This is a genomic window from Pseudoalteromonas caenipelagi, from assembly GCF_013140855.1.
GTDB classification, from domain to species: domain Bacteria; phylum Pseudomonadota; class Gammaproteobacteria; order Enterobacterales; family Alteromonadaceae; genus Pseudoalteromonas; species Pseudoalteromonas caenipelagi.
Window position 1 is genome coordinate 57,672 of record NZ_JABBPG010000001.1, and the last position, 115,343, is coordinate 173,014.

Here is a 115,343-nt window from a genome sequence, read left to right on the forward strand (position 1 = left end):
CCACCCCAAGAAGGTACGAATAAGATAACAGACATAACCATACCTAGTGACTGAGTCCAGTCTGGTAGTGCTGTGTAGTGTAGGTGGTGAGGACCTGCCCAGATATAAAGAGAAACAAGTGCCCAGAAGTGAACAACCGACAAACGGTATGAGTAAACTGGACGACCCGCCTGTTTAGGCACGAAGTAGTACATCATACCCAAGAAACCAGCAGTAAGAAGGAAGCCTACAGCGTTGTGACCATACCACCACTGAACCATTGCATCTACAGCACCTGCGTAGATTGAGTATGATTTAGTAAGCGATACTGGCACAGCCATGCTGTTTACAATATGTAGTACAGCAACGGTAATAATGAAACCAGCATAAAACCAGTTTGCTACATAGATATGAGATACTTTGCGTTTGATGAGCGTACCAAAGAACACCACAGCATAAGTTACCCATACGACCGCAATAGCGATATCGATTGGCCACTCTAGCTCAGCGTACTCTTTAGATGTAGTAATACCTAAAGGTAGTGTGATGGCTGCTGAAACAATAATAGCCTGCCAACCCCAGAAGGTGAAAGCTGCTAATTTGTCTGAAAAAAGACGCGTTTGACAAGTGCGTTGAACAACATAATAAGATGTTGCAAAAAGTGCACTAGTACCAAATGCAAAGATTACTGCGTTCGTGTGTAACGGACGAAGTCGAGAGTAAGTTAACCATGGAGTGTCAAAGTTCAATGCCGGCCAAGCGAGTTGGGCTGCAATAAGAACACCAACGCCCATGCCAACGATGCCCCAAATCACTGTCATGATAGCGAATTGGCGTACAACCTTATAATTGTACTCAGTTTGTGATGCTACTGTTTGGCTCATTTTCTGGATTCCGCTGCAATTAATGCGATTAGAAATGAATTACCTGCGTTAACAGGCCCTGCTTATTATTTCAACAAGTTCGTTTGAAAATAAATCTGACTACACAAATCTATTTAAAACCAACTTGAGAAACCCTTATTTTTGCAAGGAAATGATAATTTTTTTGCAAAAGAAAAGATACCTCAAACACCTAAAATTATGACATCAATCAAATTTTGGCCCTAAAACTGCTCAATTATTGACCTTTGTGGAATATCTACAAATTCTGCATTACTATGTCGCAGTTTTGTAAATGCCATTTTGGACAAATAATGAGCAAACATTGGTTTTACGCGCTTGTTGCTGCGAGTTTATTGAGCGCATGCTCAGACCCTTCAGACATTATACATGAAAGTTCAGAAAAAAGTGAAAGTTCGTTACAAGATGTGAATTGCATTGCCCAAAAGCCCTGCATATCACACAATGATATCCATTTGTGGTACGCCAAAGCACACATTGTAGGTGAACGTGAGTTTAAGGTTTTTGCAAAAATACCGCAGGGGTACGAGTTGAAGTCAGCAATGTTATCTGGCGAAACCATGAATATGGGATATATCCCAGTTTTTTTTGCGCCCCAACAAAACAACGTATATTCGGCCACCACAATGGTAGGGTTATGTACTACAGAGGTAATGCAATGGCGCCTTACACTGACGATGCTTAACGCGCAAGGCGATACGCTCACTAACACCTTTCCTTTATATGTAATCAGGTAGTGCCATGAATAAACTCATCGTGATTGAACATATTAAGTTTGCATTAGAAGCAAAACTGAACGAAGCGCAGCAAGCGGCCCAAAGTGCACATGAAGATGCAACACACGAACAAAGCGTGGCTGAAACTCAGTATGATTCTTTAAGTATTGAATCTGGTTATTTAGCACAAGGCCAAAGCGAGCGTGTGAATGAGGTGCATAAATCAATTTCTTTATTTGCACAAAGTTACGACGTTAACGTACTCCCTAAAATAGGCCTTGGCAGTTTAATAAAGGCCATAGATATAGACGACAACACACATTGGTTTTACCTCGGTCCCAGTGAAGGCGGGTTAAAAGTTGTAGTAAAGGGAGAGCTTATTCTGGTGATCACACCATCGTCACCAATCGGTAAGGCTATGAACGGTAAGCGGGTAGGTGATGAATGCGAGTACACTGTGGCTGGGCAAACTTACAACTATGAAATATTAGCGGCGATGTAATCTAAACGACTCGCGAATCAGTTAAGTCGGTTGGTGTAGCGAAGAGCTATATCAAGTGGCAATTGGCGTATGTTTGTGATTTAAATATTTGGCTTTAACGTTTAATTTGGATGGCAATACTTCGAATCTTGGCAGGCCAACTTGCTGTGGGTTTGTAAAGGTATAACTTAAGAGAGCAAATTTTGGTGCCTGAGACCCCGTTAATTAATGTTTTGATTGTGCGGCTAAAGACTTGCAATATTCCTTAAGTATATAAGTTTATGGAAATTTTAAGTTCCTAATAAGCTTTTTGCATTCTCGTTTAAGTAGATTCTCGTTTTGCTCAGTGAGCGTTGTTACTTTTTGAAAGCAAAATGAGTGTTAACCTGCTAATATTTAGCGCAATTAAATTTGTTAATTGGTGTGTTGTAGGGCTAATGGGTAGAACATTAACGCGAATTCACGCTAATACACTGTTAAGTTTCTTGGAGAGTTATGAGCGAAGTCGTAGAAATAGTTGATCTAGGCTTTTCAGTCGCGGACGGTGAAGACATCAAGTTTAGATTTGATGGCTCAGATTTAGTTCTTGAGTTCTCTGATTGGAGAGAACAACACATTTCTATAAAATGTGAGAATACATTAGGCTTCAAATTTCAAAACGCAGAGTATGAGATATCTGATACTGAAAGATTTGATTCTTGTCATATTGTTCATGATTCTGAGTGGGTAAAAGAACATTTAAGGCAAGGTGAGGCCTGGGATGATGAAAATTGGTATCATTACAAATTAAATTTTAATGCGGCTGGGGTAGTCGAAGTTTTATGTTCAAGGCTAGCCAAAACTTAACAAGTTACTTAACGGGACAAAATACAGTTTGCTGGCTTCGCCATTTTAGCAAACATGTATTTCGCCCATTAGCAAAGCGTTATACGCTCCTAGGAATCAAGTATCGTGCAAACAACTAGCATTGATAAATTTCCACTAAAATGGCGATGGACCGAGGAAGAATATCGTCTACTTAGTCCGAAAGAATTGGCCCAGATTACGCCATTATCAATGGAATCAGCCAAGGAAGTTTGGGAAATATCATTAACATTTCCATCTGATAAAAATGACTTCTCACCTAGTAATGAGCTTTTTAAAGAGATTACGAGTATTGAAGCAAACGATGAAAATGAAGTGAAAGAGTGGCTATCTAATAAATTGCCCAAATGCGATATTATTGTGTCATGGCAACCAGATACTGCTGTTCTCACCAATACAGATTTGTTCATTCAGTACTGGGATGACTTTTGCTATGGTGCAAGTGATGATGTTTCAGTTTGGCCAAAAGACAAGTCGTGGGTGCTTCACTACTGGCACGAAGAAGTGTTTTGGTATGGTAAATCAGCAAGCGTATAACACATATGAACCTTCTCCGGTCAAGTAAGCGTAACGACTCTTTTTAGCTGCTTTTAAGCAGCTAATTTGTATTGGCAACGCTTAAACCTGTTCAACTTCGTTATGTCGGTTAGCCGTTAAAATCGTTTACGGCAAACACATATTGAGGGTCTCTTATTGCGATCTCATCGCTGCCTAAATCAGTCGATACAACTTATCGTTTAGGGCCACTAGACATTCATCGGTTAACCTTAATCTTGCGCTACTCAAGGGGATGGCTCATTCGTCCAGTTAGTTAAAGGCTCAGCTAAGGTGTAAACGATTCAATTCATTGCTTAAATAAATGCGCACCAATGGGGTGTCTAATCAAGGCCAAATAACTTATTACTTCGACAACACTTACCTGTAAAATTCAGCTGTTACTGACAGAAACACAAATAATGCATGGTTGTTCGTGCTTATCTAGTTAGGTGTAGAGCTCACCCCATTGTGCGACTTAGCTTTTTAAAAAACGTTCATCGTCGAATACCGTTTTGTTCTTAAGCATAAAATAAACACAACGACCGAGCTTATGGGCGAGCACTGAAAGTGCTTTGGCTTTGCTCATGCGTTTTTGTAATTTGTTTAAGTAGCACCGAGCTTTGTCATTTCCACGTAAATAAAGCACAGCGGCTTCACTGAATGCCCATTTCAAGTGTCCATTTCCAATTTTATTGCCGCTGGTGCCATAGGTTTTGCCAGCAGATTCTGCTTTGCACTTAACTAGTCGACAATAAGATGCAAATTTTTGTACAGACTCGAAGCGATTAATATCACCAATTTCATACAAAATAGTCATGGCTAGAATAAGGCCAATACCTGGTATGGTACGCAGTTGTGCATAATAGTTTGGTTGATGCTTTTTAGCTTTACTCTCTAAATGAGGATTTATAAGGACAGGCACTCAAAGTTGAAACCTTGGGTGTCTTGTCTAAACTTTGAGTTCTTCAAAATCATTTCAATTCTCAGTTCAAGGAGTGAACGATGGGATTAGCAAGGAAGTGTCAAATCAGTTTGTCAGATACCCGTTATTATCATTGTGTTTCACGCTGTGTGCGTCGCGCATTTTTGTGCGGCGAAGATAAACTCACTGGCAAATCGTATGAACATCGACGAGGCTGGGTAGAAGAGCGTTTGTTGTTTTTAGCGCAGGTGTTTTGTATTGATGTCTGTGCTTATGCGGTGATGAGTAACCACACTCATATTGTGCTGTATGTAGATGATAAAAAAGCACAAAGATTGGGTGATAGAGCTATTTTACTACGTTGGCATAAATTGTTTAAAGGCACACTGCTTAGCCATAAATATCTCAATGGTGAAGCGTTAGATGAAGGTCAGCGGTTCTTTTTAAGTAAAGATATCAAAGAGTACCGAAACCGCTTATCGAGCATTAGTTGGTTTATGCGCGTGCTAAACGAGCACATAGCCCGCCGTGCCAACAAAGAAGATAAATGCACTGGGCATTTTTGGGAAGGGCGATTTAAAAGCCAAGCGCTGTTAGACGACGCAGCACTGATGGCCTGCATGGCATACGTAGATTTAAATCCAATACGCGCGAAAATGGCACGGACCCCGGAACAATCAGAACATACCAGCATCAAAAAACGCTGTGAAGTTGCTACATCAGGCAAACAACCTAAGCAACTAGCCCGCTTTGTAGGTAGTCCCAGAAAACACATGCCCAAAGGAGTGCCTTTTGAATTAAAATCTTATCTAGAGCTCGTTGAACTCACAGGCAAAAGTATTAGAGCAGATAAACGAGGGCACATAGAATCACATCAAGCTCCGATTCTACAGCGCCTCAATATTCAGGCCGAAAAGTGGCTAAAACTGACCACCCAGTTTGAACGTGTTTTTCATGGTGCCGTAGGCAAAGCACATTCGTTAGATATGTACTGTGAACGTGCACAACATAAACGACGAAGCAACATTAAAATCAGCAAAGCATTATTGGCTTAATTAAATAAAAGACTCACCACATAAACACCTTACAAAAACATCGCGCAGGGTGCGAGAAACTGTGCGAGTTGCATTGTAATTTCAAAGGTAATCAGCAAATAAACCGCGGTTTGCTGTAGGGGAAGTTACTTTTTGGGAACATATCGGTTAATATTGAAATGAACTTGAGGGATTAAAAAGACAAGGTCAGAGATTTTAAGCATGACTTTAAGTGCCTGTCCATCATAGGAAATCTGTAGGGGAAGTTACTTTTTGGGAACATATCGGTTAATATTGAAATGAACTTGAGGGATTAAAAAGACAAGGTCAGAGATTTTAAGCATGACTTTAAGTGCCTGTCCATCTTAGGAATTCACGCTAATACACTGTTCTGTGTTTTTTAAATTGGGAGTTACGTTTTGAAACGAAAAATTAAATTATTCACATCGATCATTTGTATTGCATTGAGCAATGCAAGTTTTGCAGGAAATGGTTGGAAAGGACCAGGAGCTATTAGCTCAGTTCAACCAGAAATGTATCGCCAAGGAGATAGTGAAGGTGGTTATCCTATTTTGATAGAAACAAATATTCCTTCCCCTGATTGTGGGGGGACAGTCTGGGCGATAAGATCCAATTGGGATGATGGTAATAGAATGTATTCCGCAGCATTAACAGCGTTAGCTTCTGGCAAAGATGTACAATTATACCAATCTTCTTGCTATACAGTTGGCGGAAAACCTTATCCACGTATCGGCGGGATTAAAGTTTCAAACTAGCCACCAATTGTTTAGCAATTCTAGTTCTAGTTTAAATAGCGATGTTAGGGCTACACAGAACAAGGCGCAGCAACGGACTGTCAAACCTGTCACTTTTTGTGCGTGCCGCACAAAAATCGCCAGTTTTGCCAGCCGCTGTGCGCGGCGTTATATATACAAGGAAGTCAGTAGTGTCATCTGTTCAAATAGCACGATACATCATAAGTTTTAGCTGGTTGTATCACGGCATTTTTCCTAAATTAGTCCACATTGCACCTTTGGAAAAATTACTCACTAGTAGCTTTGGTTTTTCGGATGATATTTCTTATCTTATTACTAAATCAGCGGGCGTTGGTGAGGTGGTTTTCGGTATTACTACAAGGACAGGCATTCAAACTTGAAGGGAGTAAAGATGAACAGTTCAATAAATAAGTATCTATTTATTGCGTCAATATGTTGTTTTACTGCTGCACTTGCTCATATTGGCTGTATTGCTTTCGGAGGCGATTGGTATCGCTTTTTTGGAGCCGGTGAGCTGATGGCACAGATGTCAGAGCAAGGACATTGGTACCCGACAATTGTTACCTCTGTTATCGTCTTGGTACTGCTTATTTTTGCGTTTTACGCCTTGTCTGGTTCTGGTGCAATTAAGCGATTACCACTTATAAAATTAGCATTAATCCTGATCACCAGTATTTTTTTACTACGTGGCATTGCTTTCGTTGGGTTAATGCCAATGTTTCCAGAAAACAGCCTGACATTTTGGTTAATTAGTTCTGGTATATGTTTATCTATTGGCGGCCTGTTTGCTGTCGGCTCATGGCAGCGGTGGTCTGTCTTAAGTGCAGAAAATGATTAAACGCGTGGCATTGTTGGTTTGCGTTGAGTTGTAACGCTTAAGAACCATAAGGCAGAGCCATAAAGGACAGTCACTCAAACTACTCAAACTTAAGATAGTCACTCAAACTTAAAACCTTGGGTGTCTTGTTTAAACTTTCAGTTCTTCTAAGTTAGACCCAATTCTCAGTGCAAGGAGTGAACGATGGGGTGGCAAGTTGATTGCGGTTGTCACGTTTATGTTTATTAATCCTTGGCATATTAAACATCAGGCAGAACAGATAAATTTAGGTATAATGTACGATTAGCCCTAAAGATAAGCCTTATGAATATACCTATCAAAACCCAATCAACGCCTGAAATTTTATGCTCAAACTGTAAGGCTTGCTGTTGTCGCCTTGAGGTTATCATTATCTCAGACACGGGAGTGCCAGAATCACATATAAAGCGTGATGCTTGGGGGGCCGAAACAATGCTTAGGCTTTCTGATGGTTGGTGTTCAGCTTTAGACCGAGAAAGCTTTATGTGTACTATCTACGAAAATCGCCCTTGGATTTGTAGAGAGTTTGAAATGGGTTCATATGAGTGCAAAGATGAACGAGCTGCGCATAATTTATAGTCTTAAAATAGAGCTATAGCAGACATCAACGGAACTGGTTTTACACCTTCACTCTTTGATAATTTTATTATGGATGTCATGTTTATTAATAGTAATGCAGTAAAATTTATTGCTTGCAAAATAATCAATCTGTCATTATGTTTGTGTTTGGTTTATAGAATGTAAAAGGAGTGTTATTATGAAAATAAAATTGAATAAGAAGAAATTTAAAAATTTGAGCAGAGATAGTAAGGCTGTACCTGTAAACTTTACACCTAATGTGGCTGGTGGTTTTATGCATATAGATGAAACAGATAAGTGTCACAATGGTGATGGTGATTCAGGTTGGAGCTGTCGCCTAGGTTGTTAATCTCTTGAATTCAAAAAGAGGTCGCGATGTTTTTATAGGCTTCCTCTTTATTATTTAAGTAACAAAACTTGCATATTTTCCCTTTTATTTAGCCGTCCTATCATGAAATGCCAATACTACAGGCTTATTTGATGAAAGCGATACACAAGTTCGACTAAACTCCTTTATATAATACTCAGTAGGTAATAATAGAGAGTAATAATCTAAACATACTCTTTTGCTGTTTTTTTTCTATCCTGTCTTTTATTTAATCAATATGTGGGTCAGCATCAGCAAAGCACCTGTATTTGTTTGTGTTGCTGTGGTTCTAATTCAATTTACTTGCATGTCAACTTTATTCTAACTCTTCCATTATCAAATACACAGCTCTTAGCCATTTGCACAACAGCAATGTCAGTACAGTTTTTAGGATAAAAAATTAAGGTTTTAATGGGAAAGCAAGTGTGAAAGGTATTTCACATTCGTTTCACATTGAGCAAGTTAAGTTAGCTGCACTTAAAGAATAATACAAACCGTAAGCTAGGGAAAATAATGATAAATAAAGCTGTGCTTAGACTACTGATAATCATAGTTAGCATCTTAGGTGCGATGGACTCGCAAGCCAGTAGCGACCAAGACTTTGAAAAGCGAATTAATGAGGTGGTCAGCGAAGAGGGCTTAATAGGAGTTACATGGGCAACGATTTCTGATCAGCAAGTAGAAACTGGTAGTTTTGGTTTTGCGAATGTCTCCAAATCGCAGGTAATGCAAGCACAGCAAAAGATGCATGTAGGGTCCGTATCAAAATCTGTGCTTGCCATCGGTGTTTTGCGATTAATAACGCAAGGCGTGTTATCTCTAGAGAGCAATGTAGAGTTGTTGTTGCCTGAATTACCCTTCGATAATCCTTGGGCAAGAACCTCTGCAATCACCGTAAAGCATTTGCTTGCTCATACTGCGGGTATCGACAATATTCGAATGTGGCAATTTTTAAACACCTCGCCTTTACCAGATACACCACTTGCACATGCATTTATGTCCAAAGACAAGACTCTACTAAAAGTCAGAGTTGAGCCAGGAACACAGTATCTCTACTCGAATATGGGTTATACCCTGTTAGCAATGGTTATCGAGCGTGTAACAGGGCAAAGGTACGAAGCGTATTTAGACAATGAATTACTAAAACCCTTAGAAATGCACGCGAGTACGTTTGAGTTTGTTTCTCAGGTTGGTGATAAAGCCGATCCATTGCTTGCTATGGGTTACCATGAAAACAATGTTGAGCAAACTGCGGTAGCGATGTATCTACGCGCTTCTGGTCAATTTACAACAACGGCACAAGACATGGTTAAATATATGGCATTTGTGCTCAGTGATGGTCGTTTGAAAGGGCAGACCTTTGTTGCTCCCCACCTGATGACAATGCTTGGATATCCTGATGGCACTGACGCTCATCAAGCTGGATTGGATATTGGTCATGGATTAGCTTTTGCGATAAGAGATAGACATGGCGTAGTAGGCATGTGTCACCCAGGAACCACATTTGGTTTTAGAGCGTACATGTGCTTATTTCCTAGTGAACAAAAAGGCTTTTTTTATGCCATTAATACGGATAGCGAACAAGCTGATTATGAAAAGTTTAATCAGCTGTTTATAACCAAGTTAGCCATTAGAAAACAGGCTCCTACTTTGGCTGCAAACACCGTACAGAACGAGCTGCAATTAGCTGGGTTATATTTTTTATCGCCTAACAGCAGAGTCGAGTTTGAGTTTTTAGATAGGTTATTCAATTTTATTTGGCTTGAAGGCAATGGCCACAACCTAACGATTAAATCTTTACAATCAGAGGACAAACGTTTGATGCCTATTGGTGAAAACCTTTATCGCGACGAGACTCGGGTGCAGGCTTCACACGTGCTGTACCAAACCCAAAACGGTAAACTGATGCTTAGCGACGGTCTTAAAACGTATCAAAAAGGGCCAATCACAGACATTCTGTTTTATTGGGTCAGTTTGATACTAGGTCTATTGGCGTTGTTGTATCTATTACTTATTGGTGTGTACAGACTAATAACGCGCAATCGATTAGGATTACATGGCGTAGGCTTGGTCAGCGTTAACGTAAGTCTATTTACTGTACCAGCATATTTTTATTCTCAGCAGTCATTTTTGGCATTTGGTGATGTAACAGCGGCCAGCATATCGCTGGCGCTTGTATCCGCACTGTTGCCTATATCCGCTTTATACTCCTTGTATCTTTGTTTTTATAAAGTGTCTGAACACAAGATGAAAATGCTAGACATGCTCGCATTAGTTTTGTTGTTGGTACTATGCGCTGTATTATTTGCGTGGGGCCAGCTACCAATGACTTTCTGGCGTTAAAGCGAGCGAATTAGTGCTTATGGATAGTAAATATAATAATCGTTACGAAAATAGTTTTTTTCTAACTACTTTTCGATATTCGCTAGGGGTTTGATTCAGCCGCGCTTTGAATATTCGCGTAAGTAGTCCCTGAGAATTGAAGCCAACAGACATGGCTATCTCTTGAATTGATAAATTACTATTTGCAAGCAGCTCCTTGGCACTTTCCAGGCGCAAAGCTTGCAAATAGTCGGTGGCAGTTTGTCCTGTTGCAGATTTAAAACGTCGATTAAAAGTACGTTGACTCATATCGAATTGTGCTGCGACTTCACTAAGAGATAACTCATTGTTGTAGTTGTTTTTTAACCAAAACTGAATGGCAGCAATTTGCTCGTCTGGGTGCTTGTCGACAGCCCCTTCTAAATATCTTTGCTCTTCGTAGGGCTTACGAATCTCATGGGAAAAATTTTGCTGAACATGATTTGCTGCAGCTTTGCCATACAATAAAGCGATTAAGTGTACGATGACATCTGCCAGTGCATTTAAGCTAGCAACGGTGTAAATACGCTCAGATTGGGTGATAAAAAAGTCAGGTTTTAAATCGACTGAAGGGTAATAACGAGCAAACTGCTTGGCATAATGCCAGTGCGTGGTTGCAGGGTGACTATCAAGTAAACCTGACTCGGCTAAAAAGCAAACGCCTGTGCCTACGCCAATAATGGTGCCGCCATTTTGCCAACTGGTTTTTAAGTCATTTGCAAGCTGAGCTGTTTGACGAATAACGGGTCTGGGATTTCGCCAGATACTGGGTACTATCACATAGTCTTGATATGACAATTCACTAAAGTTACCTGTTGGCTTTAATTGAAGCCCAAGTTCATTATCTATGATGTGCTCAGGGTCACTTAGCCACGATAGTTTGAGTGGCCTAAAGTCACTGCCTAGGTGTCGCTTTGCGAACGCTTCTCCTGCTCTGAGCATCTCTGCAGGTAACGTCACGCTGGTGAATAGCATGTGTCTGTAAAGGGTAAACGCAACGTGAATTGGCTGATTCATCTGGACTGACCACTCCCTTATGGCTAATTTTTTGCAATATGTGGCCAATTTTGCATTATCTAAATTTAAAGTTCCAATTAAAATCAGTACATATTTGGCTAAACAGAACAAATCAAAATGACAGCACTACCAATTATTGTTGGAATGGGGGGCATTAACGCCGCTGGGCGTACTTCATTTCATCAAGGATTCCGTCGTATTGTGTTAGATAAATTAACGCAAAGCGCACGACAAGAGACATTTTTAGGCTTAGCCACGCTTATGAACTTGGTTCGTTATCAAGATGGCCAGTTAGTGACAAGCGATGGTGAAGTAATCGAAAAAGCGCAAATTGAAGCGCGTTTTGGCGAGCAAATAAAAGCGGGTACGCTGATCCGTAAAATAGAAAGTAACCATTTTGATGTAGATGCCACGCATTGGCAGCAAAAGCTGACAATTAAAGGCTGTGATGACACTGGTTTGCGTTTCACTTGTAAAAAGCGTGACTTACCTACACCAGTACCAAGTAGCTGGAAGGTTACTGAGTTGGATAGCAAGTTAGTAACCGTGATTGTGCCCGATCAGTTAGAAATCAAGCACGATAGTTACCGCGACAACCCAATTAAAGCAGCGGGTCAATTTCCAACGGGGTTTGACCCAGCAGCGATGTATAACAGTCGTTATCAGCCAAGAGGCTTGCAAGCGACGATTTTTGCAGCGACAGATGCTGTGCGCTCAACAGGTCTTGATTGGCATACAGTAATGAATAGTGTTCGACCTGACCAAATAGGCACCTATTCAGCATCAATTGCTGGCCAAATGAATGATGAGGGATTTGGCGGGTTGATCCGTGCCCGAATGAAAGGCGAGCGCGTAAGCACTAAACAGCTTGCGCTTGGCCTCAATACCATGTCCACAGACTTTATTAACGCATACGTTACAGGTAGCGTAGGTACTGCATTTAGTACTTCTGGAGCATGCGCTACATTTCTATATAATTTACGTTCTGCGGTGAATGATATTCAAGCCGGTCGCACTCGTGTTGCGATTGTAGCGAGCGTTGAGTGTGCTTTAACACCTGAAGTGATTGAAGGCTTTGGCACTATGGGTGCGCTTGCCAACGAAGAAGGGCTGAAAAAATTAGATAATAGTGACGAGGTTGATTATCGACGTACTAGCCGTCCATTTGGTGAAAACTGTGGTTTTACCATAGGTGAGGGCGCACAGGTCGCTATATTAATGGATGACGAGCTAGCATTATCTTTGGGCGCACAAGTAATGGGCTCTGTTGTTGATGTGTTTGTTAATGCTGATGGTATTAAAAAGTCAATTACTGCCCCAGGACCTGGTAATTATATTACGATGGCAAAATCGGTTGCGTTAGCTGAGCAAATAGCGGGCAGTGAAGCGTTGCGTGAACGTAGTTTTATCTTGGCTCATGGCTCAAGTACACCGCAAAATCGGGTTACAGAGTCCTTAATTTACCATAAGGTCGCTGAGGCGTTTGCAATTAATAATTGGAAAATCGCTGCGCCAAAGGCCTATGTTGGGCACACGATTGCTCCTGCCAGTGGTGATCAATTAGCCATGGCTCTAGGGGTCTTCAGTCACAATATTATGCCTGGGATCACAACAATAGATAGCGTTGCAGATGATGTATACAGTGAGCATTTAGACATTCGTACCGAACATTATGAGTGCGATGATATGGATATTGCCTTTATCAACTCGAAAGGGTTTGGCGGTAATAATGCAACTGCAACGGTGTTCTCGCCTAAGCAAACAATGAAGCTACTAGGAAAACGCTACAATGATGATGTGCTTGCTAGTTACCAACAAAAAAGTATGGTTACTCAGCAGGCACAACACAGTTATCAACAAGCAGCAGACTTAGGGCAATACCAACTTATTTATCGATTTGGAGAAGGTCAAATAGATGAATCAGAGCTACTAATTGGTAAAGATGCCGTGTCTATTCCAGGATTTGACAAAGAGATCTCTTTGACCGGAAATAATCAGTACACAGATTTAAGTTAATGACTAAGAATTGTTAAGCAAAGTTGGGCGCTCAGGATGAGCGCCTTTTTGTTTGAATCAGTGAATTTAGTACTTTGTCATTTGCAATTTATATAAATCAGGATGCTACATTACTCATATATCGCATTGAAATTCTCTCATTTAATAAAAACTCATACCTCATAAAGCGCCGTTACCTCTTTTGCTCGAATATAAGAACGTTATTTTTTACGTATGTTGGCATTGCATAATGCTTTAAAATATAGTCGCTCCACTTGTTTGCTATACGTGAAAAAGTACCATCGTCTTTCATTGCTTGAGTTGTATCTTGCCATTGTTTAACTGTTTGCGCTGAAGTTCCATTTTTTGACATAGCAATATAGCTTTTATTACTAAACACCTTATACAAAGGGACTAACTTTGTCTTCGAGGTGTTGTGCATCGTGGCAAGTGACGCAACTTCAAGTGACGACATAAAAATGAGTTCAATGCGTCCTGCAAGTAGCATGTTCAAACATTGTCCGGGGGCTTCGACAGGGACCAAGTTTTCAAATCCTTTTGTTGCTAAGAAAGCTTCTCGATTTCCTCCACGAATAACGCAAATTCCTTTTACTCGCGATGCGTCAACGAGCGACTCTATTTTTAAACGCCCGTTAGCTTGACCCCATAGAATAGAATGACGCGTTGTCACTTGTGTTAGCCAATAAAACTTGTCTTCACGTTGAGGGTTTCAGCTCATGGTAAAAAGAATGACATTGGGCTTTTTAAGGGCCATGTTATAGGCGCGCTTCCACGGGTACATATAAATATCACTTTTATCGTCCACACGTTTTTGCATTTCTTTTACAATATCAACGCTAAAGCCGGTTAGTGCGCCATCCCTCGAACGAAAGTTCACAGGGGGTTCTTGGCTAGTTAAAATTTCAACGCTCGCTAAAGTGTTGTAGCAAAGTGTCAGAAATATTAATGAACACCAACGAAACATATAAAAAGCCAATAAATTGTGTTAGTTAGCTAACAGTATAGGTGAGCTATCGTAACTGTAAAATGCTATAAGCATGCTAATATTGCCTGTCGACACTAGCTTGGTGTTGAGTAAAATACCACCATAGAATTGTAAGCCTTAGTTAGCTTACAAATTATGTCTTAAGACCTGCTTACCCACCGTATATTAAACCACCAATCGCTTGTGTTTATAGGTTAGAAGCATATGATTTTAAGATAAAATATTCAGCTTTCATTTACTTTTGAATATGAAGCCCTAAACTAAAGGAGTCAGTAGGGAAGAGTGGTTGCAAGTTGTATCGACCAATTTAGAGGTTGAAATAACAAGCTGAAGCATCAACAGTTTGGTTGGTTTATCTTAATTACAATAATTTAGGCACTCGTTGTCGCTGTAACTAACATAAACCCATCTTATATCACTCTGTTTAAAACGCTGTACTGCGTTATTTGCATTATTTCTGGTTTGCGCGAGATGTTTATAAGCTATTGTTTTGTAACACTTAAGATGTAAATGCGGTAATGCTAATTTAGGCGTTTTGGTTATAACAACTTGAAATGTGGCTCAGACGCATGTCAGTTGCTACATTTTAAAATTTTTGCAACTGCACTACTTACTGTTTCATACCTAGGTCATAAAACGAATACAGGCACTCTAAATGTGTTCTATATATGTGGCTTGTGTTGTATCACGATGAAAAGCAAGAGGATATCATGGGTAATAACCACGATAAGTACAGTATTGATAATACCGATTACACGGTTGGACAAGATAATGTTCAAAAGTGGGGATTTGATGTACACAACCCCGTATTCGGTGTTAGTGCGGGATTAATTTTGGCGTTTTTAGTTGCGATTTTACTTGTTGACTCCGAAGTTGCTAAATCCACTTTAGATGGTATCAAATGGGACATTATTGGTACCTTCGACGCGTTGTTTATGTGGTCGGGCAATTTGTTTGTGGTTTTTTGCCTTGCTCTGGTGGTGTCTCCGTTTGGTAAGATTCGCCTGGGGGGAGCAAATGCTAAACCTAGCTATTCTCGAGTGTCATGGTTAGCGATGTTATTTGCTGCAGGCATGGGTATTGGCCTGATGTTTTGGGGGGTTGCAGAGCCCGTTGCTTATTATACAGGCTGGTACGAAACGCCGCTGAACGTGACCGCAAATACTCCAGAAGCTGCGAAAATGGCGATGGGGGCAACCATGTATCATTGGGGTTTACACCCTTGGGCTATTTACGCGGTCGTGGCGCTGTCATTAGCATTTTTTGCTTACAATAAAGGTTTACCCCTATCTATTCGTTCGATTTTCTACCCTATTTTAGGTGATCGCGCTTGGGGGTGGCCTGGTCATATTATTGATATTCTGGCGGTGTTAGCGACTTTGTTCGGCTTGGCAACATCGCTAGGTTTAGGTGCTCAGCAAGCAGGTGCTGGTATTGAACATGTATTCGGAGTTGAAGCAGGACTAGGGCTGCAAATTGGCATAATTATCGGGGTGACTGCGCTGGCAATTATCTCAGTTGTACGCGGTATTGATGGTGGTGTTAAGGTACTTAGTAATACTAATATGGTTATCGCTCTAGTGTTGCTTGTGTTTGTCGGTGCGGTTGGCTTTGCCATTGTGCTAGGAAACATCCCAACCACATTGCTGGCTTATGTTGAAAATATCATCCCATTGAGCAACCCACATGGTCGTGAAGATGAAGCTTGGTTTCAAGGCTGGACGGTATTTTATTGGGCATGGTGGATTTCATGGTCACCATTTGTAGGAATGTTCATTGCGCGCGTGTCAGAAGGGCGCACAATTCGTGAATTTATTACCGCTGTGTTGCTTATTCCAACACTTGTTACGGTCGTTTGGATGTCAATTTACGGTGGAATTGCCATTGACCAGGTAAAAAATGGGGTTGGTGCACTGGGTACTGAAGGGCTAACCAAAGTACCGTTAGCGATGTTCCAAATGTTTGATAGCTTGCCTATGAGTAATGTTTTATCTGTAATCGCCATAATCTTAGTCTTGGTATTTTTCATCACTTCGTCAGACTCGGGCTCTCTTGTGATTGATAGTATTACAGCTGGCGGCAAAATTGATGCGCCAATACCTCAGCGTATTTTTTGGGCGAGTACGGAAGGGGCTATTGCGGCTGCGTTGCTTTGGATTGGTGGTACTGAAGCGATTGAAGCGTTACAAGCTGGTGCGATTTCTACCGGTTTGCCGTTTACTTTTGTACTGCTATTAATGTGCATTAGCTTAATTTTAGGACTACGAACGGAGCCTAAAAACAGCTACTGACAGATTAGTTTAGGATAATTAGAAAGGCGAAAGACGAGATTAACTAGGAAGACGACAGTACCCAAGCGTACATATGTCGTCTTCCTGATGAAGATTTGGAGCTGTTAAGCTAATTGCCTTAACATCTGATCTCGCTTTTTTAGCAGATTTAAACTAACCCCAAATATCTTTAATCATGGTTTTTGGGTTTAAGTAATATTGCGATTGCGCTTGTAGCAGTTCGGCTGTTGCCAATGCATCAGACAAGGCGTGATGAGGCTGATAATATGGCAAGCCATAACGCTTTCTGCAATCAGCTAGGCGTATAGAAGGAATTGGCTTACGACAGATCCAGTCTAGCCAAGAGCGGTGCTTATCAATAGCACGTTTTTCTATCACCATCGTGTCGATGACAGGAAACTCGATACCCTCACCCAATCTTGACATCAACGCCGCATGAAAAAACTTTTTTTCAACAAACTGATAATGCACCACGATGATTTTGCCTCTTAATGCAGACAATATTTCGTCTAAAACGTCACTTAAATCTGGCGCCATTGCAATTTGTGAGTGGGTTATCCTGTGTAAGATAACGGACTCCTCACTGAGCATACAATTAGGTTTAACTAACCAATGCTTGGCTTGCGCACAGCGGATCCGCTTAAGGTCAAATGGCACAACGCCAACACTGACGATATCATCTTTAGCTGGGTCTAAGCCTGTTGTCTCAAAGTCTAGCGCGACGAAGTCGGTGCTTTCCAAGGAGGCAAATGGGTCAGGAACGCCTTGTTGGTAAAAGTTTTTCAGTCGAGGGTCTTTTGTAACCTCGGCAAGTCGCTTAAAACGGCTTTGCCACGATATAATTTTACCCTGCATAATTCATTGCACTGCGTAGGTACATCAATGCCACCTTTATTTCATTTTTGCTTTGTTTTGATATCTAAACTTCAAAAAGCTTTGTGCTTTGTCTAATACACCAAAGGCTTCTTTTAGGTTTCTTTGTTCGAACTCAGATAAAGTTTCGGGTGGCAAACTGTTATCGGGCTTTTCGCCATGCTCAATTTGCCAAGATTGATGCTTGATACGCATTATTGCAATATATTCTAGCGCTGCTTCTAGGTCTTGTACCTTACCCTTGGGTAAAATATTGGCTTCGTTGATGTCTTCTAAGCGTTCAAAAGAGTTTTGCTTTCTAGACCCAACCGCTAAAGCGTGCACGCGTACTAAATCTGAAAGGGGGGCTGTGCCGCGGCGTTTAATGTTCATCGAGCGCTTATGTGCACCATCTTGCTCAAGCACAAAGCCGTTAAAGAACCCCAAAGGGGGGGTTCTTCTTAGTGCATTATGAGCCATAGCGGCCAAGAAGTTAGGTGTGTTTTGGGCTTTTTTACTGATAAAGGCGGTGAGTTTTTCTGCCCATTTTATTTCTCCCCAAACCCCTTCCAAATCGAAAAATATTGAACTGTTCAATAGAGCCTCTGGTTTTGGGTTTTCTATCCAGTCGTTAAACTGGGCTTGCCATTGTTCTAGGGTGAGTCGCCAAGCTGGATTGCTCGCCATGATACCGCCGTCACAATATTTATAGCCACAGTTTGCAAGCCCATCACAGACAAATTTGGCAAGCTGTTCAAAGTAAGCGCCATGTTCATTTGCTTGGTAACAATTGTCTAATATCAGGGCATTGTCTTGATCAGTCACAATTAGTTGCTCATCACGGGCCATTGAGCCTAAGGCGATAAAGCAGTACGGAATTGGGGGCGGACCAAGTTTGGCTTCAGCAAGCTCTAACAGTTTATGTTTAAATGTTTTACCAATGATAGACATCGCCGAGCCTATCATATGCGAATTAGCATCTTCGTTGACCATGCGAGTAAAAATTGTGCTCAGTTGCGTTGAATAGCGTGCTAAATCGTCAACACTTTTTTGCTCCATGAGACCTTGTACAAACAGCAAGCTGCTTTGCGATTCATAGCGTAAAATATCAGACAATGTGAGCATACCTATAGGCTTACGTTTATGCACTATCGGCAAATGATGTACATTGTCTCTTAACATCAGCATCATTGCTTCAAACACGTATGCATTAGAGTCAATGATCAGCACATCAGTCGTCATAATGTCGGCGATGGGGGTATCGTAGGGTAAGCCCTGCGCGACTACTTTAGTGCGTAAATCTCGGTCGCTCACTAACCCAACAACTTGCGCATCATCTTCTTCTGGGTCTTCCATTATCGGTTTTGCTGGGTCAAATATGAGTAGTGATGACACTTGCTCTTCGGCCATAACTTTTGCAGCTTGTTGTACAGTATTGTTTTGATCAACATATACAACGTCCCTTAAGATAAGTTTAGTGACCTTTGCTGTGGTCAAATCATTATTGTCGGCATTTTCGGAGACAGTCATTTTTAAACGGGTGTTGTCGTCAGCCTCAAAGTAGTCTGCAAAAAACTCAAATTCATGACAGTATTCGTCAAAGATATCTACAGGAATACAATAAACTAAGGTATCTTCGAGTGTTTTTGCGCCAAAACGTACTTGTCGGTTCATCAACAAGCCGCGGTGTCCAAAAATACCGCCGGTAGAAATACGGTGATACAGCTCTCCGGAACGACGGAATAACTCAACGGCACCAGAGCGTATAACGTATAAAAAAGTAATTTGCTGACCGTACTCAAATATTTCGCTGTTTTCGCGGTAGTAACTTACTTCAACGTGACTGGCAAGTTTATTTAACCACTTTACTGGTAAATCACAAAACGGTGGGTAAGCTTCTAAAAAGTTGGCAATTTCCTGATGTTCAACTTCCATGATTTGCCTTTATATAAAACGGTCATTTACCCTATTGTGGGAGAGAGCAAGGCAATTTGCAATGCTGCGCTTACAACTGGAGCAATCAGGTAATGTCACTGGCGACTAAATTAAAAAGGCACAAACGAGCGAGTGAGCGAATTACACACTCGCTTTTACTGTTAAAAGTGTGATGCGTGAAAGCGCAAGTGTTCATCTATGAAGCTACTGATGAAAAAGTAACTGTGATCGTATCCTTCGCGCATGTTAAAGGTAAGCGGATAGTTGATATGTTCAGCCGCTTTTTGCAGATGCCATGGCTGTAACTGTTCATCTAAAAAGCCGTCTGCATCACCTTGATCTATTAAAATAGGTATTGGCTGCTCAAATTCGTTGGTAGACATAAGCGCAGTTGCGTCATATTTCTGCCAAGTTTTAGTATCAATTCCTAAATAACCTGTGAACGCCTTGATACCCCAGGGGCATTGTTGAGGATGCACAATTGGGCTAAACGCAGATATACTGGAGTACTGTTCTATATTGCGCAAACCAATCGTTAGTGCCCCATGGCCGCCCATAGAGTGACCACTGATCGCCTGCTGTTGTGTTACAGGAAAGTGACTTTTGATGAGCTGTGGCAGTTCAGTAACCACATAGTCATACATTTGATAATGTTTATCAAATGGCGGCATGGTTGCATTAAGATAAAATCCTGCACCTAAGCCAAAATCATAATCGCCTTTGGGATCATCAGGTACGTTATCGCCTCGAGGGCTTGTATCTGGCGCTACAATGGCAATACCTAATTCATTGGCAACTTTAAAAGCACCGGCCTTTTGCATAAAGTTTTCATCGGTACAGGTCAGACCCGATAACCAGTAGAGCACCGGTACTTTTTGTCCCGTATTGGTAATTTCAGGTAAAAAAACCGCAAAGGTCATATCACATTGAGTAGTTGTGCTAGCATGGCGATAGCGCTTATGCCAGCCGCCAACTACTTTATTGCTGGCGACAAGTTCCATAAAAGCCTCTTATTTATAGTGAACAACCGAGCGAATACTCTTACCTTGATGCATTAGCTCAAATGCCTCATTAATATCTTCAAGGGCCATGGTATGGGTGATGAAGTCATCTAATTTGAATTCGCCAGCCATATAGCGTTCAACAATTTCAGGTAGCTCCGAACGACCTTTTACGCCGCCAAAAGCACTGCCACGCCATACACGACCAGTTACTAACTGAAATGGGCGAGTAGATATTTCTTGGCCTGCACCAGCAACCCCTATAATCACAGATTCTCCCCAACCTTTATGGCAGCATTCAAGTGCAGAGCGCATAACATCAACATTACCAATACACTCAAAAGAGAAATCAACACCGCCATCGGTCATCTCTACAATCACTTCTTGAATTGGTTTGTCATAATTCTTAGGATTGATAACATCAGTGGCGCCAAGCTTAGTTGCTAAAGCAAACTTGCTTTCGTTAATGTCGATACCTATGATGCGCTTTGCGCCTGCCATGGTAGCGCCAATAATTGCGGATAAACCAATACCACCTAGTCCAAAAATGGCGACCGTATCACCTGGTTGTACTTTTGCGGTATTCATTACTGCGCCCATACCGGTTGTAACGCCACATCCTAATAAACAAATCTCTTCAAGTGGTGCTTGTGGATTTACCTTAGCTAAAGAAATTTCTGGTAACACGGTATACTCAGAGAATGTTGAGGTGCCCATGTAGTGATAGATAGGTTTTCCATCTTTATAAAAGCGAGTGGTACCGTCCGGCATAAGCCCTTTACCTTGGGTTTCACGGATCTTTTGACACAGGTTGGTTTTTCCTGACTTACAGAATTTGCACTCGCCGCACTCTGGTGTGTAAAGCGGAATGACGTGGTCGCCAACAGCCACGCTAGTTACGCCTTCACCAACGGCTTCCACGATGCCAGCACCTTCATGGCCTAAAATAGCAGGGAATACTCCTTCAGGGTCTTCACCTGAGAGCGTGAACGCATCGGTATGACACACGCCAGTAGCGGTTATCTTAACAAGTACTTCACCTGCTTTTGGCATCATGACGTCGACTTCTTCAATACTTAAAGGTTGTCCTGGCCCCCAAGCGATAGCTGCTTTTGATTTTATAAATTCTGACATGGTTGTTTCTCATTGTTATTAATACAAGATGGGTAAAGTATAATTACTTTCTAATTTTTGATAATATCAAAATATCTAAAACACTTTTACGTATTTGTAATAATGGACAGATGGACTGGTATTGATGAGTTTGTTGCTGTAGCAACGTTGGGATCATTTACTCAAGCAGCTAAGCAACTGGGCACGTCAGTTGCTCAGGTGAGTCGACGAGTCAAAGAGCTAGAACAGCAATTGAATCATCAGCTCTTAACGCGCACCACACGGACATTAACACTCACGCAAGAGGGCAAAGTATTCTTAACTCATGCAAGACACCTACAGCATGCATACCATGATGCGCAATTAGCACTTCGACAACGTGATCAGCAACCTTCAGGGGTACTAAAACTGACGGCGCCGGTGATGTTTGGGGAGCGTTACATTATGCCCATTGTTCACGACTTTATGCGTAAATACCCTAAAGTCAGCGTTGAAATGCTACTAAGTAATGAACAATTAGATATCGTCTCGATGGGTATTGATGTGGCTATTCGTTTGGGCCATTTAAAGGACTCATCGCTTAAAGCGCGAAAGCTATCCACTAGAAATACGCTGGTATGTGCATCACCCACTTACATTACTAATTACGGCCAGCCATATAGTTTAAATGAGTTGTCAGCACATAACTGCTTAATTGGAAACAGTCGCACATGGCGGTTTTTAGATGCGACTAGAGAGCGAAATATCAGTGTTCATGGTAATTTAATATGCAACAGTGGTTGGGCATTGTTAGATGCGGCGTGCAAAGGACTCGGGCTAGTTCAATTGCCACATTACTACGTTCAAACCGCTCTACAACAACAGAAGCTAGTGGAGGTCTTACCTAATTTTCGGCCAGAGCCGGAAGGGGTCTGGGCACTTTATCCGCCCAGACAATATTTACCTACCAGTTTGCGCCTGCTGCTTGATCATTTGGTAGCGCAGTTTGCTCAACAGAATTCATAGCACACAGGGCCGATTTAAGTGCTGCTTCTCGGCTCTCACAAAACGCGTTGCCACCTAATCGCTCGTTAATATTGAAGCGATGTAGCTGGTCACTGGTTTCAGGATTTGGTGAATAAATAAATACATCGCAATTAACATCAAGTGCGTCAATAATCGCATTCTCTAGCGCTAGGCTTACCGTAACATCGAGCATTGCTACATCGCTTAAATCTAAAACCATTGCTTTATACTTAGCAATATCTCGGTGTTGGCGAGCAATTGCTTTTGATACACTGAAGATCATTGGACCAGAGAGGTAAAAATAGAGCAATTGACCGTTAGCTTGATTAAATAGCGCTCGCTCAGTATCACTCATTGGTACGTCGTCATCACTATCACTGATGGCTTTAACTTGCTCAGCTTGCACTCGGCTCAAACGTTCTATCACTATGATGTTAGAAATAAATACACCCAGACCAACGGCAACCATCAAATCAACAAACACCGTCAGCAGCATAACGCCATACATAATAGCCATTTGCATCAAGCTGAGTTTGTGTGCGCGCTGGATAAAGCTCCAGTCTAAAATATTAAACCCTACATACACTGCAATCCCAGCAAGCACAGCCATTGGAATTGGCTCAGTCAATCCGCCGGCTACAAAGACAACCGCCATCAAGATAAGTGCACGAGTGATCCCCGCCGCAGGAGAGCGTGCTCCTACTTGAATATTAACTACAGTGCCCATGGTTGCGCCTGCTCCAGGTAGTGCACCGAATAAGCCTGATATCATGTTAGCAATGCCCTGGCCACGCAACTCTTTATCAGAATTATGCTCAGTACGCGTTAAGCTATCGCCAATAACGGCAGTTAATAAGGTATCAATACAGCCTAAAGTGCCCAATATGAGTGCATCAATCACCATTTCTGTAAATACCTCGGCTCCAAAGGTTGGCCAAACAATATCGGGCAAGCCACTGGGTATTTCGCCTATTCGACGAATGCTATCAGTATCAAAAAAGATAATAGAAAATAAAGTAATGGCTACAAGTGCAACTAACTGTGCGGGTACATATTGGCGATATTTTTGTGGTAAATAGAAAAGAATGCCGAGTGTTAGAATACCGAGTAGGAGTTCAGAAAAGTGTAGGTTCATTACAAGATCAGGTAGTGCAGACAAGGTGCCGACAACACCACCCGCAGGCGCTTTATGGCCCAATAAAGGTGCAATTTGCAAAATAATTAATATCACACCGATACCAGACATGAACCCAGATATCACACTGTATGGCATTAATGTTACGTATTTCCCTAATTTTAGCGTACCAAGCAAAACTTGAAATGCGCCTGCCATCATCACAACAGTAAATGCCATGGCCATGCCAGTTTCAGGGTATTTTGCCATCATGGAGGTCAACACTGCGGTCATAATAACCGTCATCGGACCTGTTGGTTCAGAAATCAGAGAGGTGGAGCCGCCGAATAGAGCAGCGAAAAGGCCTACGAGAATTGCACCCCACATACCGGCTTCAGCACCGGCTCCAGAGGCAACACCAAAGGCGAGTGCGAGCGGAAGAGAAATGATAGCAGTAGTCACCCCTCCAAATAAATCGCCCTTTAAATTCATGTGCTTAAATCGTGATAAAGACAACATAAAACTTCCATGCCGCGAGTTTGACCGCATTTTACACGAAAAATCTAATTTAACTATCGGATATTCAATATTTTTTTACAATTTGCAGCGTACCCAAGCAGTACCGCTTTATGGTAGTATTCGCTGCATTAATATTTAAAAATAATCAAAATTAAATATGTTTCAGCCAGTTAGCCTATTTGTCGGCTTAAGATATGCCAAAGCTGCCAAAGGTAACGCCTTTATTTCATTTATCTCTTTTTTTTCTATTGCAGGTATCGCTCTAGGTTTGATGTCTTTGATCACGGTCAGCTCGGTAATGAACGGCTTTGAACAATCTCTCAAAACGGCAATGCTCGACTTGATACCCCATGTCCAGCTCAAACAATCCTCTAGGTCTGATAGCAGCGCACAATTAATAAAACAATTAACAAGCAGTGAGCAAGTAAAGCGCATCCAACCTTATTTAACTTCCGATGTGATTTTACAAACAAATAAAGAATTAGTTGGCGTTAGATTGCAAGGGATATTCAAAGGATTTAGTAATCCGGTAGAACGGCACATTTATAGTGGCTCAAGTGACCGATTAGCACAAAGCAAATATCAGCTTATGATTAGCCGCTATTTGTCGAGTAAACTGGGGGTTGGAGTTGGGGATGAGGTGCGCGTTATTATGCCCGACATTTCGAGTTATACGCCGTTGGGTAGAGTGCCCATGCAACGGCTTTTCTCTATCGCGGCGGTTTACGACTCAAATAGTGAAGCGGATACATCGCTGGCGTTTGCCGACGGCAAGAGTTTAGCAAGGCTGATGCGCCGTGCGGACAGTTCAACATATGACCTCAGTATAACTTTGCACGATGCTTTTTCTCTCAATGATTTCTATGCGGCCTATCCACAGCTAAAAAGCGAGTTTGAAGTGGATGATTGGCAATCACAACAGGGCACTTTATTCGCAGCGGTCGCCATGGAAAAACGCATCATGTCACTGCTTTTAGGGCTTATCGTCATCGTTGCGATATTTAACATATTATCGGCATTATCAATGATGGTGAGCGAAAAGCAAGGAGAGGTAGCCATTTTACAAACTTTAGGCTTTACGCCACAAATGATCGGCAGAGTATTCATGGTGCAAGGCTTATATAACGGGCTAGTGGGAACTGTGATTGGCGTGCTGCTGGGAATTGTTGTTGCCAATTATATCAATGAAATTCTCGCATTTAGTGGTTTGTCATTACTTGGCGGGGCACGTTTACCCGTGGTTTTTTCTCCATCAGGGTTAGTGATAATGGCATTAGTAAGTGTTTTTATGAGTTTTATAGCAACGTTATATCCGGCAAAGAAAGCGGCGAATGTGCTACCTGCAGAGGTATTAAGGTATGAGTAATTTAGTCATTGATTGTCAAAAGCTAGGCAAGTCTTATCAAGATGGCAAAGCCCAAATAGAAGTTCTAAAAGGGGTAAATTTACAGGTTCAACAGGGAGAAATGTTAGCCATCGTGGGAAGTTCGGGTTCCGGTAAAAGTACGTTATTACATATTCTAGGGACTCTTGATACAGCCTCATCTGGCAAAGTGAGCATTAAAGGTGTTGAAGTTGGTAAGTTGTCTCGTGCAAAACAAGCCGAATTTAGAAATCAAAACATGGGCTTTATCTATCAGTTTCACCACTTATTGATGGAATTTACCGCACTAGAGAATGTTGCAATGCCGCTATTAATAAGGGGGGTAAGCGCTAAGGAAGCAGAGCCAGAGGCGCTTGCAATGTTAGAGAAAGTGGGATTACAAAATCGCGCATCTCATAAGCCATCGGAATTATCCGGTGGTGAGCGACAGCGTGTCGCAATTGCAAGGGCGCTAGTTACTAAACCTGCTTTAGTACTTGCTGATGAACCAACGGGGAATTTGGATAAGCATAACGCCATACGTATCTATGAATTATTAGCGCAACTGAATAAGCAGCTAAATACCAGTTTTGTGGTGGTAACGCACGATTTAGAGCTGGCAGCAAAGCTTGGCCGCAGTGTTCAGCTTGATGACGGCGTATTAGCAGAGGTTAGTCATGCTTAGTGCGTTTTTGAGTAAGCGGTTTCGTCATGCCAAACACAAAACGGGTATTGTAAGCTTACTAAGTAAGGCTTCTACTTTAGGTGTTATGCTCGGTGTAACCGTTTTGATTATTGCATTGTCTGTTATTAACGGCTTTGAGCAACAACTCGAGGAGCGCCTTCTGTCAGTGGTTCCTCATGTTAGTTATCAATCGCCTTATGATCCAATCAATGACTGGCATGAAAAAGTCGAAACGCTAAAAGAACACCCACATATTATTGCTGCAACACCTGAAATTAACTTAACCGCTATGGTGCAGTTTAAAGGCAAACTCAAAGCCACTCAGTTAAAAGGTGTTGTGCCTAGGCTTCACCAGACAGTGTCAGGCGTTGGCAATTACGTACAAGGGAAGGGCGTTGCTCAACTTGAATTAAATGAGATCATCATAGGGAAGAAAATTGCAAAGTCCTTGGGTGTGAATGTCGGAGATAAAGTTACCGTTCTTGTTGCAAATCAGCATTCAGAACAACCACTAGCTGCGCCAAAACGCATTACCTTGCAGCTTGTTGGCGTTATAAATATGGGGGGGCCAATAGATGAATCGCTCGCTTTGACCCATTTAGAAACACTACAAAATACATTGGGTCTTGATAAGGGACAGGTTACCGGGTTAAGGGCAAAAGTCGATAATATTTTTAATGCGCATGATATTGCAATGAGTGCTGGACAAACTCTTTCTGATCTCGTTTATGTCAGCAGTTGGTTTAGAACACAAGGAAGCCTTTACCAAGATATTCAAATGGTTAGGACTATCGTGTTTTTAGTCGTTTTTCTTATTATTGCTGTCGCAAGTTTTAACATCGTTTCTTCAATGGTGATGGAAGTCAAAGATAAGCAAGCTGATATTGCTATTTTAAAAACGATGGGGGCAAAAGATAGCACTATTTTTGCGACGTTTGCACTTCAGGGCATTACCTACGCTGTGATTGGTGCTTTTATTGGTACTGTTGTTGGGGTATTACTTGCTATCAACTTACCAAATTTATTTAATGCCCTGTTTGCTGAGGCGGGCAGTAACCCCCTTGCGGGCGTATATTTTGTAGAATTTTTGCCCTCAAAACTGATTTGGTCAGATATTTTTATCACGCTAGCGGTGACTTTATTACTGGCTGTTAGTGCCAGCGTTTATCCAGCTTGGCAAGCAACAAAAACTGACCCAGCACAAGTACTTGGCAACACTTAATCTATAGTACAGCGTAGCTTTTGTGAGATAATATGCCATCACATAGGATGGATGCTTTTAGTTAAGGGCTTGCAAGGGCGCTATCAAAACCGTACATTACTGGCATTAAAACAAGCTTAACAAAGAAGTAGAACATGAGCGAACAACAGCAATTAACACCTCAACAACGAGAAGAATTAGAGAAGCAGTGGCAAAGAGAATGCTTCCAAAATGCACAAAAATATCTAGCTGAACAAGGCATTATTCCAAGCACGGTATTTGATAAAGAGAGTCGTTTTTTAGCACCTCTTTGTGCTATTTGGAAAATGAAATCACAGTCTGGCAAAATCTATTGGGTGGTAACTGGTCGTTTACCAACAGATCATATGGATATAAGCGGTGCAGCCACAGCCAGAGAAGCACTCAAGCATTTTTCATATCGCTGGCAGCTTAAAGCTGATGAAATAGTTGCCGCGGGCGTACGTGATGAAACTCAAGCTAAGTTCGCAAACTTACTGGTAAATAGAGCCCACGGCCTCTATGAAATTGCAGAAAAAGATGAACTATGGGTCAATGAAGCATCGTAAATGGCTCAGTTCTAAATGCGGAGATAGGGCACCTAAGCTTTTGCCTTGGGATCCCTGCTTCCATAAATACGCAACCCTGTTTTAAAAAGCCATTTTCTACAAAGTTAGGCACCTCATCTAAGATACAGTTTACGTAAATATTATCTAACCCTTTGTCACTGGCTAGTAATACTAAGTAATTCAGAAGTGATGTGTAAGCATCGCGGTTTCGATGAGATTGAATAACGGCGATACGGCTTATTAAACCGTCAGGACTTAGCCTTCCCGTACCAACAGGTTCATCGTCGTCGTTGCAAATAATAACGTGATCTGACTCTGCATCTAAAGCGTCAAATTCAACCTCCTTGGGTATGTGTAATTCATAAACAAAAACGCGCTCACGGATTTGCTTTAATTGCGCTTTTTTATGAAGCCAACTGACCTTGTCAACATGGTAACTCATGATTCCTCCACCTAATACTTAGCGTATTTGCGCAGGTTCCCAAGTCTTTAAGTGCATATTTTTGCGCCAATTTTATCATTGTACAATGGGTGTACAATGATAAAAAATAAACCTAAAGTTACTTGGCAACGGTCACAGTTTGAGCGCCCAATGTTGGCTTACTCAAACTCATCGCCTTCTTGTAAGTAATACGTTCCCTCACTAATCAGTTTAGTAAAGGTTTTCATAAGTTCCACACAATTTAATTCATTTTTAATTTGTGCGACTGTAAAACTATTTGTATCAGTTAGCAGCTGCACACCAGCTAATGATGATAAGGGTAAATGGTAAGTTTCACCATTGACACTAAGCAATATTTGCTCAGGTTGTATTTGATAAACACTGCGAACCCCCCCGGCTCGCAAAACTAACTCTGCAGATTCTAGGTACTCAAAGAGCGCTTCGCAATCTAATGGTTCTTCGAGCGGTGCAAGATCCATATCGTGCTTTGGTTGGCTAATCATTGTACCGAACCAATGCTTGAATTTAGATCTGTCCTTGAGCAGCTCCGTCATTAATTTTTGGACGGTATCAATTTCGTCATCACTGATTAGTCCTATTGATTCTGGTTCGATTAAAAGAGGGTCACTGTAACGTGTGTTACCAAGTTCATTATCGATAAGATAGTCTGCAAAGCTGGAAATTAAGTCTTTTTGATCTGGTGCTCTAAAACCGACTGAATAATTAATTGAATTTTCAACGGCATACCCCTCGTGAGGGCAACCTGGAGGAATGTAAAGTATATCGCCAGGCTCTAGAACCGCATCGATGAGCGCTTCAAACTGCTCAACTTGAAGCAAACTTTTATTTTGAGCAAACTGTTTTAATGATGGATTGGGCATACCGACCCGCCAGTGACGCTTGCCTTGGCCTTGAATAATGAACACATCATACTGATCTAAATGTGGGCCAACACCACCATTTGGTGTGGAGTAGCTTATCATTAAGTCATCAATGCGCCAGTTAGGAATGAAACGAAACGGCTCTATTAATTGCGATGCATCTGGGTGCCAGTGGTCTACGGCCTGAACGAGCAGGGTGCTATTTGTATCAGTTAACAAAGAAAAGTCTTCAAAAGGACCGTGATAAGCTTGCCAATCATCATTATGATTTGTGATAAGGCGAGATTCTATGGCCTCTTCCATCGCTAAACCAGCTAGCTCTTCAGGTTCAATAGGGTCAACAAAATTACTAAATCCACCTTTAATTAATAGTGGTTTTTTCTGCCAGTACTGCGCCAAAAATTGCGCAATAGTTAAATCATTAATGGTTAGCTGATACATAAATTTTCCATAAAAAAAGCGAAAGATTTTACTCTTTCGCTTTATAACTTAATTTTGTTCGAAGTTATACAAGCTCGTCGATGAAAGCTTCTGCACGGCCAATGTAATTAGCTGGAGTCATTTGCTTCATTTGTGCTTTTACATCTTCTGGTAGTTCTAGACCGTCGATAAAGTCTGCCATGATAACTTGATTTACTCGCTTACCTCGGGTTAGCTCTTTTAGCTTCTCATATGGTTTTTCAATGCCATATTTACGCATAACCGTTTGAATTGGCTCTGCAAGTAGCTCCCAGTTTTGGTCAAGTTCTTCAAGTAACTTATCTGCATTTACTTCAAGTTTGCTTACGCCTTTTAGGGTTGCTTGATAAGCAATTAGGGCATAACCCATACCAACACCTAAGTTACGTAGAACGGTTGAATCGGTCAGGTCGCGTTGCCAGCGAGAAACAGGTAGCTTTTGTGCCAAATGTGCAAAGATGGCATTAGCAAGACCTAAATTACCTTCTGAGTTTTCGAAGTCAATCGGGTTTACTTTATGCGGCATCGTTGATGAACCGATTTCGCCAGCGACTGTTTTTTGCTTGAAGTGATTTAGCGCAATATAGCCCCAAACGTCACGGTCAAAATCAAGCAAAATGGTGTTGAATCGAGCGATTGCGTCAAATAGCTCTGCAATATAGTCGTGAGGTTCGATTTGCGTCGTAAATGCGTTCCAAGTCAAGCCTAAACTTGTAACAAACTGCTCAGCGTGTGCATGCCAATCGTAATCAGGGTAAGCGCTTAGGTGCGCGTTGTAGTTACCAACGGCACCGTTGATTTTACCTAGAATTTGCACGTTTGCGATTTGCTCACGCTGGCGTTGTAAGCGGATATAAACGTTAGCAAATTCTTTACCCATAGTAGATGGAGATGCAGGTTGGCCGTGAGTACGTGTCATCATAGCAACTGAGCGATATTCAATTGCCTTTTCTTTGATAGCTGCAAGCAGCTTGTCGCAGTATGGTAATAAAACTTCATCTCTTGCTTCTGTTAACATTAAACCATGAGATAAGTTATTAATGTCTTCGGAAGTACATGCAAAGTGAATAAATTCATTGATTGCGTTTAGTTCGGCGTTATCAGCAACCTTTTCTTTTAGAAGGTACTCAACAGCTTTCACATCGTGGTTAGTGGTACGCTCAATTTCTTTTACTCGCGCAGCATCTGCTTCACTGAAGTTATCTACGATGCTATCTAGCAACGCATTTGCTTGTTCACTGAAAGCAGGTACTTCAGCAATGCCTTGTGCCTTCGCCAGTGCTTGTAGCCAACGCACTTCTACAGTCACTCGGTACTTTACTAAGCCAAACTCACTGAATATGCCACGTAATTCGGTAGTTTTGCTACCATAGCGACCATCCACTGGAGAGATAGCGGTTAACGCTGAAAGCTCCATAATTACTCCTAAAATAATTGGTTTTGAACGATATTTTTAAACTCTTTTTTGCACTTCGGCGATAATTTTCTTTTTACCAAAGAAGAACTGACGGCGTTTTCCACCGAGTTGACGCCAAAGTACGGCACTACGAATACCCGCAAGTAATAGTGCTCTAATTTTTTGCTGAGTGGCACTTTGTTTGAGCAACTCAGGTTCTCCGAAGACTTGAATTTTTTGACCTAATGGGCTGATTACTTCGCTATAAATATCTGCCAAAGCTGCAATTATGGTACTGTCTGTGATGTCAAAGTGCTGCAGTTGGCGCTCTACGTCTTTTAGTCGTTTAGCTAACTCGTCAAGCGCACTTTTATTACTCATCAAAGCACGTTCAAGTTGCATTAAACTGCCTATATATTTGACCATTTCAACGTCTTTATCGCCTTGAGGTGACAATTGAGACAATAAAATACGGTAGCCCGATTTTAAAGCGAACGGATCAGAGTAGACATCTTCAGGCTTATCAGGAGTTAGGTTTACAATGCTGCGTAAAAAGCTTTCGGTTTCACGTTCGTTAAACTGCCCATACTTAGCTGTTTTTTGTACTAACTTTGTGATTTGGCACATTGCTGCCAAGGGCATCACATAATTTGCTGACATTACTTAATCACCGAATCAATAATACCGCCGCCTAAACACACCTCATCTGCGTAAAATACCGCTGATTGGCCTGGTGTTACCGCTTTTTGAGGTTCATCAAATAGCACCCGAGCCATGCCATCTTCACCAACTAGCAAAGTACAAGGAATATCGGTTTGACGATAGCGTGTTTTAACCGTGCAACGAGTAGTGCCTTTAGGGCCTTGTCTGTCAACCCAATGCAACTGGTTTGCATTCAAGCCATTACTGAATAGGCGAGGGTGCTCACTGCCTTGGCCAACAATAAGTACATTTCGCTCGATGTCTTTGTCAACCACATACCAAGGCTCGCCATTACCTTCTTTCATTCCACCGATAAGAAGACCTTTACGCTGACCAAGTGTGTGATACATCAAGCCTTCATGGTCGCCAACGACATGGCCATCTGTATCTTCAATTTTTCCTGGTTGCGCAGGTAAAAATTTTTGTAAGAAGTCTTTAAACTTGCGCTCGCCGATAAAGCAAATACCTGTACTGTCTTTCTTATCATGGGTAATTAGGTCTTGTTCCTCTGCAATACGGCGTACTTCAGGTTTAGCAATATCACCCACAGGGAAAAGAGTTTGTGCGATATGCTCATGACTCAATGTGTACAAAAAGTAACTTTGGTCTTTATTGTCATCAAGGCCGCGGCACATGACAAACTTGCCATCACGTTCTTCGCGGCGAACATAGTGACCAGTTGCAATATAGTCGGCGCCAAGTGCCTGCGCTGCAAATTCTAAGAAGGCTTTGAACTTGATCTCTTTGTTACACATGATATCTGGATTAGGCGTGCGTCCAGCTTTGTATTCTGCAAGAAAATATTCGAATACGTTGTCCCAGTACTCTGCCGCAAAGTTTACTGTATGTAGCTCAATACCAAGCTTATCGCAGACGGCTTGTGCGTCTTTTAAATCTTCAGCAGCAGCACAATATTCATCATTATCATCTTCTTCCCAGTTCTTCATGAACAGGCCTTCAACTTGATAGCCTTGCTCTTTTAATAAGTATGCAGAAACTGAAGAATCTACACCGCCGGACATGCCAACGATGACTTTAATGTGACTATTATCGCTCATAATGTTTGCTGTAAATTTACCTGATTTGGAAAGGCCGTGATTATAGCATGCAAAAGCCCTATGCTAAAAGCTGATAAGGCATTCATTGCTTGGCAAGTACTTTATATTCGCCGTTTTTTAGCCCGTCTAATGTATATTTGCCAATTTTTGCTCGGACCAAACGCAAAGTAGGGTGCCCTACATGTGCTGTCATTCTCCTGACTTGACGGTTTTTTCCTTCGCTAATCGTTATACTTAACCATGTTGTGGGGATATTGGCTCGCTCTCTTATTGGCGGTGTTCTAGGCCAAATATCTGGTTCGGCCATGATCTCAACTTTAGCTGGACGAGTAAGGCCATCTTTTAACTCAACCCCATCACATAACGCTTTAATCGCTTCTTGAGATGGCACTCCTTCGACTTGGACCCAGTAGGTTTTGTGCGAATTTTTACTTGGATCTGTAAGCTGATGTTGTAGCTTCCCACAATTGGTCAGTAATAAGAGTCCCTCACTGTCTCTATCTAAACGTCCTGCAGCATACACATCTTTTTCTTTTATAAAGTCGGCAAGTGTTTTGCGGTTTTGATCATCTGTAAACTGGCATAAAACATCAAAAGGTTTATTGAATAGCACTATTTTTACCTGTTCGGGCGGGAGTGCAGGCTTAATTGTTCTTGTTTTCGCGAATTTATTCGTGCGTTTTGCTTTGTTAAATAGCGATTTTTTTTGGGGACTTTTGTTCATCTTCTCACCAGATAGTCACAACGAGATAGATTGTAACATTGCTAAACCCTGAACCACAAAGCTTTGTCTTATCGTTTGTTTTTACGTGACAACTTCACGTTATATTACTAAGTTAAGTATAACGAGGCTGAAAAACTCAACTGGATATTATGATAAAAACGCGAGTGGTCTATTTTGTTAGCGCTATTGGTGTACTTACTATGATGCCATGTCGTGGTCAGGATGAACTTTTTACCCTGACATTAGAAGAATTACAAAATGTGCCTATTTCTGTAGCTACGAAAACAGATATACAACTTAAATATGCGCCATCAACAGTCAGTTACTTTTCAGCGCAGCAGATAAAGTTGCTTGGTATTGAAACTCTGAGCGAACTTTTTGCTCATATACCCGGTTTTTATTCCATGTATAACTCAGTGGATGGAAACCAGTCTTATCTTATTGCGCGTGGTCACCCACAAAAATATGCAAACACCTTGTTGGTTCTAATGAATGGTCAGCGCTTAAACGAAGACTACACTGGCGGCATTAATTATATTGACCGATTTGTGAGTTTACATAACGTAGAGAAAGTTGAAGTGATAAGGGGTCCCAGCTCAACGTTATATGGTTCAAATGCTTTTCATGGTGTCATAAATATAATTACCAAAGTTGATAATTACTTGGCGCTTTCGGTTGGTTCGTTTGCTAAAAAAGAATTCAACGGTGGTATTGTACGTCAATTCGATGACCTTAAGCTTGGCATGGATGTTCATTGGTATGAAGATAATGGAGACACGCTTGACAATGTGTTTGATAGGTTTGCTCTGCAAGAGTCAACCAACGATGAGCATGCGTCAAAACAGCTAGAGCTGTTGGCATCGTATAAAGGATTCACTTTTAGAAATCACTATTTTAACTCTACTCGAAATAACCATTACCTGTTTAGGCGCCTGCGAGACGGAACTAACAAGGTAGATACTAAACATTGGTTATCACGATTAGAATATGAAGCCCGGGGGCAAGATGTTTGGAACCTTAACGTCGGCGTAGAATATTCAAAAGCGAAACGAAAATCTCTCTCTGCATTAGAGCTTAAAGGGACTGGCCCATTTGAACAGGGCGACTTTTTATTTGGTGAGAACTTTACACACGATTCATATCGAGTAAATGCGGATTATAGTGTTCAAATTGCAGACTCTCACAGGCTTTCAGTTGGAACGGAAGTTGTTCACTCTCAAGTGCCTGGCGGATATTTGCGTAGTAATTACGATATATTTGGTGAGCTTGACTTTTTCGGTGAAGTTATTGAGTTAACACAGCCAAATCAGCGCATTGTACAAGATAAAAAGCGTAAAATCAGGATGGTGTATGGTCAGTTAGAGTCTAACTGGAGTGAGCATTGGCGTTCGACTTTTGGGTTGCGACGAGATGGTTATAATGATGTCGATGATAAAACAAACCCTAGAATGACGGTTATTTATACACCAAGCCAAACACATATCTTCAAGTTGATATATGGAGAGGCATACAGAGTGCCTTCATTAGGAGACTTGTACGATGAAGAAAGTGGGCTTACTGTTGGTAATAGTCAGCTCAAGCCAACTACTTTAGAATCGCTAGAAATAGTTTATCAATACGTAAACCAAGTCTTCACATTTAGCACCAGTTTTTATCGCAATAATATTAGCGATTTGATCGACTTTCGCGTTGAGGAAGACAACGTTTTCTTAGGTAATATTGCTGATAATAAAACAGAGGGGCTAGAGCTTGAGTGGCGCGCTAGGCTTTTTCCAAACTTCGAATTAAAAGGCTTTATCACTCATTTATTTAATAATAAAACAACTATCGAGCAGGGCCAAACAACATCTCCATCTGACAAATTGGTGCCAAAAACATATGCGATGACCTCATTGCTTTATTCACCATCGCAATATTGGAGTATGTCGCTTTCAATGAGTAGCCGAAGCAGTGTTGACACATTAACCGATAAAGATTCAAACAAAATACTCTCAGGAACCGTTAATTATCAAATGAGCAGTAATTCTACATTGACCTTAAATGTAAATAACTTACTAGATAAAACGTACAGTACGGCATCTATAATTCCGTTTGGTGAAAAAGCGGGTAAGCCGTTTGGCGAGTATAGAGCGAGGGGAAGAGACATTAAACTGTCATATAGATATCAATTCTAAACATTGCTATCTATAAATAAAAAAGCCTGCAAAAGCAGGCTTTTTTGATTCTTTACTTTTAGTATTAAACTAATTTAGCCAAGATTTGATTAAATGTATTACTTGGACGCATAGCAGCAAATGCAAGCTCGTCGTTAGGCTGATAATAGCCACCAACATCCATGGCGTTGCCCTGTGCACCGTTTAATTCATCCACAATTGTCTGCTCTTGAGCTTCTAAGTCACGTGCAATATCAGTGAATTGAGATTGCAGCTGTGTATCTGCTGTTTGTGCTGCAAGTGCTTGAGCCCAGTACAGAGAAAGGTAGAAATGACTACCACGGTTATCTAGCTCATTGACTTTACGTGATGGAGATTTGTTTTCATCTAAGAACTTGCCTGTAGCTTGGTCGAGCGTATCAGCAAGCACTTGTGCTTTAGCGTTACCAGTTACTTGACTTAAGTGTTCAAGAGAAGCCGCTAGAGCCAAGAATTCTCCTAAAGAATCCCAACGCAAGTGGTTTTCTTTTTCAAATTGTTGTACGTGCTTAGGTGCTGAACCACCGGCGCCAGTTTCGAATAAGCCACCGCCATTCATAAGTGGTACGATTGAAAGCATCTTCGCACTTGTGCCAAGCTCAAGAATAGGGAACAAATCAGTTAGGTAGTCACGTAATACATTACCTGTTACTGAGATTGTGTCTTTGCCATCTTTCATACGCTCTAGTGAATACAGAGTTGCTTCAACAGGCGCTTTGATGAGGATCTCTAATCCGTCGGTATCGTGCTCTGGAAGGTATGCATTTACTTTTTTGATTAGCTCGGCATCGTGAGCACGTTTCTCATCTAACCAAAATACAGCAGGAACACCAGTTGCACGTGCGCGATTAACCGCAAGCTTTACCCAATCTTTGATAGGTGCGTCTTTAACCTGACACATACGCCAGATATCGCCTTGCTCAACATCATGAGATAACAACACGTTGCCGTTGTTGCTATCAACGACACGGATTGTGCCATCAGCAGGCGCTTCAAACGTTTTGTCGTGTGAACCATATTCTTCCGCTTTTTGTGCCATTAAGCCTACGTTTGGAACAGTACCCATAGTACGAGGGTCAAATGCGCCGTTCTTTTTGCAGAAGTCGATAGTTGCTTGATATACACCTGAGTAACAACGATCAGGGATCACAAAGCTAGTATCTTGTTGTTTGCCTTGCGCATTCCACATTTGGCCGCTAGTACGAATAGCTGCGGGCATTGATGCATCGATGATCACGTCGCTTGGTACATGCAGGTTAGTGATACCACGGTCCGAATCTACCATAGCGATTGCTGGGCTTGACTCGTATACTGCTGCGATGTCAGCTTCAACTTCTTGACGTTTAGCGTCATCTAACTGCTGAATTTTAGAGTAAACATCACCTAGACCGTTATTTACATCAACACCTAACTCAGCGAATAGCTCAGCATGTTTAGTGAATACATCTTTGTAGAACACTTTTACAGCATGACCGAAGATAATAGGGTCTGATACCTTCATCATTGTCGCTTTCATGTGCAGTGAGAAAAGTACACCTTTGTCTTTTGCTGAGGCAATTTCTGCAGCTAAAAACTCTTGTAGCGCAGATACGCTCATACAAGATGCGTCAATAATCTCACCAGCTAATAAAGGTGTGCTTGCTTTTAGTACTGTTACATCACCGTTTTTAGCTACGTGTTCAATACGTACGTCGGTTGCTTGCTCAACCGTTGTTGATTGCTCAGACCCGAAAAAGTCACCTTCGTTCATACTGGCAACATAAGATTTTGAGTCGCTAGCCCAAGCACCCATTGAATGAGGGTTCTTGCGCGCATATGCTTTAACTGATGTTGGAGCACGACGGTCAGAGTTACCTTCACGAAGTACAGGGTTTACTGCACTGCCTTTGATTTTGTCGTAAGTCGCTTTAATAGCTGCTTCTTTATCGTCTTTTGGCTCAGCAGGGTAGTCAGGTAAGGCATAACCTTTTTCTTGTAACTCTTTAATTGTGGCGCGTAACTGAGGAACAGAAGCACTAATGTTTGGTAGCTTGATGATGTTAGCTTCTGGGGTTTTAGCTAATTCACCCAACTCTGCAAGTGCATCGCCAATACGCTGCTCTTCAGTTAAAAACTCAGGAAAGTTAGCGATGATACGTCCCGCAAGAGAAATATCTCGAGTTTCAACTTCTACGCCAGCGGCATTGGTGTATGCTTGAATGATCGGTAGCAATGAATAGGTGGCTAACGCCGGAGCTTCATCGGTTTTTGTATAAATAATTTTTGATGTCATCATCATTCCTAGATTTTGTGGCTTTTACAGCCATTCAACAATGCAAAGGGAATGCTATGTTGCCTAAGGCAACAGGTTATAGCAAGTTTGTTAGATATTTTTACTCAAAGGGTAAATAAATATATCTAACCTACCTGACGACAACGAGCGGTATTGTAGCAAGCATTATATCTGAGGGCTAATTAGAAATTTTAAAGGGGAAGAGATAAAAATTATAAGAAATATGAAGCGAGCAACAAATGCAACCCGCTTCCGATAGCCAAAACTACAATCACGTCACGCCATTTCTTCATCGCGAGGGGCGATGTTAGTAGCGTGCAGACCTTTCGGCCCCTCTTGTAGCTCGAATGTTACATCCTGACCAGCTTTAAGCGTTTTGTATCCATCCATTACAATCGTTGAGTAATGGGCAAAGATATCTTCCTCACTGCCGTCTTCTACGATGAAACCAAACCCTTTGGCATTGTTGAACCATTTGACTTTTCCGCAAGCCATACTTCTACATCCTTCTATAAGTTGACTAATTTAGTTAATCTAAACTTTATAATTTGCTAGACTGCCCATAGATTAAGCAATCTATAACGACTGTAGTTTAAATAAGCAGTCAGTCAAGTTTTTTAACGTTTTTTTTAACATTTTATTTATTTTATAATTCAAGTTTGCTTGAGTTACCAAGACAAGACTATATTTATTATGAGTGGGACGAAAGATTCAGGTGTGATAGACACGGTACGTGAAAGTGCAAAGCAAAAGCTGAGCCCTCCACGTAAGTACAAAGTCATTATAAACAACGACGATTACACGCCAATGGAGTTTGTAATTGAAGTTTTAATGACATTTTTTAATATGGATAGCGAAAGAGCAACTGAAGTGATGCTGAAAGTGCATCATGAGGGAAAAGCTGTATGTGGTATATATCCTGCAGATATTGCCCACACCAAGGCTGAGCAGGTCAATCGTTACGCTCGCGACCATGAGCACCCGTTGCTATGTAGTTGTGAGCAAGAATAACCTTTTTAATTCTCGTTTGGGGGTTGCCAATGCTAAATAAAGACTTAGAAGTTACCTTAAACGCCGCTTTTCGTGAGGCACGTACACGCCGCCACGAATTCATGACAGTAGAGCATTTGTTATTGGCGCTAATCGATAACCCTTCAGCAGGAGAGGCGTTGGGCGCCTGCGGGGTTGATATAGAAAATTTAAAACGTGAATTGTCAGAGTTCATTGATGAGACAACTCCCGTAATTCCAGATCTGGAGGAAGATAGAGAAACTCAACCTACTTTGGGCTTTCAACGTGTTTTACAGCGTGCTGTTTTTCATGTGCAATCGTCAGGTAGAAGCGAAGTAACAGGAGTAAACGTACTTGTAGCAATTTTTTCGGAGCAAGAGAGCCAAGCAGTTTATCTTCTTAAAAAGAGTGATATTAGTCGTTTGGATATTGTTAACTTTATCTCCCACGGTATCTCGAAAGTTGACGAAGAATCAGACCATGATGATCATGAAGATATTCATGATGATACAAGTGAAGTTCAAACTGATGACAAAACTAAATTGGAGAGTTTCACAACCAACCTAAATGCATTAGCACAGGCAGGTCAAGTCGACCCGTTAGTTGGGCGAGACGATGAAGTTGAGCGTACCGTTCAAGTATTGTGTCGACGTAAGAAAAACAACCCACTATTGGTGGGTGAAGCAGGGGTAGGTAAAACTGCAATTGCTGAAGGGTTGGCTTATCGCATCATCAACAAACAAGTGCCTGAAGTAATAGAAGATGCGGTTGTTTATTCGCTTGATATGGGGGCGCTACTTGCTGGTACAAAATATCGAGGAGATTTTGAAAAACGCTTTAAATCGCTTCTAAAAGAGCTTCAAGCAAAGCCACAAGCAATTTTGTTTATTGATGAAATTCATACCATTATTGGGGCTGGCGCTGCATCTGGCGGCGTGATGGATGCGTCAAATTTAATTAAACCACTGTTATCAAGCGGCCAACTACGCTGTATGGGTTCTACTACATACACTGAATTTAAAAATATTTTTGAGAAAGACCGCGCATTAGTTCGACGCTTTCAAAAAATTGACGTGGTTGAGCCTAGTGTTGCCGATACAACAAAAATTCTTTATGGCCTTAAAGAGCGTTATGAAGAACATCACGGTATCCGTTACACACAAAAAGCATTGCGCGCAGCGGCGGAGTTAAGTGCAAAATATATCAATGAACGTCATTTGCCTGATAAAGCAATTGATGTTATTGACGAAGCAGGTGCAAATCAACGATTGCAGCCTATCTCGCGACGCAAGAAAACCATTGGCGTGTCTGACATCGAAATGATCGTGTCGAAGATTGCTAGAATACCTCAGCAAAGCGTTTCGAATAGTGATAAAGAAACGTTGAAAAACTTAGACCGTAATCTAAAAATGTTAGTGTTTGGTCAGGATCAATCGATAGATGCATTAACGTCAGCAATTCGCTTGTCGCGTTCAGGTCTGGCCAATGAAGATAAACCGATAGGGTCATTCTTATTTGCAGGTCCTACCGGTGTTGGTAAAACTGAAGTCACTAAGCAGCTAGCTAAGTGTATGGGCGTGGAGTTTATTCGTTTTGACATGTCTGAGTACTCAGAACGACATGCAGTTAGCCGCCTTATAGGTGCACCTCCTGGGTATGTTGGCTTCGAGCAAGGCGGTTTATTAACTGATGCAGTTATTAAACATCCACACTCGGTTGTGCTTTTAGATGAGATTGAAAAAGCACATCCAGATATTTACAACATTCTTCTTCAGGTTATGGATCACGGCACATTAACTGATAACAATGGGCGAAAAGCCGATTTCAGAAATGTCGTTGTTGTAATGACAACCAACGCAGGTGTTCAAGAGACCATACGCAAGTCTATTGGTTTCCAAGATCAAGACCATTCACATGATGCGATGGTTGAGATCAACAAAGTGTTTACGCCTGAATTTAGAAATAGACTAGACAACATTATTTGGTTTAACCATCTTGAAAAAGAGGTTATTTTGCAAGTAGTTGATAAGTTTGTTGTTGAGTTGCAAGCACAGCTTGATAAAAAATCGGTTAGCCTTGAGCTTACCTCAGCTGCAAGAGAGTGGCTGGCAGAACTTGGTTATGATAAAGCGATGGGAGCACGTCCTATGGCTAGAGTTATCCAAGACAAGCTTAAAAAGCCACTGGCAAACGAAATCTTGTTTGGTAAGTTAAGTGAAGGAGGCAATGTTAAAGTGGGTGTTAAATCTGGAGAGTTAGACTTTAGATATGAGTCAACTTTGGTGTCTGCTTGATATTTGTAGTTAATACCAAACGTCAAAAAGCCTAGCATTTGCTAGGCTTTTTGTTGAGCGCTGGTTTTAACCTCAGCGCAATTTTAAAGTACAAACATGATATAGCCGTACTTTAAAATACAACCTGACTTAAGGGTTCTACACCGTTCTATTAACGAGCGCGGAAGACAATGCGTCCTTTGGTTAAGTCGTACGGTGTCATTTCTACCGTTACTTTGTCACCAGTAAGAATACGGATATAGTTTTTGCGCATTTTACCTGAAATATGTGCAACAACCACGTGACCATTTTCTAGCTCAACGCGGAACATTGTATTTGGTAAAGTATCAAGGACTGTGCCTTGCATTTCAATTACGTCTTCTTTCGCCATGTGTAGCGTAACACCTCTTTGAATAATTAAACGCTGCAGATTTTGCCCAAAAGCAGACGATAAGTAAAGGTAAGGGCCAAAAATTTGTTATTTAATTGGCCAATAAGCACTTGGAAGTGAATAATAGCGTCAATTTAAACGTACAGCATAAGCAGATGCAACGTTAAAATTAGCTTACTTGATCAATCCAAACATCGTTCACAAATCTTTGTGAGGGCAAAAATTGCGATTTGTAGCGCATCTTTTTACAACTGTCTATTTGATACCCTAAATAAACAAAGTCTTTATCTAGCTTAGTTGCATGATCTATTTGCACCATGATCATAACATTCCCTAAGCTATACTGTTCGTAATCTGGATCAAAGAACGTATAAATGGCTGACAGTGAGTTCGGCATTGTATCTGTGACCGCTACCGCAATCAGTTTGCTCTCGTGCCATAATTCTAGAAACGTGATTGGTAGCCAATGGCAAAACAAAAAGCTTTCATATTGTAATCTATTAGGTGGATACATACTGCCGTCACTGTGGCGCAATGAAATGTACTTTTCATAAAGTGGGTAGTACTCATCACGTTCTTTATGGCTAACAGTAACTGAGAAATCGTTAATCGCTTTTTTGAACTTTCTTTTTTGTGACTTTGAAGCAATGAAGCGTTTCGCGGGAATCCTCATAGACTGACAGGCACTACATTTTGGGCAATGGGGACGATATATCTGATCGCCGCTACGTCTAAAGCCTAACTCTAATAATCCCTCAAATCGTGCCGGGGTATAACAGCTAGGGTCCAATATTACCAGCAACTGCTCCTGTTGCTCAGGTAAATAGCTACAACTAAACTGCTGACTTAAACCAATTTTAGAAGGGAAATGTTCAGTCATAAATGTTATCCAATGTTTGAGCAAGCCACATTGTGTCTGGCACGCTAAATTGTGCCGCTATGTTAAGTCTAGTCAAGAATTCTTCTCGCGATACAACTTTTGCACCTAAACTTGTAAGGTAAGGATTTTCGAGTTGGCAGTCGATAAAATGCGCATTGTGTTTTTTAAGCCAGTTAACGAGTGCCCACATTGCCAGCTTAGATGCATTAGGTATATGGAAGAACATAGATTCACCACAAAAGACCCCAGACTGCATCACACCGTACAAACCACCAACTAACCTACCGTCATGCCAGATTTCTAAACTGTGCGCTAAGCCTTGTTTATGAGCCTCTTGATAAGCCAGTAACATATCACTGTTAATCCAAGTACCTTCATTATTAATTCGTTGTTTGCGACAGGCCATAATCACCTGTGAAAACGCCATGTTCACCGTCACGACGGGGTTCAGTTTACGCTGAGCTTTTTTAAGGCTTTTACTAATGTGAAACTCATCAAGCTCAATAATGCCGCGTTGGCTGGGCGACCACCACATGATTGGCTCATTTTCGTTAAACCACGGGAAGATACCGCTCGCGTATGCATTTTTAAGTCTTTTGATACTAAGGCACCCGCCAATCGCTAACAAGCCATCAGGGTCTTTTAAGGCAAATTCACAAGGTGGAAATTGCTCGTCGTTTAAGCTTAAGTGAAACAGTTGTTGAGTCATACAAGGAGGTGTGAACTAGATGTGTGAGTTAACATAGCGCAATTTGAGGGAAAATAATATGGGAGCCAGAGCTCCCATTATTAGTAACCTGCTATTTTAGGTTATCTAGGTATCTTTCTGCATCCAATGCAGCCATACAGCCAGTACCCGCAGAGGTAATTGCTTGACGGTATATATGGTCTGATACATCACCTGCGGCAAATACGCCTTCAATACTCGTTTGAGTCGCGTTGCCATTTAGACCTGATTGCACAACCAAGTAGCCATCTTTCATTTCTAACTGACCTGCAAACATATCTGTATTTGGTTTATGGCCGATAGCAATGAAAACACCTGCAAGGTCTAATTGCTCGGTATTTTCAGAGTCAGTTTCTTTGATGCGAATACCAGTCACACCCATTTCGTCACCTAAAACTTCATCTAGTGTGCGGTTCAAGTGCAAAACAACATTACCATTTTTCGCTTTTTCCATTAGGCGGTCGGATAATATTTTCTCACTTCTAAAAGAGTCACGACGGTGAATAACGTGCACTTCTTCTGCGATGTTTGACAGATATAGCGCTTCTTCAACTGCAGTATTACCACCACCAACAACGGCTACTTTTTGACCGCGATAGAAAAAGCCATCGCATGTAGCACATGCTGATACGCCTCGGCCTTGAAATGCAGTTTCTGACTCTAAACCTAGATATTTAGCTGATGCGCCTGTTGCAATAATAAGTGCATCACACGTATATGTTCCTTGATCACCAGTTAAAGTGAACGGGCGCTTAGTTACATCAACTTTATTAATGTGGTCGAAAATAATTTCTGTTTCAAAACGTTCAGCATGTTCTTTCATGCGATCCATTAGAGCTGGGCCAGTTAAACCGTGCGCATCACCAGGCCAGTTTTCAACTTCAGTTGTGGTCGTCAATTGGCCACCTTGTTGCATACCAGTAATAAGTACTGGGTTTAAATTTGCACGTGCGGCATAGACTGCTGCTGTGTAGCCTGCAGGACCCGAACCTAAAATAAGTAGTTTGCAGTGTTTAACGTCACTCATGGGATATTCCTAAAATTTAAATGCCAAGAATCAATGAGGTCGATTCTAAGTAATTCAACCTAGATGTAAAATAAAACGCAAATTTCGTTTTTGAATAAATCGTATAGTTGTCAAAAATAGTGTACTTGATGGTTATTTCATCCATCAATCGTGAAACTGACGCTATTGCATGACCACACGCTTTTTTTTTGGTATGTTCTTAGTAATTTTGTTTTGTTATTCATTTAAGAATAACCCCTAACGAATAGGTATTTATGGCATTTTGGCAGGATACACCTGGATTTGCATTGGCAGCAGATGAAATCAGAGTTTTAACGGATGCAAAACAGTATCATGATGAGCTTATTAGTCTGATACGCCAAGCAAAGAAAAGGATATACATCACCGCATTGTATTTACAAAATGATGAAGCAGGCAGGGAAATTCTGAGCGCTTTGCATGACGCATCTTTGGCCAATCCGTCTTTAGAAATAAATGTACTGGTTGATTTTCATCGTGCTCAACGAGGGTTAATTGGCGAAGAAAAGTCAGAAGGCAATGCAAAGCTATATTGTGATGCGCTAGAAGCTACTAACAGTAACGTTAAGGTGTATGGAGTACCTGTAAAAGCTAAAGAGCTTTTTGGTGTATTACACCTTAAGGGGTTTGTAGTTGACGATACGCTATTGTACAGCGGAGCGAGTTTAAATAATGTTTATCTGCATTATGAAGATAAGTATCGACTAGACAGATATTTTGTTATCAACCAAGCTAAGCTTGCGGATAGTTTCTGCCAGTTTACAGATCATTATCTGTTAAGTTCAGAAGCGGTTGCACGCTTGGATAAGCGACCGTTGCCTAAACTAGCAGATATCAAGCTTGCTCAAAAGAAGCTGATGCGAGACCTTAAAAAGGCCAAATATACGTTGGCTGGTGCTGATTGTAGGGATAACTTAAACATAAGAGCATTTTTAGGGTTTGGTAGGCGTACCAATAAACTTAATCGCTTAATTAAAAGTTTATTTGATACCACTGAGCAAGAATTGGTACTTTACACGCCATATTTTAACTTTCCAGCACCATTGCTACGTTCTTTGAGACGCTTATTGAAGCAAGGACAGCAAGTTACAATTGTTGTTGGCGACAAAACGGCAAACGATTTTTATATTTGCCCTAGTCAGCCTTTTAGCAAAATTGGCGCGCTGCCTTATCTGTATGAAACCATCCTCAGAAAGTTTTTAAAATCTCAGCATCGCTTTATTAAGTCCGGACATCTTAAAGTGTATTTGTGGAAAGAGGGTAATAACTCATTTCATCTAAAAGGGATCTGCAAAGATAATCATACTCACTTACTCAGTGGACATAATCTTAATCCACGAGCCTGGGGTCTTGATATTGAAAATGGCATATTGATTGAAGATCCAAACAAACAAATTTTGGCAGATATAGAGCGTGAGAAGCAGGCTATTTTGGCAAATTGTAGACTGTTAACAGGTCCAGAGGACGTTGAGACGCTTGAAGATTATCCGCTGCCTGTGAAAAAGCTGCTGGGTCAGGCCAAACGCGTCAAAGTTGATTTTATTATTAAACGTTTTATTTAATATACCAATTTAAAATATGAAAAACCCAGCAATCGCTGGGTTTTTCTGTTTATTGCGAAGAGTTACGCTTGGTAAGCTTCATTATGCACGTTAGCTGCGCGACCAGATGGGTCAGCATTATTTTGGAATGATTCATCCCAAGCGAGAGCTTGTGGCGTTGAGCAAGCGACAGACTTACCGTGAGGCACACAATTTGCTGCTGCATCGCCAGGGAAGTGCTCAGTAAAGACCTGGCGATAGAAATAGGCTTCTTTACTATCAGGCGTATTGATAGGGAAGCGATATTGCGCATTTTCTAACTCTTGATCGGTTACGAGTTCTTCAACATGGGCTTTTAATGAGTCAATCCAACTATAGCCCACACCATCTGAGAACTGTTCTTTTTGACGCCATAACACTTCGTCAGGTAAATACCCATCAAACGCTTCGCGTAGAATATGCTTCTCGATACGACCATCTTTACACATTTTATGTTCAGGGTTAGTGCGCATTGCAACATCAACAAATTCTTTGTCTAAGAATGGTACACGTGCTTCAACGCCCCACGCTGCCATTGACTTGTTAGCGCGTAAGCAGTCAAACATATGTAGTTTAGAGACTTTACGGTTTAACTCTTCATGGAATTCTTGCGCGTTAGGTGCTTTATGGAAATATAAATACCCGCCAAATAACTCATCAGCACCTTCACCTGATAATACCATCTTAATGCCCATCGCTTTGATTTGGCGAGACATAAGATACATAGGTGTTGATGCACGTATAGTCGTTACATCATACGTTTCAAGGTGATATATCACCTCTTTTAATGCATCGATACCTTGTTGTACGGTGAAGTGAATAGGGTGGTGTACGGTGCCAATTTCATCAGCTACCTTTTGTGCTGCTGCTAAATCAGGCGAACCTTCAAGGCCAATTGAGAAAGAGTGAAGTTTTGGCCACCAAGCATCTGTTGTGTCGTTATCTTCAATTCGCTTTGCTGCAAACTTTTGGGTAATGGCAGAAATTACCGAAGAATCTAAACCACCAGAAAGTAACACGCCATAGGGTACGTCGCACATAAGCTGACGTTTAACCGCTGCCTCAAGCGCATGTTTTATCTCTTCAGAGCTTGCTGGGTTTTCTTTTACTGCGTCATAAGATTGCCAATCACGCTGATAGTAAGGACGAATAGTACCTTCTTTTGAGTATAGATAATGACCTGGAGGGAATTCTTCAATTTGAGTACAAATTGGTGTTAATGCTTTCATTTCACTGGCTACGTAAAAGTTGCCATGTTGATCTCGGCCCGTATACAAAGGAATAATACCAATGTGGTCACGACCGATTAGATAAGCGTCTTGCTCCTCATCGTACAAACAAAATGCAAAGATGCCATTTAAGTCATCTAAAAACTCAGGCCCCTTTTGCTTGTATAACGCCAAAATAATTTCGCAGTCCGATTCTGTTTGAAAGTCAAAATCAGTTGTTAGCTCGTTTGCCAACTCTTTATGGTTATAAATTTCACCGTTTACCGCTAAAATATGTGTTTTTTCAGGGTTGTATAGTGGTTGAGCGCCACTTGACACACCGACAATAGCCAGCCGTTCATGAACTAAAATGGCTTTATCTGATGAATAAACACCAGACCAGTCTGGTCCTCTGTGGCGTAGTAGCTTTGACATTTCTATCGCTTGAGAGCGAAGTTGGGTGGGATCGGATTTAAGCTCCAATACGCCGAAAATAGAACACATAAATTACCTCATTCCTGTGTATTGATTTATTTTTATACGTTAACAGTGCCAAAATAAGCGAGTTACAGGTACTGTTTGATATAGATTTACCAGAACTAACTATCGAAGTCACATGAAACTTCTAAAACCTGAAACATTTAACAGCGAAATTATGGGAAATAGGGGGAATTTTGTGAGGTTACACTTTCTTTTAAAAAGCGAGGTGATGGTGAAAATCGAGCAACCACAGATAATATAGTGAAGTGTAAATAGCGGTATAGACAAATGAAACTGAATGTATACCGCGAAAGCTATCGAACTAGCCTAAAGTGATAGGTTAATTGAATTTACGGCGCTTTTCTCTTGGAAACTTTTCACCGCCACTGCCCCCAGAAATCTGCTTGAGAAGCTTGGTGGAAGTAATGACTTTTTGCGCCGCGACAATACGTTTTTGCATGGTTTTAAATCCTTTGTATTAAATGGTGAAATAAGGGCTTAAATCGGTCTTACTTCTTTTGGCAAATTGCTCGCCACCGCTACCGCCCACGATTTGTTTTAAAGCATTGGGCGATGTGATCACTTTCTTATTTGAAAGCGTTGATTGCGTCATCTTATCTGTTTAAAGTAATTATTAAAGCTAATATTTCATCAAAATTAATGGGTTGTACCAGCGGCAATTTTTATATCTTGTTTATCTTGCATTGCGCAAGTAATCATTACGCGCAGTGCACTGACTACAGTCTCCAAGCTCATGCTTGGCGCATTAGCATGGTTTATCGCTTGCGATGGTAAATAAGGGATATGCACAAATCCACCTTTAACCATCGTATCGTGTTGATTAATTAAGTGCATTAAGCCGTACATAACGTGATTACATACATAGGTGCCTGCTGAGTTTGAAATAGAAGCGGGTATTTGTGCTTGTTGTAGAGCCACTAACATTCGCTTAATTGGCAGATTGGTGAAATAAGCACTTGGCGCCCCGGCGATGACAGGAGTGTCAACCGGCTGTTTACCCGCGTTATCTGGGATCCGTGCATCGGTTATATTAATTGCAACACGCTCAATGGATATATCCGCTCTCCCTCCCGCTTGGCCTATACAGAGCACAAGCTGAGGTGCATATTTATCGATGGCTTGATGAAGCTCTTTCAAAGAGGTGCCAAACTCACATGACAGCTCTTTGGTATGGACCACACACTCACCGATGTGTTCACCTTCTAGTTCAGATACCGCTTGCCAAGAGGGATTGAGCTGCTCACCATCAAACGGGGCAAAGCCAGTAATTAAAATGCTGGGTTTTTGTGTTTTAGTCATTAAAGATCACTCCATACATGAGCAATATGTTAATCGCAAGCAAGGTCAACGCGGTAGGGATCTGAACTTTGATCACTTGATACTTGTCTCTTAGATCAAGTAGCGCTGCTGGCACAATATTAAAGTTTGCTGCCATTGGTGTCATTAAGGTGCCGCAGTACCCTGAGTACATCCCAATTGCAACTAAAGGAGCAGGGGAAGCCCCATGTCCTTGTATTAAAAAGGGCACTGCAATACCTGCTGTCATCACTGGAAACGCGGCAAATGCATTACCCATAATCATAGTAAATAGCGCCATGCCCACACAGTATAATACTACCAGCATAAAGCGATTATCTGGAGATATAAATAGCGTCACCAAATCTTGAATAGCGGTACCTGTTTGCGCCACTATAAACACTCCGCCCAACATGGCGAGCATTTGTGGCAAGATTGCGGCCCAACCGATAGAGTCGACCAAGCGACGAGATTCGCCCAGTGCTAGCAAGGGGGAACCAGAAGTTATTTTCCAACCAACTAGCAAGGCTATTCCACAGGCTAATGTGAGTGCCGCTAACGTAACGTGACGTTGATCGAACAGGTAAATATTGGCGATGTTAATATTGTTCAAAAGTAACGTGCACACAACCGTGACTACAGGAATTATCACCGCGGGTATAAATAACCGATTTCCTAGGCGCTCCGCACTTACTTGGAGCTCTTCATCAGTAGGCACGTCGTAACTGCCCATTGATACCTTGCCTAAACCAGCAAGCAGAGCGATTGCTAATACACTGCACCCAACCCATTGATAGGTAATTGATGGACCAAATACCTTAATGGATAAGTCACCAAACAAGAAGACATTACCAAATAAAAACCAAAAAAGCGCGGTGGTCCATTTTTTTGGATGGCCCTGATCTTGTATTGTTTTTACAACCAAAAACATCACCACAAAACCAATCAATAAATATATATTGTTGATTGATAAAACCGCAGAAGCCTCTGTTTGTATTGTTACTGGCGTGCTCATGATAGCTCCTCACTTAAGTTATGAGTTTGGCTAGTCGTATGCGCCTGCATTTGCTGGCTAATCTTAGCTTCTAGTCGAGCGAGTCTAAACAAATGTACAATCAAGGCTGCAATGGCGGTGGGGATTGCCCATAGGCCAATGTGCAACGGCTCTATGCCTTCGATGCCATTTTCTTTCAAAAACGCGTCCATAAGTAGTACCGCGCCAAACGCGATAAAAATATCTTCACCAAAAAACACCGCAATATTATCGCAAGCAGCTGCATGGGCACTGATCATATCTTTTACATGCTTAGGTAACTCACCGTGTAGATTTGCCGCAGCCCCTAATGCCATGGGAGCAAGCAATGGTCTAACCGTTTGTGGCTGACCTGCTAGGCTTAATAAGCCTAGCGCTGCTGAGCATTCACGAACTACAAAGTAAAGGCTTAAAATACGTGCTGTGGTAGCGGATTTTATACTTGCGACCCAAGATTTAGCTCTTTGTTGTAGTCCATATCTTTCGGATAGAGCAATAATGGGCAAAATGAGCAAAAAGCTCGCAAGTTGGCGAGCGTTCATGAACTTTTCACCAAAAGTTTCAATCAAGGTAAAAAAATCTAGATCAACAGCCCAACCGGTAACCAAACCAGCAACACTGACCACCAATAAGGGGTTAAATCGTAGTGCAAAGCCAAGCACTACAACGGCAATACCTATCAAGGGTAATAGGTTCAACTCATTCATTATGATCACTCTAATTATTATTCTTTGCCAGATTAAATTGTGCTAAATGAGCACTGAGTTTATCGCTGGCTTTACGTGCCTGAGTTAGGTCACACTCAACAAAATTACATTGCTGATTAGCGCCAAGTTGACTAAACATGCGTAAATCAGCGTCGATAACGGTCGCTACAATTGGGTAGCCCCCAGTTGTTTGGCAGTCATTTAATAAAACAATGGGCTCGCCACTTGGGGGAACTTGGATTACACCAGGGTGAACCGCTTGTGTAGCAATAGCTACATTATGGCTTAGCAAAGAGGCACTGCTAAACCTGCTACCCATTCTGTTACTTACTTCGCTAACTGTCCAAGGCGCGTTAATAAGTTGCTCGAACGAGCCCGCTGGCAGCTTATCACAATGCGGCCCTTTAAGTACTCGTACCTGTTTTTTGTATTCAGGCTGTTTTACGCCTAGAGGGGCTAACTCAGTTGATGATTTTTGATAGTTGAGGCAATCGTCGGTCTGCAGTGCTCGTCCTTGGTGGCCGCCAAAACCGGCTTGTAAATCAGTAGAATAGGATGAAAGGGTGGGTTCTAAGGCAAAGCCACCTTGTACGGTAAAGTAGGCACGCTGTGCGCTTGCACTGGTGGCAAAGGTGAGTTTATCACCTGCATGAGCATAATAGCGCCAACCGGGGTAAATAGGGCGATCTGCTAGTTTGGCGTTTAAGCAGCCACCTGTTAAAGCGAAATTACATGGCTGAGCGAATTCAAATTCTGCCAAGCCAATTGTAATCTCAATGACCGCTTGGTGTGGTGGGTTATCTAACAGCATATTTGCTAAACACACCGCAAATGGGTCTAATGCTCCGCTTCTGCATACGCCATAATGACGGTAGCCAAATCGACCTATGTCTTGAATACTCGCCATGACACCTTGTTTGATTACTCTCAGCATATCCCTTCCTTATTTGGTATAAAAATCACCTTATCGCCGGGCGCAAATAAGCTTGGTGGATTGGCTGTTGGATCAAACAAGGTATGCGAGCAATGGCCAAGCAAGTGCCATCCACCGGGAGAGCTACTAGGGTATATTGCGCTCAGGTCTTCAGCAATGGCGATAGAGCCTTTCGGGACTTGCTTTCTAGGGGTCGATTTTCTAGGTAGCTGCAGGGGGTCGGGTAGAGTGCCCAAATAAGCAAAACCGGGCAAAAACCCCAAAAACTCCACCTGATAGGTATATTCACTATGGCATTCGACGACTTGTTTAGCACTTAGGTTTAGCCGCTGCGCAACATCCATCAAGTCTGGACCGTGTTCACCACCATAAATTGCATCGATGTGGTGGGTTTGTACATTAAAAGCAACCTCTTCACTTTCTTCCCACAAGAGCATCGCTTTTTTGAGCCAATACTGATATTGACTTGGATCCGCTAAATAGGCAGTAACTGAGGCTTTCGCAGGCACAATGTCTAAAAACGCATTGCTGTGCTGTAAGCTGACCGTTAAAGCAAATAAACGACGTTGTTCGCTCGGTGAGGGCTTGTCAGTGTGTAGTGCAACCACTAACGCGTTTTCACCTAATAAGTAACTGTGCGCATCTAACATAGTTGTTTTCTTTTTTATTATCTTGGCCTTAGTATAGCTAACTGGTAGGGGAGAAATGCAAGCTTAATAAAAAAGCCATATTATCTATGGCTTTTTGAATAGCTTATTTATTGGATAAAAGCCACTCGCTTAACAAGCGTACACCATAGCCTGTGCCACCTATAGGCACTTCTCCAGAAGCTTTGCTGGATAACACGTTGCCAGCAATATCTAAATGTACCCAGCGCGTGTCACCCGCGAAGTGCTGCAAAAATGAAGCCGCTGTTGTTGCACCTGGTCCGTCATGTCCTATATTGCTCAGATCTGCAATGTTAGACTTAAGCATATCTTTATAACCCAGCGGTAAGCGCCAAACAGGTTCATTAACATGTTCACCTGCGTGTGTTAGTTCTTTAATTAAATGCTCATCGTCAGAAAATATTGCGCTGTAACGATTACCGACCGCACGTATTTTTGAGCCGGTGAGGGTTGCTATATCAATCATGATCTCGGGTTGGAAGTAAGTTCGAGCGTACCACATCGCATCACTGAGCACTAAGCGACCTTCCGCATCGGTATTGAGTACTTCAACACTTAATCCTTCAGCTGTGCGCAGTACGTCACCCGGCGCAATAGCTTGCTCAGAAACCATATTGGCTGCCATGCCCATGACTGCAACAACATTTACGTTTGCTTTGCTAAGTGCCATTGCCTTAACAGTACCAAGCACTGCTGCTGCACCTGCCATGTCAGATTTCATACGAGCGATAGATTTACCTGTTTTAATACTGTAACCACCCGAATCGAATGTGATCCCTTTACCCACTAGGGCGATAGGGGTTTCGTTGCTGCCTTCATAATGTGCAACAACCAGTCGAGCACCTTGTTCGCTGCCACGGCCTACACCTTCAAGCGCGCCCATACCAAGCTCTTTTATTTGCTCGGGTTCAAGTACGGTTACTTTGACCCCATATTGCTCAAGCTCTTTGGCGGCATTGGCGAAATCGACAGGTGTCATGTTACTGGCAATTTCAGATGTTAAATCTCGAGCTAGAAAAACCCCCTGTTCAATGTTTGCTAACTGTTGGTATATTTGTGTTGTTGTAGAGTTATCATCCACATCTACCATGTAGCTAGTTAGAGTTTGCTCTTTTTGTTTCTTATAGATATCAAATTGGTGGTCCCGCAGGTTTGCGCCATGAGCAAAGTGTGCAGCTAATTCACTGTTACTTGCTAAACCAGATACTTTGTCGAATGCCAGCGCGATATTTTTGCCATTGTGATTTTTCACGAAGGCATGTATGTCTCCGCCAAGTTTGGCTGCTTTGGCTGCGTTGAATTCATCTTTGTCACCGACTCCAACTAATACAATGCGCTCGTATTTGCTATTGGTAGGTGCCAGTAGTTGCATAGTTTTGCCATATTGTGCTGTGAAGCCAGCACTGTTTACGGCTTTATTAAGCTGTTTTCGCGTTGCTTTGTTTAAAAAAGTAAAATCGCTTTCATCTTGGGTATTTTTAAACACCACGAGCGTACCAGCCTCTGCTAAGTGCGATGTGAACTTAAACTGTGCAGCCTCGGCATTGCCTATGCTGGCAACTGTTAAAGCGATGGTACTCAGCTTGGTTAGTAACTTCATTGATAACCTCTCATCTTATCTAGAGCTCTGCTTTTACCGCAAAACGTGTCCGTTTTTAAGTCAGTCTCGTCGAAACGTCAAATATTAGAGTTAGTTTTTGGGTTTTACACATGAAATGAATATAACTGCAACAAGGTCTAGCTATAGAGACACCATTATGTGAGAGGCGATATGAAAAAATATAGTGTGTATATTTGGGCTACTTTAGCGGCAATAGTGAGTATGTGGGTATTGGCCCAACCGGATGCTGTTAAAACACCACCACAAGCAAGTTCTCATATTAAAACACTTGTACTGGGTTCGGGTTGCTTTTGGGGGGCTGAAAAACGCTATGAGGCGATGCAAGGCGTACTGGACGCACAATCAGGCTATGCGGATGGCTCAGGCTTTAAAGCAAGTTATAAGGCCATAACACAAGCAAAAAGGCGCTTTGACGAAAATAACTATGCGGAAGTTGTTAAAGTTACCTACAACGCTAATATGCTAAGTACAGAGCAGTTATTGATGCGCTATTTTGAGAGTCATGACCCAACGCAAAAAAACCGTCAAGGCAATGACATTGGCACCCAATATCGTTCAATTATTTTATACAGTGAGCCAGAACAGCAGGCAGTTGCAGTAAAGCTGCAAGCGCAATATCAAGCGCTGTTAAGTGAAGCAGGCTATGGTGAAATTAAAACGCAAATTAAATCTTTAGATGCCTTTTATCCAGCTGAAGAGTACCACCAAAATTACTTGGCAAAGAACCCAAATGGTTATTGCCCTGATCACTCAACAGGTGTTGTGTTTAAGGAAAAGCACCATAAACAACCAAACAATAAAGCACTTTTGGTGGGTAAGCATATTGTTGTCGTTGATTCGCAAAGCTACTGTCCTTATTGTGAAAAGCTAAAAAAAACCGTGCTGAATGATTATCAAGGCAGTATTCCTTTACATTTTAGATATGCGAATCAGCTTAAGGGACTTACTTTAACCACAGCGACCTGGGCAACCCCAACTATCTTATTTATAGAGCAAGGGAAAGAGGTTTATGGTCATCAAGGGTTGATAAATAAAGACGATTTTTATCGCGCCTTGGGCGTGTTCAAATTAGGAGATAGCGAAGCTTACAAGGTGGCATTTAATAGCAAAACGGACGCGCCATTTTGCAAACAATATGACTTGTTTAAAAACAGCAAAGAAGGGATATTTATCGATAAACTCAGTGGCGCTGCTTTATTTGATACCAAAGACAGATTCAACTCAGGGACTGGCTGGTTGTCATTTAAACACCCAGTGAAAGGCAGCGTCACCTATCATGAAGATAATAGTCATGGTATGCGCCGTACTGAGATCCGTTCAAAATCCAGTGGTATTCATTTAGGCCATGTGTTTGCAAAAGAAGGGCCTGGAGGAGCTGATCGATATTGTATTAATGCGACAGTATTAGAGTTTGTTCCAAAAGATAAATTATGAGATAAAAAAAACCCCTCGTGAGAGGGGTTTTGGGTAACTCAGCGCCATTGGCACTGGGAATGAGGTCGGTACATGGTGTTAGGCAAACTGCATTTCAGGAATATCGCCATTGACGATTAGCTTACCTGCTGTTTTGCTTATAATTTCATCAACACTAACACCCGGCGCGCGTTCTAGCAAATGAAATGCGCCGTCTTTTACTTCTAACACAGCTAAGTCAGTTACGATCTTTTTGACACAATTCACACCCGTTAGTGGCAAAGTACATGCTTCTAACAGTTTTGAATCGCCGTGTTTACTTGCATGGGTCATAGTAACAATGATGTTTTGTGCGCCGGCAACTAAGTCCATCGCACCGCCCATGCCTTTAATTAACTTTTTCGGGATCATCCAAGACGCAATATTGCCTTGTTGATCAACTTCGAATGCACCTAGAACCGTTAAGTCTACATGACCACCCCTGATCATGGCAAAACTATCTGCACTATTAAATATTGCAGCACCTGTCGCAGCTGTCACGGTTTCTTTACCCGCGTTGATCATATCCGCGTCAACTTGGTCTTCAGTTGGGTACGGACCCATGCCTAATAAGCCATTTTCTGATTGCAGCATTACTTCAATCCCCTCTGGGACGTAATTCGCCACAAGGGTAGGAATACCAATTCCTAAATTGACGTAAAAACCGTCTTGTAGCTCTTGGGCTACGCGCATTGCTACTTGTTCACGTGATAAAGCCATTATAATTCTCCTTATTTACGCGTAGTAACACGCTCAATGCGTTTTTCAAAGTTGCCTTTGATCACGCGGTTAACGTAAATACCTGGGGTATGAATTTGGCTTGGTTCTAATTCACCAGGTTCAACAATTTCTTCAACTTCAGCGACCGTAATTTTGCCAGCGGTCGCAGCCATAGGGTTGAAGTTCATCGCTGTGTGGCGAAACACAAGATTACCATAACGGTCTGCTTTCCACGCTTTAACAATCGCAAACTCGCCAGTGATTGATTCTTCTAAAATGTAAGGGCGGCCGTCAAACTCTTTGACTTCTTTACCCTCAGCTACGGGCGTACCGTAGCCCGTAGCTGTGTAAAATGCTGGAATACCCGCACCACCAGCGCGCATTTTTTCTGCAAGTGTCCCTTGTGGTGTTAGTTCAACATCAATGATGCCATCAAGCAATTGCTGTTCAAATAAAGCATTTTCACCAACGTAAGACGCAATGATTTTTTTTATTTGGCGATCGTGTAACAAAATGCCAAGACCAAAATCGTCAACACCACAGTTATTTGACACTACGGTTAGTTCTTTGGTTTGTTTACGCTTAATTTCGTTGATCAAGCCTTCTGGAATACCACACAATCCGAAGCCGCCAGCAATGATGGTATCACCATCTTTTAATCCATCCATTGCTTCGGCATAGCTTGTTACTACTTTATCGAAACCGGCCATTAGCCCACTCCTAAAGATTGTTTATTGTTCAATATGCATCAGTCTGTAAATAACGCATAAATTATGTATATTTTTTATTCGCACTTCGCTTTTAAAGCCAAAGAGACTTTGCTCACTGGGGGCTTATTAAGCGCCTCGCAAATTGCCCAGCCAGCTTTGGCTAGTCTTTCTAAATCAATTTGGGGGTCAATGCCAAGCCCTTGCAGTAAGTAAACAACATCCTCTGTGGCAACATTTCCTGACGCACCTTTTGCATAAGGGCAGCCACCTAAACCGGCGACGGCGCTATCAAGTGTTGAAATGCCCATTTCAAGCGCTTTACTAATGTTTGCTAAAGCTTGTCCGTAGGTGTCATGAAAATGCACCGCAAGCTTATCAGCACTGATGTGTTCGAGCAGAAGGGTCAGTAACGACTGTACCTTATTTGGCGTGCCAACACCGATGGTGTCGCCAAGGCTCACTTCGTAACAACCCATAGCCAACAATTGTTTACACACATCAAGCACGACCTCTGGTTCGACCTCACCTTGATATGGACAGCCAAGTACGCAGCTCACATAACCGCGTACTTTTACGCCGCGCTGCTTAGCTAGTTCCACAACGGGTTTAAATCGTTCAATACTTTCATCAATCGAACAATTGATGTTTTTTTGTGTGAACGCTTCGCTGGCTGCGGTAAAAATGGCAAACTCTTTAATGCCCACGTCAAGTGCAGCTTCAGCGCCTTTTAAATTTGGGGTCAACGCACTAAAAGTAACGTTAGGGTGAATGCCTAACCCTTTGATAACATCTGTTGAGTCGGCCATTTGTGGCACCCATTTGGGCGATACAAAGGCGCCTGCTTCGATATTTTTAAGACCTGCGTCACACAGTGCATTAATGAGCGTGATTTTTTGCTCTGTAGTTACACTTGCTTCGTTTTGTAAGCCATCACGAGCACCCACTTCTACTATTCGAACACTTGTCGGATATGCCATGTTATGCCTCCACAGGCTCTACAATTGCCAGCATGTCGCCGTGGCTAACCAATGCGCCTTCTGCAAAGCAATAACTGGTTAATGTGCCATCAAATGGTGCATTCAAAGTATATTCCATTTTCATCGCTTCAATGATCACCACGGCATCACCTTTACTTACTTGGCTGTTAAGCGGTTGTAGATGTTTCACAACAGTTCCGTTAAGTGGCGCAGCCAGTGGTGCGGCTTCGTGCTCATGCTCACTGATATAATGCTTAGACTTCAGCTCAAAAGTGTGTGCATGCGCTTGATACATCACAGTAATAGAGTCATCTTCAACAACTACATTCGCTTGATATTTTTTACCGTCAATGATGGCATTAAGCAGGGTCTGTTCAAGCGATGCGCTGATGCTAATTGCTTTGCCTTCGTGTTCAACGCTTATTAATTCGTTGCTTAATGTCGCTTCAACAGGTCCATCAAAAAATGGTACGTTTACTTTTGCGCTTTGGTTTAATCTAAAACCCAGCGAACTTTGCCAAGGTGTATTATTTTTACGAGGCATAGTATGGTTAATAAATGCAGCCACCGCGAGTAAGATCATCTGCGCAAGAGGCTCAGGTTGCTGAGTAAGCGTGTCTGTTTGGCTATCGATAAAGTGTGTATCAGGCGCGCCCGCAACAAAAGTTGGGTGACCTGACAAATGATGCAAAAATGCAATGTTACTTTTTACGCCAGCAAGATGTACCTCTTCTAATGCATGATGCAATTTCAACAAGGCAGTTTCGCGATCTGGCCCATGCACAATGAGCTTGGCAATCATTGGGTCGTAAAACGAGCTGATCTCTGCGCCCGTTTGCACACCGGTATCAATACGCACCCCTTCACTTTCTTGGGGAAATGACAAGTGCGTCAGCTCACCAGAGAACGGCATAAAGTTTTCGCGTGGGTCTTCGGCGTAGATACGCGCTTCAAAGCTATGACCATTTAACTCAATGTCATCTTGCGTTAACGGCAGTGGCTGATTGTTGGCAACACGAATTTGCCACTCAACTAAGTCTAAGCCTGTGACCATTTCTGTGACAGGGTGTTCTACTTGCAGACGCGTGTTCATCTCCATAAAGAAGAACTCTTCGCCGCATAATAAAAACTCAACGGTACCAGCGCCACGATAGTTGATGGCTTTGGCACAGCGCACCGCTGCTTCTCCCATTTCTTTGCGTAAGAAATCAGTGAGACCGGGAGCAGGGGCTTCTTCAATTACTTTTTGGTGGCGACGTTGTAGTGAACAGTCTCTGTCACCCAAATACACGCAGTTACCATGATTGTCAGCAAACACTTGTACTTCAACGTGACGAGGTGTATCAACATAGCGTTCTAACAACACGAGGTCATTACCAAACCCTGCCAGCGCTTCTCGTTTGGCGCCATCAAGTGCGGCCAAAAATTCATTACTTTGGCGCACCACACGCATGCCTTTACCGCCACCACCAAACGCGGCTTTGATAAGTACGGGGTAACCAATTTTTTCAGCTTCAGCGGCTAAAAAGTCGCTATCTTGCTTTTGACCATAGTAGCCCGGCACTAAAGGAACACTTGCTTGTGCCATAATTTCTTTGGCTCGGGTTTTTGAACCCATAGCTTCAATTGAGCTGGCCAATGGTCCAATAAATGCGATACCCGCATTTTCACAGGCTTGCGCAAAAGTGTTGTTTTCAGATAAAAAGCCATAGCCTGGGTGCACGCAGTCTGCACCAGCTAATTTGGCAACTTCCAGTATTTTATCTGCAACTAAATATGAGTCTTTACTGGGCGCAGGACCAATATGATAGGCTTCATCCGCCAGTTTCACATGCAAAGCATTGGCATCAGCATCTGAGTATACCGCGACAGTTTTTAAACCCAGTCGTTTGGCTGTTTTCATAACGCGGCAGGCGATTTCACCACGGTTTGCAATGAGGATCTTTTTCAACATGATTTATCCCTTACTGTTTTGCCGCGTTTTGCCAACTTGGCGCACGCTTTTCAAAAAAGGCACTTAAGCCTTCTTGCCCTTCAGGGCTTACTCTAATCTCAGCGATACGTTTGGCTGTGTGCGCTATTAACGGCTCGTCTATTTCTTTATTTGCTACTTCATTGATAAGTGATTTAGCTGATTGCACCGCAGCTGGACCATTGTTCAATAAGGTATCGATAAAATACTGCTGGCTCTTTTCTAGGTCGTCGCTGATTTCATGGATTAAACCCAAAGATAGTGCTTGTTCAGCTTTAAATACTTCGGCTGTTAAGAAGTAGCGACGCGCTTGACGCTCGCCAATGGCTTTAATTACATAAGGGCTGATAACTGCAGGGATAAGGCCCAGTTTTACTTCACTTAAGCAAAATTTTGCATCGACTGTTGCAACAGCAATATCGCAACACGCAATCAGGCCTAATGCACCGCCAAATGCTGCCCCTTGCACCAAACATAATGTTGGGTGAGGTGAAGTTGCAAGTACAGACATTAACTTGGCAAGTTTGGCGGAGTCGGCAACGTTTTCATCGTAATTGTTGTTCGCCATTGATTTCATCCAGCCAAGATCTGCACCTGCTGAAAAGTGTTTGCCTTGTGTTTTAAGCACAAGGGCACGGATCTCAAGGCTATTGGCATGCTCAATACACTGAATAAGCTCAGCAATTACGGCATCGTCGAACGCATTATGTTTTTCTGGGCGACTTAACTCTAAAATCGCCACTTTTGTTTTTGTTATCGTTAAAGTGACCGACATAGTCTGCTCCTATTACATTCTGAAGATGCCAAATTTTGACTCTTTGCGTGGTGCATTTGCGGCTGCTTCAAGCGCAAGACCTAATACAGTGCGGGTATCTGAAGGGTCAATAATACCATCGTCCCACAGGCGTGCACTGGCGTAATAAGGATGACCTTGTTGCTCGTACTGTTCGATGATTGGCTTTTTAAAAGCAGCCACTTCTTCATCGTTCATACTTTCACCTTTACGTGCTAGACCGTCTTGACGAACTTGCGTTAGTACGCCCGCGGCTTGCTCACCACCCATCACGGAAATACGGGCATTTGGCCACATCCACATCATGGTTGGTTCATAAGCTCTACCACACATTCCGTAGTTCCCAGCGCCATATGAGCCACCAATTAATACAGTAAACTTAGGCACGTCAGCACACGACACAGCAGTTACCATCTTCGCACCATGTTTAGCAATACCTTCAGCTTCGTATTTTTGCCCTACCATAAAGCCGGTGATGTTTTGTAAAAACAGCAGTGGAATATCGCGTTGTGCACATAACTGAATAAAGTGTGCCCCTTTTTGGGCAGATTCAGAGAATAAGATTCCGTTGTTGGCGACGATACCAACAGGGTGACCATAGATTTCGGCAAAGCCTGTTACCAATGTTTCGCCAAAATAGCGTTTGAATTCGTCAAACTGAGAATCATCCACAACACGGGCAATGACTTCACGAACATCGAAGGGTTTTTTCAAGTCGGTGCCTACAATGCCATATACTTCACGAATATCGTAGCGTGGTGGTTTTACGTCTTTTAAAATAGGGCGAGTGGGGCGCTGGTGGTTGATACGAGCGATACATTGGCGGGCAATAGATAAAGCATGCTCGTCATTTTCCGCATAGTGATCGGCAACACCTGAGGTTTTACAGTGTACATCCGCGCCACCTAAATCTTCAGCACTGACTTCTTCACCTGTGGCTGCTTTAACCAGCGGTGGACCTGCTAAGAAAATAGTCCCTTGTTCTTTTACTATGATGCTTTCATCGGCCATTGCTGGTACATACGCACCGCCTGCGGTACAAAGACCCATAACCACAGCAATTTGTGGAATACCTTTGGCTGACATACGCGCTTGATTGTAGAATATACGACCAAAGTGCAGCTTGTCTGGGAATACTTCATCTTGCTCTGGTAAGTTAGCACCGCCTGAGTCTACCAAGTAGATACAAGGTAAATGGCACCGCTCAGCAATTTCTTGGGCACGCAGGTGCTTTTTCACCGTCAGTGGAAAGTAAGTACCGCCTTTAACGGTGGCATCATTACCTACAATCATGCATTCAATGCCTTGCACACGGCCAATACCCGCAACCACACCTGCACAGGGAATGTCTTGCTCATACACACCAAAAGCTGCAAATTGTGAGATCTCTAAAAAGGGTGAGCCTTCGTCGAGTAGGGTGTTAATGCGGTCACGAACAAACAATTTACCGCGGCTTTGATGACGGGCGATGAGGGCTTCACCGCCGCCTTGAGATAACGTAGCGACTTTGTCGTTTAAATCAGCAACCAGCGAAGCCATGGCTTCGCTGTTTGCTTTAAACTGACTGTCGTGAGGGTTAACTGAAGAGTTAAGTACAGTCATGTTTTATCCTTAGCGGCTTTCTGTGAAAAGCTCTCGTCCGATTAGCATACGGCGAATTTCTGAAGTACCCGCGCCGATTTCATATAGTTTTGCATCACGTAATAAACGGCCAGTGGCATATTCGTTGATATAGCCATTACCGCCTAAAATTTGAATCGCATCTAACGCCATTTTTGTTGCCAATTCGGCAGCGTATAGAATGGCACCCGCGGCATCTTTACGGGTTGTTTCACCACGGTCACAGGCTTTTGCTACTGTGTAAACGTATGAACGAGCGGCATTCATCTGCGTATACATGTCTGCGATTTTGCCTTGGATAAGCTGGAATTCACCAATAGACTGGTTAAATTGCTTACGCTCGTGAATATAAGGCACAACGATGTCCATACATGCTTGCATAATGCCCAGAGGGCCTGCTGCAAGTACTACACGCTCGTAGTCTAGGCCACTCATCAGTACTTTAACGCCTTCGTTTAAACCACCAAGAATGTTTTCTTCAGGCACTTCGCAGTCTTCAAATACCAATTCACACGTGTTTGAACCACGCATACCTAGTTTGTCTAGTTTTTGCGCAGTAGAGAAGCCAGGAAAATCTTTTTCAACCAAAAATGCGGTGATCCCTTTTGAACCCGCGTTTAAGTCAGTCTTAGCGTAAATCACCAAAACATCTGCATCTGGGCCATTGGTGATCCACATTTTATTGCCGTTTAAAATGTACTTATCGCCTTTTTTCTCGGCTTTAAGTTTCATTGATACCACGTCAGAGCCAGCATTTGGCTCACTCATCGCAAGCGCACCGATATGCTCACCGCTGATTAACTTTGGTAGATATTTACGCTTTTGTGCGTCGTTACCGTTACGGTTGATTTGGTTAACACACAAGTTTGAGTGTGCGCCGTAGCTTAAACCAATTGAGGCACTGGCACGGCTTATTTCTTCCATCGCAACGACGTGCTCAAGATAACCCATGCCTGCACCACCGAACTCTTCAGGCACAGTGATACCTAATAAACCCATATCACCAAATTGTGGCCACAGTTGATTTGGGAAGCTGTTGTCTAAGTCTGTTTTTTCTGCCAGTGGGGCGATTTCTGCGGTTGCAAAACTATTAACATGATCGCGGATCATGTCGGCAGTTTCGCCTAAACCAAAATTCATTTCTTTATATAAAGATACGGTACTCATAATAGTTATCCTGTGAGAGGTTATTCTTCTAAATTCTTTAACGTGTCGCGGCAACGGCGCTCGGCTGTGACCAGCTCCATCAACACAACTTTAATGTCGTCCATTTGTTGACTTAAGTCGGCTTTTTTCTCTTCGATAAGTTGCAACATGGTTGACAGCTGTTTAGCGCTTGATTTATCAGCGTCATACAGCTCAAATAAACGGCCAGTTTCTGCCAATGTAAAGCCCAAACGCTTGCCCCTGAGGATCAGTTTTAAACGCACTTTGTCGCGTTTTGAGTAAACACGGGTTTGTCCGTGACGTTCGGGAGATAGCAAGCCCTGATCTTCATAAAAGCGTATGCTGCGCGTTGTAATATCAAATTCTTTCGCTAACTCGCTGATTGAGTAGGTTTCTTCGTTATGGTTATCTTGCATGATTATTTACACATTGACTTCAATACTGATTTGTCCAATATAAGTGAAGTTTACGTAAAGGTAAAGCTGTGAGTGAAAATCATGCTTTAGTATTAGGTGGGGTGTAAGTGATTTATATGACAAAAAATCACCACGAAACTGAGTAAAAACGCCATCTGGAAAGCTAGGTGTGCAATAAATGTTTACAAAACCAGACATCGCACTTTGCTTGATTTTAGATTTACGTTGGCGTAAACGTAAATATTATGTATGCTCAAATTAATTAATAAATCGTTTAAGCAGGATGCCATAACTAAGGGTATCTGTGAATAGGAGTTTAAAATGAGTAATGATGCTGTAGTCATCGTAGCCGCAAAACGTACCCCTATGGGTGGCTTTATGGGCGCTTTATCTGGCGCCAGTGCAACGGATTTAGGCGCAAGTGCGATTAAAAGCGTGATGACTGAAACGGGCTTAAGTGATGCGTCAATCGATGAAGTGATCATGGGCTGTGTGTTACCAGCAGGCTTAGGTCAAGCACCAGCACGTCAAGCTATGCTGCATGCGGGTCTTGCACGCTCAACAGGCGCAACCACCATTAACAAAGTATGTGGTTCAGGCTTAAAAGCGGCGATGTTAGCACATGATCTAATAAAAGCTGGCAGCATCAATTCGGCGATTGCAGGCGGTATGGAAAGCATGACTAACTCGCCTTATTTCATTCCTAAAGCGCGCGGTGGCATGCGTATGGGCCACGGTGAAATAAAAGATCACATGATGGCTGACGGTTTAGAAGATGCCTATGACAACAAAGCGATGGGTTGTTTTGCGCAAGACACCGCAGATCAATACGGCATTACTCGAGAGCAAATGGATGAGTTTGCTTTAGGCTCTTTAAGCAAAGCCAATGCAGCCATTGAAAATGGCAGCTTTACGAACGAGGTTACACCGGTTGTTTTATCTACTCGCAAAGGTGATGTAGAGGTAGGCATTGACGAGCAACCAGGTAATGCGCGCCCTGAAAAAATACCTAGTCTACGTCCTGCATTCAAAAAAGACGGCACTGTAACGGCGGCTAACTCTTCATCAATTTCTGATGGTGCTGCAGCACTTATGTTAATGAGCGAGTCTGAAGCGAAACGTCACGGTTTAACACCACTTTGTAAGATTGCAGGTCACGCAACACACTCTCAGTTGCCTTCTGAATTTACATTAGCACCTGTAGGCGCGATGAATACTTTGTTAGAGCGCGCAGGTTGGAGCAAAGACGATGTTGATCTTTGGGAGATCAACGAAGCGTTTGCCATGGTGACTATGCTAGCTATCAATGAAATGGGCTTAGACAGCAACAAAGTTAACGTAAACGGCGGTGCTTGTGCTCTTGGTCACCCAATTGGCGCAAGTGGCGCACGTATTTTAGTAACGCTTATCCACGCGCTACGTAATCGTGGTTTATCTAAAGGTATCGCATCACTGTGTATTGGTGGTGGTGAAGCCGTGGCTCTAGCGGTAGAAGTCTAAATACAATTTTTAGGGCACCATAATGACAGGCAAGACAATTATTATAGCCTTTGGTGCCATGACACATAATCTGGGGAGGAGTGCACAATGCACCATGTACCTTTATACATCAACGGCGAATTCACACAATCATCAACCGACAAATGGATTGATGTTGTAAACCCTGCAACTCAAGAAGTTCTTGCGCAAGTACCTTGTGCAACAGAGCAAGAAATGCGCGCAGCAATTGACTCTGCACAAGAAACCTTTAAAACATGGAAAGAAATACCAGTCACTGAGCGCGCCCGCATAATGATGCGTTATGCTGCGCTGTTAAAAGAGCACCATGATGAAATTGCGACAATCATCTGTCACGAACTTGGCAAAACGTTTGAAGATGCAAAAGGTGACGTTTGGCGTGGTATTGAAGTGGTTGAGCAAGCGGCCAATGCGCCATCAATGATGATGGGTGAAACGGTAGAAAACGTAGCTCGTAAGATTGACACTTACTCATATATGCAACCATTAGGTGTATGTGCGGGTATTACACCATTTAACTTCCCAGCGATGATCCCACTATGGATGTTCCCAATGGCTATTGTCTGTGGGAACACGTTTATTCTTAAGCCGTCAGAGCAAGACCCACTCACGCCAATGCGCTTGGTTGAGTTATTTGAAGAAGCTGGCGCACCGAAAGGCGTTTTACAAGTTGTTCATGGTGCCAAAGAGCAAGTAGATCAGATTTTAGAAGCGCCTGAGATTCGCGCTATCTCGTTTGTTGGTTCTTGTGGAGTAGGTCAATATATTTACTCTAAAGGCACGCAACACCTTAAACGCGTGCAAGCATGTGTTGGCGCTAAAAACCACATGGTGATCATGCCAGATTCTAAAAAAGAGCAATTGATCAATAACCTAGTTGGTTCTTCAGTGGGTGCTGCAGGTCAACGTTGTATGGGGATTTCGGTCGCTGTATTTGTTGGTCAATCTAAAGAATGGGTGAATGACTTAAAAGAAGCGCTTGCTAAAGTTCGCCCTGGTATTTGGAATGACCCAGAAGCGGCTTACGGGCCACAAACAACACCGCAAGCTAAAGCGCGTATTTTGTCATTGATTGAAAGTGCAAAACAACAAGGCGCTACCTGTTTATTAGATGGGTCTGATTGCACGGTTGAAGGGTATGAGAAAGGCAACTGGGTTGGTCCAACATTATTTACCGATGTAACGACTGAAATGGACCTATACAAAGAAGAAATCTTTGGTCCGGTGCTGGCATGTATGTTTGTTGATACATTGGAAGAAGCAATCGCCCTTATTAATGCGAGCCCTTACGGAAACGGCACCTCACTGTTTACGTCAAGTGGCGCTGCGGCACGTAAGTTCCAACATGAAATAGAAGTGGGTCAAGTGGGTATAAACGTACCAATTCCTGTGCCACTGCCGTTTTTCTCATTCACAGGTTGGAAAGGGTCGTTCTACGGCGACCAACACACTTACGGTAAGCAAGGTGTCCGTTTTTACACAGAAACCAAAACCATTACCTCACGTTGGTTTGAAGACGATATCGCGTCTGGTCCAAATATGAGTATTAACCTGAAGTAATTCAGCGTTTCAAAGAATATTACAATAATTATTAACTAAGCCAGAGTTTATCTGGCTTAGTCATCAACACAACAAGAGGTCTTTATGGACTTTAATCTAACCGAAGATCAACAGGCATTCGCCGAAACTGCGTATCAATTTGCAATGAGCGAACTGGCTCCAAATGCAGCACTTTGGGACCGCGAACATATTTTTCCAAAAGACGTGATTAAAAAAGCCGGTGAGCTTGGCTTTTGTGGTTTATACACGCCAGAAGAGGCGGGTGGCCTTGGTTTATCGCGTTTAGACTCAAGTATAATTTTTGAACAGCTATCAATGGGCTGTACGGCAACGACCGCGATGTTGACCATACACAACATGGCAACTTGGATGATTGCCAGTTTTGGCACTGACGCGGTAAAAGAAAAGTATATTGACCAACTCGTTATGGGTGAACTGCTCGCGTCATATTGTTTAACTGAGCCAGGCTCAGGCTCGGATGCAGCATCGCTTAAAACCAAAGCGGTTAAAGAAGGCGATGAGTACGTATTAAACGGCTCAAAAATGTTTATCTCAGGTGCTGGCGAAACAGACGTACTTGTGGTTATGGCGCGCACTGGCGAAGCAGGTCCAAAAGGGATTTCGGCGTTTGTAGTACCAGCAGATGCTGCTGGCGTTGTATATGGTAAAGCCGAAGAAAAAATGGGCTGGAACGCACAACCTACACGACTAGTAACACTTGAAAATGTACGTATTCCAGCTGGGCACTTACTTGGTCAAGAAGGCGAAGGTTTTAAGTTTGCTATGCAGGGCCTAGACGGCGGTCGTATTAATATTGCAACTTGCTCGATTGGTACGGCGCAACAAGCGTTGAATACCGCAAAACAGTATATGCAAGAGCGCGAGCAATTTGGTAAGCCACTTGCTGCATTTCAAGCATTGCAGTTTAAAATTGCAGATATGAACACCGAGCTTGTGGCGGCGCGACAAATGGTGCGCTTAGCAGCATTTAAATTGGATACCAACGACAGCGAAAAAACCACTTACTGTGCCATGGCAAAACGCTTTGCAACCGATGTGGGCTTTAAAGTATGTGACGATGCGCTGCAAATTCATGGCGGTTACGGTTACATCAAAGAATACCCGCTAGAGCGTCATGTGCGTGATGTACGCGTACACCAGATTTTAGAAGGTACTAACGAGATCATGCGTGTGATCATCGCACGCCGTATTTTAGCTGAGGGCGCAGCAAGCGTTTTATAAGGAGAACATCATGAGTGCACAATTAAAACTTGAAAAACAAGGCAACACTGCAGTTATCACCATGAGCAATCCACCTGCAAACACGTGGACGCGCGATACCTTAGTTGGATTAAAAGAGCTCGTAAACGAATTAAACGCAGATAAAAACATTTATGCGTTGGTGATCACCGGTGAAGGTGAAAAGTTCTTCTCGGCGGGTGCCGACCTAAACGTATTTGCCAGCGGCGATAAAGGCGTAGCTGCAGATATGTCACGTGTATTTGGTGAAGCGTTTGAAACACTGAGTGATTTTAGAGGCGTGTCTATTGCTGCAATCAATGGTTTTGCAATGGGCGGTGGCCTTGAAGTTGCTCTTGCTTGTGATATTCGTATCGCCGAAGCGCAAGCACAAATGGCACTACCAGAGGCCAAAGTTGGCCTACTACCTTGTGCAGGTGGTACACAAAACCTGTCGTGGTTAGTCGGCGAAGGTTGGGCTAAACGTATGATTTTATGTGGTGAGCGCTTAAAAGCAGATAAAGCCCAGCAAATTGGTTTAGTAGAAGAAGTGGTTGAAACTGGTGAAGCACTTAATGCTGCAATAGCACTGGCAGAAAAAGTAGGTGAGCAAAGTCCTGTTGCTGTTACAGCCTGTAAAGCGCTTATTCAAAAAGGCCGTACTGGAACAATCAATAGTGCGCTACCACTAGAGCGTGAGTTATTTGTGACTTTGTTTGACACCCAAGATCAAAAAGAAGGCGTGAATGCATTCTTAGAAAAACGTAAACCAAACTGGGTGAATGGCTAATGGCAAAGTTACAGTTACTCAATCAAGCTGATGCGCCCGTTATTTTTGAGTTGGCAGATTGCGATAACGGTATGCAGGTTGCGTTTGCCACACTCAATGTGCCAAAAGCGCTGAATGCACTTAACCTTGATATGATCCGTTTACTTGCGCCGCAATTGGATGCTTGGGCCAAAGATGACCAAGTAGCTATGGTGGTGTTAAAAGGCGAAGGTGAAAAAGCATTTTGCGCTGGCGGCGATGTAGTTAGCTTATACAAAGCAATGGCAGCAAATGATGGCAATGATTATGTTCAGACCTTTTTTGCTGAAGAGTATCGCCTAGATTATCAAATTCATACCTACGCTAAGCCAATTCTACTTTGGGGTAACGGTATTATTATGGGTGGTGGTTTAGGTTTGATGGCTGGTGCTAGCCACAAAGTGGTCACCGAAACTGCCCGTATTGCTATGCCTGAAATAACCATTGGTTTATACCCAGATGTAGGTGGCAGCTACTTCCTCAATAAAATGCCACAAGGTGTAGGGTTATTTTTAGGTCTTACTGGTGCGTCGATTAATGCCAGTGATGCACGCTACACCGGCCTTGCAGATCACTTTGTTGATGCTGATAAATACGGTGAACTGTTGGCTGAACTGTTGGGTATTAACTGGGATAAAGCGAGCAGCTCAAATCACGAAAAACTAACCGAAGTGTTATTAGAGCTTGATAAAAACTCAGCGCAGCCACCTAAAAGCGAGCTTAAAGCTATTCAGCCGCAACTTGATGAACTTGATTCGTTAAGCTCATTGCAGGCGCAAGTTGACTACATTTTGGCGTTACCGAGCGATGACAACAAATGGTTGAGTCGTGCTCAAAAATCACTAAAACATGGCTCAGCACTTAGTGCAGTGCTAGTGAATGAGCAACTTAAAGCTGGTAAAGATAAGAGCCTAAAAGAGTGCTTTATGTTTGAGCTAGGCATGAGTGTGCAAGCAGGTAATGCTGGAGAGTTTCAAGAAGGCGTGCGAGCACTACTCATTGATAAAGATGGTGCGCCGCAATGGCAATTTAACTCAGTCTCTGAGGTAACTGCCAGCACAATTAAGGCGTTTTTAACGCCAAAATGGGATGAGCAGACACACCCACTGGCGGATATGTAAGGAGCAGAACATGGCAAAGATTGGATTTATAGGCCTAGGCAATATGGGCGGCCCAATGGCAAGCAACCTTGTTAAAGCGGGCCATATCGTTACGGTTTTTGATTTAAACGAAAGCGCAGTGAACGATCTAACTATACAAGGCGCAAAAGCGGCAGAGACCGTTGAGCAAGTTTGTGTAGATGCAGAATTTGTAGTGAGCATGCTGCCAGCGGGTAAGCATGTACGCATGATCTACTGTGGTGAAAATGGTTTAATTAACCATCTAGATAAATCAACTTTAGTAATTGATTGCTCAACCATTGATGCAGAATCGGCGCAGTTTGTTGGCGGCGAGCTGGCAAAAGCAGGCATTAGCTTTGTTGACGCGCCAGTATCTGGCGGAGTGGCAGGCGCAGCTGCGGGCACGCTAACCTTTATAGTGGGTGGCAGTGATGCCGACTTTAACCGTGCTAACAGTATTTTAACCGACATGGGTAAAAACATATTTCATGCGGGGAATATTGGTGCCGGGCAAGTTGCTAAAATTTGCAACAACATGCTGTTGAGTATTTTAATGGCTGGAACCAGTGAAGCGTTGCAGATGGGTATTGATCACGGCTTAGACCCTAAGGTGCTCAGCGAGATCATGCTCAACAGCTCTGGCCGAAACTGGACGTTAGAGCTTTATAATCCATGCCCAAATGTACAAGAGAATGTACCGAGTTCAAATGGCTATAAACCAGGTTTTATGGTTGACTTAATGGCCAAAGACTTAGGTCTTGCGCAGCAAGCCGCACAGCAAACCAACTCGGCAACACCATTAGGTGCGATGGCCAAAAACTTATACAACCTGATGCAAAATCAAGGCAAAGGCGCAGAAGACTTTAGCGCAATTTTTAAATTATATAGTGAAAAGTAACCCTATGGATATTAACAATAAAACCGTAGTGATCACCGGTGGTGCGCAGGGCTTAGGCTTTGCAATGGCAACCGAAATGGCAAAGCTAGGCGCAAATCTTGCGCTGATCGATATGCAAGAAGACGTGCTAGCCAGTGCTAAGACTGAATTGAGTAAACTAGGCACGCAGGTGCACACCTACATCGCTAACGTGAGTGTTGAAAGTGAAGTAGAGGCAGTATTCAACGCCATCCAAGCAGATTGCGGCAATATTGCAGTATTAATTAACAACGCAGGCATTCTTCGTGATGGTTTATTACTCAAAGCCAAAGAAGGTAAAGTAATCGACAAAATGGCGCTATCGCAATTTCAGTCGGTTATAGATGTAAACCTAACTGGCGTATTCCTGTGTGGCCGTGAAGCAGCGGTTAAAATGGTAGAAGCGGGTGAAGGTGGTGTGATCATCAACATGTCCAGCGTGGCGCGCGCAGGTAACATGGGGCAAACCAATTACTCAGCGGCAAAAGCGGGTGTGGTTGCCATGACTACAAGCTGGGCCAAAGAGCTAGGTCGCTTTGGCATTCGCGTTGGTGCCATTGCACCGGGTGTTATTCGCACAACCATGACCGATGCCATGAAGCCAGAAGCCAAAGAGCGTTTAGTGAAAATGAAGCCAGTAGGGCGCTTAGGTGAGGCTCAAGAAATTGCACATACAGCTAAGTACATCATTGAAAATGACTTTTTCACTGGTCGTGTGGTGGAAATTGACGGCGGTATTCGTTTGTAACTAGGCGTTAAATAAGCATTTTAAAAGGCATGTATGTTTGGTACATGCCTTTTTTATTTGTCGATAGGGCTGCTTGTGTAGGCAAAGGTATTACCAATTACGTGAGTGTAAATTTGTGTGGTTTTAACGTCTTCATGCCCAAGCAACATTTGCACTGTGCCTATATCCGAGCCCGATTGCAACAATTCAGTCGCGAATGAATGCCTAAAAGTGTGCGCTTTTACTCTCTTACATATGTCCGTTTTTAGTAAAGCTACACGCAGTGCTTTGCGGAAAGTTGTTTCATGTAAGTGATGGCGACATATATAGCTATCATACGGATGTACACATCGTGTGCTTGAAGGAAACAGATATTGCCACGCAAAATCTTTCACAGCGTGCTTATATTTTCTGATAAGTGACGGGGGCAAAGATGCCATGCCAAAGCCTTCGTTTAGGTCGCGTTTATGTAATTGTTTTACTCTTTCTATTTGTTGCTGCAATGGCTGATGCAAACTTTTTGGTAGCAGTGTGTAACGGTCTTTTTTACCCTTGCCCCTAAACACAAAAATTGTACCTTGATTAAAGTCTAAATCTTTCACTCTCAAGGATAACGCTTCATTTATACGTAAGCCGCTACCATATAGCATGTTCGCTATGAGCCCATATTTGCTTGGTAAATGACTAATTATTTGCGTGGCTTCATTATGTGTGAGTACGGTAGGCAATGTTTTTTCTACTTGACTAGAAGCGTAATTTAAACCTTTAATTTCTTGTTTAATGATATAGCGGTATAAAAATATGATAGCGCATAGCGCGAGGTTTTGGGTTGCTGCACTTACAAGCCTGTTGCAAGCTAAATGGTTAAGAAAACGCTCAATCTCATGGTTACCCATTTCATCTGGGTGGCGTTTATCATTGAACAAAATAAACCGTTTGATCCAGTGCAGGTAAGCTTTTTCAGTTTTTAAACTATAGCGACGAGTTCTAAGCTCTACGCGTACAGATTCCAAAAAAGGTGACTTGTTCATAGTAAATCCATTTACTGTGGTTTTATACAGGTATAATTTAAGGCATCAAACTTTGCAACTAGAGACCCCGTTAATTTTTGTTCAAATTGTTCACCTGTAGACCTAAAAATCTACCTAACCATTTGATTGCAATGAGTTTTAATTATTTTAGATAAGTTGACTCATTCTCGTTTAAGTAGATTCTCGTTTTGCTCTGTGAGCGTTGTTACTTTTTGAGGACAAAATGGCGGCTAACATGCTAATATTTAGCGCAATTAAATTTGTTAATTGGTGTGTTGTAGGGCTAATGGGTAGAACATTAACGCGAATTCACGCTAATACACTGTTATATTTTCAATAAGGTTTTGAGTAAATGGAAAGTAGTATTACCAAGGACGATGAAGGTTTACCAAAAAATAAATACCGTACTTATTACACAAGGAGTGATTTCTTTTGGAGTATGGTTTCAATCTGGATCGTATTACCTATCGCAGCGACTTTAATTTTCAATTATTTTGGGGTTGATATTGGCGGCATCGAAAAGAGGTTGAAAATAAGCGATGGGCAACTTGTCGGTCGTGGGTTTAGTTTAGATTTATTTTCTGTATGGTTTTTACAAATACCACTTCACATACACAGATGCTATAAACGGGTTTTAGATATGGGGCTTCATAAGTGGTTTACGGTTCTTTTTTGCATACCACCTATTCATTTACTCTTAATTTTTTGGCCGAGTAAGAAAATATAACAAGCGCATTAAGCACGGGACTGCTAACAGTTTGCTCAGTTCCGCTACGCTGCACATTTTAGCAAACTAATGTCAGCCCCTTATGCGGGCGTTAGCAGTACTGAAGCTGGAGAGTTAGTTGTTAGGTTTGATGACACTTTATTTTGTGCTAATTGTATTTGTGGCACCTGTTGTCTTATACACAGTCTTTCGTGGCATTATGTATTTTTTCAAACCACAAAAAAGCAGCCTGTTTAAAATATTTTTAGCTTGGGTTGGTCTTGCCCTAGTACTCTTTATTATCTGGGGTATGCATCAACCATAAATAGTCCTGCTAACAAAACAAATTAAAAAGTGCGGACAAAAATCAGTTGGCTTTGTTCGTTCCTCACAAATTTTAGCCAACTAATTTTTGCCGTTTATTTGCGGCGTTAGGTGCTCCGGTGAAAGAGAGGCTAAATTGAAGCGTTGTGTTCAGTTTAAAATATATTTGGTTTTGTTAATCTTATGCATCATAGGCTACCAATTACAACATACAACCGTTGATAACTTCTTTGTTAACCCGTTTTATATCGGTAGCATGGTACTTGGTATTCTATTAGTAATTAAAGCTTTAGGTTATACCTGCCAAAAGTGTCACAGAAATCAAGTAATGCAAGGTTTTTACAAATATCGCTTACCATCTGCAAATTGTTATAAGTGTGGTAACGATATTGATAAAAATCGCACCTAACAAGTGCCTAAACCAAGAGACGCAAAACAGCAGGCTTGCGCTCCTTCGTCGCTAATTTTAGCCTGCTATTTCGCGCCGGTTAGGCGAGCGTTATATGCCAAAGGGAACTGGATGAAACTTCTTGTCAAAATAGCTTTGAGTCTTGTCACATTAATTACAGCGCTTTATTTTGCTAGTTTCCTTATCTTACCGAGCATCACGATTGTGAATAATTCGGGTGCTACAGTGACTCAAGCGGAAATTGATATACCTAGTAGCCACCTCGACTTCGGTTCTATTTCTATCGGTGCCAGCAATACCCTTCATTATTCTTTGTCGCAACCCAAAGATGGTACGTATCGCTATAAAGTCATCATTGCAAATTCCGTTGCATATCACGGTAATTGCGGATACGTTACCAATAACGAAATAAATAAGCGTGTTGTTATTACGGTGCATAAAGGCAAACAGGTCACATGCACGTAGGCATATAACAAGGCAATTAAGGGCGGACGCATTACACTTGGCTTGCGCTCCTCCGTCGCTAATTTTAGCCAAGTGTTATTTGCCGCTTATTGCGGCGTTATATGCACAGGGGATGTCATGTTTCGAAATAAATGGAAGATCTCTTTCTTCGTTTCTATTTTGCTATTAATTTCAAGCAACTTGTATTGGCTTATAGCATTGATAGATCAAGGCGTTACAAATACTTATTTATCTTATGAATATGATGACGCCAACAAATCAATAAAGAGTTTAGGTGAGCTAATAGTGAAAGGGGCAGCGGAGTATAATCAAAAAGATATTCTCCATCTTCTAAGGCAAGCAAATCCAGACAGCTTTATCGTTGAAGAAGAAAATGTAATTATTACTGAATTTGCTAGGTTTACGTTCGATAATGGAAAACTAGTAAACGTGCAATAGTGCATATAACAAAGTGCTTAAAGGGCGGACACAAAAAGCTTGGCTGTGCTCGTTCCTCGCAAAGTTTATCCAAGCATTTTGTGCCGTTTAGCACGGCGTTAATTTCAATACGGAAGTCATGAGCAATACCTTAAAAGTAATTGAAGAACTGATTGAACAAGGTGAAGCATTTACCTTCCAAAATTTTTGTTCCGGATTTTCACAATACGGGAATCCAAATGCGTACTCTGAGGAATGGATAGTTTGGCAATCTAGAGCAAAAACATTCATAAATGCTAAGTTTGGTGAAGATTCGGTTCCTGCGCATACTCTGGAACGTGGTCTTGGAATTAGGGTTTTAGGTAATGGCCAAGAAAGGTTTACTAATGCTAAAACGCTAATTCTCAGTGCTCTAAAGGCAGCCAGAGCGAGCATTGCCGATGAAGTTCTACCTGAAGTTGGCGCAGTTGAAGTTAGTGCTGAAGGCGTTCCTCGTTCAAATAAAGTTTTTGTTGTGCATGGGCATGACGAGAAAGCAAAGCATGAGTTAGAAATATTTCTTACTGAATTAGGCTTGGAACCTGTTGTACTCCACAGACAGGCCGATGAAGGTAATACAATTATTGAAAAATTTGAGAAGCATAGCGATGTAGGATATGCGTTTATATTGCTAACTCCCGATGAAATCGCATACTTATCTGCTGAGTCAGATTTGCCAGAAGGAGAGAGGAAGCTGGAGTTACGAGCAAGGCCAAATGTCATCTTTGAGTTTGGTTATTTCGTCGGGAAGCTTGGTCGGTCTAGAGTGTGCTGCTTACATACAGGTGCAGTATCGCTGCCCAGCGACGTAAGTGGTTTAGTGTATAAATCGTTTACAAATAGTATTGAAGAAAGTGGTTATTCAATAATCAAAGAGCTCAAGGCCGCTGGGTATAATGTGGCGGTGTGAACTTAACAAGTGGCTGCTAGGGACTGCATTACGCTACGCTCCATGCAGCCCCAGAGCCAAGCGTTATACATTTTGGAGTTTGCGTGAGAGATAGTGTTCTAAAAAAGATATTCTTTAAAAGTGATAAATCCATTGGGTATGGTAAATGGTTGAAATTAACACTATTAGAGGCATATTTAGGTGAGCAACTATTAGAAATGCTACTTTCTTTTTCTTCTTACCAAGAAGACCAAGAATTTGAACTTTATTCAGGAACAGCCTCTTTTGGTTATAAAACATCTAATTTGGAAGATTTTATAGCTGCAACGCTTATTAATAAATGGCTATGTAAACATATTACAGAACTACTTCATGTAAAGTTTCTCAAGCATTATGAGTTACTGAGGTGTCACCCCGCTACCGAGCACAGTGATATTCAATATGAAATTAATCCCGAGAAAGTATATTTACTAACTGAATTAAAGCTTTCATATAATACTATTTGGGTTACTTTAAATTTAATAGTTGATGTAATAGTTTACGTATTATCTGGAAGTCTTGTTGCTGCGTTGACTACTGGAGCGTTTGTCGAGTTTATCCGACGATTTAAGTTCTAAATGTATAACAAGGCGTTTAAACGGAACTAAAACAGTTGGTTAGGTTCCGCTTCGCTTCACATTATAACCAACAATTTTAGTTCGCTTAACGCGGCGTTAGGTCGTGTCGCATAAATTCGCTTTGTCACTAGGACATTAGGGTGAACAACATTGTTACCCCATGCCTTCAGCCGTTTTTCAACTAAAACACGCCATTATCATTCCGAATATCGCCACCGCTAATCAGTGAGTAGAATCGCATAAAGGTATCAAGCGCCTGAATTGAGTCCCAATGTTCAACAATGCGACCATCGTCAAGGCGCCAGGTATCGATAATATTCATGCCTTTTTCATCATTGCCCCTATCATCTTCCTCTAAAGTGGCATGTGAGTGAAAGATAACGTAATCGCCATCAACATAGATGTGTTTTACGTCATAAGTGTAGTCGGGATATTCTTCAACAAACTCTTTCAAAAAGCCCACTAAACCACTGACTTTGTCAGGCAGGTTGCGGTTGTGCTGAATATATGCACTATCATTATAGTGCTTTAAAATGTAGTCGAAATCATGGTTGTTCATCAAATTCTGAACAAAATCCGTAACCAAGGCGGCGTTTGCAAGCTCTTGCTCTGTCCAATTGGGTTTTTGTAATGATTGCAGATCAATAACCAGTTTTTCAGCATTTTGTGCAAATGCGCTAGTACTTGCCCATATTAACAGTATCGATGCAATGATTTTCCACATAATTAGTTCCTCTCTATGTATTTGTTTGAAGTAATCACCATTTGAATTCCATAGTATATAATAGTAACCTACACTACAAGAAGGCACCAAAATGTAACATAGGTACTTTTTGGTAACCCATAGATAGAAGCTAGTAAGAGGGCTGCAACGTGAACGCGAGTAACAAACAATCGAATGTGATAGGCACGGAGAAAGTCGAAAGACGGGTATTTAACAACAACGACGATTGCCCCATTCGTAATGTAGTGGCACAAATTGGTGACAAATGGTCTATGTTGATTTTATTTTCTCTCGTCGAAGGCCCTGATAGATTTAATGCCTTGAAATCCAGAGTAGTAGGTATATCACAGCGCATGCTCACACAAACACTACGTGACCTTGAGCGAGAAGGGTATGTTACTCGAACCGTCTACCCCGAAGTACCAGTAAAGGTGGAGTACGAGCTTACAGAAATGGGGAGAGGGCTAGTCAAACCCTTGTATGAGTTAGTTTCGTGGGCGCAAGTAAACCATAATGAAATAAAACGCTCACGAAAAGCCTACGATAACAGAAATTGAATTTACATAAGTGTGAACAAATGTGATGGGATTGACATCATTTGGGTATTCGGTCCCTCCTAGTTCAGTGCTGAAAGCGGTCCGAAAACCAACCTAACCAAGCAATCTTGCGGAACTCCGTGAGCTGTCACGTTTTGTGCAGAGCACAAAAAAGCGCCATCTCACTCCGTCCGCAAATTGCGGCGTTATGTGTAAGCGCGTATGAACATGGAGTGGTCTCAAATCGAAATATTCAAAGGTATTGATCTAAATGATTCATTTGTTCTGAATTGGAGTCACGAGAATGACCATTTGTCTTTCGAGTTAGAGGCAAGCATTTGGCCCGAGTCAGAGCATTACACCGCTCCCAAGAAAGATGAGCATACATGTTACCGGAAAGCGACTCTTGAATTTGTGGGCGTAAAGAATATAAGTGGCTTGAAATCAAAAGAGTCCGTCCAGTCAACCACAGATCCAGATGGCTCTATTGACTATGGAAGCATTGATGACCTCAAGGAACTAGATGGTTCATTTCTTGTAATAGGTGATTTTGGCTCGGTCACAATCCAAGGCGGACAACTCCGATTTGAAATCCACACATAACAAGTCAATTAACCACGAGCCTTCGGCGCCGGACGCAGCAAAGCTGCGCCGGTTATTGAGGCGTTATAGCGAATGAAGTATTCTATTAGCCTTTTGTTAATCTTGATAGCTGTAATCTATGACATCAGATACTTGAATGATGAGCTTTCAGTTAGCTTTTATAAAGTCGTTCTCTTTAATCTTGGTCTATTGTCCTTGGCGCTAGTTATATTTGATTTATACGGTAAAAATCAAAGGGGCTTTTTGTGGGGAGGTATATTATTTACTGCCATAGCATTAAGAAGTTTTTATCTTTTTTATGAACTAACTGTAAACGGCAACGTCAGCATTTTGGCAAACGATCTTTATTATGGTCGTGGGGCATTCCTTATCAATCACTTAGGTGTTACCGGTCACATATTTTTATTTTTACTTGTTGGCATGGTGTGCTTAGCTATTGGCGGGTACATGTTAAAATTCGCTATAACAAGGCAATTAAAAACGGACGCGTAAAGCTTGGCTCGCGCTCGTACCTCGCTAATTTTAGCCAAGCATTACTTGCCATTTATTGCGGCGTTATAACTACTCGTCAGCTCGGCTTTAGTATCGATATCACGGAGAAATAAAATTAATAAACTAATCACAAAAGAACACAAGCTGCTATTGGTTTTATGTATATCAATGCTAATTGCTATTTTTATTGTTAAATGGGCAAATGAAGATAGTCCAATTTATAGACCGCTTATTCAAGATATGCGTTTAGTTGACTCAGTTAAAATCGCAGATGTGTTAGATCAAGAGCGTATTTACTATTATGCCGATGTAAAAAACCATATGCTTTATGTAAACCAAGAACAGTCAGAGTTAGCTCGTGTCTCACTTGCAAAAATCGGTATTGTCATTGAGTATCCAGAAATTACTAAACACAGTGATCTGAATAAAGCTTATGATGCATTTATTCAACAAAAGAAATTGGAAGAAGAAACCGGAAAAATATGGCAGAAGCCATGGTTCTTTAAAGTAGTTAAGTTAGTTATGGGCGCTCTTGTAATTATTGTTCTAATTCTTGCGGTAGTACGCCCAGCTCTTGCGTCAATAATTTATGACGAAGATGAAAAGTAGTTATAACAAGCCATTGCAGTGCGGGACTTTTAACCGTTGGCTTTCCTCACTGCGTTCGTTATTTTAGCCAACGATTAAAAGCCCCTGAATGGGGCGTTATGCCTAAAGGAAGAATCGTGGAAATAACCGAAGAAAATAAACTAGAAGAAATTCTAAGGTTGGCAGCTGACGAGCCAGCCCATCGACCACAATTCTGTGAAGTTCTACTAAGTTCTCAGGTATTTTTACTTGGTACAACGGGAGTTTCAGGCACGGGCGGAGAAGTGGATCTCGAAGCTGGTAGTAAAATTCAGATACAACATTGGGAAAAAGCAGATGGCTCACCTGTAATTCCTTTCTTTTCTTCGCTAGAAGTGTTGCAAAAATCAATCAATAGCGAAGAATCATATTTGGCCCTACCAGTACGTTCTTTGTTTGAAATGACGCAAGGAGCTACGCTATTTCTTAATCCAAAATCCGACTATGGAAAAGAATTTGTTCCTGAAGAAGTTGCACATTTGTTATCTATTGGTATCAGTCAGGCTCCATCCCAGAGAGTGGTAGAGAAAGAAACTAAGGTACTACTGGGGCAACCTTCTAATTACCCTTCAAAGATGGTTGACTCATTGACCCAGCTATTGGCAAAACATGGCAGTGTTAAAAAAGCTTATCTGGCACTCATGCATGACACATCTGTTGATGAGAAACCTCATCTAATAGTTGGCATAGAGGCAGATGGTGATATTGAAAAGGTTATGAGAGAGGCTGGCGCTGTAGCTGGCGATACCGCGCCCGAAGGCGAGCCTGTTGATCTGTATAGGGTCAATGAAAATGATTCTGGCCTTAGCCAGTACTTTATAAATCAAACTAAGCCATTCTACGAGAAAAAATGGGGTTCAAAGCTCAAATCGTGGTTTGGCGTAGGTAAGGCATAACAAGGTGCTGCTAGGGAAAAACCTACGCTGCGCTTCGGTTTGCCCCAGAGCACGGCGTTAGGGCCCATTCGGAATGATATCAAGGATAGTGACATATATTTTTACTGGATTTTTCGCTGCTATTTTCATGGTAAGCGGTCTTGCTATTATATTTGGCTTTGCTCTTATATCCTTTGGTATGTTATCGGGGTACCAACCAGATTTCGGTGAGTTATCAGTATATGAGGTTGTAGTAGTTTCAATTTCATTATTAATTACCGGTCTGGCCATGCTAGGCGTTGGGGCCCCCTTTTTTATTTGTATATATTTGGAGAGGTACTTGCTTAACCACTGTAAATCTAAGGGTATAGGTATTGAGACGCTATATTTTAAGCACCCATATAGTTGTCGAGAGTTACATGACTATACATCAAATGTAAGTGATGCATGGGTAGCAACTGATGCAGGTAAATCATTAAACAAGCTTGTAATTATTCTTAAACGTATTTCAAATTCTAGCTTTTTCACGCTATTGATTTTGTTTATGCTAGCTATGGTTGCAGCGGTTTTTTATGTGCAGCTTGTTAAATCTTAGCTATTGGCCCTAACAAGTGCCTCAACCAAAGGACGCAAAACAAAAATAAACGAGACACCCACTTTTATTTGCTTGTTTTTTGGTCATTGCCTATCTTTTAATTATCTGGTCAAAAGGTAGGCAGCTTGATGGCAACGGCACGTAAAAGACAGGTAAGTTTGGTTGATACTAAATATTATCACTGTATTTCACGGTGTGTTCGCCGTGCATTTTTGTGTGGGGATGACACGATAACGGGTAAAAGCTATGAACACCGTAGGCAATGGGTAGAAGATAAGCTACTCGCGCTTGCCAAAGTATTTTGTATCGATGTATGTGCTTATGCGGTGATGAGTAATCATACCCATGTTGTGTTGTATGTGGATGATAAAAAAGCGAAAAGACTAAATGATAAAGCGATACTTATTCGCTGGCATAAGCTATTCAAGGGCACGCTGCTGACACAAAAATACCTACAAGGCGATAAGTTAGATAAGGCGCAGCAATTCTTTTTAAATCGCACTATTGCAGATTATCGAGAGCGACTGGCGGATATCAGTTGGTTTATGCGCGTCCTCAATGAAGATATAGCCAGAAAAGCCAATAAAGAAGATAACTGTACAGGTCGTTTTTGGGAAGGGAGATTTAAATCTCAAGCACTGCTAGATGAAGCTGCACTGGCAGCATGTATGGCGTATGTTGACCTAAACCCCATCAGAGCGAAAATGGCAAAAACACCAGAAGACTCTGACCACACCAGCGTTCAAAAACGCCTTGATGCCGTAAAAAATAACGCCGAGAAAGAGGCAAAACAGCCCAAACAACTCGCTCGCTTTGCAGGCAGCCCCAGAAAGCACATGCCTAAAGGAGTTCCCTTTGAATTAAAGTCTTACTTAGAGCTAGTTGAACTCACCGGCCGCTGCATGCGAGAAGACAAGCGCGGGCATATAGAGCAGCGCACACTGCCTATTTTAGAGCGATTAAACATAGCCCCCGAAAACTGGCTAAAGCTCACCACACAATTTACTAAAGTGTTCAAAGGGCCTGTCGGTCGGCCCAATAAGCTTGACGGCTACTACGCACATTTAGAAGTAAAGCGGCGAACTGGCATCAGTCATTGTGAACAGCTTTTCGGCTAAAGCACAATTTCAATCCAAAACCTTCAACCACACTCATGCTGACAAAGTAGGCCAAGCTGCGCCTAGCACTTTGCAATCAAGCCTTAAAACCTAGAGTAAGCCTAAAAAATAATGCCCGCAAAGGCCTAAATATTCGCAGAATAGATATTTTCGATGTGAAAACATCAAAGGAACTGGCATTACACGTTCACCTTTTGATAATTTAATAATGGCTGTCTATATTGTTTCGTCTGTCTATATTGTTTCGTCTGTCTATATTGTTTCGTCTGTCTATATTGTTTCGTCTGTCTATATTGTTTCGTCTATATTGTTTCTTAAATATTTTTGCGCTTATTGGTTTATTACTATTTGTCGCACTATTACAACCTCAATTGTTAATTGAGGCATTTAACCCAGTCACAACCAATATCCCATTAATTGGTTTAAGTCTTGCTTTACTTAACAATTTAAAGCAATCTAGTCAGAGCTAAATGTATATATAACAAGCCAATTAAGTGTGGGACTGCTAAATTTTGGCTCGGTTTCGCTTTGCTACACAATTTTAGCCAAGCATTTTGTTCCGCATATGCGGTTGTTAGCACTACAAGGAGATAGCATGCACAAATCTATACCATTTTTACTTTTAATTATTTCATTAGTTTCTTTTTCACTGAAAGCTGAAAATTATGATTATGAGATAAATAAAGTCGAATATAAAAACTTAGTTGCTAACTTATACTTACCAAAAACAGAGAAAAAACTTCCTGTAGTAATTGCCTTTGGTGGCTCTGAGGGCGGATTAGATACTGGTAATGCAAATGGAGAAATGATCGCACCTCACGGTGTTGCTGTATTAGGACTAGCTTATTTTAAAGAAAAAGGTATTTCTCAAACGCTAGATCAAATACCAATGGAGTATTTCATTGATGCAATTAACTATTTGGAAACTCACCCTTTAATAGACTCATCTAGAATTGGTGTGGTTGGTGGCTCTAGAGGTTCAGAGGCTGCATTTTTATTAGCAAGTATGGATTCCCGTATAAAATCTATAGTTGTTACAACTCCAAGTAAGGTTGCTTGGTATGGTCTAACAATACCGAAGTCAGCTTGGACAATTGAAGGTCAAGATATACCAGCTTTAGGCCTAGAGTTGGATTCAAATGCTAAGTTAATCGACAGATTCACTGTTGCATTAGAAAATAAAACTAACGTCAATAAATCCTTATTTAAATTTGAAAATATTAATGGTCCAATACTTTTGATTTCAGCAGAAAGTGATCAAGTTTGGCCGTCTTTTCAAATGTCTAAAGACATAGAAGTTTATTTAAAAAATAAGCAGTTTAAGCATAAAGTAGTACATAACTCTTATAAAACAGGCCACGGTTTCAGCCAAGAGACAGCCCCAGAAATTAAAAAATCTATAATTAATCACTTTGTGAGTACATTGTAGTGCTAAAAAGCCGTTTAAAAGGAAAAAAACAGTTGGCTTTTGCTCGTTCCTCGCTTATTTTAGCCAACAACTTGTTTGCCTCTTAACGAGGCGTTAGCTAATAATTCAATATGGGATGTATATGAAAAAGATAAGTGTATTGATAGCACTGTTATTGATAGTGAATAGTGCTCATGCGAAGGATATCTCATGCTCTGGAAAAGTAAGTATGTTAATGGCTGAGCATATTAGTTGTAAAGATAGCAGTAACAAGAAACAGTTTGCTTTTAAATTAGAAGGGACGACATCATGGAAGTGTAGTGGTAGTGATACCGCATCATCTCTGTTGTTAGCCGCTAAAGTGGCTGAAAAGCCACTTACCATTTATATGGATGATGCAAATGGCGCAACATGCTCTACTCATAATGGATATTTAAAAGTTAGTTATATCATCCTTTATTAGCTAACAAGTGCCTAACCCAAAAGGGACGCAAAACTGCAGGCTGCGCTCCTTCGTCGCTAATTTTACCCTGCTATTTAGCGCCGGTTAGGTAAGCGTTAGCACTTTTAATGAATATCGAGATATCTGGATGATAGATTTTTCAATTTTACCTGTGTTTTTTACTGCAATTTTCTTTCTGGCCATATCACCTGGCCCAGATTTAGTTCTTATTTCTACTTACTCTTCGACGAAGGGCGTTCAAGCGGGGGTCATGGTAGCTATTGGTGTCTTTTTCGCCGGTATTTTTCAAACTTTACTCGTGGCTTTAGGTTTAGGGCAATTGATGCAATCAATGCCTTTCTTTGCGTATGTTATAAAAATTGTTGGTGCCCTATATTTGAGTTACTTAGGTATAAAAATGTTAAGAAGTTGGTACCGCAATAATCAACAAACCTCTAACACTCAATTTAGTAGTGAAAATTTAACCGACTTAAGCTTGATAAATAAGGGGTTATTAAATAACCTGCTTAACCCAAAGGCTTTATTGTTTTTTAGTCTGTTTTTACCTCAATTTACAACGGGAACAGGCTCACTTTCAGTCCAAATTTTAATACTTGGAGTTTTGCTTAGTAGCTTTGTTTTATTAGTAAACTGTGCATTTTCAGTAACATTTAGCCAATTTGGTAAATTAGTTAGTAAAAAGTTTAACTCAGGCCGCCACATAGATGGGCTATTAGGTTTTATCTTTTTAGGTTTAGCAACTCGCTTAGCTACCAGTAAATAACAAGTGCTAACAAGGCCTTAAAGTCGGATTAGTAGCAGTTTGCTCGGTTCCACTTCGTTTTACATTTTAGCAAACTGCTACTCACCGCTTTATGCGTGCGTTAACTATTACAAGGAGATTTTTGTGTCGAAGTCAGTATCAGATATATATTCCGAGATTGAGAATAAAAAAAAAGCCAAACGTAAAAAAATCAAATTAGGTATTCTAGCTTTTGTTGTTCTGTTCATCGTTTATAAATTTTTAACAGGAAGTGTTAGCTTTACAAAAGTCTATTCTCTTAGCCCAGAAAATTTAGGGCTCCAAGGATTTTTTCTCGTCAGAAACTCTATTAATAACTACCGACTAGAAAATGATAGGGTCAAAGAAATATTGAAAGGTGCGGGTTTCACTTACAAAGAGTTCACAGGTTTGGTTACAATTGAAACTTTTGTGCCAAATGATGGTGGTTATATCGATCTTGAGTTTACTTCAAAAAATACCGAGGTTGATTGGGAGCCAATTTATCAAGCTATTACTCAAGATATTGTGGATAAAGCGATAGCTAACAAACAAATCAACGCGGACTAAAAGAGCTTGGCTTCGCTTTTATAACCAAACTTTAAAGTCCTTTATTTGAGTGTTAACTATCATCAGGAAAAACCAATGCACATATTCACTTCGCTAGATATTGAATCATGCCGCAAAACCATAGCAGGCGAAGGGGCAAATCGTGTGTCTTTTGTTTACCATCTGAAAATAAGCGATATAGATGGTTATAAGACATGGCTGAATGAAAGTGAGCATAGCTTTAGTGGTAAAAGATTATACCGAGTTAAGGCAGACCCTGTTGCTCGAGAAGGAATGCTGGTAGATGAAATTCTGATTGACGAATTTTACTCAGTACAAAAGGGCCTCGATTTTTTGTCCACCCTCGGTGGTGCTCTAGAGCGGTTTTGTTCTGAGTATGCCATCTTAGTGATTAAGCCAGAACCACCGATTGTTTTTCATTTGGTCAAGTGGATATCACGGCTTATTCGGTTATTCAAAGGGACTACTGATAAAGGCACACCTAGCGCTAATTGGAGCGCAGAAAATATTGCTGTTTGGCCAGATGACAAGCAAATGGAAGTAGCAAGAGCCCAAAATCTTGACGAGACACTTTTTGTCTACAACTTAAATAAATATAAGCCGGTCGCCCAGTACAGTGACGTTAACGAAGGCAGTAAAAATGTCAGCGGAAAGGAGGCATATGATCGCTATTCCAAGATAGCAGGTTTTGAATTGCTCAGAAGAGGGGCGTACCCAGTTTATGGTGGAAAGCCCATTTGTATATTCAGCAGTGATAAGGATTGTATGCTGGCACAGCACTGGGATCATTTTATATTTGTTCGTTATCCTCAGCGGCGTAACCTTCTGGCTACGATTGAAAGTGAAGAATTTAACAAAGGTGAAGTTCACCGCGATGCAGGGCTTCAACGTGTCGCAATTTGCATGGGCAAAGAAGCCTAACAAGTCGCTACACACAAAAATTACTCGCTGCGCTTTTAATTTTCAGGTGAACAAGACGTTAGGCTTTTATAAGATCACTGAGGGAAAATTAAATTGTTATATATTTTTGGTGGCTTGCCCGGTACAGGTAAGTCAGAGCTATCTAAATACTTGTCTGAAACTATAGGTGCTGTTTATCTACGTATTGATACGATTGAACAAACCTTAAAAAACCATGCTATTAAACAGATTTATGACGAGGGCTATCAGGTTGCCTCAACTATAGCATCAGAAAATTTAAAGCTTGGGCAGTCAGTTGTTGCTGATTCTACAAATCCAGTAAATGAGTCACGAGAGTTGTGGAGAAATACAGCAATTAGTGCTAGTGCCCAATTTATTGAAATTGAAATTATTTGCTCTGATCTGAAAGAACATAAACAAAGGATAGAGACTAGAGTTTCTGATATACCAGAGTTACAACTTCCAACGTGGAAGAGTGTTATTGAACGTGAATACCATCAATGGACGACTGAAAGAGTGGTTGTTGATACGGCAGGTAGAACTTTAGAGCAAAGCAAACATGTTTTAATGAATGCTATTGGTTTGTCAGCACGAGCAAAAACCTAACACTATGAACCTTCTCCCAATTCTTTTTAGCTGCTTTTAAGCAGCTAATCTGTAGTGGCAATGCTTAAACCTATTCAATTTTATTACGTCGGTTAGCCGTTAAAATTGTTTGCCGTAAACACGATAGGGACGTTACGCGGTAGTCTCTTATCTCGTCTCATTGCTGCCTAAATGAGTTATTACTGAGGTAGTTTTCGGCTACTAGACAATCATAGATTAACCATAATTTGGAACACAAGGGGGCTCATTCGCCCAGTTAGTTAAAGGTGCATAACGCAGTTATCAGCTAAGGTGGACGTTTAGTTGTCAATTTGACCTAGATTGGACCTAAATACTGTACGCCAGTATAATGCCACATCTTCTTATGTTGCAGTTATCGTTATAATCGAACGGTGATAACGCTAAATAAAATAGATGTTTTCATAAATAACTTTATAAGGAAAAGTACGTGCGTGTACTAATACTTATCGCTTGTGCATTTATATTGATTAACCTTAGCGCTTGTGGCTCTACTGGAATTGTTCGAGTCAGCGAAACAAAGTTATACAAAGCGGAAATGAACGGTTTAAAACTATACCGTAGTGGTAATTATGAACAAGCTTTTGAGCTGCTCAAAGAGCCTGCGCAGATGGGTTACAAAGGCGCACAATATGTATTGGCTTTTATGTTTTTAAAGGGGCAGTATGTTGAACAATCCACCGTGTTAGGTATGGGGTGGCTTGGAGTTGCAAAAGAAGCCGACGTAAAAGATTGGAACATACAGTTTGACAAGTTTTACGCAGTAGCCCCAGAGGGGTTAAAAACTAAAATTGATGCAAAGGTGGCACAATACATCGCACAATTTGGTTTAAAAGCGCAAAACGTTACGTGTAAAAAGTCATTGAATACATCGACGAAAAGAGTTGATGTTAAATGTGATAACTATGAAGGAATAGGTCAACTGTACGAAATAGAAATGACAGAAACACAGTAAACCAGCTCAAGTAATATCTAAGCTTTTAGTAAGGGACAAAAGGATTAAAAATTATGAAATGTAATATAGTAATCATCGCTGCCGCACTATCTAGTAGTTCAGTATTTGCGCAGAGTGAATTTAATAAAACACATACAATTTACTTTGACAATGTACTCGATGGTCAGCTAGTAAATCAGCAATCAATGGACATAGATTTTAAAGGTACAAACGAGCGCTTTGTAGCTAAAACAGATGCCGAAATCTTATCAGGTAGAACAAGTGCAGATACGCAGTTAGTACATTTTGAAATTAGCAAACCTGATCACAGCGAAATGATGTATTTTACAGGTGCGTTAAGCGACACGGCATATTCGGGAACATGGCATTCAAATAAAGGAACTCGTGGCGATTGGAATCTTGTTCTTAATCCACAAAATCAATTTTCAAGCTGTAGAGACATACTTCAAGCAGGTGTAAGCACAGGTGATGGTGTGTACGATATCGTTGGTGATAATGGCGACCTACTGAGTGTTTATTGCGATATGACAACAGATGGTGGTGGTTGGACGTTAGTAGGGAGCTTTCCTAAAAACCATGCTGGTGGGGTTAAAAACATAACACAATATTCAGATGAGCCTGAAGCATCACCATATAACCCGAGTAAACTTTGGATGTACAAAGGGAGTCTATCAAGATTTATAGATGTGAGAGAGCAAATTGCCTGTTCTCAAGCACAATGTGCCGACGGTAAAGCGGTGTATGGTGTGAACTTCTCTACATTTGAACTTGAACAAGTAAGGACAACCTGGGCGTATCAAGATAAAGTTGCTGCAATGCCTATGAGAGCAGATCAACCAACTTGTAGAACAGGGTTAAACAATCCTAACTCGTCGTATGCTGGTTGCTCTAACCCAAGTTATGTTACTTATACGAGCACTGATACTTATATTGGCTGGCAAGGTGATGTTCATGGCGGATATTGCTGGGTAGCGCGTGGTACTTACAAGCCGAACTCTTTAGGTTCTTCCTTATGTAAAGGTGTGGAGCCAAATGGCTCTAAATGGGCGCTTTTGTGGATGCGTTAATACTTAGAGCCTAAGTGAGATAGAGGCGAGTTGTGACTGATAGTACATTCGTCTCTAATTCACTATCAAAAAGCGATGATAGCAAGCATACCTAGTACCGTGTATATAATACCAAAGTTAAAAGAAAACTTTGCATACCAGGATGGAATCACCAACTGATTTGAATTTTGCTTTGTAAGTTTGCCAGCAAGCCAAAATCCGTATATCCAGCCTATGACATTGTGTGTGATGTAAAAAGTGGGCAACAATATTTGCCATTTTGAAAACGGTAAATAAAGCAACGCAAAAATTGAGACAATAGCCCAAACAAGCTCAATGATTGAAGTGATAGCAGTAACAGGTGTGACTGGATTGTTAGGTGCGCTCAAGATATAACGGGCTTCATAAATTATGATAAGTCCAATTAATAAGCTTAAACCTAGATAAACCTCAATCATGGAACGCTCCTTAAAAGAGGGCAGCTGGGCACAGCTACCCAATTTAATTTACACAATTACATTGCGTTATATTCATCTTCCCAGAAGAACTTTTCTTCACCGAAAGCGGGTTTTAAATCATTCAACCAAGTTGCCTTTTCATCATATTGAGCAAAGAAGGGTTGTTGAACCCAGTCAGGGTTACGCGCTTGAATAAAGCGCAATACAAACACTTTTTCACCGTGGATCTGTGCCACACCAGAAATTTCAACTTTACCAGGTCCTGCACTCATTGAAGGGCCACGTACAGTTCTGCTGACACCAGATACATTCTTATAGGCGTCGCGGAAGATCTCCCATGTTCTATATAAAGGCAGTTCAAAGTAGCGTTTAGCACCGGTATCACGTTCAATAAACATGTAATACGGGATCATGCCCATTTGTGTTTGTTCTTTCCACATGTCGCTCCACATTTGTGAGTCAACATTAATATTATTAAGCAAAGGCGCTTGTGTTCTAATTTGGGCACCGGTCTTACGAATAAGTCGAATTGCTTCTTTGGTAATGTCTGTGCGAAGTTCTTGCTTGTGATTAACATGGGCCATGATAGATACATGCTTACCCGCATTTACGAGTTCAGCTAAGAGCGCTAGTAGTTCTTTAGCATCGGGGTCTGTTACATATCTAAATGGCCAAAAGGTGAGTGACTTGGTGCCTATACGTATGGTTTTAATGTGATCAAAACGTGGCTCTGTTAACGCTTCTAAATATTTACGTAGTTTAACCGTACGCATCACCATAGGGTCACCGCCGGTCATCAACAGATCGGTTACTTCCTTATGTTCTGCTAAATAATTGTGTAACAGATCCTCATCGTTATTATTAAAGCGGGTTGCTTTGCCAACGAACTGAGCCCATCTAAAACAGAAAGTACAATATGAATGGCAATATTGCCCTTGTGAAGGAAAAAATAGCACGGTTTCTTTGTATTTGTGCTGAATACCTTCTACGCGTTCTCCACCATACTCTGGGACATTCTTTTCCATTTGCCCAGCTGGATGTGGGTTAAGTCTATGGCGGATCTGAGTTGCGAGCTGAAAAACTTCTTCAGCAGTATGAGAGCGCTTTAAAAGGGCAGCCATTTGCTCGTAAGACTCGTCGTCAAGCATGCCGCGCTGTGGAAAGGTCAGTTGAAAAACAGGATCGTTTGGTACCTTATGCCAATCAATCAATTCTTCAATCACAAAGTTGTTAACACGAAACGGAAAAACATTTGCGACGACTTTCATTTCAAAACGTAAATGCTCGGGGAGTTTATCTAGCTGTTCAATTTTGTCGATTTGACGATGTTGGTAAACGGTAAACCTTGGCGCTTGATACGCTTGTGCAGGCTGTAATTTGACGGTTTGCTGCATAAATCCTCGTACTTTTACTCGTTGCTGTAAAAGCGATACATTGTAACAGATTTTGTTGTGTAATTTCGAACTTTGTAGCTAACTTAGCAACAATTAAGCCACAACACCGTTGCCGTGGCTTGCTAAATGCTAGTATTGTTGTTTGTCTATAGCATGATAGATTGCATCCGCAAGTTTATGAATATCTTCAGTTGATGATATGTAGGGCGGCATTATGTAGATAAGTTTGCCAAATGGCCTGATCCAAACCCCCTTACTTATAAAAAACCTCTGTATTTTAGCGACATCAACCGCTTTGTCTACTTCAACAACACCAATAGCGCCTAGTATTCTAACGTTAACGACAGACGTTAAACTTTCACAGCGTTTGAGTTCCGCCATGGCTAAATTAACTCTATTAATATGTGCTTGCCAATTGTTTTCTAATAATAGGTCTATACTTGCATTTGCTACTGCGCAAGCAAGAGGGTTGCCCATAAAAGTTGGGCCATGCATCAATACACCGGCTTCCCCTTCACTAAGACCAACAGCTACTTTTTCGTTGGTAAGTGTTGCGGAGAGGGTCATCGTCCCGCCTGTCAGCGCTTTACCAATACACATTATATCTGGCGCGATACCAGCATGCTCACAGGCAAACATTTTCCCTGTTCTGCCAAACCCAGTGGCGATTTCATCAAGTATGAGTAACACATCATACTTATTACATAATTGCCTCACCTTAGCTAAATAGGAGGGGCTATAAAAATTCATGCCACCAGCGTTTTGCACAATGGGCTCTATAATGAATGCAGCGACATGTTGATGGTGTTCTAAAAACGCTTGTTCAAGGGAGTCTAATTCTTGTTGCGATGGTTGTTCATCAAATTTAGCTTTAGGTGCGGCTACAAAAATATGTTCAGGCAAAAAACCTTGATACATGCTGTGCATAGAGTTGACCGGGTCACACACACTCATGGCCGCAAAAGTATCCCCGTGATAGCCTTTTTGGGCAGTCATCAGTTTATTTTTACCTTTATGGCCTTTACTAATCCAATATTGAAGCGCCATTTTTATCGCGACTTCAACACTTACCGAGCCGCTGTCAGCAAGAAAAACTCGGTCTAGCGTTTTTGGTGTAATACTAATGAGCTTTTTGCATAGTTCAATAGCTGGGGCATGGGTAATTCCGCCAAACATAACGTGGCTCATGGTACTCGCTTGCTTGTGAATCGATGCGACTAGTTTTGGGTGGTTGTAGCCATGAATAGCGCTCCACCAAGATGCCATTCCATCTATTAACACGTCACCTGTATCGAGGTAAATTTTGTTTTCACTGGTATGCGTTACGCCGTATGACGGAAGTGGGTTGAGCATGGATGTATAAGGATGCCAAATATGCTTTTTATCAAATTCTTTATCAATTGCTGTAAAAGTGTCCATTGGTAAACCTAAGGTAACTGGTTGGCGTTGACAATACTACGACACAAAGTAGACTAAGCCAATCATCGTCAAGTTAACTGCATTATTTTTGAGCAGAATTTTATAAAAAAGAGAATATAGACATGGCTACAGTTCGTCACGATTGGACTCATCAAGAAGTAAAAGCATTATTTGAAATGCCGTTCAACGATTTATTATTTAAAGCTGCCAGTATTCACCGTGAGAACTTTAACCCTAATGAGGTGCAGATCTCAACGCTACTATCAATTAAAACCGGCGCATGCCCAGAAGATTGTAAGTATTGCCCTCAATCGGGTCATTACAAGACCGACCTTGAACGAGAGCGCTTGATGGAAGTTGAAAAGGTTGTAGAGCAGGCACGACTAGCAAAACAAAAAGGTGCAACACGTTTTTGTATGGGCGCAGCATGGTCAGACCCAAAAGATAGAGACATGCCCTACATTGAAAAAATGGTCAAGGAAGTAAAAGAGCTCGGTCTTGAAACCTGTATGACACTGGGGATGCTCGATAACGACAAAGCACATGCACTTAAAAGTGCGGGCCTAGACTATTACAACCATAACTTAGACACATCACCTGAGTATTACCAACAGATCATCACTACTCGAACATATCAAGACCGTTTAGACACCATTGACAACGTGCGCGATGCAGGCATGAAGGTGTGCTCTGGCGGTATCGTAGGCATGGGTGAGCAAGCCGCAGACCGTTTTGGCTTGTTAATGCAGTTGGCTAACTTGCCTCAGCAACCAGAAAGTGTGCCGATTAATATGTTAGTAAAAGTGAAAGGTACGCCGCTTGAAGATGTTGAAGATTTAGACCATTTTGAGTTTGTTCGTACAATTGCTGTTGCTAGAATTATGATGCCGAAAAGCTATGTTCGCTTATCTGCAGGTCGTACAGCAATGAATGAACAAATGCAGTCTATGTGTTTCTTTGCTGGCGCAAATTCAATTTTCTATGGGGATAAGTTGCTAACCACAGAAAATCCAGAAGCTGATGCTGATATGAACTTACTTAAAAAGTTAGGCATGAAGCCTGAAGAGCGCCATGATTACTCAGACGAAGCATATGAAGCCTCGTTGTCTTCTGCGATTGCCGATAAGGCGACTTCTGAGCTGTTTTACGAAGCAAATTAATGGCCTTTGAGTATATCAAGCAAAGCTTGGCACTGCGAAAGCAACAAGCTTTATTTAGACAGCGGGCGCATGTGCAGCAAAGTAGTGCGCGTAAGATTACCATTGCAGGCAAAACATATCTTAATTTTGCCAGTAACGACTATCTTGGACTCGCTGATACGCAATGTGACAATATATCCTGCGCAACGGGGAGCAGAAGCTCCGCATTGGTCACTGGTTATCAAATTTGTCATAAACGACTTGAAGATAAGCTGTGTGAATTGTTAGGCTTTGAATCTGCGTTGCTATTTAGCACAGGGTTCAGCGCTAATTCTAGTGTGTTGAAGACCTTGTTTAACGAAATGAGCCCAACGCAAAGCAGTGCAATATTTCAAGATAAGCTTAATCACGCCAGTTTAATCGATGGTGCATTGCAAAGCTCGGCAAAGCATGTGCGTTTTAATCATAATGATATGGCGCACTTAAGAGCTAGGCTTGAAAAGTCATCCGCCCAGAACAAACTTATTGTGAGTGAAGGTGTGTTCTCAATGGACGGAGACACTGCACCACTTGATGAATTATATCGTTTAAGGCAGCAGCATAATGCGTGGTTGATGTTAGATGACGCACACGCGTTTGGTGTGCTGGGTAATGACGGCTTAGGTTCATGCCAATTACATCCCAGCAAGCCAGATATTTTAGTGATTACATTTGGTAAAGCTATGGCTAGCCAAGGTGCAGCAGTGTTGGGTAGTAAGGCGTTTATTGACTATTTGTTGCAGTTTAATCGCGAGTACATTTATTCAACAGCCATGTCTCCTTTAATGGTTAATGCTGCTTCATTTCAACTACAACGATTGCTTGATGCTCATGCTCAAAGAGATAAATTAAATACCAACATCAATATGTTTAAGCGATTATGTGACGAAGCGCATATTGCGGTTATGCCCTCTGATACACCTATCCAGCCCGTTGTGTTGGGAAGCGCAGAAAATGTGCTAGAAGTACAACGGGGATTACAAGAAAATGGCATATGGTTAAGCGCAATTCGTCCGCCAACAGTACCTGAAAACACGGCTCGACTGAGGATCACTATAACGGCGGCGCACCAAGAGCAAGATATTGCTGAGTTAGTTAGACACTTAGAGGTGCAATTATGAATGCAATAACACAGCAGGTTGGGTTATCGCATTCAGGTGTGAAGCAACATACGGCTGAAAGATTCTCAAAAGCTGCTAAGCAATACCAACAACATGCACGCGTGCAGCAACAAGCTGCAAGTCGTTTGTTTGCATTGTTAAAAAATGATTATGACTGTTTGTTGGACTTGGGAGCTGGGCCGTTATTGCATCATGAGTACTTAGCTAATTGTGCATCCAACGTATTAAGCATAGATTTAAGCCAAGGTATGTTGAGCCAAGGGCCAGAAGATACGTGGCGTGTATGCGCTGACATGGACAATTTGCCATTGCAAAGTGCCAGCATTAGCGCGATTTTTTCAAATTTTGCAATTCAATGGAGTGAGTCGCCAGCACAGTTGTTCAAAGAATTAGCAAGGGTGTGTAAGCCAAATGCTCACGTGGTACTGTCATCTGTGTTGGACGGCTCGTTAAAAGAAATAGCATACGCATGGCAAGTGCTAGATGATCGATGCCATATAAATCAGTTTTTGACGTTGCAGCAATTAGAACTGTTTGCTAAACAGGCTGGTTTTGAAATCAAGCGAGCGCAGCAAGTTTGCCTTAAAGACTGTTTTTCAAGTGCAAAAGATGCATTCAAATCAGTTAAAAGTATTGGTGCAAACCAGCTACAAAACCAAAGTACTCAATATGCTGGACTTATGGGCAAAAAGCGTTACGAAAGATTACTTACAGGCTATCCACTTGAACATAATCAAGCGGTGGTAAGCTATGAAGTCGCAATTATGGAATTAGTGAAATTATGAGTGCATTTTTTATTACTGGCACAGACACTGAGGTTGGCAAAACGCATATTACGGCATTATTGCTCAAATTCTTGGCACAGCACAAACGCAAAGCGATAGGTTTTAAACCAATCGCGGCAGGGGCCGAAGAAGCTTTTGGTCAGTTAGTGAATGATGATGCTTTGACGCTTATGGAATCGTCGTCAGTTCATGGTAAGTATGAGCAAGTTAACCCAATATGTTTTGAACCGCCAATTGCACCACATATTGCAGCTCAACAAGCGGGCGTAGAAATCACTTTGGACAACCTGAGCCACTATTATCGTGAGCTGGCAAAACTTGGTGCTGAGTTTACGCTAGTTGAAGGGGCTGGTGGTTGGGCATTACCAATTAATGACACACAATATCTTTGCGACTGGGTACAAAAAGAGCAGCTGCCAGTTATATTGGTTGTGGGTATGAAGCTTGGTTGTTTAAATCACGCGATTTTGACCAGTCATGCACTCAAGGCGCAAGGCGTTAAATGTGTTGGTTGGATAGCCAATCAAGTTGACCCAAACATGGCTAATTTTGATGAAAACTTAGATAGCTTGCGCAAAAGACTAGAAGCCCCTTTGTTAGCCGTGGCACCCTATAGCGAAGAAAAAGCCAAACTTCAGATATACGCGGCATTAACCGATTTGTTGGGGATTAAACTACAAGGCTAATGATGGTCATTAGCCTTTGTACACACCTCTATTCAGTTGTTGAGTTTTGACTTAGGTAGTTAGGTAAAAGCTCTTCAACTATTATTTTTGCAGGGATGGTATAACGCACTCCGTTAAACATAACCGATGTATGCTCATTGATTCCTGTGATGCCAGTTAAAGTCCAGCCTTCACCTCGTTCAGGGCACAATACCTTAGTGGTTGGGGGAATAACCTTAAAATCGTCCGACATAAAAACTCCGCGTTAGACTTATTTTTACGCTCTAGTTTATACTAATTTCGCCAATTGCCAATTGAGAACCTAAAGTTATGCAGCTATTCACATCGAGGCTCATGCTCAAGCCAATCACTTATCGTGATATGACAACACTGCATACGCTATTAAACGACCCCTTAATCTCCAAATTCAACGATTATGGCGAGTCTATCTCATCCTCTGAAATAAAAGCGTTAATCCAATGGGATTTAGAGCAAAGCTACCTTGGTTTAGGCGTGAGATTAAGCATTAATTGCGAAACTAGTGGCATGATAGGGTGTATTGGGCTTTATGAGTATAACCGCGAGTTGAGTGAAGTTTATCTTGGCTTTGAGTTATCCCCCTTACATTGGGGGCAAGGTATTATGCGCGAAGCAATAGAATGTGTAATAACCAATATCGGCCAACTTATTAATATAAATCGTGATATTAAACTATTGGCGCGGGTTCAAGTGAAGAATTTACGTTCCGTTAAGTTATTAGAACGGCAAGGATTTATAAAGCTAGAAAACAGCGAATACAGTAAATTAGTGTCACTTTAAAGAGGTTTATAGCGTGGTGTTTTTAACCTTATTGTATCGATTGCAACTTGTTGCTAAGCAAGCGTACGAGTGAATCCACTGTTGCACTGTCATCATTCAATCCTACTAGCAATGTCATAAAGTAACAGTCCATCATGATGTCAGCTTTGTGCACATCGTATGGCTGGCCTGCAAACAACATTTTTTTAAACGCTTCGAGCTGAGCAGAGAAGTATTCTTGCTGCCAAATAATGCCAGACAAAAGCTCTTTACTAAACTCGCGATTACTTAGGTAAAATTGATAAAGATACTTTGCGTAGTGCCTAAGTCTAAGCCTTGGGGTATGTAATTTCTCGGTTTCAGATGCTTGCAGCAAAACTTGCTCAATCCGCTCGTGCATTGCTGTTTTTAAAATATCTAGCTTAGTGGGAAAGTGAGAAAACACGGTGCCTGTAGCAACTTGTGCAGATTGTGAAATTTGCCGAGTAGTTGTTTGTGCATAACCGTGCTCTATGAATAAGTTCCAGCTAGCATCAAGTATACGTTGTTTGGTTGATGATTTTTTATTCATATTACTTCCAGTAAGTTAGAGGTATTTAGTCTAGCATAGGCGTAAAAAATTATATATTGCACTTGAAATTGAGCGCGCTCATAATTCATAATGAGCGTGCTCAATTTTGCAAAATTCAATTTAAGGATGGTGTAGTATGAATATTTTAGGATACGTGTTGTTTTTACCATTTCTCTACTTTTACAGTTATATTTTAGGTCCAGTATTGAAATGTGTTTTGATACCTGGTGGGCTGGCAGTATTGATGTTGATTATGGGCCCTAAAGAGTTTTTTCATTACATGAAGTTAGCTAAACAAGCACCTTCATCGCACAAACCTGCCGAACTAACATAGTTTTACTGCTCGGATTAGTTTAAAATTGGGTTTTTAGGTTTCGGGTTGCTGTTTAGTGACAGTAAGCCCACGATAACTTTCCTAGGAGCCCATTATTTTAAGCGCAGCTAATGTCACCATGCAGTTTGGTGCAAAACCTCTTTTTGAGAATATTTCAGTAAAATTTGGCGACGGTAATCGTTATGGTCTGATCGGAGCAAATGGATGTGGTAAATCTACATTCATGAAGATTTTGGGCGGTGAGCTTGAGCCAAGTACAGGTAACGTCAGCGTTTCGCCTAATACTCGCCTTGCCAAGCTAAATCAGGATCAGTTTGCTTATGAAGAATATAGTGTCATCGACACTGTGATCATGGGTCATAAGGAGCTGTGGGAAGTTAAAGCTGAACGAGACCGTATTTATTCTTTACCAGAGATGAGTGAAGATGATGGTATGAAAGTAGCTGACCTGGAAACTGAATTTGCTGAAATGGACGGTTACTCTGCGGACTCTAAAGCGGGGGAGTTACTGTTGGGTGTTGGTATTCCTACCGAGCAACATTATGGTCCAATGTCTGAAATTGCCCCAGGCTTTAAACTTCGAGTACTACTTGCACAGGTGTTGTTTGCAGACCCTGATATTATGCTACTTGATGAACCAACCAACAACTTGGATATCTATACAATTAAATGGCTTGAAGAAGTACTTAATCAGCGTGATTGCACCATGCTAATTATTTCTCACGACCGTCATTTCTTAAACTCTGTATGTACGCATATGGCAGATATAGATTATGGTGAACTGAGAGTTTATCCAGGTAACTATGATGAATATATGTTTGCTGCAACTCAGGCGCGCGAAAAGCTGCTTAGCGAAAACGCAAAGAAAAAAGCTCAGATAGCTGAGCTTCAGCAATTTGTGTCACGATTTTCTGCAAATGCTTCTAAAGCAAAGCAAGCAACATCTCGTGCGAAGCAAATAGATAAAATCCAATTGGATGAGGTTAAAGCATCATCTCGCCAAACGCCGTTTATTCGCTTTGAACAGTCTAAACAGTTATTTAGAAATGCCCTTGAAATAAATGGTTTATCGCAGGGCTATGAAAGCACTTTATTCAGTGGCTTAGAAGCGTTAATCGAAGTGGGTGAGCGCATCGCTATCATCGGCGAAAACGGTGTTGGTAAATCAACTTTACTGCATACACTCGCTGGCCGATTAGCACCTAAAACAGGTGAGTTTAAATGGTCCGAAAATGCCAATATTGGCTACTATGCTCAAGACCATGCGGATGAATTTGAAAAAGATACAACCGTATTTGAGTGGATGGAACAATGGCAACAAGAAGGTGATGATGAACAAGTTGTTCGTAGCTATTTGGGCCGTATGCTGTTCTCTCAAAATGACATTAAAAAGTCAGTAAAGGTGCTATCAGGTGGTGAGCAAGGTCGAATGTTGTTTGGTAAGTTAATGATGCACAAACATAATATCTTACTAATGGATGAGCCGACCAACCATATGGATATGGAGTCAATCGAGGCGTTGAACTTAGCGCTCGAGCAGTATGAAGGCACCCTCTTTTTCGTATCACATGATAGACAATTTGTTTCGTCATTGGCGACCAGAATTTGGGAGATCAAAGATGGTAAGGTCATTGACTTTAGAGGCAACTACGAAGAGTACTTAGCAACGCAAGAGCAAGCTAAGTAACCAAAATAAAAACCGCGCTTAAGCGCGGTTTTTATTTACAAAAAGCTTATTTAATCACAGTGCACATGATTTTTAAAAGTTATGAGTCAGTGCAACATACCGAGCTTGTAAGCCCGAAAATAATGGTATTACCTCGCTATTTAGGTATAATACCGCGCAAAAATTAAAGTTGTTTTAAGTACCCCAATTATTGCTTAAAACAGTTGTTTATAACGTATCGTTTAATTCAATACCGAGGATTTATTATGACGGTTGGCATTATCATGGGCTCTAAATCAGATTGGCCTACAATGCAGCATGCTGCGGACATGCTCGACAAATTTGGCATCGAATATGAGACAAAAGTAGTTTCAGCTCACCGTACTCCTCAGTTATTAGCAGATTATGCATCAAGTGCTGCAGAGCGAGGCATTAAAGTGATCATCGCAGGCGCTGGCGGCGCAGCGCATTTGCCTGGTATGGCAGCTGCTTTTACTAGTTTGCCGGTATTGGGTGTTCCAGTTAAATCAAAAACCTTAAATGGTGTAGATTCTTTACTGTCTATTTGCCAAATGCCAAAAGGTGTAGCCGTAGGGACATTAGCGATTGGTGATGCAGGCGCTGCGAATGCAGGCTTGCTTGCAGCGCAGATATTAGGCTGTCAGCAGCCTGAGATTTTTGCCAAAGTGGAAGCGTTCCGAAAGGAGCAAACCGAGACCGTACTAGCTAACCCAAACCCAGCCGAGTAATATGAATATTTTAGTATTGGGAGCTGGGCAACTGGCTCGTATGATGAGTTTATCGGCCACTCATTTGGACTTACACGTTCTTGCGTATGATGTTGGCTCAAAACAAGTTATCAACCCTGTTACTTTTGATGTAACACCCTACACGTTAGCGCAAGCTATTGACAGAAGTGACGCTATCACAGCTGAATTTGAGCATATTCCAAATGATGTGCTGGCCTTATGTGCGAAAAGCGGAAAATTTTACCCGGGTGCAGAAGCAATAAAAACCGGTGGTGATAGAGCCAAAGAAAAAGCTTTGTTAGATAAGGCTAAGGTAGCCTGTGCTCCGTATCAGTTAATTACAGAAAAAAGTCACTTTTTAGCCGCTATTGATAATTTAGGAATGCCCTTAGTCGTAAAAACCTGCCAAGCAGGGTACGACGGCAAAGGCCAATGGCGAGTCAAGAGCCAAGATGATGTAGAACCTATTTGGTCAGAAATGGCTGAGTTTTTAGAATCAGGAACCGAGGCGTTACCACATACCATAATCGCTGAAAAAATGATCCCGTTTGATAGAGAAGTATCTATTATTGGGGTGCGAGGTAAAAATGGTCAATGCAAAACATATCCATTAACTGAAAACCAGCATACAAACGGGGTGCTTACCTTATCAATTGCAGGTAAAGAAAAGCCAATGATTGAACAACAAGCGCAGGACGCATTTAATGCGTTAGCGAAAGAGTTGGACTACGTCGGTGTGTTGGCGATTGAGTTTTTTGATGTACAAGGGCAGTTATTGGTTAATGAAATAGCACCACGGGTACACAATTCAGGGCATTGGACTCAGCAGGGGTGTCATGTCAGCCAATTCGAAAATCATATGCGTGCAGTAGCTGGTTTACCATTAGGCGCTACCGATTTATTGCGTCCTACGGCTATGATCAATGTACTTGGGCAAGCATCTATATCTACTGATGTTTTGAGCGTAGCTGATACGACCAGCCATTGGTATGGTAAATTAGCTAAACTGGGACGTAAGATGGGTCATATCAATGTGTCAGGTAATGATTTATCACAGTTAGGTGAGCGCTTGGAGCAACTTGCTGAACTATTGCCTGAGCAAGATTACCCGGGTGTTGCGCAAACAGCGCAAAGCCTCAAAGGTATTCAATAATAAACAGGCCGAGCTTAGCTCGGCTTTTTTATGCGTAAGATTTTGATAAACACATATGATAAAAAAACAGCATATTAAGCTCATTTTTTTCGCGCTTTTTGCTTTTAGCTTTACGCCAATCATTAGCGCCACCTTAGCCCTTGCTATGGGGCTCGCATTTGCTTGGTTCTTGGGTAACCCTTTTGAGGCTCAAAGTAACAAAGTGAGCAAGTGGTTATTAAAAGCGGCAGTGATTGGGCTTGGTTTCAATGTGAATATCATAGATGTACTGGAGGTTGGCCGTAGTTCCATCGTGCTTACTATTGTCAGTATCACGGCAATAATTGGACTCGGCGAGCTCTTAACCCAGGCATTTAGGCTCAATCGAAATACGGGGGTGCTTATTTCTTTTGGTACCGCCATTTGCGGTGGCAGTGCCATTGCTGCGATGGCGCCTGTTATCAAAGCAAAACAGCACGAAATCGCCGTAGCATTAGCAGTGGTATTTTCACTTAATGCAATTGGCTTATTGTTATTTCCTTGGATTGGCGAGTTGTTAGAGCTTAGTGATGAGCAGTTTGCAACTTGGGCTGCTTTAGCTATTCATGACACCAGCAGCGTTGTTGCAGCAGCAGCCACCTTTAGTCCGCTTGCGGTGGGTATAGCGACAACGATAAAACTTACGCGTGCTATGTGGATCATACCTTACACAGCCGCAGCTGGGGTATTTTGGCGAAGTGAGGAACGTGCCAGCATTCCTTTATTTATATTTGGCTTTTTATTAGCTGCAATGTGCAATAGTTTTCTAAATGCTTATCAAGCAATTTGGCAAACGTTGTATTTTGGCGCTAAGCATATGCTTGTTGCGACGCTATTTTTAATAGGCACATGCGTATCTAAGTCGGTGATATATCAAACTGGCTGGCGGCCTTTTGCAATGGCCACTGTGCTTTGGGTAATTGTCAGTGGTGTGCTACTCATACTCATTTTAGATAAATTAATTTAAATTTTATTGAACTGATCCTTTTTTTACTGGTCTGATATTTTGAGGCGTGGATAGGCCTCACTTCATAATCGTTGTCCATCAGCGACTATGTGAGCGCAGAGAGTATTTGGCCAGTAACATTTACTGGCCTTTTTTTATCTTAAAACTCGGTTGTTAGTCTTAAATATATCGAATTTACCCACCACATTTGATTTAATGGCAAAAACATAACAACTTAAAAGAAGCGCTATGATCAAACAATCTCTTCTGTCTATTGCCGTTGCATCCAGCTTGATGCTTACGGGCTGTCAAACAACAAGCCAAACAAAGCAAAGTGAAGTAGTGGACCAACCTATACAATCCGTAGTGGCCACGCCAGTTGATTTTGGTGGTGAAAGCATCACTCTAGAGCAAGCGATGGCACATCCAGATTGGATCAGTCGCAAGCCTGAGAATGCGTTTTGGGCAGCAAATAGCAACACTGTTATTTTTGAGCAAAAACAAGTGGGTAATGAGCTACGTGACACCTTTATGGTCACTACCTCATCATCGCCACAAAAGGTGATGCTTGAGCAACTTCACTCTGTCGGAGCACAAGACGCGATTTACTCTCGCGATGGTCGTTATCAAGCGTATACGTTTAAAGGTAACGTGTTTGTTAAACAGATAGCATCAGGTGATCTTAAGCAAATAACTCATAGCTCACAGACTGAATACGATTTGCAGTTTTTAAATTCGGGTGAACTTGCATATCGTGTAGATAATACATTTTATCGAGTTGATTTAGCATCAGGACTTACTCATGAAATAGCAAAACTGCACTTAAGCGAAGCGCCTAAAGGTCTACAAGAGCCAAGTACGTACATCGCAAAAGAGCAACATAAACTGATCGAATTTGTTGCGTTACAACACAAAAATAAAGCAGACAAGCAAGCTCGTGAAGAAGCATTAAAGGCTGAAAATACCACGATTGCAGATAATCACTTTTATTTAGGTAAAGGTAAGCAGCTAATAGAAGCAAGCTTATCTCCAGCTGGTGACAAGCTTATTGCGGTGATAAGCGACCCTCGTTCATGGCGTGACGAGGGTGATATTATGCCAAATTATGTCAGCCAAGATGGCCACATAGAATCAGTACCAGCGAGACGCAAAGTAGCGGATGCAAAGAGTCATGCTTCTACTGTTATTTTCATCGATATCACCTCTGGACAACAAACTGAACTCTCATACGACACTTTGCCAGGTTATGATGAAGATGTATTAGCGGCAGTGAAAAAAGAAAATGCCGAGCGTGAAGGTAAAACATACCAATCTAAAGCGGCACCGCGTGACATCAACTTAATGCCGCCTTGGGGCCTTGACCCTGTGCAATGGAATAGTGCAGGTGATGAAGTAGCACTGATGTTGGAAGCGTGGGATAACAAAGATAGGTGGATTGCTACGATTGATTTTGACAAGCAGCAGTTTGTTTCACAACACCGTTTACATGACGATGCATGGGTAAACTATGCACACAATGATTTTGGCTGGTTTAATAACGCCAATACACTTTACTATTTATCAGAGCAAAGCGGTTATAGTCATATTTACACTAAGCCTATCGATGGGAAAGCGACTCAGCTAACAGATGGCAAATTTGTAGTTTCAGATTTAACGTTAGCTAAAAACGATGCGCATATTTACTTTAAAGCTAATGTAAAACACCCTGGCATATACGAAATATATCGTGTGAATACGCGCACGGGTGAACGTGAGCAACTTACCGATTTAAACGGTATGACCGATTACAACCTAAGTCCCGATGAAAGCAAGTTATTATTAACGCACTCAACAATCATGATGCCCGAAGAGTTATACGTAACAGACGTGCAACCAAATGCGGTAGCAAAACGTGTTACTCACACTATTTCAGAGGCATTTTCCAACAAAAAATTAATTGCGCCTAAAATCGTCGCAGTACCATCAAGCCACGGTGAAGCGCCTATTTACTCAAAAGTGTATTACCCAGCAGATTATGTTGCAGGGGAAACAGGTAAAAAGCGTAAAGCTATTATCTTTAACCATGGTGCAGGATATACGCAAGATGCGCATATGGGGTGGTCTTACTACTTTAGAGAATTTATGTTTCATTCACTATTAGCGAGCGAAGGCTACGTGGTGATGGATATGGATTACCGAGCATCAAAAGGATACGGTAGAGATTGGCGTACCGCAATATACCGTCATATGGGCAAGCCTGAAATCGAAGACTTAGTTGACGGTGTAAATTGGATGGTAGACAACACCAATGTAGATAGAGAAGCGGTTGGCACTTATGGTGGCTCATACGGCGGCTTTATGACATTTATGGCGCTGTTTACCCAGCCTGATGTATTTAAAGCTGGCGCAGCAATTAGACCTGTTACAGATTGGGCATATTATAATCACGGTTATACGTCAAATATCTTGAACCACCCAGATGTTGATCCGATTGCTTATGAGCGTAGCTCACCAATCTATTTTGCCCAAGGGCTAAAAAACGAATTGTTGATCAATGCACCTATGCTTGATGACAATGTGTTCTTTCAAGATGTTGTTCGCCTTGTTCAGCGTTTAATTGAGCTTGAAAAAACAGGCTTTGAAACAGCGATTTACCCAGTTGAACCGCATGGCTTTAGGCAGCCTTCTAGTTGGTTAGACGAATATCGCCGTATTTATAAGTTGTTTAAAGAAAACCTTTAATTTACATCTAAAAACGCCAGCGATTAAGCTGGCGTTTTATTACATAGACGTGTGAACCTTGTGCTTTGTATTAAAATAAAGATCGGATCAACATAAAGGAATAAATATCATGCGCATAATTCACCTTCCAATCACAGTAGCACTTTTGCTATCAAGCTGTGTTCAGTACGAAGAATCGAATAAACCACCTATAAATAATAATCTACTCGCTGCATACGCTATGCTTGCACCAGCTAGCGATGGCTCAGTGCTTGTATACGCCAGAGTGGTAGTCGACAGTGTCTTAAAAGACTCAAGTGAGTGTCCTAATATTGTTAGCGAGTTTGGAAACACAATAAAAAGCGTAATGAGAGCGCAAAGGCCAGACCCAAGTTTGTTCCCAGTGACTGTTTGCGAAGCAGTGTTAGAACCGAATGTAAGCTATCAAGTAGCCCAAAGTAATCTAAAGCTTGCTAAATCATCACTAGAACCAAAAAATATTCAAATATTTGGTGATACCGGGTGTAAAAGCAAAGTGTGTGACAGCCAAGCGGCTGAACCCTTCCAGACTTTGGCCAATAACGCAGCAACAAATCCACCAGATTTGTTGCTGCACATGGGAGATTATAATTACCGAGGAACCTCAGGGAGTATCAGTGGTGATATATATGCCTATGATGCGGGAGATGGTGGCTATGGTGGTAAAAGTTGTGGGCTAAACGAAACCTATTACAGCCAAAACTCACAAGGAAGTCCAAGGCCTGATAGTTGGTCTAATTGGCGTGTTGACTTCTTTCAAAGCACACAAGAGTTAATCGGGAGTGCTCCTTGGGTATTTGCGCGCGGTAATCATGAGTTGTGCTCCAGAGCAGGCGTTGGTTGGTTTTACTTTTTTGGACCTGGGGCGCAATTTAATCAGTCAATAAAACAGCAGTCTTGTCCAGCGCAAGGTAGTTATACTAATCCGCCATCGTCAGCGGTTGAGCATATCGTAATGATTGAACCGTATGGTTTGCCGTTGCGTAATTTAAATGTGTGGGTGTTTGATTCGGCTAATGCCTGTGATGAACTTGCAACTAACCAGTTGACTGCACAATATACACAACAATTTGACAAGTTAAATACGTTTGCTGAGCGCTCAGAAAATCCCACTTGGATTATGACGCATCGACCAATCTGGGGAGTCAATGCTGTATCACCTCTAGATACATTAAATAAGCAATTACAAGTTGCTTTGTCTGAGACCAAACAACAAGCATTGTCAGATAAAGTAGCGTTGTCATTGTCTGGTCATATGCACCTATATCAGTCAGTTACTCCAAATGATAAGGCCAAGGCTGGTAGACCTGCACAAATTGTGGTTGGCAATAGCGGCGTGAGCCTGAGTAACACAACTGACAACCAAAGTGTATCAATCATGCTTGATGGCATACCAAGTATTGTTAATACGCAAGGTCGGTTTGGCTATCTGAATATTCAGCTTTCAGATAACGCCCTCCAATGGAGAGGCCAAATGATAGGGGAGAACGGCGAAGCATTTTTATTATGTGACCCCAATAATATGGCAAACGCTAAGGCAATTTGTGAAAAGTTAGACTAACAAACCTCAGCAATGCTCACAGCTACGAGGATATAAATAAATTTATATCCTCAGTTGCTAATCTAGTGCATATCTACAGTGATATGGCTTAGTCAGTTGAGCATTAATTTTTATGTAAGACAATAAGTTAGTGTAATAGAAACGTGTAAATAGATCATTTTTAAATAACTATAAGGATAAGTATGTCGTTTTTCAAAAAAGTACTCGGTAGTGTAGGAATTGGTGCTGCAAAGGTAGATGCCGTATTGGATCATAACGAACTATCACCAGGTGAAGAACTAACTGGTGTGATTAAGGTGGTCGGCGGCAAAGTGGCGCAAGAGATCAATAAAATAGATCTTGATGTTATGTGTAACTACACTGTTGAGTATGAAGACGATGAAGGTGAAGAAGTCACAGAAGTGCGAGAGCATACCCTGTCACGTTTTCAAATAAAGGAAAAGTTTACGATTGAGCCTGGAGAAGAAAAGCATTTTTCATTTTCGTTTGACCTAGAAGAAGAAACACCAATCACTGTTGGCCACTCAAAAACATGGTTGGAGACGAATTTAGACATTGATATGGCCATTGATAAAACAGACAAAGATTATGTTTTTGTCGTACCAACTGAGTTACAACAAACGGTCATTGATGCGTTACAAGATCTCGGTTTTAAGCTTTATGACGCCGATTGTGAAGGCGTAGACTCGGTATCGTTTTCAAGGTTACCATTCGTACAAGAACTCGAATTTAAGACTATTTCTGGCGACTTTCATGGTAAGTTTGACGAAGTGGAAGTGGTATTTTTAAATCGGGGTTACCAATTAGATGTGATTTTTGAAATCGACAGGAAAGCTCGAGGCTTTTCAGGATTTTTTAAAGAAGCATTTGATTTAGATGAATCTAAGGTACGCTTGGTTGTCACAGAAGATAACCTTGAAGAAGTAGAAGATATAATTTACGACTTGCTAGAAGCTAATGCATAAAACCTTATTACAACCTTAAGCTACGTCTCGCTAGTAAACAAAGCTGTCAGACCTTTTCTATAGAAAGACTTATATCAAGAATGGGGTCTGACATCAAAAACAAACTCAGTCTTTTCTCGCACAATTTATCTATTGCCTGAACGCGAACTCACAGTAAATATAAAGAGGCTCTAAAACAGCGTTTAGGAATGAGAGCCTTAAAAAACCGCTTCCCCTTTATTTTTGTATAAAAAATAATCGCAAAAAAATAAATTAGCAAAATAAATTAGTTAGGCTAAGCTTTTTAGAAAATAAAGGTTTAGAGCACATTTGATCATGAAACGATGATTTGTTGATACTTTGGATATTCATGTAGCGTCTAGTGTGAACTTCCATAGGTGCTATATAGAGGGTGTGCTATATCATGACAAAGAAGTTAAATTTAATGTTAATTTGTTGTTTTATTTCTGTTTTTGTGTTTACAATTAGGCGTATGATATTGTTAGTGAAATAAACTAAGAAACCGTTAAGTTCTAAGGAATTATTTGTAGTTCTGTTGTCGTGTAAACGAGATATGTGATTTCTGCTTGACTCTTAATAAATGTAACTAAATGACTATATGTTGGTTATAAGTACTGGGAGTAGTTAATCAGTGTTTTTCCTTGCTGATTACCCAAGGATGTACAAACTGAAGTTTTGCATAACTTTATTTATTGTACTAATTACATTAGTTGGTTTTTATCAATTATAACCGTATATGTACGGCGTAGGTTGCATCTTGCTGTACTGAACGTTGATGGGCACGGAATGAATACAAATATAGTAGCGTCCTTAGTCGCACTGGCTAAGACTCGTGGCAATGATGTCGCATATCAATATTTCTTCGATGATGAACAACCCTGTAAAACTCTCACTTATGCTCAACTAGATCATAGAGCGAGGTTAATTGCTTCAGGGCTTAAAGTTCACTTTAAAAAAGGCGATAGAGCGCTGCTGCTATATCAATCTGGAGTCGAGTTTATTGAAGCATTTTTTGCGTGCCTTTACGCCGGTGTTATCGCCGTTCCAGCTTATCCTCCTAAAAAAAACCAGAATATTGATAGGCTACGAAACATAATTGAAGATGCAGGCGCGACGGGGGCATTAACGACCCTCAAGATATCTGAAATCGCTGCTCCTTTGTTCGAAACAGAAGCAAGTTTGCAGTCAGTCCCGTTGTACACCACTGATGAACAACTATCACAATCTCACGAACCGATGTCTTGGCAAGATATTAGCATAGAGCCATCTGACTTGGCCTTTTTGCAATATACATCAGGCTCAACAGGCACACCAAAAGGCGTTATGGTCGATCACGCTAACATCATTGATAACGAACAAATGATGAAAGAGGCGTTCGGTCACGACGAACATACTCCGATTGTCAGCTGGTTACCGCACTTTCACGATATGGGGCTTATTTTTGGTATTTTGCACCCGATTTATATTGGCGCAAGTGCTGCGTTGATGAACCCCACCTTCTTTTTGCAAAAGCCTTATCGTTGGCTAAAACTACTAAGCGACACTCAAGGAGTTACATCGAGTGCACCTAACTTTGCTTATGATTTGTGTGTTGACACGATAAAAGATGAAGAGTTGGCAACACTTGATTTATCAAGTTGGCGCAGAGCGTTAAATGGCGCAGAGCCCGTAAGAGCGAGTACGCTTGAGCGTTTTTATCAAAAATTTAAAAGCTGTGGGCTAAAACGAGCTGCAATATCCCCATGCTATGGTATGGCAGAAACAACGTTATTTGTGACGGGCAGTAAATTAGGTGATGGTGCAAAAGTATTAAAACTTGATACGCAGCAATTACAGCAAGGTAAAGCGTCACTGCTAGATCAAAATCAAGATAATGAACCATTTTGTGATTTAAGCGCTGCTAACAATGCATCTACCTATTATGCCGTCTCTTGCGGCACCACATGGCATAACCATAAAATTGCGATTGTTGACGCGCAAAGCAAATTGCAATTGGAAGATGGCTGTGTAGGGGAAATATGGATTAGAGGCGCAAGTGTTGCAAAAGGCTATTGGCAACGCGCTGAACAAACCTTAGAAGTGTTTAATGGTTTTATTGATGCTGATGAGAAACAACCATACTTGCGTTCAGGCGACCTTGGTTTTTTGCATAACGGTGATTTATACGTCACTGGTCGTTGTAAAGATGTACTGATATTCAGAGGGAAAAACCACTATCCACAAGATATAGAACTCAGTGTTAGCCTCTCTCATGATGCCTTGGACAACAATGGCGGAGCCGCATTTTCAGTAACAACAGATAAAGGTGAAGAAGGGCTCGTGGTGGTGCAGCAAGTTAAGCGTACCGCAATCAGAAAACTCGATAGCGATGCCGTGTTTTCTGCAATGACCACAGCTATCATTCAAAACCATGATATTACCCCCTATGAACTGGTACTAATAAAACCTGGTCGCATTTTAAAAACATCCAGTGGCAAAATTCAGCGCCAAGAAAATAAACGTCACTATGAGCAAAACAGCTTCGAAACAATTGCGCGAACTAAGCCGTTACAGGCTTCGACAGAGCCCAAACAAAATAACTACAAGCAAAAAGAGGCTTCCAATCAATTAACTCACTTACAAGAGCGGGTACAGTGTGCACTTAAAGACGTTATTGCCCAAGAGGTTGAAAAGAGCGCAGGCTCACTTGACGTAGATGCAACATTTCAGTCACTTGGTATTGATTCAATGAAGGCTGTACGTGTGTCTGGTGAATTGGTTGAGTTACATGACATTGAACTTGAACCTACGGTGCTCTTTGAATACCCAAGCATTGCTCAGCTGGCTACCTATCTGTGCGAGTTTGAGCAAGTACGGCGCGCTTTTATCGGTTCAAATCAAGAGCGGCAAACAGCACAAGGCGAGACTGAAAATGAGCGTTTATCAACGCACACTATAAACAACAAAGACATTGCGGTGATTGGTATGGCCTGTCGCTACCCTCAAGCAAATGGCTTAGAGGCGTATTGGCAGTTACTGTCACAAATGCAAAGTGCGATTGCAAACGCGAGTGAGTCACGCAAACATTTATGTCCTAAGTTCAATATGCAAAGGTTAGGCGGCTATCTCGAAGACATCGATTGTTTTGACCCTGCAATGTTTTCTTTGTCGCCAACGGAGGCAAAGCACATAGACCCGCAACATAGATTGCTACTTGAAACGGCCTATCATGCGATAGAGTCGGCAGGGCTTTCACCGGTTGAGCTCTATGGTCAAGAGGTCGGGGTATATGTTGGCATTTCTCAAAATGATTATTTTGGCATTTCTAATCAAGTACAAGCAGATAACCCTTATCTGGGCACCGGTACCGCGTTAAGCATTGCAGCAAATAGACTCTCTTATACATTCAATTTTACGGGTCCGAGTTTAGCAATTGATACTGCTTGTTCGTCATCGTTAGTTGCGTTGCACCAGGCAATGCAAGCAATGCGCAGTGGAAAATTGCCGATGGCAATGGCTGCAGGAGTTAACCTTATTTTAAGTGATGAGGTATCTAATGCTTGCCAAAATGCGCAGATGCTTTCGCCTGATGGATTATGCAAAACATTTTCAAATAGTGCGAACGGCTACGTACGAAGCGAGGGCGTTGGCTGTTTACTGCTCAAACCCTTAGCTCAAGCATTAGCAGATAAAGATCCAATTTATGGCGTACTAAAGGGCAGTGCACTTAACCAAGATGGGCGTAGTAATGGCCTAACTGCACCCAATGGTATTGCGCAGCAAAGCGTTATTCGCGCAGCGCTTGACGATGCTCAGCTATCGGCTAAAGAGATTCAGTACGTAGAAGCACATGGCACAGGTACAGAGCTTGGCGATCCAATAGAGGTATCCGCTTTAAACAAAGTGTATCGGGAAAACCAAGTTGGTGCGGAGCCATTAATCGTTGGCTCGGCAAAAGCAAATATTGGCCACCTAGAATCTGGTGCCGGTATTGCTGGAGTAATTAAAACCTTGCTATGTTTTGAGCATCAACAGATCCCTGGGCAGCCTTATTGCGATGAGCTGAACTCGCATATTCCTTGGCATAAAATCGCAATTACGGTTAAAACCAAAACAATCGAGTGGCCAAAAAGTGAAAAAAATATACTTCTAGCAGGGGTTAGCTCATTTGGTTTTGGTGGCACCAATGCTCATGTTATTTGCCAAAGCGCGCCTTCGCGGAGCAGTGAATCTATAGATTTAGAATCACATTGTTTACCTTACATTTTACCGCTGAGTGCAAAAACGTCAGCGTCACTGATTGCCTTAGCAAAAAGTTATGGGAACCAGCTCAAAAACTTTAATTCGGCGCAATTTGATGCGCTGATACTGACTGCTGCACACACTAAACCTTTGAAAAAATCTGTAAAATCAGCTGTATATGCGCAAACTAGAAAGCAGTTGGTTGAGAATCTATTGCATTACAATGAGCATGTTGAAGAACATCAAGTCTCACCCAAAACCGTGTTTTTGTTCACCGGTCAGGGCGCTCAATATGCACAGATGGGAAAAACGCTATATGAAAGCCAAAGCGTGTTCAAAAGTGCCATAGACGAGTGTGATGTTTTATTACGAGATATTTTTGATAAATGCTTAATTGAGGCGTTATATAGCGAAGAAAGTGACCGAATCACTAACCAAACTAAATGGACTCAAGTGGTTATTTTTGCCGTTGAATATGCATTGGCAAAACTATTAGTCAGCTTTGGTGTCAAGCCAGATATGTTGATAGGCCATAGTGTCGGTGAGTATGCTGCTGCATGTATAGCAGGGGTTTTCTCGCTAGAAGATGCTGTAAAACTGATATCTGCGCGTGCACAGCTGATGGCTGGTCTTGAATCTGGTGGTGCTATGGTATCAGCGCGATGTGATGAACAATTGGCTAAAGTGTTGCTTGAACCCTACCAAAGCGAAGCCGCGATCTCCGCCTTCCATGGGTTAAGTGGCGTGGTGTTCTCTGGAAGCTCGCAGGCCATAGAGGCGATTTGTGAACAGTTGAATAGCAAGTCGATTAAATTCAAGGCACTCAATACTGCCAGAGCGTTTCACTCACCACTTATGAAACCGATCCTTGATAAATTTGAGGATGTGGTAAAAAGCGTTTCATTGTCTTCACCTAACTGCGAGTTTATTTCTTCAGTAACAGGAAAACCTGAGCAACAGGCATTGTGCCAGCACAGTTATTGGGTAGAGCAAATAATCCAACCAGTTAAATTTGCACAAGCGCTAAATGCTCTACAACAGTTTGATGAATATTGTGTTGTTGAAATTGGCCCAAAACCCGTGCTTAGCACATTGGTACAAGAGAACCGCCCAAAAGATAACAGTGAATTTATTGCTGTGCTTAATGCCAAAGGCGATGATAAATCACGCTTGTTAGAGGCAATTGCTAAGCTGTTTGAAATCGGCGTGCAGCTTGATTGGCAAGCTATCTATCCGCAAACGGGGTATGTTCGCCAGCCGTTACCTACTTACCCGTTTGCAAAAGAGCGATATTGGATGGGGCGCGATGACTCTTTCGAATCTTTATCAGTCCAACCTGTTGTATCTCAGGACCGTTCAGATGCGATTCGTCAGTTTGTATTACTGACCTTATCTAAGCAGCTGTCTATCCCTACCCATAATATTGATAGTCATCAGCCGTTACTCGAAATGGGGGTTGACTCGCTGATGATCATGCAGGCGGTCAGAACTTACGAGAAAGAATTTAAATTAGAATTCAGCGTTCGACAATTCTACGAGGAGCTTAGCACGGTTGATCGTTTAGTTGATTATATAGAGCGCAATAGTGATTATTTAAGCCAAACAAATCAATGTGATTTGGCTGCGTCTGTACAACAAGAGACTCAACAAAACAACGTGTTACTTGATGAATTAGCATTAGGTGAACAAACAATTGCAGCGATTTGCCGCGAGCAACTTCAAGCCGCTGCAATTGTGACCAATGAACAAGCAAGGCTGAGTGTTGAAGCTGTTACTTCAAGGCAGCTGCAAATGTTACAAGGTTCAGGTGTGAGCACAACTCAAACTGCTAAACCTTTAATTCGACATACCCCCAGCATGGCCCAAGCGAGTGTTACGCAAACACCACAAAAGAGCAGTGTGTTACCCGGATTTCAAGCAAAACACGTTGTGGTGCAAAATGACAATGAGCAAATCAAACAACACCAAATAGATTTAGCCAGTCGCTATTGTGGTAAAACGCAAAGTTCAAAAAATCTAGTTAGCATACACCGTTCACATTTGGCTGATTGCAGAGCTTCTGCGGGCTTTAGGCTTTCGAGCAAAGAAATGCTTTATCCGGTGTTTGCGAAACGTTGTCTGGGTTCACGAATTTGGGATGTTGATGGTAATGAATATATTGATATTACCATGGATTTTGGCGTGAACTTATTTGGTCATAAAAGCGAGTTTATTACCCAATCACTGTACGAACAAATCGATTCTGGGCTGCAATTGGGTCTGGCAAGTCCGCTCGCGTGTGAAGTGGCAGAGCTAATTAGTGAGTTAACGGGCCTTAAGCGAGTAACATTTTGCAACTCAGGTACCGAAGCTGTAATGACAGCGGTGCGGCTAGCACGCACTGTTAACAAGCGAAATAAAATTGTCCAGTTTAAGGGGGCATATCATGGTCATTACGACGGTACTCTTGCTCATCCGACTCCAGATGGCAACCATGTTGAGCCAATGTGTTCAGGGGTACGCCAAGGCGCGATTGAGGATAATATCGTTTTGGATTATGGCTCGGACGAAGCACTTGACGTGATCCGCCAAAATGCCCATTCAATCGCTGCTGTATTAGTAGAGCCAGTACAAAGCCGCCATCCAGAACTCCAGCCTTGGGGCTTTTTGCATGCGCTCAGAGCACTGACCAAAGAACTGGATATTGCTTTAATATTTGACGAGATGATCACCGGTTTTAGAGCCCACCCCGGTGGCGTCCAAGCTTTACTTGGAATTGAAGCTGATATGGCGACCTATGGCAAGATTGTCGGCGGAGGGCTTCCGATTGGCGTGGTTGCAGGTAGCGCAAAATATTTAGACGCCATCGATGGTGGAGATTGGCAATATGGAGATAGCTCTTTCCCAGAAGTAGACACAACCTTTTTTGCCGGTACATTTTGTAAACACCCCTTGGCTATGGCAAGTGCAAAAGCGGTACTGAGTGAAATCAAAAAGCGCGGTGCGCAGTGCCAAGCGAAAATAGCGGACAAAACCAATTATTTAAAAGCCACCTTGAATGAGTTTTTTGCAGCGCACAATGTGCCTATTAGCATAGAGTCTTTTACTTCGCTGTTTCGCTTTAGATTTAATCAAAATCTGGATGTTTTCTTTTATGAAATGCTCAATCGTGGCGTGTTTATTTGGGAAGGACGCAACTGCTTTTTAAGTGATGCGCACACCGACAAAGATGTAGATACAATTATTATGGCTGTCAAAGACAGCGTACTCGCTTTGCAATCCGCAGGATACTTTGGTAACCCTGAGGATAACAATACTGATAACACTGACCCTTTAAACCAAGCACAGCAGCAACTATTAGCGTTAGCGCTTCGCAGCGAACAGGGCGCATTAGCCTATCATTTACAGGGGGTAGTCAAGCTTCAAGGGCAGTTAGATGTTACTCGCTTAGTTGAGGTGGTAACGCAGTTATACGATGTGTTGCCTATTTTGAGTTATGGCGTAGATATTGATAATTTGTGCCACAAGCAACGAACAAGTAGCAACCCCGTTGTTCGTATCGAGAAGTGTTTAAGTAGCGACGACGTAAACGGCAAACTTTCTGAGCTAAGATACGAAGCATTTGATTTTGACG

Annotated in this window: 107 protein-coding genes and 3 pseudogenes (2 of these 110 cut by a window edge); 65 read left to right on the forward strand and 45 right to left on the reverse strand. The window is 41.8% G+C overall.

All coding sequences use genetic code 11. The features are described from left to right. Window positions 1-863, reverse strand: the 5' portion of a protein-coding gene (ccoN, locus tag HG263_RS00260) for a cytochrome-c oxidase, cbb3-type subunit I (protein ID WP_171624091.1). The gene continues 571 nt to the left of window position 1, outside the view; only the first 863 of its 1,434 coding nucleotides appear in the window; the start codon lies at window positions 861-863; the stop codon falls past the left edge of the window. 311 nt (window positions 864-1,174) lie between these two features. Here ccoN and HG263_RS00265 point away from each other — a divergent pair, with 311 nt between their 5' ends. From HG263_RS00265 to HG263_RS00280, 4 genes are all read left to right on the forward strand, one after another. Further along, a complete protein-coding gene (locus HG263_RS00265; RefSeq protein WP_171624092.1) occupies window positions 1,175-1,618 on the forward strand; it encodes a hypothetical protein in 444 nt (147 codons plus the stop codon). Between the two features lie 4 nt (window positions 1,619-1,622). Further along, the gene (locus HG263_RS00270; RefSeq protein WP_171624093.1) at window positions 1,623-2,099 is read left to right on the forward strand and encodes a GreA/GreB family elongation factor; all 477 of its coding nucleotides are present in this window, start codon (window positions 1,623-1,625) and stop codon (window positions 2,097-2,099) included. A 474-nt stretch (window positions 2,100-2,573) separates the two neighbouring features. Beyond that, window positions 2,574-2,924 carry a hypothetical protein gene (locus HG263_RS00275; protein ID WP_171624094.1) on the forward strand — a complete coding sequence of 117 codons (351 nt, stop codon included), beginning with the start codon at window positions 2,574-2,576 and terminating at the stop codon, window positions 2,922-2,924. A 105-nt stretch (window positions 2,925-3,029) separates the two neighbouring features. After that, window positions 3,030-3,479, forward strand: a complete 450-nt coding sequence (locus HG263_RS00280; protein ID WP_171624095.1) for a hypothetical protein — start codon at window positions 3,030-3,032, stop codon at window positions 3,477-3,479. Between the two features lie 475 nt (window positions 3,480-3,954). Here HG263_RS00280 and HG263_RS00285 read toward each other — a convergent pair. Further along, window positions 3,955-4,377, reverse strand: a pseudogene (locus HG263_RS00285) (transposase); the annotation flags it as partial. A gap of 104 nt (window positions 4,378-4,481) precedes the next feature. Here HG263_RS00285 and HG263_RS00290 point away from each other — a divergent pair. The 7 genes and pseudogenes from HG263_RS00290 (at window position 4,482) to HG263_RS00315 (ending at window position 10,356) form a co-directional block, all read left to right on the forward strand. Next, complete coding sequence (locus tag HG263_RS00290) at window positions 4,482-5,456, forward strand: transposase (RefSeq protein WP_171624096.1); 975 nt, start codon at window positions 4,482-4,484, stop codon at window positions 5,454-5,456. Window positions 5,457-5,854: 398 nt separating this feature from the next. Continuing rightward, a complete protein-coding gene (locus HG263_RS00295; RefSeq protein ID WP_171624097.1) occupies window positions 5,855-6,211 on the forward strand; it encodes a hypothetical protein in 357 nt (118 codons plus the stop codon). A gap of 170 nt (window positions 6,212-6,381) precedes the next feature. After that, a pseudogene (locus HG263_RS22195) lies at window positions 6,382-6,564 on the forward strand (DoxX-like family protein); the annotation flags it as partial. 38 nt (window positions 6,565-6,602) lie between these two features. Continuing rightward, window positions 6,603-7,049: a hypothetical protein gene (locus HG263_RS00300; protein WP_171624098.1), complete on the forward strand. Its 447-nt coding sequence runs from the start codon at window positions 6,603-6,605 to the stop codon at window positions 7,047-7,049. A 303-nt stretch (window positions 7,050-7,352) separates the two neighbouring features. Further along, a complete protein-coding gene (locus HG263_RS00305; RefSeq protein ID WP_171624099.1) occupies window positions 7,353-7,646 on the forward strand; it encodes a YkgJ family cysteine cluster protein in 294 nt (97 codons plus the stop codon). Between the two features lie 178 nt (window positions 7,647-7,824). Continuing rightward, on the forward strand, window positions 7,825-7,995 hold the full coding sequence (locus HG263_RS00310) for a hypothetical protein (protein WP_171624100.1): 171 nt from the start codon (window positions 7,825-7,827) through the stop codon (window positions 7,993-7,995). Between the two features lie 531 nt (window positions 7,996-8,526). Beyond that, window positions 8,527-10,356: a serine hydrolase domain-containing protein gene (locus HG263_RS00315; RefSeq protein WP_171624101.1), complete on the forward strand. Its 1,830-nt coding sequence runs from the start codon at window positions 8,527-8,529 to the stop codon at window positions 10,354-10,356. Window positions 10,357-10,398: 42 nt separating this feature from the next. On the opposite strand, the gene HG263_RS00320 is transcribed toward HG263_RS00315, so the two are convergent. Beyond that, on the reverse strand, window positions 10,399-11,391 hold the full coding sequence (locus tag HG263_RS00320) for a GlxA family transcriptional regulator (protein WP_171624102.1): 993 nt from the start codon (window positions 11,389-11,391) through the stop codon (window positions 10,399-10,401). A gap of 117 nt (window positions 11,392-11,508) precedes the next feature. Between HG263_RS00320 and HG263_RS00325 the strand changes: the two genes are divergently transcribed. Continuing rightward, window positions 11,509-13,407 (forward strand): beta-ketoacyl synthase, encoded by a 1,899-nt coding sequence (locus HG263_RS00325; RefSeq protein WP_171624103.1) that lies wholly within the window; start codon window positions 11,509-11,511, stop codon window positions 13,405-13,407. A 172-nt stretch (window positions 13,408-13,579) separates the two neighbouring features. Here the strand turns inward: HG263_RS00325 and HG263_RS00330 are convergent, their stop codons facing one another. Together HG263_RS00330 and HG263_RS22790 are read right to left on the reverse strand one after the other, a co-directional pair. Continuing rightward, window positions 13,580-14,077 carry a substrate-binding periplasmic protein gene (locus HG263_RS00330; protein WP_171624104.1) on the reverse strand — a complete coding sequence of 166 codons (498 nt, stop codon included), beginning with the start codon at window positions 14,075-14,077 and terminating at the stop codon, window positions 13,580-13,582. A 39-nt stretch (window positions 14,078-14,116) separates the two neighbouring features. Then, complete coding sequence (locus tag HG263_RS22790) at window positions 14,117-14,371, reverse strand: transporter substrate-binding domain-containing protein (protein ID WP_439331977.1); 255 nt, start codon at window positions 14,369-14,371, stop codon at window positions 14,117-14,119. 731 nt (window positions 14,372-15,102) lie between these two features. Between HG263_RS22790 and HG263_RS00340 the strand changes: the two genes are divergently transcribed. Further along, complete coding sequence (locus HG263_RS00340; protein WP_171624882.1) at window positions 15,103-16,683, forward strand: BCCT family transporter; 1,581 nt, start codon at window positions 15,103-15,105, stop codon at window positions 16,681-16,683. 153 nt (window positions 16,684-16,836) lie between these two features. Here the strand turns inward: HG263_RS00340 and HG263_RS00345 are convergent, their stop codons facing one another. The 4 genes from HG263_RS00345 to HG263_RS00360 all read right to left on the reverse strand — a co-directional run bounded on the left by HG263_RS00345 (window position 16,837) and on the right by HG263_RS00360 (window position 21,605). Then, window positions 16,837-17,538, reverse strand: coding sequence for a 3'-5' exonuclease (locus HG263_RS00345; protein ID WP_171624106.1), 702 nt, complete (start codon window positions 17,536-17,538; stop codon window positions 16,837-16,839). A gap of 36 nt (window positions 17,539-17,574) precedes the next feature. After that, window positions 17,575-19,470 carry a DUF294 nucleotidyltransferase-like domain-containing protein gene (locus HG263_RS00350; RefSeq protein WP_171624107.1) on the reverse strand — a complete coding sequence of 632 codons (1,896 nt, stop codon included), beginning with the start codon at window positions 19,468-19,470 and terminating at the stop codon, window positions 17,575-17,577. 161 nt (window positions 19,471-19,631) lie between these two features. Further along, a complete protein-coding gene (gene fghA / locus HG263_RS00355) occupies window positions 19,632-20,471 on the reverse strand; it encodes an S-formylglutathione hydrolase (RefSeq protein ID WP_171624108.1) in 840 nt (279 codons plus the stop codon). Window positions 20,472-20,480: 9 nt separating this feature from the next. Continuing rightward, window positions 20,481-21,605: an S-(hydroxymethyl)glutathione dehydrogenase/class III alcohol dehydrogenase gene (locus HG263_RS00360; protein WP_216628321.1), complete on the reverse strand. Its 1,125-nt coding sequence runs from the start codon at window positions 21,603-21,605 to the stop codon at window positions 20,481-20,483. Between the two features lie 102 nt (window positions 21,606-21,707). On the opposite strand from HG263_RS00360, the gene HG263_RS00365 reads away from it, so the two are divergent. Further along, window positions 21,708-22,589, forward strand: coding sequence for a LysR substrate-binding domain-containing protein (locus HG263_RS00365; protein WP_171624109.1), 882 nt, complete (start codon window positions 21,708-21,710; stop codon window positions 22,587-22,589). Here the strand turns inward: HG263_RS00365 and HG263_RS00370 are convergent. Beyond that, a complete protein-coding gene (locus HG263_RS00370; RefSeq protein WP_171624110.1) occupies window positions 22,528-24,222 on the reverse strand; it encodes a SulP family inorganic anion transporter in 1,695 nt (564 codons plus the stop codon). The two genes, HG263_RS00365 and HG263_RS00370, sit on opposite strands and share 62 nt — an antisense overlap. A 157-nt stretch (window positions 24,223-24,379) precedes the next feature. Between HG263_RS00370 and HG263_RS00375 the strand changes: the two genes are divergently transcribed. The 4 genes from HG263_RS00375 (at window position 24,380) to HG263_RS00390 (ending at window position 28,058) form a co-directional block, all read left to right on the forward strand. After that, complete coding sequence (locus tag HG263_RS00375; protein WP_171624111.1) at window positions 24,380-25,588, forward strand: lipoprotein-releasing ABC transporter permease subunit; 1,209 nt, start codon at window positions 24,380-24,382, stop codon at window positions 25,586-25,588. Beyond that, the gene (lolD, locus tag HG263_RS00380; protein ID WP_171624112.1) at window positions 25,581-26,270 is read left to right on the forward strand and encodes a lipoprotein-releasing ABC transporter ATP-binding protein LolD; all 690 of its coding nucleotides are present in this window, start codon (window positions 25,581-25,583) and stop codon (window positions 26,268-26,270) included. The genes HG263_RS00375 and lolD overlap by 8 nt, the downstream gene beginning before the upstream one ends. Next, on the forward strand, window positions 26,263-27,492 hold the full coding sequence (locus HG263_RS00385; RefSeq protein ID WP_171624113.1) for a lipoprotein-releasing ABC transporter permease subunit: 1,230 nt from the start codon (window positions 26,263-26,265) through the stop codon (window positions 27,490-27,492). Before lolD ends, HG263_RS00385 begins: the two co-directional genes overlap by 8 nt. 134 nt (window positions 27,493-27,626) lie before the next feature. Beyond that, complete coding sequence (locus tag HG263_RS00390; protein ID WP_171624114.1) at window positions 27,627-28,058, forward strand: DUF4826 family protein; 432 nt, start codon at window positions 27,627-27,629, stop codon at window positions 28,056-28,058. Here HG263_RS00390 and HG263_RS00395 read toward each other — a convergent pair. The 6 genes and pseudogenes from HG263_RS00395 to HG263_RS00420 all read right to left on the reverse strand — a co-directional run bounded on the left by HG263_RS00395 (window position 28,042) and on the right by HG263_RS00420 (window position 33,720). Continuing rightward, entirely contained in the window at window positions 28,042-28,500 is a 459-nt protein-coding gene (locus tag HG263_RS00395; protein WP_171624115.1) for a GNAT family N-acetyltransferase, read from the reverse strand. The genes HG263_RS00390 and HG263_RS00395 overlap by 17 nt on opposite strands. Window positions 28,501-28,658: 158 nt before the next feature. Next, window positions 28,659-29,822, reverse strand: a complete 1,164-nt coding sequence (locus tag HG263_RS00400) for a cupin domain-containing protein (RefSeq protein ID WP_171624116.1) — start codon at window positions 29,820-29,822, stop codon at window positions 28,659-28,661. Between the two features lie 64 nt (window positions 29,823-29,886). After that, window positions 29,887-31,257: an adenylosuccinate lyase gene (gene purB, locus HG263_RS00405; protein WP_171624117.1), complete on the reverse strand. Its 1,371-nt coding sequence runs from the start codon at window positions 31,255-31,257 to the stop codon at window positions 29,887-29,889. A gap of 36 nt (window positions 31,258-31,293) precedes the next feature. Then, window positions 31,294-31,896: a high frequency lysogenization protein HflD gene (gene hflD, locus HG263_RS00410; RefSeq protein WP_171624118.1), complete on the reverse strand. Its 603-nt coding sequence runs from the start codon at window positions 31,894-31,896 to the stop codon at window positions 31,294-31,296. Continuing rightward, window positions 31,896-33,002, reverse strand: a pseudogene (gene mnmA / locus HG263_RS00415) (tRNA 2-thiouridine(34) synthase MnmA); the annotation flags it as partial. The pseudogene mnmA and the gene hflD, both read right to left, overlap by 1 nt. Window positions 33,003-33,078: 76 nt before the next feature. Next, window positions 33,079-33,720 carry a pseudouridine synthase gene (locus tag HG263_RS00420; RefSeq protein WP_171624120.1) on the reverse strand — a complete coding sequence of 214 codons (642 nt, stop codon included), beginning with the start codon at window positions 33,718-33,720 and terminating at the stop codon, window positions 33,079-33,081. Window positions 33,721-33,869: 149 nt separating this feature from the next. Between HG263_RS00420 and HG263_RS00425 the strand changes: the two genes are divergently transcribed. Then, complete coding sequence (locus HG263_RS00425) at window positions 33,870-35,894, forward strand: TonB-dependent receptor plug domain-containing protein (RefSeq protein ID WP_171624121.1); 2,025 nt, start codon at window positions 33,870-33,872, stop codon at window positions 35,892-35,894. A gap of 64 nt (window positions 35,895-35,958) precedes the next feature. On the opposite strand, the gene HG263_RS00430 is transcribed toward HG263_RS00425, so the two are convergent. Then, entirely contained in the window at window positions 35,959-38,184 is a 2,226-nt protein-coding gene (locus tag HG263_RS00430; protein WP_171624122.1) for an NADP-dependent isocitrate dehydrogenase, read from the reverse strand. A gap of 276 nt (window positions 38,185-38,460) precedes the next feature. Further along, a complete protein-coding gene (gene cspD / locus HG263_RS00435; protein WP_152085782.1) occupies window positions 38,461-38,679 on the reverse strand; it encodes a cold shock domain-containing protein CspD in 219 nt (72 codons plus the stop codon). Between the two features lie 198 nt (window positions 38,680-38,877). Between cspD and clpS the strand changes: the two genes are divergently transcribed. Further along, window positions 38,878-39,195 carry an ATP-dependent Clp protease adapter ClpS gene (gene clpS / locus HG263_RS00440; RefSeq protein WP_171624123.1) on the forward strand — a complete coding sequence of 106 codons (318 nt, stop codon included), beginning with the start codon at window positions 38,878-38,880 and terminating at the stop codon, window positions 39,193-39,195. 29 nt (window positions 39,196-39,224) lie between these two features. After that, window positions 39,225-41,489: an ATP-dependent Clp protease ATP-binding subunit ClpA gene (clpA, locus tag HG263_RS00445; protein ID WP_171624124.1), complete on the forward strand. Its 2,265-nt coding sequence runs from the start codon at window positions 39,225-39,227 to the stop codon at window positions 41,487-41,489. A gap of 151 nt (window positions 41,490-41,640) precedes the next feature. Here clpA and infA read toward each other — a convergent pair whose 3' ends face one another. The 4 genes from infA to trxB form a co-directional block, all read right to left on the reverse strand. Further along, on the reverse strand, window positions 41,641-41,859 hold the full coding sequence (gene infA, locus HG263_RS00450) for a translation initiation factor IF-1 (RefSeq protein WP_058029687.1): 219 nt from the start codon (window positions 41,857-41,859) through the stop codon (window positions 41,641-41,643). Between the two features lie 169 nt (window positions 41,860-42,028). Then, window positions 42,029-42,739 carry an arginyltransferase gene (locus HG263_RS00455; protein WP_171624125.1) on the reverse strand — a complete coding sequence of 237 codons (711 nt, stop codon included), beginning with the start codon at window positions 42,737-42,739 and terminating at the stop codon, window positions 42,029-42,031. After that, a complete protein-coding gene (gene aat / locus HG263_RS00460; protein WP_171624126.1) occupies window positions 42,732-43,448 on the reverse strand; it encodes a leucyl/phenylalanyl-tRNA--protein transferase in 717 nt (238 codons plus the stop codon). Before aat ends, HG263_RS00455 begins: the two co-directional genes overlap by 8 nt. Window positions 43,449-43,539: 91 nt before the next feature. Then, window positions 43,540-44,493 (reverse strand): thioredoxin-disulfide reductase, encoded by a 954-nt coding sequence (gene trxB, locus HG263_RS00465; RefSeq protein WP_171624127.1) that lies wholly within the window; start codon window positions 44,491-44,493, stop codon window positions 43,540-43,542. A gap of 254 nt (window positions 44,494-44,747) precedes the next feature. Here trxB and pssA point away from each other — a divergent pair, with 254 nt between their 5' ends. Further along, a complete protein-coding gene (gene pssA / locus HG263_RS00470) occupies window positions 44,748-46,073 on the forward strand; it encodes a CDP-diacylglycerol--serine O-phosphatidyltransferase (protein WP_171624128.1) in 1,326 nt (441 codons plus the stop codon). Between the two features lie 62 nt (window positions 46,074-46,135). Here the strand turns inward: pssA and asnB are convergent, their stop codons facing one another. The 8 genes from asnB to HG263_RS00505 all read right to left on the reverse strand — a co-directional run bounded on the left by asnB (window position 46,136) and on the right by HG263_RS00505 (window position 54,038). Continuing rightward, on the reverse strand, window positions 46,136-47,803 hold the full coding sequence (asnB, locus tag HG263_RS00475; protein ID WP_171624129.1) for an asparagine synthase B: 1,668 nt from the start codon (window positions 47,801-47,803) through the stop codon (window positions 46,136-46,138). A 454-nt stretch (window positions 47,804-48,257) separates the two neighbouring features. Next, window positions 48,258-48,392 (reverse strand): hypothetical protein, encoded by a 135-nt coding sequence (locus HG263_RS22520; RefSeq protein WP_281358231.1) that lies wholly within the window; start codon window positions 48,390-48,392, stop codon window positions 48,258-48,260. A 44-nt stretch (window positions 48,393-48,436) separates the two neighbouring features. After that, window positions 48,437-49,099 carry a pyroglutamyl-peptidase I gene (gene pcp, locus HG263_RS00480; protein WP_171624130.1) on the reverse strand — a complete coding sequence of 221 codons (663 nt, stop codon included), beginning with the start codon at window positions 49,097-49,099 and terminating at the stop codon, window positions 48,437-48,439. After that, entirely contained in the window at window positions 49,092-50,111 is a 1,020-nt protein-coding gene (locus tag HG263_RS00485; RefSeq protein ID WP_171624131.1) for a DUF979 domain-containing protein, read from the reverse strand. The genes pcp and HG263_RS00485 overlap by 8 nt, the downstream gene beginning before the upstream one ends. Beyond that, window positions 50,108-50,836, reverse strand: a complete 729-nt coding sequence (locus HG263_RS00490) for a DUF969 domain-containing protein (RefSeq protein WP_171624132.1) — start codon at window positions 50,834-50,836, stop codon at window positions 50,108-50,110. The genes HG263_RS00485 and HG263_RS00490 overlap by 4 nt, the downstream gene beginning before the upstream one ends. A gap of 10 nt (window positions 50,837-50,846) precedes the next feature. Further along, on the reverse strand, window positions 50,847-51,770 hold the full coding sequence (locus tag HG263_RS00495; protein ID WP_171624133.1) for a 5-oxoprolinase subunit C family protein: 924 nt from the start codon (window positions 51,768-51,770) through the stop codon (window positions 50,847-50,849). Next, window positions 51,764-52,420, reverse strand: coding sequence for a 5-oxoprolinase subunit PxpB (gene pxpB / locus HG263_RS00500; protein ID WP_171624134.1), 657 nt, complete (start codon window positions 52,418-52,420; stop codon window positions 51,764-51,766). Before pxpB ends, HG263_RS00495 begins: the two co-directional genes overlap by 7 nt. Window positions 52,421-52,523: 103 nt before the next feature. Continuing rightward, complete coding sequence (locus HG263_RS00505; RefSeq protein WP_171624135.1) at window positions 52,524-54,038, reverse strand: leucyl aminopeptidase; 1,515 nt, start codon at window positions 54,036-54,038, stop codon at window positions 52,524-52,526. A gap of 222 nt (window positions 54,039-54,260) precedes the next feature. On the opposite strand from HG263_RS00505, the gene msrA reads away from it, so the two are divergent. Next, window positions 54,261-55,493, forward strand: a complete 1,233-nt coding sequence (gene msrA, locus HG263_RS00510; protein WP_246239863.1) for a peptide-methionine (S)-S-oxide reductase MsrA — start codon at window positions 54,261-54,263, stop codon at window positions 55,491-55,493. A 78-nt stretch (window positions 55,494-55,571) separates the two neighbouring features. Here the strand turns inward: msrA and HG263_RS00515 are convergent, their stop codons facing one another. From HG263_RS00515 to HG263_RS00550, 8 genes are all read right to left on the reverse strand, one after another. Further along, complete coding sequence (locus HG263_RS00515; RefSeq protein WP_171624137.1) at window positions 55,572-56,231, reverse strand: CoA transferase subunit B; 660 nt, start codon at window positions 56,229-56,231, stop codon at window positions 55,572-55,574. An 11-nt stretch (window positions 56,232-56,242) separates the two neighbouring features. Continuing rightward, window positions 56,243-56,941: a CoA transferase subunit A gene (locus HG263_RS00520; protein WP_171624138.1), complete on the reverse strand. Its 699-nt coding sequence runs from the start codon at window positions 56,939-56,941 to the stop codon at window positions 56,243-56,245. A 74-nt stretch (window positions 56,942-57,015) separates the two neighbouring features. Beyond that, window positions 57,016-57,918 carry a hydroxymethylglutaryl-CoA lyase gene (locus HG263_RS00525; RefSeq protein WP_171624139.1) on the reverse strand — a complete coding sequence of 301 codons (903 nt, stop codon included), beginning with the start codon at window positions 57,916-57,918 and terminating at the stop codon, window positions 57,016-57,018. 1 nt (window position 57,919) lies between these two features. Continuing rightward, on the reverse strand, window positions 57,920-59,872 hold the full coding sequence (locus HG263_RS00530; protein ID WP_171624140.1) for an acetyl/propionyl/methylcrotonyl-CoA carboxylase subunit alpha: 1,953 nt from the start codon (window positions 59,870-59,872) through the stop codon (window positions 57,920-57,922). Between the two features lie 10 nt (window positions 59,873-59,882). Beyond that, window positions 59,883-60,665 carry an enoyl-CoA hydratase-related protein gene (locus HG263_RS00535; protein ID WP_171624141.1) on the reverse strand — a complete coding sequence of 261 codons (783 nt, stop codon included), beginning with the start codon at window positions 60,663-60,665 and terminating at the stop codon, window positions 59,883-59,885. 12 nt (window positions 60,666-60,677) lie between these two features. Further along, on the reverse strand, window positions 60,678-62,285 hold the full coding sequence (locus HG263_RS00540; protein ID WP_171624142.1) for a carboxyl transferase domain-containing protein: 1,608 nt from the start codon (window positions 62,283-62,285) through the stop codon (window positions 60,678-60,680). A 9-nt stretch (window positions 62,286-62,294) separates the two neighbouring features. Beyond that, window positions 62,295-63,470 (reverse strand): isovaleryl-CoA dehydrogenase, encoded by a 1,176-nt coding sequence (locus HG263_RS00545; protein WP_171624143.1) that lies wholly within the window; start codon window positions 63,468-63,470, stop codon window positions 62,295-62,297. A gap of 20 nt (window positions 63,471-63,490) precedes the next feature. Then, window positions 63,491-63,886, reverse strand: coding sequence for a MerR family transcriptional regulator (locus tag HG263_RS00550; protein WP_171624144.1), 396 nt, complete (start codon window positions 63,884-63,886; stop codon window positions 63,491-63,493). A 321-nt stretch (window positions 63,887-64,207) separates the two neighbouring features. Here HG263_RS00550 and HG263_RS00555 point away from each other — a divergent pair, with 321 nt between their 5' ends. The 7 genes from HG263_RS00555 to HG263_RS00585 all read left to right on the forward strand — a co-directional run bounded on the left by HG263_RS00555 (window position 64,208) and on the right by HG263_RS00585 (window position 71,796). Beyond that, window positions 64,208-65,386, forward strand: coding sequence for a thiolase family protein (locus HG263_RS00555; protein ID WP_171624145.1), 1,179 nt, complete (start codon window positions 64,208-64,210; stop codon window positions 65,384-65,386). 87 nt (window positions 65,387-65,473) lie between these two features. Next, window positions 65,474-66,964 carry a CoA-acylating methylmalonate-semialdehyde dehydrogenase gene (locus tag HG263_RS00560; RefSeq protein WP_171624146.1) on the forward strand — a complete coding sequence of 497 codons (1,491 nt, stop codon included), beginning with the start codon at window positions 65,474-65,476 and terminating at the stop codon, window positions 66,962-66,964. Window positions 66,965-67,048: 84 nt separating this feature from the next. Continuing rightward, on the forward strand, window positions 67,049-68,206 hold the full coding sequence (locus HG263_RS00565; protein WP_171624147.1) for an acyl-CoA dehydrogenase family protein: 1,158 nt from the start codon (window positions 67,049-67,051) through the stop codon (window positions 68,204-68,206). Between the two features lie 10 nt (window positions 68,207-68,216). Next, window positions 68,217-68,993 (forward strand): enoyl-CoA hydratase, encoded by a 777-nt coding sequence (locus tag HG263_RS00570; RefSeq protein ID WP_171624148.1) that lies wholly within the window; start codon window positions 68,217-68,219, stop codon window positions 68,991-68,993. After that, window positions 68,993-70,132: an enoyl-CoA hydratase/isomerase family protein gene (locus HG263_RS00575; protein ID WP_171624149.1), complete on the forward strand. Its 1,140-nt coding sequence runs from the start codon at window positions 68,993-68,995 to the stop codon at window positions 70,130-70,132. The genes HG263_RS00570 and HG263_RS00575 overlap by 1 nt, the downstream gene beginning before the upstream one ends. Window positions 70,133-70,142: 10 nt before the next feature. Continuing rightward, entirely contained in the window at window positions 70,143-71,030 is an 888-nt protein-coding gene (gene mmsB, locus HG263_RS00580) for a 3-hydroxyisobutyrate dehydrogenase (RefSeq protein ID WP_171624150.1), read from the forward strand. 4 nt (window positions 71,031-71,034) lie between these two features. Then, window positions 71,035-71,796, forward strand: coding sequence for an SDR family oxidoreductase (locus HG263_RS00585; RefSeq protein WP_171624151.1), 762 nt, complete (start codon window positions 71,035-71,037; stop codon window positions 71,794-71,796). A 53-nt stretch (window positions 71,797-71,849) separates the two neighbouring features. Here HG263_RS00585 and HG263_RS00590 read toward each other — a convergent pair whose 3' ends face one another. Then, window positions 71,850-72,806 (reverse strand): integron integrase, encoded by a 957-nt coding sequence (locus HG263_RS00590; RefSeq protein WP_171624152.1) that lies wholly within the window; start codon window positions 72,804-72,806, stop codon window positions 71,850-71,852. A 352-nt stretch (window positions 72,807-73,158) separates the two neighbouring features. On the opposite strand from HG263_RS00590, the gene HG263_RS00595 reads away from it, so the two are divergent. The 5 genes from HG263_RS00595 to HG263_RS00615 all read left to right on the forward strand — a co-directional run bounded on the left by HG263_RS00595 (window position 73,159) and on the right by HG263_RS00615 (window position 76,672). Then, the gene (locus HG263_RS00595) at window positions 73,159-73,533 is read left to right on the forward strand and encodes a hypothetical protein (protein ID WP_171624153.1); all 375 of its coding nucleotides are present in this window, start codon (window positions 73,159-73,161) and stop codon (window positions 73,531-73,533) included. Between the two features lie 823 nt (window positions 73,534-74,356). Next, a complete protein-coding gene (locus tag HG263_RS00600; RefSeq protein WP_171624154.1) occupies window positions 74,357-74,710 on the forward strand; it encodes a hypothetical protein in 354 nt (117 codons plus the stop codon). Between the two features lie 117 nt (window positions 74,711-74,827). Further along, window positions 74,828-75,148 carry a hypothetical protein gene (locus HG263_RS00605; protein WP_171624155.1) on the forward strand — a complete coding sequence of 107 codons (321 nt, stop codon included), beginning with the start codon at window positions 74,828-74,830 and terminating at the stop codon, window positions 75,146-75,148. A gap of 118 nt (window positions 75,149-75,266) precedes the next feature. Then, a complete protein-coding gene (locus HG263_RS00610) occupies window positions 75,267-76,076 on the forward strand; it encodes a TIR domain-containing protein (protein WP_171624156.1) in 810 nt (269 codons plus the stop codon). Window positions 76,077-76,159: 83 nt separating this feature from the next. After that, entirely contained in the window at window positions 76,160-76,672 is a 513-nt protein-coding gene (locus HG263_RS00615; protein WP_171624157.1) for a hypothetical protein, read from the forward strand. A 181-nt stretch (window positions 76,673-76,853) separates the two neighbouring features. Here HG263_RS00615 and HG263_RS00620 read toward each other — a convergent pair whose 3' ends face one another. Then, window positions 76,854-77,396 carry a nuclear transport factor 2 family protein gene (locus HG263_RS00620; protein WP_171624158.1) on the reverse strand — a complete coding sequence of 181 codons (543 nt, stop codon included), beginning with the start codon at window positions 77,394-77,396 and terminating at the stop codon, window positions 76,854-76,856. A 149-nt stretch (window positions 77,397-77,545) separates the two neighbouring features. Between HG263_RS00620 and HG263_RS00625 the strand changes: the two genes are divergently transcribed. The 16 genes from HG263_RS00625 to HG263_RS00700 all read left to right on the forward strand — a co-directional run bounded on the left by HG263_RS00625 (window position 77,546) and on the right by HG263_RS00700 (window position 89,010). Next, window positions 77,546-77,953, forward strand: a complete 408-nt coding sequence (locus HG263_RS00625; RefSeq protein WP_343043934.1) for a winged helix-turn-helix transcriptional regulator — start codon at window positions 77,546-77,548, stop codon at window positions 77,951-77,953. Between the two features lie 207 nt (window positions 77,954-78,160). Next, window positions 78,161-78,535: a hypothetical protein gene (locus tag HG263_RS00630; RefSeq protein ID WP_216628322.1), complete on the forward strand. Its 375-nt coding sequence runs from the start codon at window positions 78,161-78,163 to the stop codon at window positions 78,533-78,535. A gap of 72 nt (window positions 78,536-78,607) precedes the next feature. Next, entirely contained in the window at window positions 78,608-79,027 is a 420-nt protein-coding gene (locus HG263_RS00635; RefSeq protein ID WP_171624159.1) for a hypothetical protein, read from the forward strand. Window positions 79,028-79,195: 168 nt separating this feature from the next. Beyond that, entirely contained in the window at window positions 79,196-79,636 is a 441-nt protein-coding gene (locus tag HG263_RS22625) for a hypothetical protein (RefSeq protein ID WP_171624160.1), read from the forward strand. 116 nt (window positions 79,637-79,752) lie between these two features. After that, window positions 79,753-80,550 (forward strand): enhanced serine sensitivity protein SseB, encoded by a 798-nt coding sequence (sseB, locus tag HG263_RS00645; protein ID WP_216628323.1) that lies wholly within the window; start codon window positions 79,753-79,755, stop codon window positions 80,548-80,550. Between the two features lie 88 nt (window positions 80,551-80,638). Further along, a complete protein-coding gene (locus HG263_RS00650) occupies window positions 80,639-81,124 on the forward strand; it encodes a hypothetical protein (protein ID WP_171624162.1) in 486 nt (161 codons plus the stop codon). 128 nt (window positions 81,125-81,252) lie between these two features. Further along, window positions 81,253-82,242 (forward strand): transposase, encoded by a 990-nt coding sequence (locus HG263_RS00655; protein WP_171624163.1) that lies wholly within the window; start codon window positions 81,253-81,255, stop codon window positions 82,240-82,242. A gap of 254 nt (window positions 82,243-82,496) precedes the next feature. Then, window positions 82,497-82,712, forward strand: coding sequence for a DoxX-like family protein (locus tag HG263_RS22215; protein WP_343043954.1), 216 nt, complete (start codon window positions 82,497-82,499; stop codon window positions 82,710-82,712). A gap of 125 nt (window positions 82,713-82,837) precedes the next feature. Further along, window positions 82,838-83,671, forward strand: coding sequence for an alpha/beta hydrolase family protein (locus HG263_RS00665; RefSeq protein ID WP_171624164.1), 834 nt, complete (start codon window positions 82,838-82,840; stop codon window positions 83,669-83,671). Window positions 83,672-83,792: 121 nt separating this feature from the next. Continuing rightward, on the forward strand, window positions 83,793-84,113 hold the full coding sequence (locus HG263_RS00670) for a hypothetical protein (protein ID WP_171624165.1): 321 nt from the start codon (window positions 83,793-83,795) through the stop codon (window positions 84,111-84,113). Between the two features lie 127 nt (window positions 84,114-84,240). Next, on the forward strand, window positions 84,241-84,876 hold the full coding sequence (locus HG263_RS00675) for a LysE family translocator (protein ID WP_171624166.1): 636 nt from the start codon (window positions 84,241-84,243) through the stop codon (window positions 84,874-84,876). Between the two features lie 123 nt (window positions 84,877-84,999). After that, the gene (locus HG263_RS00680) at window positions 85,000-85,443 is read left to right on the forward strand and encodes a hypothetical protein (RefSeq protein ID WP_171624167.1); all 444 of its coding nucleotides are present in this window, start codon (window positions 85,000-85,002) and stop codon (window positions 85,441-85,443) included. 75 nt (window positions 85,444-85,518) lie between these two features. Further along, window positions 85,519-86,364 carry a Dimeric alpha-beta barrel gene (locus HG263_RS00685; RefSeq protein ID WP_171624168.1) on the forward strand — a complete coding sequence of 282 codons (846 nt, stop codon included), beginning with the start codon at window positions 85,519-85,521 and terminating at the stop codon, window positions 86,362-86,364. Between the two features lie 93 nt (window positions 86,365-86,457). Next, a complete protein-coding gene (locus HG263_RS00690) occupies window positions 86,458-86,970 on the forward strand; it encodes a P-loop nucleotide/nucleoside kinase family protein (protein WP_171624169.1) in 513 nt (170 codons plus the stop codon). A gap of 448 nt (window positions 86,971-87,418) precedes the next feature. Next, window positions 87,419-87,943, forward strand: coding sequence for an SEL1-like repeat protein (locus HG263_RS00695; protein WP_171624170.1), 525 nt, complete (start codon window positions 87,419-87,421; stop codon window positions 87,941-87,943). Between the two features lie 53 nt (window positions 87,944-87,996). Further along, complete coding sequence (locus HG263_RS00700; RefSeq protein WP_171624171.1) at window positions 87,997-89,010, forward strand: fibrinogen-like YCDxxxxGGGW domain-containing protein; 1,014 nt, start codon at window positions 87,997-87,999, stop codon at window positions 89,008-89,010. 65 nt (window positions 89,011-89,075) lie between these two features. Here the strand turns inward: HG263_RS00700 and HG263_RS00705 are convergent, their stop codons facing one another. From HG263_RS00705 to bioA, 3 genes are all read right to left on the reverse strand, one after another. Then, window positions 89,076-89,447, reverse strand: a complete 372-nt coding sequence (locus HG263_RS00705) for a hypothetical protein (protein ID WP_171624172.1) — start codon at window positions 89,445-89,447, stop codon at window positions 89,076-89,078. A 56-nt stretch (window positions 89,448-89,503) separates the two neighbouring features. Then, on the reverse strand, window positions 89,504-90,841 hold the full coding sequence (locus tag HG263_RS00710) for a KamA family radical SAM protein (RefSeq protein WP_171624173.1): 1,338 nt from the start codon (window positions 90,839-90,841) through the stop codon (window positions 89,504-89,506). A gap of 129 nt (window positions 90,842-90,970) precedes the next feature. Beyond that, window positions 90,971-92,260, reverse strand: coding sequence for an adenosylmethionine--8-amino-7-oxononanoate transaminase (bioA, locus tag HG263_RS00715; protein ID WP_171624174.1), 1,290 nt, complete (start codon window positions 92,258-92,260; stop codon window positions 90,971-90,973). Between the two features lie 116 nt (window positions 92,261-92,376). On the opposite strand from bioA, the gene bioB reads away from it, so the two are divergent. The 4 genes from bioB to bioD are packed head-to-tail and all read left to right on the forward strand — an operon-like array spanning window position 92,377 to window position 96,030. Then, complete coding sequence (bioB, locus tag HG263_RS00720; protein WP_171624887.1) at window positions 92,377-93,420, forward strand: biotin synthase BioB; 1,044 nt, start codon at window positions 92,377-92,379, stop codon at window positions 93,418-93,420. Then, window positions 93,420-94,559, forward strand: coding sequence for an aminotransferase class I/II-fold pyridoxal phosphate-dependent enzyme (locus HG263_RS00725; RefSeq protein WP_171624175.1), 1,140 nt, complete (start codon window positions 93,420-93,422; stop codon window positions 94,557-94,559). Before bioB ends, HG263_RS00725 begins: the two co-directional genes overlap by 1 nt. Beyond that, window positions 94,556-95,344, forward strand: coding sequence for a methyltransferase domain-containing protein (locus HG263_RS00730; protein ID WP_171624176.1), 789 nt, complete (start codon window positions 94,556-94,558; stop codon window positions 95,342-95,344). Before HG263_RS00725 ends, HG263_RS00730 begins: the two co-directional genes overlap by 4 nt. Beyond that, entirely contained in the window at window positions 95,341-96,030 is a 690-nt protein-coding gene (gene bioD / locus HG263_RS00735) for a dethiobiotin synthase (protein WP_171624177.1), read from the forward strand. The genes HG263_RS00730 and bioD overlap by 4 nt, the downstream gene beginning before the upstream one ends. 28 nt (window positions 96,031-96,058) lie before the next feature. Here the strand turns inward: bioD and HG263_RS00740 are convergent, their stop codons facing one another. Beyond that, window positions 96,059-96,262 (reverse strand): hypothetical protein, encoded by a 204-nt coding sequence (locus HG263_RS00740; protein WP_171624178.1) that lies wholly within the window; start codon window positions 96,260-96,262, stop codon window positions 96,059-96,061. Between the two features lie 101 nt (window positions 96,263-96,363). Here HG263_RS00740 and HG263_RS00745 point away from each other — a divergent pair, with 101 nt between their 5' ends. Further along, on the forward strand, window positions 96,364-96,828 hold the full coding sequence (locus tag HG263_RS00745; protein WP_171624179.1) for a GNAT family N-acetyltransferase: 465 nt from the start codon (window positions 96,364-96,366) through the stop codon (window positions 96,826-96,828). A 28-nt stretch (window positions 96,829-96,856) separates the two neighbouring features. On the opposite strand, the gene HG263_RS00750 is transcribed toward HG263_RS00745, so the two are convergent. Further along, the gene (locus HG263_RS00750; RefSeq protein ID WP_171624180.1) at window positions 96,857-97,378 is read right to left on the reverse strand and encodes a TetR/AcrR family transcriptional regulator; all 522 of its coding nucleotides are present in this window, start codon (window positions 97,376-97,378) and stop codon (window positions 96,857-96,859) included. 136 nt (window positions 97,379-97,514) lie between these two features. Here HG263_RS00750 and HG263_RS00755 point away from each other — a divergent pair, with 136 nt between their 5' ends. The 9 genes from HG263_RS00755 to HG263_RS00795 all read left to right on the forward strand — a co-directional run. Beyond that, window positions 97,515-97,712: a hypothetical protein gene (locus HG263_RS00755; RefSeq protein WP_171624181.1), complete on the forward strand. Its 198-nt coding sequence runs from the start codon at window positions 97,515-97,517 to the stop codon at window positions 97,710-97,712. A gap of 94 nt (window positions 97,713-97,806) precedes the next feature. Further along, window positions 97,807-99,399: an ABC-F family ATPase gene (locus HG263_RS00760; RefSeq protein ID WP_171624888.1), complete on the forward strand. Its 1,593-nt coding sequence runs from the start codon at window positions 97,807-97,809 to the stop codon at window positions 99,397-99,399. A 245-nt stretch (window positions 99,400-99,644) separates the two neighbouring features. Then, window positions 99,645-100,127, forward strand: coding sequence for a 5-(carboxyamino)imidazole ribonucleotide mutase (gene purE / locus HG263_RS00765; RefSeq protein WP_152085904.1), 483 nt, complete (start codon window positions 99,645-99,647; stop codon window positions 100,125-100,127). 1 nt (window position 100,128) lies between these two features. Next, complete coding sequence (locus HG263_RS00770) at window positions 100,129-101,280, forward strand: 5-(carboxyamino)imidazole ribonucleotide synthase (protein ID WP_171624182.1); 1,152 nt, start codon at window positions 100,129-100,131, stop codon at window positions 101,278-101,280. 55 nt (window positions 101,281-101,335) lie between these two features. Next, on the forward strand, window positions 101,336-102,265 hold the full coding sequence (locus tag HG263_RS00775; RefSeq protein WP_171624183.1) for a YeiH family protein: 930 nt from the start codon (window positions 101,336-101,338) through the stop codon (window positions 102,263-102,265). A 228-nt stretch (window positions 102,266-102,493) separates the two neighbouring features. Further along, window positions 102,494-104,965, forward strand: a complete 2,472-nt coding sequence (locus tag HG263_RS00780) for a S9 family peptidase (RefSeq protein WP_171624184.1) — start codon at window positions 102,494-102,496, stop codon at window positions 104,963-104,965. 109 nt (window positions 104,966-105,074) lie between these two features. Then, on the forward strand, window positions 105,075-106,544 hold the full coding sequence (locus tag HG263_RS00785; protein WP_171624185.1) for a metallophosphoesterase: 1,470 nt from the start codon (window positions 105,075-105,077) through the stop codon (window positions 106,542-106,544). Between the two features lie 182 nt (window positions 106,545-106,726). Then, a complete protein-coding gene (locus HG263_RS00790) occupies window positions 106,727-107,509 on the forward strand; it encodes a sporulation protein (RefSeq protein ID WP_171624186.1) in 783 nt (260 codons plus the stop codon). A 786-nt stretch (window positions 107,510-108,295) separates the two neighbouring features. Next, window positions 108,296-115,343 carry the 5' portion of a non-ribosomal peptide synthetase/type I polyketide synthase gene (locus tag HG263_RS00795; RefSeq protein WP_171624187.1) on the forward strand. The gene runs 2,909 nt beyond the window's last position, so the window shows 7,048 of its 9,957 coding nt (coding positions 1-7,048); it begins with the start codon at window positions 108,296-108,298; its stop codon lies off the right edge, out of view.

Excerpts from the sequence above, each read along its gene's own strand:
- HG263_RS00265 (WP_171624092.1), top strand. The coding sequence starts at position 1,175 with ATGAGCAAACATTGGTTTTACGCGCTTGTTGCTGCGAGTTTATTGAGC.
- HG263_RS00270 (WP_171624093.1), top strand. The coding sequence starts at position 1,623 with ATGAATAAACTCATCGTGATTGAACATATTAAGTTTGCATTAGAAGCA.
- HG263_RS00275 (WP_171624094.1), top strand. The coding sequence starts at position 2,574 with ATGAGCGAAGTCGTAGAAATAGTTGATCTAGGCTTTTCAGTCGCGGAC.
- HG263_RS00290 (WP_171624096.1), top strand. The coding sequence starts at position 4,482 with ATGGGATTAGCAAGGAAGTGTCAAATCAGTTTGTCAGATACCCGTTAT.
- HG263_RS00300 (WP_171624098.1), top strand. The coding sequence starts at position 6,603 with ATGAACAGTTCAATAAATAAGTATCTATTTATTGCGTCAATATGTTGT.
- HG263_RS00305 (WP_171624099.1), top strand. The coding sequence starts at position 7,353 with ATGAATATACCTATCAAAACCCAATCAACGCCTGAAATTTTATGCTCA.
- HG263_RS00310 (WP_171624100.1), top strand. The coding sequence starts at position 7,825 with ATGAAAATAAAATTGAATAAGAAGAAATTTAAAAATTTGAGCAGAGAT.
- HG263_RS00315 (WP_171624101.1), top strand. The coding sequence starts at position 8,527 with ATGATAAATAAAGCTGTGCTTAGACTACTGATAATCATAGTTAGCATC.
- HG263_RS00320 (WP_171624102.1), bottom strand. The coding sequence starts at position 11,391 with ATGAATCAGCCAATTCACGTTGCGTTTACCCTTTACAGACACATGCTA.
- HG263_RS00325 (WP_171624103.1), top strand. The coding sequence starts at position 11,509 with ATGACAGCACTACCAATTATTGTTGGAATGGGGGGCATTAACGCCGCT.
- HG263_RS22790 (WP_439331977.1), bottom strand. The coding sequence starts at position 14,371 with ATGTTTCGTTGGTGTTCATTAATATTTCTGACACTTTGCTACAACACT.
- HG263_RS00340 (WP_171624882.1), top strand. The coding sequence starts at position 15,103 with ATGGGTAATAACCACGATAAGTACAGTATTGATAATACCGATTACACG.
- HG263_RS00345 (WP_171624106.1), bottom strand. The coding sequence starts at position 17,538 with ATGCAGGGTAAAATTATATCGTGGCAAAGCCGTTTTAAGCGACTTGCC.
- HG263_RS00350 (WP_171624107.1), bottom strand. The coding sequence starts at position 19,470 with ATGGAAGTTGAACATCAGGAAATTGCCAACTTTTTAGAAGCTTACCCA.
- fghA (WP_171624108.1), bottom strand. The coding sequence starts at position 20,471 with ATGGAACTTGTCGCCAGCAATAAAGTAGTTGGCGGCTGGCATAAGCGC.
- HG263_RS00360 (WP_216628321.1), bottom strand. The coding sequence starts at position 21,605 with ATGTCAGAATTTATAAAATCAAAAGCAGCTATCGCTTGGGGGCCAGGA.
- HG263_RS00365 (WP_171624109.1), top strand. The coding sequence starts at position 21,708 with ATGGACAGATGGACTGGTATTGATGAGTTTGTTGCTGTAGCAACGTTG.
- HG263_RS00370 (WP_171624110.1), bottom strand. The coding sequence starts at position 24,222 with ATGTTGTCTTTATCACGATTTAAGCACATGAATTTAAAGGGCGATTTA.
- HG263_RS00375 (WP_171624111.1), top strand. The coding sequence starts at position 24,380 with ATGTTTCAGCCAGTTAGCCTATTTGTCGGCTTAAGATATGCCAAAGCT.
- lolD (WP_171624112.1), top strand. The coding sequence starts at position 25,581 with ATGAGTAATTTAGTCATTGATTGTCAAAAGCTAGGCAAGTCTTATCAA.
- HG263_RS00385 (WP_171624113.1), top strand. The coding sequence starts at position 26,263 with ATGCTTAGTGCGTTTTTGAGTAAGCGGTTTCGTCATGCCAAACACAAA.
- HG263_RS00390 (WP_171624114.1), top strand. The coding sequence starts at position 27,627 with ATGAGCGAACAACAGCAATTAACACCTCAACAACGAGAAGAATTAGAG.
- HG263_RS00395 (WP_171624115.1), bottom strand. The coding sequence starts at position 28,500 with ATGAGTTACCATGTTGACAAGGTCAGTTGGCTTCATAAAAAAGCGCAA.
- HG263_RS00400 (WP_171624116.1), bottom strand. The coding sequence starts at position 29,822 with ATGTATCAGCTAACCATTAATGATTTAACTATTGCGCAATTTTTGGCG.
- purB (WP_171624117.1), bottom strand. The coding sequence starts at position 31,257 with ATGGAGCTTTCAGCGTTAACCGCTATCTCTCCAGTGGATGGTCGCTAT.
- hflD (WP_171624118.1), bottom strand. The coding sequence starts at position 31,896 with ATGTCAGCAAATTATGTGATGCCCTTGGCAGCAATGTGCCAAATCACA.
- HG263_RS00420 (WP_171624120.1), bottom strand. The coding sequence starts at position 33,720 with ATGAACAAAAGTCCCCAAAAAAAATCGCTATTTAACAAAGCAAAACGC.
- HG263_RS00425 (WP_171624121.1), top strand. The coding sequence starts at position 33,870 with ATGATAAAAACGCGAGTGGTCTATTTTGTTAGCGCTATTGGTGTACTT.
- HG263_RS00430 (WP_171624122.1), bottom strand. The coding sequence starts at position 38,184 with ATGACATCAAAAATTATTTATACAAAAACCGATGAAGCTCCGGCGTTA.
- cspD (WP_152085782.1), bottom strand. The coding sequence starts at position 38,679 with ATGGCTTGCGGAAAAGTCAAATGGTTCAACAATGCCAAAGGGTTTGGT.
- clpS (WP_171624123.1), top strand. The coding sequence starts at position 38,878 with ATGAGTGGGACGAAAGATTCAGGTGTGATAGACACGGTACGTGAAAGT.
- clpA (WP_171624124.1), top strand. The coding sequence starts at position 39,225 with ATGCTAAATAAAGACTTAGAAGTTACCTTAAACGCCGCTTTTCGTGAG.
- infA (WP_058029687.1), bottom strand. The coding sequence starts at position 41,859 with ATGGCGAAAGAAGACGTAATTGAAATGCAAGGCACAGTCCTTGATACT.
- HG263_RS00455 (WP_171624125.1), bottom strand. The coding sequence starts at position 42,739 with ATGACTGAACATTTCCCTTCTAAAATTGGTTTAAGTCAGCAGTTTAGT.
- aat (WP_171624126.1), bottom strand. The coding sequence starts at position 43,448 with ATGACTCAACAACTGTTTCACTTAAGCTTAAACGACGAGCAATTTCCA.
- trxB (WP_171624127.1), bottom strand. The coding sequence starts at position 44,493 with ATGAGTGACGTTAAACACTGCAAACTACTTATTTTAGGTTCGGGTCCT.
- pssA (WP_171624128.1), top strand. The coding sequence starts at position 44,748 with ATGGCATTTTGGCAGGATACACCTGGATTTGCATTGGCAGCAGATGAA.
- asnB (WP_171624129.1), bottom strand. The coding sequence starts at position 47,803 with ATGTGTTCTATTTTCGGCGTATTGGAGCTTAAATCCGATCCCACCCAA.
- HG263_RS22520 (WP_281358231.1), bottom strand. The coding sequence starts at position 48,392 with ATGACGCAATCAACGCTTTCAAATAAGAAAGTGATCACATCGCCCAAT.
- pcp (WP_171624130.1), bottom strand. The coding sequence starts at position 49,099 with ATGACTAAAACACAAAAACCCAGCATTTTAATTACTGGCTTTGCCCCG.
- HG263_RS00485 (WP_171624131.1), bottom strand. The coding sequence starts at position 50,111 with ATGAGCACGCCAGTAACAATACAAACAGAGGCTTCTGCGGTTTTATCA.
- HG263_RS00490 (WP_171624132.1), bottom strand. The coding sequence starts at position 50,836 with ATGAATGAGTTGAACCTATTACCCTTGATAGGTATTGCCGTTGTAGTG.
- HG263_RS00495 (WP_171624133.1), bottom strand. The coding sequence starts at position 51,770 with ATGCTGAGAGTAATCAAACAAGGTGTCATGGCGAGTATTCAAGACATA.
- pxpB (WP_171624134.1), bottom strand. The coding sequence starts at position 52,420 with ATGTTAGATGCGCACAGTTACTTATTAGGTGAAAACGCGTTAGTGGTT.
- HG263_RS00505 (WP_171624135.1), bottom strand. The coding sequence starts at position 54,038 with ATGAAGTTACTAACCAAGCTGAGTACCATCGCTTTAACAGTTGCCAGC.
- msrA (WP_246239863.1), top strand. The coding sequence starts at position 54,261 with ATGTGGGTATTGGCCCAACCGGATGCTGTTAAAACACCACCACAAGCA.
- HG263_RS00515 (WP_171624137.1), bottom strand. The coding sequence starts at position 56,231 with ATGGCTTTATCACGTGAACAAGTAGCAATGCGCGTAGCCCAAGAGCTA.
- HG263_RS00520 (WP_171624138.1), bottom strand. The coding sequence starts at position 56,941 with ATGGCCGGTTTCGATAAAGTAGTAACAAGCTATGCCGAAGCAATGGAT.
- HG263_RS00525 (WP_171624139.1), bottom strand. The coding sequence starts at position 57,918 with ATGGCATATCCGACAAGTGTTCGAATAGTAGAAGTGGGTGCTCGTGAT.
- HG263_RS00530 (WP_171624140.1), bottom strand. The coding sequence starts at position 59,872 with ATGTTGAAAAAGATCCTCATTGCAAACCGTGGTGAAATCGCCTGCCGC.
- HG263_RS00535 (WP_171624141.1), bottom strand. The coding sequence starts at position 60,665 with ATGTCGGTCACTTTAACGATAACAAAAACAAAAGTGGCGATTTTAGAG.
- HG263_RS00540 (WP_171624142.1), bottom strand. The coding sequence starts at position 62,285 with ATGACTGTACTTAACTCTTCAGTTAACCCTCACGACAGTCAGTTTAAA.
- HG263_RS00545 (WP_171624143.1), bottom strand. The coding sequence starts at position 63,470 with ATGAGTACCGTATCTTTATATAAAGAAATGAATTTTGGTTTAGGCGAA.
- HG263_RS00550 (WP_171624144.1), bottom strand. The coding sequence starts at position 63,886 with ATGCAAGATAACCATAACGAAGAAACCTACTCAATCAGCGAGTTAGCG.
- HG263_RS00555 (WP_171624145.1), top strand. The coding sequence starts at position 64,208 with ATGAGTAATGATGCTGTAGTCATCGTAGCCGCAAAACGTACCCCTATG.
- HG263_RS00560 (WP_171624146.1), top strand. The coding sequence starts at position 65,474 with ATGCACCATGTACCTTTATACATCAACGGCGAATTCACACAATCATCA.
- HG263_RS00565 (WP_171624147.1), top strand. The coding sequence starts at position 67,049 with ATGGACTTTAATCTAACCGAAGATCAACAGGCATTCGCCGAAACTGCG.
- HG263_RS00570 (WP_171624148.1), top strand. The coding sequence starts at position 68,217 with ATGAGTGCACAATTAAAACTTGAAAAACAAGGCAACACTGCAGTTATC.
- HG263_RS00575 (WP_171624149.1), top strand. The coding sequence starts at position 68,993 with ATGGCAAAGTTACAGTTACTCAATCAAGCTGATGCGCCCGTTATTTTT.
- mmsB (WP_171624150.1), top strand. The coding sequence starts at position 70,143 with ATGGCAAAGATTGGATTTATAGGCCTAGGCAATATGGGCGGCCCAATG.
- HG263_RS00585 (WP_171624151.1), top strand. The coding sequence starts at position 71,035 with ATGGATATTAACAATAAAACCGTAGTGATCACCGGTGGTGCGCAGGGC.
- HG263_RS00590 (WP_171624152.1), bottom strand. The coding sequence starts at position 72,806 with ATGAACAAGTCACCTTTTTTGGAATCTGTACGCGTAGAGCTTAGAACT.
- HG263_RS00595 (WP_171624153.1), top strand. The coding sequence starts at position 73,159 with ATGGAAAGTAGTATTACCAAGGACGATGAAGGTTTACCAAAAAATAAA.
- HG263_RS00600 (WP_171624154.1), top strand. The coding sequence starts at position 74,357 with ATGAAACTTCTTGTCAAAATAGCTTTGAGTCTTGTCACATTAATTACA.
- HG263_RS00605 (WP_171624155.1), top strand. The coding sequence starts at position 74,828 with ATGTTTCGAAATAAATGGAAGATCTCTTTCTTCGTTTCTATTTTGCTA.
- HG263_RS00610 (WP_171624156.1), top strand. The coding sequence starts at position 75,267 with ATGAGCAATACCTTAAAAGTAATTGAAGAACTGATTGAACAAGGTGAA.
- HG263_RS00620 (WP_171624158.1), bottom strand. The coding sequence starts at position 77,396 with ATGTGGAAAATCATTGCATCGATACTGTTAATATGGGCAAGTACTAGC.
- HG263_RS00630 (WP_216628322.1), top strand. The coding sequence starts at position 78,161 with ATGGAGTGGTCTCAAATCGAAATATTCAAAGGTATTGATCTAAATGAT.
- HG263_RS00635 (WP_171624159.1), top strand. The coding sequence starts at position 78,608 with ATGAAGTATTCTATTAGCCTTTTGTTAATCTTGATAGCTGTAATCTAT.
- HG263_RS22625 (WP_171624160.1), top strand. The coding sequence starts at position 79,196 with ATGCTAATTGCTATTTTTATTGTTAAATGGGCAAATGAAGATAGTCCA.
- HG263_RS00655 (WP_171624163.1), top strand. The coding sequence starts at position 81,253 with ATGGCAACGGCACGTAAAAGACAGGTAAGTTTGGTTGATACTAAATAT.
- HG263_RS00665 (WP_171624164.1), top strand. The coding sequence starts at position 82,838 with ATGCACAAATCTATACCATTTTTACTTTTAATTATTTCATTAGTTTCT.
- HG263_RS00670 (WP_171624165.1), top strand. The coding sequence starts at position 83,793 with ATGAAAAAGATAAGTGTATTGATAGCACTGTTATTGATAGTGAATAGT.
- HG263_RS00675 (WP_171624166.1), top strand. The coding sequence starts at position 84,241 with ATGATAGATTTTTCAATTTTACCTGTGTTTTTTACTGCAATTTTCTTT.
- HG263_RS00685 (WP_171624168.1), top strand. The coding sequence starts at position 85,519 with ATGCACATATTCACTTCGCTAGATATTGAATCATGCCGCAAAACCATA.
- HG263_RS00700 (WP_171624171.1), top strand. The coding sequence starts at position 87,997 with ATGAAATGTAATATAGTAATCATCGCTGCCGCACTATCTAGTAGTTCA.
- HG263_RS00705 (WP_171624172.1), bottom strand. The coding sequence starts at position 89,447 with ATGATTGAGGTTTATCTAGGTTTAAGCTTATTAATTGGACTTATCATA.
- HG263_RS00710 (WP_171624173.1), bottom strand. The coding sequence starts at position 90,841 with ATGCAGCAAACCGTCAAATTACAGCCTGCACAAGCGTATCAAGCGCCA.
- bioA (WP_171624174.1), bottom strand. The coding sequence starts at position 92,260 with ATGGACACTTTTACAGCAATTGATAAAGAATTTGATAAAAAGCATATT.
- HG263_RS00725 (WP_171624175.1), top strand. The coding sequence starts at position 93,420 with ATGGCCTTTGAGTATATCAAGCAAAGCTTGGCACTGCGAAAGCAACAA.
- HG263_RS00730 (WP_171624176.1), top strand. The coding sequence starts at position 94,556 with ATGAATGCAATAACACAGCAGGTTGGGTTATCGCATTCAGGTGTGAAG.
- bioD (WP_171624177.1), top strand. The coding sequence starts at position 95,341 with ATGAGTGCATTTTTTATTACTGGCACAGACACTGAGGTTGGCAAAACG.
- HG263_RS00740 (WP_171624178.1), bottom strand. The coding sequence starts at position 96,262 with ATGTCGGACGATTTTAAGGTTATTCCCCCAACCACTAAGGTATTGTGC.
- HG263_RS00745 (WP_171624179.1), top strand. The coding sequence starts at position 96,364 with ATGCTCAAGCCAATCACTTATCGTGATATGACAACACTGCATACGCTA.
- HG263_RS00750 (WP_171624180.1), bottom strand. The coding sequence starts at position 97,378 with ATGAATAAAAAATCATCAACCAAACAACGTATACTTGATGCTAGCTGG.
- HG263_RS00755 (WP_171624181.1), top strand. The coding sequence starts at position 97,515 with ATGAATATTTTAGGATACGTGTTGTTTTTACCATTTCTCTACTTTTAC.
- purE (WP_152085904.1), top strand. The coding sequence starts at position 99,645 with ATGACGGTTGGCATTATCATGGGCTCTAAATCAGATTGGCCTACAATG.
- HG263_RS00770 (WP_171624182.1), top strand. The coding sequence starts at position 100,129 with ATGAATATTTTAGTATTGGGAGCTGGGCAACTGGCTCGTATGATGAGT.
- HG263_RS00775 (WP_171624183.1), top strand. The coding sequence starts at position 101,336 with ATGATAAAAAAACAGCATATTAAGCTCATTTTTTTCGCGCTTTTTGCT.
- HG263_RS00780 (WP_171624184.1), top strand. The coding sequence starts at position 102,494 with ATGATCAAACAATCTCTTCTGTCTATTGCCGTTGCATCCAGCTTGATG.
- HG263_RS00785 (WP_171624185.1), top strand. The coding sequence starts at position 105,075 with ATGCGCATAATTCACCTTCCAATCACAGTAGCACTTTTGCTATCAAGC.
- HG263_RS00790 (WP_171624186.1), top strand. The coding sequence starts at position 106,727 with ATGTCGTTTTTCAAAAAAGTACTCGGTAGTGTAGGAATTGGTGCTGCA.